At 63.0% G+C, this 115,343-nt stretch carries 89 protein-coding genes, 2 other RNA genes and 1 pseudogene (2 of these 92 running past the window's edge); 47 read left to right on the plus strand and 45 right to left on the minus strand.

Going from position 1 to position 115,343, the window contains the following annotated elements:
• Both IRI77_RS00395 and IRI77_RS00400 read right to left on the minus strand, forming a co-directional pair.
• Positions 1 to 921, minus strand: the 5' portion of a protein-coding gene (locus IRI77_RS00395; protein WP_194450120.1) for an O-antigen ligase family protein. It extends 471 nt beyond the left edge of the window; the window shows 921 of its 1,392 coding nt (coding positions 1-921); it begins with the start codon at positions 919 to 921; its stop codon lies beyond the left edge, outside the window.
• Positions 896 to 1,966, minus strand: a complete 1,071-nt coding sequence (locus IRI77_RS00400; protein ID WP_194450121.1) for a GumC domain-containing protein — start codon at positions 1,964 to 1,966, stop codon at positions 896 to 898. Before IRI77_RS00400 ends, IRI77_RS00395 begins: the two co-directional genes overlap by 26 nt.
• Positions 1,967 to 1,990: 24 nt before the next feature.
• Here IRI77_RS00400 and IRI77_RS00405 point away from each other — a divergent pair, with 24 nt between their 5' ends.
• A complete protein-coding gene (locus IRI77_RS00405) occupies positions 1,991 to 3,748 on the plus strand; it encodes an O-antigen ligase family protein (RefSeq protein WP_194450122.1) in 1,758 nt (585 codons plus the stop codon).
• 63 nt (positions 3,749 to 3,811) lie between these two features.
• Positions 3,812 to 4,636, plus strand: coding sequence for a hypothetical protein (locus IRI77_RS00410; RefSeq protein WP_194450123.1), 825 nt, complete (start codon positions 3,812 to 3,814; stop codon positions 4,634 to 4,636).
• A 50-nt stretch (positions 4,637 to 4,686) separates the two neighbouring features.
• Here the strand turns inward: IRI77_RS00410 and IRI77_RS00415 are convergent, their stop codons facing one another.
• Positions 4,687 to 5,775, minus strand: a complete 1,089-nt coding sequence (locus tag IRI77_RS00415) for a GTP-binding protein (RefSeq protein WP_194450124.1) — start codon at positions 5,773 to 5,775, stop codon at positions 4,687 to 4,689.
• Positions 5,776 to 5,793: 18 nt separating this feature from the next.
• On the opposite strand from IRI77_RS00415, the gene IRI77_RS00420 reads away from it, so the two are divergent.
• The 6 genes from IRI77_RS00420 to IRI77_RS00445 all read left to right on the plus strand — a co-directional run bounded on the left by IRI77_RS00420 (position 5,794) and on the right by IRI77_RS00445 (position 16,814).
• Positions 5,794 to 7,851, plus strand: a complete 2,058-nt coding sequence (locus IRI77_RS00420) for a beta-galactosidase (RefSeq protein ID WP_228486535.1) — start codon at positions 5,794 to 5,796, stop codon at positions 7,849 to 7,851.
• Between the two features lie 4 nt (positions 7,852 to 7,855).
• Positions 7,856 to 10,114 (plus strand): glycoside hydrolase family 38 N-terminal domain-containing protein, encoded by a 2,259-nt coding sequence (locus IRI77_RS00425; RefSeq protein WP_194450125.1) that lies wholly within the window; start codon positions 7,856 to 7,858, stop codon positions 10,112 to 10,114.
• Between the two features lie 53 nt (positions 10,115 to 10,167).
• Entirely contained in the window at positions 10,168 to 11,448 is a 1,281-nt protein-coding gene (locus IRI77_RS00430) for a hypothetical protein (protein ID WP_194450126.1), read from the plus strand.
• Between the two features lie 59 nt (positions 11,449 to 11,507).
• The gene (locus tag IRI77_RS00435; RefSeq protein WP_194450127.1) at positions 11,508 to 11,846 is read left to right on the plus strand and encodes a PadR family transcriptional regulator; all 339 of its coding nucleotides are present in this window, start codon (positions 11,508 to 11,510) and stop codon (positions 11,844 to 11,846) included.
• Positions 11,847 to 11,861: 15 nt separating this feature from the next.
• On the plus strand, positions 11,862 to 14,534 hold the full coding sequence (locus tag IRI77_RS00440) for an ABC transporter permease (RefSeq protein WP_194450128.1): 2,673 nt from the start codon (positions 11,862 to 11,864) through the stop codon (positions 14,532 to 14,534).
• 114 nt (positions 14,535 to 14,648) lie between these two features.
• Positions 14,649 to 16,814 carry a carbohydrate binding family 9 domain-containing protein gene (locus tag IRI77_RS00445; protein WP_194450129.1) on the plus strand — a complete coding sequence of 722 codons (2,166 nt, stop codon included), beginning with the start codon at positions 14,649 to 14,651 and terminating at the stop codon, positions 16,812 to 16,814.
• Between the two features lie 62 nt (positions 16,815 to 16,876).
• Here the strand turns inward: IRI77_RS00445 and IRI77_RS00450 are convergent, their stop codons facing one another.
• On the minus strand, positions 16,877 to 18,559 hold the full coding sequence (locus IRI77_RS00450; protein ID WP_194450130.1) for an FAD-dependent oxidoreductase: 1,683 nt from the start codon (positions 18,557 to 18,559) through the stop codon (positions 16,877 to 16,879).
• 57 nt (positions 18,560 to 18,616) lie between these two features.
• Here IRI77_RS00450 and IRI77_RS00455 point away from each other — a divergent pair, with 57 nt between their 5' ends.
• The 3 genes from IRI77_RS00455 (at position 18,617) to IRI77_RS00465 (ending at position 21,584) form a co-directional block, all read left to right on the plus strand.
• On the plus strand, positions 18,617 to 19,573 hold the full coding sequence (locus IRI77_RS00455; RefSeq protein WP_194450131.1) for a cytidylate kinase family protein: 957 nt from the start codon (positions 18,617 to 18,619) through the stop codon (positions 19,571 to 19,573).
• 6 nt (positions 19,574 to 19,579) lie between these two features.
• Positions 19,580 to 20,125 (plus strand): hypoxanthine phosphoribosyltransferase, encoded by a 546-nt coding sequence (gene hpt / locus IRI77_RS00460; RefSeq protein ID WP_194450132.1) that lies wholly within the window; start codon positions 19,580 to 19,582, stop codon positions 20,123 to 20,125.
• Between the two features lie 226 nt (positions 20,126 to 20,351).
• The gene (locus IRI77_RS00465) at positions 20,352 to 21,584 is read left to right on the plus strand and encodes an AAA family ATPase (RefSeq protein ID WP_194450133.1); all 1,233 of its coding nucleotides are present in this window, start codon (positions 20,352 to 20,354) and stop codon (positions 21,582 to 21,584) included.
• Between the two features lie 11 nt (positions 21,585 to 21,595).
• Here the strand turns inward: IRI77_RS00465 and IRI77_RS00470 are convergent, their stop codons facing one another.
• Positions 21,596 to 22,450, minus strand: a complete 855-nt coding sequence (locus IRI77_RS00470) for a class I SAM-dependent methyltransferase (protein WP_194450134.1) — start codon at positions 22,448 to 22,450, stop codon at positions 21,596 to 21,598.
• A gap of 110 nt (positions 22,451 to 22,560) precedes the next feature.
• Here IRI77_RS00470 and IRI77_RS00475 point away from each other — a divergent pair, with 110 nt between their 5' ends.
• The 7 genes from IRI77_RS00475 (at position 22,561) to IRI77_RS00505 (ending at position 29,429) form a co-directional block, all read left to right on the plus strand.
• Positions 22,561 to 23,460: a bestrophin family protein gene (locus IRI77_RS00475; RefSeq protein ID WP_194450135.1), complete on the plus strand. Its 900-nt coding sequence runs from the start codon at positions 22,561 to 22,563 to the stop codon at positions 23,458 to 23,460.
• An 81-nt stretch (positions 23,461 to 23,541) separates the two neighbouring features.
• Complete coding sequence (locus IRI77_RS00480; RefSeq protein ID WP_194450136.1) at positions 23,542 to 24,507, plus strand: hypothetical protein; 966 nt, start codon at positions 23,542 to 23,544, stop codon at positions 24,505 to 24,507.
• A 513-nt stretch (positions 24,508 to 25,020) separates the two neighbouring features.
• On the plus strand, positions 25,021 to 25,749 hold the full coding sequence (locus tag IRI77_RS00485; protein ID WP_194450137.1) for a response regulator transcription factor: 729 nt from the start codon (positions 25,021 to 25,023) through the stop codon (positions 25,747 to 25,749).
• Positions 25,746 to 27,107, plus strand: a complete 1,362-nt coding sequence (locus tag IRI77_RS00490; RefSeq protein WP_194450138.1) for a sensor histidine kinase — start codon at positions 25,746 to 25,748, stop codon at positions 27,105 to 27,107. Before IRI77_RS00485 ends, IRI77_RS00490 begins: the two co-directional genes overlap by 4 nt.
• Positions 27,108 to 27,273: 166 nt before the next feature.
• The gene (locus tag IRI77_RS00495) at positions 27,274 to 27,768 is read left to right on the plus strand and encodes a hypothetical protein (protein WP_194450139.1); all 495 of its coding nucleotides are present in this window, start codon (positions 27,274 to 27,276) and stop codon (positions 27,766 to 27,768) included.
• A 108-nt stretch (positions 27,769 to 27,876) separates the two neighbouring features.
• The gene (locus tag IRI77_RS00500) at positions 27,877 to 29,031 is read left to right on the plus strand and encodes a serine hydrolase domain-containing protein (RefSeq protein ID WP_194450140.1); all 1,155 of its coding nucleotides are present in this window, start codon (positions 27,877 to 27,879) and stop codon (positions 29,029 to 29,031) included.
• Complete coding sequence (locus IRI77_RS00505) at positions 29,028 to 29,429, plus strand: hypothetical protein (protein ID WP_194450141.1); 402 nt, start codon at positions 29,028 to 29,030, stop codon at positions 29,427 to 29,429. The genes IRI77_RS00500 and IRI77_RS00505 overlap by 4 nt, the downstream gene beginning before the upstream one ends.
• 59 nt (positions 29,430 to 29,488) lie before the next feature.
• Here the strand turns inward: IRI77_RS00505 and IRI77_RS00510 are convergent, their stop codons facing one another.
• The gene (locus IRI77_RS00510) at positions 29,489 to 30,013 is read right to left on the minus strand and encodes an SRPBCC family protein (RefSeq protein ID WP_194450142.1); all 525 of its coding nucleotides are present in this window, start codon (positions 30,011 to 30,013) and stop codon (positions 29,489 to 29,491) included.
• Positions 30,014 to 30,654: 641 nt separating this feature from the next.
• Here IRI77_RS00510 and IRI77_RS00515 point away from each other — a divergent pair.
• Positions 30,655 to 31,344 carry a hypothetical protein gene (locus IRI77_RS00515; protein ID WP_194450143.1) on the plus strand — a complete coding sequence of 230 codons (690 nt, stop codon included), beginning with the start codon at positions 30,655 to 30,657 and terminating at the stop codon, positions 31,342 to 31,344.
• Between the two features lie 13 nt (positions 31,345 to 31,357).
• On the opposite strand, the gene IRI77_RS00520 is transcribed toward IRI77_RS00515, so the two are convergent.
• The 5 genes from IRI77_RS00520 to IRI77_RS00540 all read right to left on the minus strand — a co-directional run bounded on the left by IRI77_RS00520 (position 31,358) and on the right by IRI77_RS00540 (position 37,087).
• The gene (locus IRI77_RS00520; RefSeq protein ID WP_194450144.1) at positions 31,358 to 31,738 is read right to left on the minus strand and encodes a VOC family protein; all 381 of its coding nucleotides are present in this window, start codon (positions 31,736 to 31,738) and stop codon (positions 31,358 to 31,360) included.
• Positions 31,739 to 31,750: 12 nt separating this feature from the next.
• Positions 31,751 to 32,590 (minus strand): helix-turn-helix domain-containing protein, encoded by an 840-nt coding sequence (locus IRI77_RS00525; protein ID WP_194450145.1) that lies wholly within the window; start codon positions 32,588 to 32,590, stop codon positions 31,751 to 31,753.
• A 117-nt stretch (positions 32,591 to 32,707) separates the two neighbouring features.
• Positions 32,708 to 33,688, minus strand: coding sequence for a zinc-dependent alcohol dehydrogenase family protein (locus tag IRI77_RS00530; protein WP_228486537.1), 981 nt, complete (start codon positions 33,686 to 33,688; stop codon positions 32,708 to 32,710).
• A 4-nt stretch (positions 33,689 to 33,692) separates the two neighbouring features.
• Entirely contained in the window at positions 33,693 to 36,509 is a 2,817-nt protein-coding gene (locus IRI77_RS00535) for a serine/threonine-protein kinase (protein ID WP_194450147.1), read from the minus strand.
• Entirely contained in the window at positions 36,506 to 37,087 is a 582-nt protein-coding gene (locus IRI77_RS00540; RefSeq protein WP_194450148.1) for a sigma-70 family RNA polymerase sigma factor, read from the minus strand. Before IRI77_RS00540 ends, IRI77_RS00535 begins: the two co-directional genes overlap by 4 nt.
• A gap of 219 nt (positions 37,088 to 37,306) precedes the next feature.
• On the opposite strand from IRI77_RS00540, the gene IRI77_RS00545 reads away from it, so the two are divergent.
• Positions 37,307 to 39,601 carry a metallophosphoesterase family protein gene (locus IRI77_RS00545; protein WP_194450149.1) on the plus strand — a complete coding sequence of 765 codons (2,295 nt, stop codon included), beginning with the start codon at positions 37,307 to 37,309 and terminating at the stop codon, positions 39,599 to 39,601.
• 91 nt (positions 39,602 to 39,692) lie between these two features.
• On the opposite strand, the gene IRI77_RS00550 is transcribed toward IRI77_RS00545, so the two are convergent.
• The 3 genes from IRI77_RS00550 to IRI77_RS00560 all read right to left on the minus strand — a co-directional run bounded on the left by IRI77_RS00550 (position 39,693) and on the right by IRI77_RS00560 (position 41,083).
• The gene (locus IRI77_RS00550) at positions 39,693 to 40,223 is read right to left on the minus strand and encodes a hypothetical protein (RefSeq protein ID WP_194450150.1); all 531 of its coding nucleotides are present in this window, start codon (positions 40,221 to 40,223) and stop codon (positions 39,693 to 39,695) included.
• A gap of 73 nt (positions 40,224 to 40,296) precedes the next feature.
• Positions 40,297 to 40,638: an ArsR/SmtB family transcription factor gene (locus IRI77_RS00555; RefSeq protein ID WP_194450151.1), complete on the minus strand. Its 342-nt coding sequence runs from the start codon at positions 40,636 to 40,638 to the stop codon at positions 40,297 to 40,299.
• Entirely contained in the window at positions 40,619 to 41,083 is a 465-nt protein-coding gene (locus tag IRI77_RS00560) for an SRPBCC family protein (protein ID WP_194450152.1), read from the minus strand. Before IRI77_RS00560 ends, IRI77_RS00555 begins: the two co-directional genes overlap by 20 nt.
• A gap of 155 nt (positions 41,084 to 41,238) precedes the next feature.
• Between IRI77_RS00560 and IRI77_RS00565 the strand changes: the two genes are divergently transcribed.
• Positions 41,239 to 42,000: a class I SAM-dependent methyltransferase gene (locus IRI77_RS00565; RefSeq protein WP_194450153.1), complete on the plus strand. Its 762-nt coding sequence runs from the start codon at positions 41,239 to 41,241 to the stop codon at positions 41,998 to 42,000.
• A gap of 115 nt (positions 42,001 to 42,115) precedes the next feature.
• On the opposite strand, the gene IRI77_RS00570 is transcribed toward IRI77_RS00565, so the two are convergent.
• Positions 42,116 to 42,928, minus strand: coding sequence for a hypothetical protein (locus tag IRI77_RS00570; protein ID WP_194450154.1), 813 nt, complete (start codon positions 42,926 to 42,928; stop codon positions 42,116 to 42,118).
• 165 nt (positions 42,929 to 43,093) lie between these two features.
• A complete protein-coding gene (locus IRI77_RS00575; protein WP_194450155.1) occupies positions 43,094 to 44,056 on the minus strand; it encodes a cyclase family protein in 963 nt (320 codons plus the stop codon).
• A gap of 121 nt (positions 44,057 to 44,177) precedes the next feature.
• Between IRI77_RS00575 and IRI77_RS00580 the strand changes: the two genes are divergently transcribed.
• From IRI77_RS00580 to IRI77_RS00590, 3 genes are all read left to right on the plus strand, one after another.
• Positions 44,178 to 45,137, plus strand: a complete 960-nt coding sequence (locus IRI77_RS00580) for a 3-keto-disaccharide hydrolase (RefSeq protein ID WP_194450156.1) — start codon at positions 44,178 to 44,180, stop codon at positions 45,135 to 45,137.
• Between the two features lie 134 nt (positions 45,138 to 45,271).
• Positions 45,272 to 45,850 (plus strand): hypothetical protein, encoded by a 579-nt coding sequence (locus tag IRI77_RS00585; RefSeq protein WP_194450157.1) that lies wholly within the window; start codon positions 45,272 to 45,274, stop codon positions 45,848 to 45,850.
• A 59-nt stretch (positions 45,851 to 45,909) separates the two neighbouring features.
• Positions 45,910 to 46,443: a DinB family protein gene (locus IRI77_RS00590; RefSeq protein ID WP_194450158.1), complete on the plus strand. Its 534-nt coding sequence runs from the start codon at positions 45,910 to 45,912 to the stop codon at positions 46,441 to 46,443.
• A gap of 128 nt (positions 46,444 to 46,571) precedes the next feature.
• Here the strand turns inward: IRI77_RS00590 and IRI77_RS00595 are convergent, their stop codons facing one another.
• Both IRI77_RS00595 and IRI77_RS00600 read right to left on the minus strand, forming a co-directional pair.
• Positions 46,572 to 48,020 (minus strand): aminoacyl-histidine dipeptidase, encoded by a 1,449-nt coding sequence (locus tag IRI77_RS00595; protein WP_194450159.1) that lies wholly within the window; start codon positions 48,018 to 48,020, stop codon positions 46,572 to 46,574.
• A 101-nt stretch (positions 48,021 to 48,121) separates the two neighbouring features.
• A complete protein-coding gene (locus IRI77_RS00600) occupies positions 48,122 to 48,514 on the minus strand; it encodes a hypothetical protein (protein ID WP_194450160.1) in 393 nt (130 codons plus the stop codon).
• 603 nt (positions 48,515 to 49,117) lie between these two features.
• On the opposite strand from IRI77_RS00600, the gene IRI77_RS00605 reads away from it, so the two are divergent.
• From IRI77_RS00605 to IRI77_RS00620, 4 genes are all read left to right on the plus strand, one after another.
• Positions 49,118 to 53,731 (plus strand): RCC1 domain-containing protein, encoded by a 4,614-nt coding sequence (locus IRI77_RS00605; RefSeq protein ID WP_194450161.1) that lies wholly within the window; start codon positions 49,118 to 49,120, stop codon positions 53,729 to 53,731.
• A gap of 56 nt (positions 53,732 to 53,787) precedes the next feature.
• Positions 53,788 to 53,994 (plus strand): hypothetical protein, encoded by a 207-nt coding sequence (locus IRI77_RS00610; protein WP_194450162.1) that lies wholly within the window; start codon positions 53,788 to 53,790, stop codon positions 53,992 to 53,994.
• Positions 53,995 to 53,998: 4 nt separating this feature from the next.
• On the plus strand, positions 53,999 to 54,706 hold the full coding sequence (locus IRI77_RS00615; RefSeq protein ID WP_194450163.1) for a hypothetical protein: 708 nt from the start codon (positions 53,999 to 54,001) through the stop codon (positions 54,704 to 54,706).
• A 447-nt stretch (positions 54,707 to 55,153) separates the two neighbouring features.
• The gene (locus IRI77_RS00620) at positions 55,154 to 55,783 is read left to right on the plus strand and encodes a 3-keto-disaccharide hydrolase (protein ID WP_194450164.1); all 630 of its coding nucleotides are present in this window, start codon (positions 55,154 to 55,156) and stop codon (positions 55,781 to 55,783) included.
• 270 nt (positions 55,784 to 56,053) lie between these two features.
• Here the strand turns inward: IRI77_RS00620 and IRI77_RS00625 are convergent, their stop codons facing one another.
• Together IRI77_RS00625 and IRI77_RS00630 are read right to left on the minus strand one after the other, a co-directional pair.
• Positions 56,054 to 57,427, minus strand: a complete 1,374-nt coding sequence (locus tag IRI77_RS00625) for a class II fumarate hydratase (protein ID WP_194450165.1) — start codon at positions 57,425 to 57,427, stop codon at positions 56,054 to 56,056.
• Positions 57,428 to 57,445: 18 nt separating this feature from the next.
• Complete coding sequence (locus IRI77_RS00630) at positions 57,446 to 57,949, minus strand: ACT domain-containing protein (RefSeq protein ID WP_194450166.1); 504 nt, start codon at positions 57,947 to 57,949, stop codon at positions 57,446 to 57,448.
• Between the two features lie 326 nt (positions 57,950 to 58,275).
• Between IRI77_RS00630 and IRI77_RS00635 the strand changes: the two genes are divergently transcribed.
• From IRI77_RS00635 to IRI77_RS00645, 3 genes are all read left to right on the plus strand, one after another.
• Positions 58,276 to 62,292: a DEAD/DEAH box helicase gene (locus IRI77_RS00635; RefSeq protein WP_228486538.1), complete on the plus strand. Its 4,017-nt coding sequence runs from the start codon at positions 58,276 to 58,278 to the stop codon at positions 62,290 to 62,292.
• A 308-nt stretch (positions 62,293 to 62,600) separates the two neighbouring features.
• Positions 62,601 to 63,020, plus strand: a complete 420-nt coding sequence (locus IRI77_RS00640) for a hypothetical protein (protein WP_194450168.1) — start codon at positions 62,601 to 62,603, stop codon at positions 63,018 to 63,020.
• Between the two features lie 61 nt (positions 63,021 to 63,081).
• Positions 63,082 to 64,452: a dipeptidase gene (locus tag IRI77_RS00645; RefSeq protein ID WP_194450169.1), complete on the plus strand. Its 1,371-nt coding sequence runs from the start codon at positions 63,082 to 63,084 to the stop codon at positions 64,450 to 64,452.
• 9 nt (positions 64,453 to 64,461) lie between these two features.
• On the opposite strand, the gene IRI77_RS00650 is transcribed toward IRI77_RS00645, so the two are convergent.
• On the minus strand, positions 64,462 to 66,171 hold the full coding sequence (locus IRI77_RS00650; protein WP_194450170.1) for a glycosyltransferase: 1,710 nt from the start codon (positions 66,169 to 66,171) through the stop codon (positions 64,462 to 64,464).
• Between the two features lie 33 nt (positions 66,172 to 66,204).
• Positions 66,205 to 68,616, minus strand: coding sequence for an ABC transporter permease (locus IRI77_RS00655; protein WP_194450171.1), 2,412 nt, complete (start codon positions 68,614 to 68,616; stop codon positions 66,205 to 66,207).
• A 207-nt stretch (positions 68,617 to 68,823) separates the two neighbouring features.
• Between IRI77_RS00655 and murJ the strand changes: the two genes are divergently transcribed.
• Both murJ and IRI77_RS00665 read left to right on the plus strand, forming a co-directional pair.
• The gene (murJ, locus tag IRI77_RS00660) at positions 68,824 to 70,476 is read left to right on the plus strand and encodes a murein biosynthesis integral membrane protein MurJ (RefSeq protein ID WP_194450172.1); all 1,653 of its coding nucleotides are present in this window, start codon (positions 68,824 to 68,826) and stop codon (positions 70,474 to 70,476) included.
• Positions 70,476 to 71,219: a zinc ribbon domain-containing protein gene (locus tag IRI77_RS00665; protein WP_194450173.1), complete on the plus strand. Its 744-nt coding sequence runs from the start codon at positions 70,476 to 70,478 to the stop codon at positions 71,217 to 71,219. Before murJ ends, IRI77_RS00665 begins: the two co-directional genes overlap by 1 nt.
• A 19-nt stretch (positions 71,220 to 71,238) precedes the next feature.
• Here IRI77_RS00665 and IRI77_RS00670 read toward each other — a convergent pair whose 3' ends face one another.
• From IRI77_RS00670 to IRI77_RS00695, 6 genes are all read right to left on the minus strand, one after another.
• A complete protein-coding gene (locus IRI77_RS00670; RefSeq protein ID WP_194450174.1) occupies positions 71,239 to 71,979 on the minus strand; it encodes a LytR/AlgR family response regulator transcription factor in 741 nt (246 codons plus the stop codon).
• The gene (locus tag IRI77_RS00675) at positions 71,960 to 73,096 is read right to left on the minus strand and encodes a sensor histidine kinase (RefSeq protein ID WP_194450175.1); all 1,137 of its coding nucleotides are present in this window, start codon (positions 73,094 to 73,096) and stop codon (positions 71,960 to 71,962) included. Before IRI77_RS00675 ends, IRI77_RS00670 begins: the two co-directional genes overlap by 20 nt.
• Before the next feature lie 97 nt (positions 73,097 to 73,193).
• On the minus strand, positions 73,194 to 73,904 hold the full coding sequence (locus IRI77_RS00680) for a LytR/AlgR family response regulator transcription factor (RefSeq protein ID WP_194450176.1): 711 nt from the start codon (positions 73,902 to 73,904) through the stop codon (positions 73,194 to 73,196).
• Positions 73,901 to 74,941, minus strand: a complete 1,041-nt coding sequence (locus IRI77_RS00685) for a sensor histidine kinase (protein WP_194450177.1) — start codon at positions 74,939 to 74,941, stop codon at positions 73,901 to 73,903. The genes IRI77_RS00680 and IRI77_RS00685 overlap by 4 nt, the downstream gene beginning before the upstream one ends.
• A gap of 3 nt (positions 74,942 to 74,944) precedes the next feature.
• The gene (locus tag IRI77_RS00690) at positions 74,945 to 75,814 is read right to left on the minus strand and encodes an alpha/beta fold hydrolase (protein ID WP_194450178.1); all 870 of its coding nucleotides are present in this window, start codon (positions 75,812 to 75,814) and stop codon (positions 74,945 to 74,947) included.
• A gap of 52 nt (positions 75,815 to 75,866) precedes the next feature.
• Positions 75,867 to 76,934 (minus strand): NADH:flavin oxidoreductase/NADH oxidase, encoded by a 1,068-nt coding sequence (locus tag IRI77_RS00695; RefSeq protein ID WP_194450179.1) that lies wholly within the window; start codon positions 76,932 to 76,934, stop codon positions 75,867 to 75,869.
• 95 nt (positions 76,935 to 77,029) lie between these two features.
• Between IRI77_RS00695 and IRI77_RS00700 the strand changes: the two genes are divergently transcribed.
• Together IRI77_RS00700 and IRI77_RS00705 are read left to right on the plus strand one after the other, a co-directional pair.
• Positions 77,030 to 77,302, plus strand: coding sequence for an ArsR/SmtB family transcription factor (locus IRI77_RS00700; protein ID WP_228486539.1), 273 nt, complete (start codon positions 77,030 to 77,032; stop codon positions 77,300 to 77,302).
• Between the two features lie 22 nt (positions 77,303 to 77,324).
• Positions 77,325 to 78,857: a glucose-6-phosphate isomerase gene (locus IRI77_RS00705; RefSeq protein ID WP_194450180.1), complete on the plus strand. Its 1,533-nt coding sequence runs from the start codon at positions 77,325 to 77,327 to the stop codon at positions 78,855 to 78,857.
• A gap of 99 nt (positions 78,858 to 78,956) precedes the next feature.
• Here IRI77_RS00705 and IRI77_RS00710 read toward each other — a convergent pair whose 3' ends face one another.
• Entirely contained in the window at positions 78,957 to 81,656 is a 2,700-nt protein-coding gene (locus IRI77_RS00710; RefSeq protein WP_194450181.1) for an MGH1-like glycoside hydrolase domain-containing protein, read from the minus strand.
• Positions 81,657 to 81,768: 112 nt separating this feature from the next.
• Between IRI77_RS00710 and IRI77_RS00715 the strand changes: the two genes are divergently transcribed.
• On the plus strand, positions 81,769 to 82,266 hold the full coding sequence (locus IRI77_RS00715) for a nucleoside monophosphate kinase (protein WP_228486805.1): 498 nt from the start codon (positions 81,769 to 81,771) through the stop codon (positions 82,264 to 82,266).
• Between the two features lie 71 nt (positions 82,267 to 82,337).
• A pseudogene (locus IRI77_RS38520) lies at positions 82,338 to 83,126 on the plus strand (VWA domain-containing protein); the annotation flags it as partial.
• Positions 83,127 to 83,197: 71 nt separating this feature from the next.
• On the opposite strand, the gene rnpB reads toward IRI77_RS38520, so the two are convergent.
• Positions 83,198 to 83,595: RNase P RNA component class A (rnpB, locus tag IRI77_RS00725), an RNA gene on the minus strand.
• 235 nt (positions 83,596 to 83,830) lie between these two features.
• On the opposite strand from rnpB, the gene IRI77_RS00730 reads away from it, so the two are divergent.
• From IRI77_RS00730 to IRI77_RS00745, 4 genes are all read left to right on the plus strand, one after another.
• Positions 83,831 to 86,839, plus strand: a complete 3,009-nt coding sequence (locus IRI77_RS00730) for an OmpA family protein (protein ID WP_194450183.1) — start codon at positions 83,831 to 83,833, stop codon at positions 86,837 to 86,839.
• Positions 86,840 to 86,975: 136 nt separating this feature from the next.
• Positions 86,976 to 87,491 carry a hypothetical protein gene (locus tag IRI77_RS00735; protein WP_194450184.1) on the plus strand — a complete coding sequence of 172 codons (516 nt, stop codon included), beginning with the start codon at positions 86,976 to 86,978 and terminating at the stop codon, positions 87,489 to 87,491.
• Between the two features lie 43 nt (positions 87,492 to 87,534).
• Positions 87,535 to 88,881, plus strand: coding sequence for a tRNA (N(6)-L-threonylcarbamoyladenosine(37)-C(2))-methylthiotransferase MtaB (gene mtaB, locus IRI77_RS00740; RefSeq protein WP_194450185.1), 1,347 nt, complete (start codon positions 87,535 to 87,537; stop codon positions 88,879 to 88,881).
• A gap of 142 nt (positions 88,882 to 89,023) precedes the next feature.
• Complete coding sequence (locus tag IRI77_RS00745) at positions 89,024 to 90,412, plus strand: hypothetical protein (RefSeq protein WP_194450186.1); 1,389 nt, start codon at positions 89,024 to 89,026, stop codon at positions 90,410 to 90,412.
• A gap of 178 nt (positions 90,413 to 90,590) precedes the next feature.
• Here the strand turns inward: IRI77_RS00745 and IRI77_RS00750 are convergent, their stop codons facing one another.
• The 5 genes from IRI77_RS00750 to ffs form a co-directional block, all read right to left on the minus strand.
• Positions 90,591 to 92,027 carry a M20/M25/M40 family metallo-hydrolase gene (locus tag IRI77_RS00750; RefSeq protein WP_194450187.1) on the minus strand — a complete coding sequence of 479 codons (1,437 nt, stop codon included), beginning with the start codon at positions 92,025 to 92,027 and terminating at the stop codon, positions 90,591 to 90,593.
• Complete coding sequence (recR, locus tag IRI77_RS00755; RefSeq protein ID WP_194450188.1) at positions 92,024 to 92,623, minus strand: recombination mediator RecR; 600 nt, start codon at positions 92,621 to 92,623, stop codon at positions 92,024 to 92,026. Before recR ends, IRI77_RS00750 begins: the two co-directional genes overlap by 4 nt.
• Positions 92,624 to 92,644: 21 nt before the next feature.
• A complete protein-coding gene (locus tag IRI77_RS00760; protein WP_194450189.1) occupies positions 92,645 to 92,959 on the minus strand; it encodes a YbaB/EbfC family nucleoid-associated protein in 315 nt (104 codons plus the stop codon).
• Positions 92,960 to 92,964: 5 nt separating this feature from the next.
• Entirely contained in the window at positions 92,965 to 94,704 is a 1,740-nt protein-coding gene (gene dnaX, locus IRI77_RS00765; protein ID WP_194450190.1) for a DNA polymerase III subunit gamma/tau, read from the minus strand.
• 38 nt (positions 94,705 to 94,742) lie between these two features.
• Positions 94,743 to 94,840, minus strand: an RNA gene (gene ffs, locus IRI77_RS00770) — signal recognition particle sRNA small type.
• Between the two features lie 971 nt (positions 94,841 to 95,811).
• Here ffs and IRI77_RS00775 point away from each other — a divergent pair.
• Entirely contained in the window at positions 95,812 to 96,468 is a 657-nt protein-coding gene (locus IRI77_RS00775; RefSeq protein ID WP_194450191.1) for a uracil-DNA glycosylase family protein, read from the plus strand.
• A gap of 308 nt (positions 96,469 to 96,776) precedes the next feature.
• On the opposite strand, the gene IRI77_RS00780 is transcribed toward IRI77_RS00775, so the two are convergent.
• The gene (locus tag IRI77_RS00780; protein ID WP_194450192.1) at positions 96,777 to 97,517 is read right to left on the minus strand and encodes a hypothetical protein; all 741 of its coding nucleotides are present in this window, start codon (positions 97,515 to 97,517) and stop codon (positions 96,777 to 96,779) included.
• Between IRI77_RS00780 and IRI77_RS00785 the strand changes: the two genes are divergently transcribed.
• The 3 genes from IRI77_RS00785 to IRI77_RS00795 all read left to right on the plus strand — a co-directional run bounded on the left by IRI77_RS00785 (position 97,494) and on the right by IRI77_RS00795 (position 98,688).
• The gene (locus IRI77_RS00785; protein ID WP_228486541.1) at positions 97,494 to 97,922 is read left to right on the plus strand and encodes an OmpA family protein; all 429 of its coding nucleotides are present in this window, start codon (positions 97,494 to 97,496) and stop codon (positions 97,920 to 97,922) included. The genes IRI77_RS00780 and IRI77_RS00785 overlap by 24 nt on opposite strands.
• 176 nt (positions 97,923 to 98,098) lie before the next feature.
• Positions 98,099 to 98,356: an AbrB/MazE/SpoVT family DNA-binding domain-containing protein gene (locus IRI77_RS00790; RefSeq protein ID WP_194450193.1), complete on the plus strand. Its 258-nt coding sequence runs from the start codon at positions 98,099 to 98,101 to the stop codon at positions 98,354 to 98,356.
• Entirely contained in the window at positions 98,356 to 98,688 is a 333-nt protein-coding gene (locus IRI77_RS00795; protein ID WP_194450194.1) for a type II toxin-antitoxin system PemK/MazF family toxin, read from the plus strand. The genes IRI77_RS00790 and IRI77_RS00795 overlap by 1 nt, the downstream gene beginning before the upstream one ends.
• Before the next feature lie 137 nt (positions 98,689 to 98,825).
• Here IRI77_RS00795 and IRI77_RS00800 read toward each other — a convergent pair whose 3' ends face one another.
• The 3 genes from IRI77_RS00800 to IRI77_RS00810 all read right to left on the minus strand — a co-directional run bounded on the left by IRI77_RS00800 (position 98,826) and on the right by IRI77_RS00810 (position 101,986).
• Complete coding sequence (locus tag IRI77_RS00800; protein ID WP_194450195.1) at positions 98,826 to 99,437, minus strand: hypothetical protein; 612 nt, start codon at positions 99,435 to 99,437, stop codon at positions 98,826 to 98,828.
• Positions 99,438 to 100,535: 1,098 nt separating this feature from the next.
• Complete coding sequence (locus IRI77_RS00805; RefSeq protein ID WP_194450196.1) at positions 100,536 to 101,387, minus strand: nucleotidyl transferase AbiEii/AbiGii toxin family protein; 852 nt, start codon at positions 101,385 to 101,387, stop codon at positions 100,536 to 100,538.
• A complete protein-coding gene (locus tag IRI77_RS00810) occupies positions 101,384 to 101,986 on the minus strand; it encodes a type IV toxin-antitoxin system AbiEi family antitoxin domain-containing protein (protein ID WP_194450197.1) in 603 nt (200 codons plus the stop codon). Before IRI77_RS00810 ends, IRI77_RS00805 begins: the two co-directional genes overlap by 4 nt.
• A 773-nt stretch (positions 101,987 to 102,759) precedes the next feature.
• Here IRI77_RS00810 and IRI77_RS00815 point away from each other — a divergent pair.
• Positions 102,760 to 103,743: a DGQHR domain-containing protein gene (locus IRI77_RS00815; protein ID WP_194450198.1), complete on the plus strand. Its 984-nt coding sequence runs from the start codon at positions 102,760 to 102,762 to the stop codon at positions 103,741 to 103,743.
• Between the two features lie 4 nt (positions 103,744 to 103,747).
• On the plus strand, positions 103,748 to 104,734 hold the full coding sequence (locus IRI77_RS00820; RefSeq protein ID WP_194450199.1) for a hypothetical protein: 987 nt from the start codon (positions 103,748 to 103,750) through the stop codon (positions 104,732 to 104,734).
• A 602-nt stretch (positions 104,735 to 105,336) separates the two neighbouring features.
• Here IRI77_RS00820 and IRI77_RS00825 read toward each other — a convergent pair.
• The 6 genes from IRI77_RS00825 to IRI77_RS00850 all read right to left on the minus strand — a co-directional run.
• The gene (locus tag IRI77_RS00825; protein WP_456093863.1) at positions 105,337 to 108,744 is read right to left on the minus strand and encodes an HD domain-containing protein; all 3,408 of its coding nucleotides are present in this window, start codon (positions 108,742 to 108,744) and stop codon (positions 105,337 to 105,339) included.
• Between the two features lie 347 nt (positions 108,745 to 109,091).
• Positions 109,092 to 110,519: a Ni/Fe hydrogenase subunit alpha gene (locus IRI77_RS00830; protein WP_194450201.1), complete on the minus strand. Its 1,428-nt coding sequence runs from the start codon at positions 110,517 to 110,519 to the stop codon at positions 109,092 to 109,094.
• Between the two features lie 12 nt (positions 110,520 to 110,531).
• Entirely contained in the window at positions 110,532 to 111,077 is a 546-nt protein-coding gene (locus tag IRI77_RS00835; protein ID WP_194450202.1) for an NADH-quinone oxidoreductase subunit B family protein, read from the minus strand.
• Positions 111,074 to 111,808 carry a bidirectional hydrogenase complex protein HoxU gene (gene hoxU / locus IRI77_RS00840; RefSeq protein WP_194450203.1) on the minus strand — a complete coding sequence of 245 codons (735 nt, stop codon included), beginning with the start codon at positions 111,806 to 111,808 and terminating at the stop codon, positions 111,074 to 111,076. Before hoxU ends, IRI77_RS00835 begins: the two co-directional genes overlap by 4 nt.
• Positions 111,809 to 111,823: 15 nt before the next feature.
• Positions 111,824 to 114,979: an NADH-ubiquinone oxidoreductase-F iron-sulfur binding region domain-containing protein gene (locus IRI77_RS00845; RefSeq protein WP_194450204.1), complete on the minus strand. Its 3,156-nt coding sequence runs from the start codon at positions 114,977 to 114,979 to the stop codon at positions 111,824 to 111,826.
• Positions 114,976 to 115,343: the 3' portion of an NADH-quinone oxidoreductase subunit NuoE family protein gene (locus IRI77_RS00850; protein ID WP_194450205.1), read on the minus strand. The gene runs 190 nt beyond the window's last position; the window shows 368 of its 558 coding nt (coding positions 191-558); its start codon lies beyond the right edge, outside the window; the stop codon is at positions 114,976 to 114,978. The genes IRI77_RS00845 and IRI77_RS00850 overlap by 4 nt, the downstream gene beginning before the upstream one ends.

Genomic DNA, 115,343 nt, shown 5'->3' on the forward strand with positions numbered 1-115,343 from the left:
CCCGCCCGCCAGCATCGAACTCCCCGCAATGAAACCCCAACGGCGCACGGGCAAGCCTTTTCGCTGGAGGAAGAACAGGGTCCCCAGCGAAAGGCAGAGCGTGACCAACGAAGCGCGCGAGTATGACAGCAGCAGCGCCGTACCAAATATAGGCACAGCCACGGCAATGGCCCAGCGCGGCACCGGACACTCGGCTCGCGGGCGGATCAGTGCAACGGCGCTCATTGTCAGGAAGAACACACTCAGATTGCCGAGCGTGCTGGCTTCATAGAAGACGCCCTGCGCGCGGCGGAAGACCCCCGAGTCCAGCCAGATGAACTGTGGTCCATAGCCGGCCGGAGCGGGCCACTGGAAATAGAAGTCCAGGCACGCGAACAGCGCCGAGCCGGCCGCAAACCAGAACAATTGCGCCGCCACTCTCTGTTGCCGCTGCACGGGCCCCATTGCCGCGTAGAAATACACATAGCAGCCAATGCCGAACAGGCACACCCGCGCCAGGCTGCCCGCGGCCACCACCGCGCCGGAATACAGCAGGGCAAAGGACACGCTCCCCGCGAGCACAGCGAACAGCACGGCCAGCCGGATCGAAACCGGATGCGGCTTCAACCGCCACTCGCCGGCCCTGAGAACACCCACCAGCAACCCAATACACGCAATCCCCAGCGCGACGTGCGGGCCGGAATTCCCGATCGCAATCGGCAAGGGCGGCGCCAGCAGGCACGCCGCAAAGAACAACGACAACCAGCGGTCGGGCTCCAGCAGGACGAACCAGAGGCAGGGTACGGCCAACAGCGCGGCCGCACCTGCCGCCTGATACATGGGGGAGGGCAGAAAGGCGATGCCGGCCGCGCAGGTTCCCAGCAGCAGGGCAAGCAGCGGCCTGCGGTCCCACAGCTCAGTACTTGCGTTCGTGCTCGACATGTTGGAAGCGCGCGGCCCGTCCGCGCAGCTGAGCCATGCTGAAGCCAACACTCAGGTAGAGGAAGGAAGCCACGAAGGAGAGTAGGAACGCCGACACGACGATCAGTGGCGTCTTAGGGAAGCTTGGACGTTGCGGGACGACGCCGGAGTCGATCACGCTGAGCCGCTCGCCGCGTGTCCCTACACTGGCGCGGAGGTCGCGCATACGGCCCCGCAATGCGTCGCGCTCTCGCACTGTGGTGGCGATATCCGCCTCCAATGCCTCACGTTTGGCGGTGGTGCGGGCGACTCTTGTTTCAACCTCGGCGGCCTGGGCCTTCAGCGCGGTGCTCTGTGTCTGAAGCTCGGATACCCGCCGCTGCAGACCCGCATCGCTGTGCTCCGCCAGGTCGGCGTGGCTTCGCATCAACTCTCTTTCCACGCCCGCCTGCGAATCGATCAGGCTCTCCAGTTTGTAGCGTTCCGCACTTTCCAGTTTGCCGCCTGCCAGGCTTTGTAGCGCCTGGTTCAGCTCGTTCAATCGCTTTTCTTCGGCCTCCAGTTGCTTCCCGGTGTTGGCAATCAGCTCCTGGTCGCCTTCACGGCCAACAGACTGGCTGAGCGCCGCTGTCTGCGCGGCCAGGTAACTCGCCAGGGCCGCGGCCTGTTTCGGATCGGGCAGCGTGGCTGTGATTTCCAGGATCTTCGTATCCCGCAGTTTCGACACTTTGAGGACTCTTTTTTTGAGCCGCTCGATCGGTTCTGCTGGGTCCGCCGAGGTCAGGTGAAATTGCTCGGCCGCCCGCTGGAACAGGCTGTCGCTGCCCGCAAAGTACTCGTAGGTGCGCAGGGACTCGAGATACACCGGGCTCACCGCAACAGCGGTTCTCACGTCGCTCGACGGTGGAGGGTCGATGAGAATGCTGGCCGTCGCTGAATACTGCTTCGTGAGCAGCGCGCAGCCCAGCAATGCGAGGGTGACGGAGGCTCCGCAGGCCAGCGCGGAATACCACCACCTTTGCTTCAAATATCGAAAATATTCGTACGCATCGAACGAGTCCGCCATGGCCCCTGCTAGTGTAGATCCTGAATGGGGATCCTGCTTCCAGTCACCCTCGCTCTACTGCCTCTCCTGATTCTGCCCAGTGTTGTTTTTTACTATGACATCACGCCGAAGCTCGCGGTACTACTATTTGGCGCGGGCCTCGCGCTTTTCTGGTTTGAGCAGAATCGCCGGGCCCTGATCTCCCTTTGGACTGGAAAGTCCGGACGCTGGATCATCCTGATTCTCGGCGCGCAGCTATGTTCCTTGTTGCTCTCCACTCTGGGCTCGCAGAACCCCTGGTTCTCAGTGGGCGGCAGCACATGGCGCCGCTTTGGCTTGCTATCGCAGGGTGCGCTTATCCTCTTCACACTTCTCGCGGCGGCCCAGTTCTCCACCAACCGCGTCATCCTGCGCCGCGCGTTGCAGGCCATCGCCCTCTCGGGTTGCGTCATGGCTCTCTACGGCATGGCGCAATACCTGGGCTGGGATCCCCTGCTGCCCCCTACCTCCTATCTCGCCGGCGAAGGCATCTTTCAGATCGTGCGCCCGCCCGCGACACTGGGCCATGCCGGATACTTTGCCACCTACCTGCTCTTCACCCTGGCCGCTGCCTTGGCCACATTTCCGTTCAACCGGAAACTCGCCTGCTGCTCGGTCGTTCTGATGCCTGTAGCCATCGTGCTCAGCGGCACCCGCGCCGCACTCCTAGGACTGGCCGTCGGGGCCGTCTGCCTGGTCCTCCTCCGCCGGCCCTCGCTCCGGACAATCAGCATCGCCTCTGCCTGTGCGGCGGCTGTCTTGGTTCTGTTATTAATCAGCCCGGCCGGCGGGAAACTGCGGGCTCGGGTAAAGTGGTCCGCCGACGATGCCAAGGGTGGCGCTCGCATTCTGCTCTGGCGCGACACGCTCCACCTGGCTGAAGCCCACGCCCTCCTCGGGAGCGGTCTGGACACCTTCGGAACCGCATTCCCTCGCTACCAGTCGGTGGAGCTCTCGCGCGCTTACCCCGACTTCTATCACGAGTCCCCGCATAACATTCTGCTGGACACGCTCTCCAGCCAGGGCGTCTTCGGCCTGCTGATCCTCCTCGCCCTGTTGGCTCTCGGCTTCCAACACGCAAAAGGAAACCCGGAACTCGCCGCCGGCCTGGCCGCCGTGTTCGTCAGCCTGCAGTTCACGAGTTTCACCATCGCGACGTCGCTCGGGTTTCTCATTCTCATCGCCACGCTGCTGCCGCCGGTCAGCCTTCACGAATCCAAGCCCAAAAATAACTCGTGGAAAATTGTGCCGGCCGTGCTCGCGGTGTGTCTGATCTTCGCAGGGATGCGTGTCATGTTGGCTGACTTTACGTTTCAGCAGGCCAAAACTGCGCTCGACGCAGGCCGGATCAGCGACGCGATGGGCGAATACCTTGCCGCCGGTGCCTTGGCGAACCTGGGTGGCCGGCCCGATCTCTATTTCTCGCGCCGCTTCACCGCGGCTCGCCGTCGCCCGGAAGCTCTGACCGCCGGAGTGCAGGCGGCCGCCGGCCCGGAAGATCGTCCGAACGGCCTCTACAATCTGGCGGCGCTTCACTCGGCATCGAACGATGCGGCTGCCGTGGAAGCGGATCTCCGCGCCGCCATCGATGCCTCGCCCCAATGGTTCAAACCGCACTGGACCTTGGCCCGGCTGCTCGCCGGACAAGGCAGGCGGAACGAGGCAAACCGGGAAGCAGATCGAGCGGTTGAACTGGATGGCGGCAAGCATCCGGAAGTGACACTGGCCCGAGACCGGATTCGTTTGGGCTTGAAACCGTATTAGCTTGTATTCTATGGAGTTAGGTTCTACAGTGAGGGCAGACATCTTAGCCTGGGGGCATACACGATGCGATTGAAACTCTACTTGGTGACAACATTGGCGATCGGACTCTCCTGCGCCGCCTGGGGAGCGGTCCCTGCCGGCGCGGCCCACGACAGCGAGTCTGAGCCGATCTCCATGCTGTTTGATTCCGAGTTGGCCTCCGGGCTGGCTCTGGCCGACACCGTGCCCGGCTCCACAGCGGCGGTTCTGCCCCAGTTGGCGTTCGGAGGCGGCTGGTACACGGCCATGTACTTTTCGAATGCTACCAACGCCCCAACGACTGTCACGGTCAACTTCTTTGCCGGCGATGGCTCCGCTTTGAGCGTGCCACTGGCCGGTCTCGGGCCTGTTTCCAGTCAGACCGTCACGCTGAATGCGAACGGGACCGGGATTCTGGAAGCGCCGAACACAGGTGGACTCTTGCAGGGATGGGCCGAGGCGATTCTGCCCCCGGGCGTGAGCGGCTACGGCGTATTCCGCCAGTCGGTATCCGGGCTGCCCGATCAGGAAGCGGTTTCGCCGCTCAGCGATGAGACAAAACAGGTGGCCAACTTGACCTGGGACGAGACCAGTTTCGTAACCGGCGTGGCGACCGTCAATCCCAGTGGTTCGGCCACGACGGTTTCCGTAACCGTATATGGCGACGATGGATCCGTGATCGGCACCAGCAGTTTTGACCTCGCCGCCCACGGTAAGACCGCCTTCGTTTTGCGAGATCTGCCGGGCTTGGCAGGCATCACGGCCCGCCGCGGCTATGCCCGGTTCTCCGTGACGAATGGGGCGGTATCCGTCCTCGGCTTGCGCTTCAACGGCACCGCTTTCACGTCGATTCCAGTGACCTATCCGTAGAAATAAGAACAAGTTCGGCCAGCGGTGGACGCCCGCTGGCCGAACGCCCGCTAGCCAGTGTGGCTGGATTCCGCCACAATGTGATCCAAACGCCGCTCCGGCTTCGGCGGCGACGGCCGGAAGGCCTGCAAATGCTCGTTCTCCCAGGACCCGGCCCGGCCGGTAGCGGTCCTGACAATCTTCTCCATGATGGCCGGATCCCCAGTCGCGCGTAGGTTGAGCGTCAGCGCGTGATCCAGGGCAAACGAAGCCGTCAGGTCACCGTCCACCCCCGGTTCCTCCCCATTCCGAGTCACGCTCGCCTTCACATAGCCTGTCGACGCTCGGTCCAATACCTTCAAATGTGCAATCTGAATCCCAGCCGCACTCAATTCTGTATCAATCTCATCCAGGATAGGACCGGCCAGTAAGGCCGGGCTCAGGGGCTTCTTCAGCCGGATCTCCCCGCGCCAGTTCAGCCAGCCGAGAGCGGCTTCCGCCTCGGCGTAGCGCGCATAGTCCACGTTCTGAAGCAGTTGGCTGCCCGCGATCCGCTCCTGGTTCAGCACCGCGTCCAGCCAGGCGTCCACCTGTTGGCCGGTCCGCGCGCTCAGGTGGAAGTCGGCTCCGGGCGGCATGGCCCTGCAAAGGTCGGCCTTGCTGAAGCACAGCAGATCGGCTTCATCCAGTTGATAGCGGTAGAGGTAGGACAGATCCGCATGTGCGTCGCCGGCCTGCATGCGGACATACTCGTCCGGATCAGCCAGCACCGTAAACGGAGCCAATTGAAACTGATCGGCGTAGTACGCCTTCAGCGGCTGGAGGATGGTCGCCGAAATGTCGATGCAACTGCCCACCGGTTCGGCGAAGATGACGTCGGGTTGGTGAGCGGCCAGCGCCGCTGCCGCGTCGACGAGGTCAGTGAGCCGGCAGCAGAAACAGCCGCCTGTGACCTCGCCGGTGTCGACGCCGTGCACTCCGGCGAACTCTGTGTCCACCAGGGCGCCGCCCTGGTCGTTTGTGATGAGTGCGCAACGGAGCCCCGATCTCCCGAGAATCTCCGCCGCTTTCAGCAGCAGCGTGGTTTTGCCCGCGCCCAGGAACCCGCCGACGAGGACGAGAACTGGACGCTTTGATTTGGCTTCGAAACCGGACTCCATGGTGTTAAAATCCCCAGCGTGAAGCAAATCGCTATTCTACTCGCCTCCCTGTCGCTGGCGCTGGCCCAGCCGCCCAAGATCCCGACCGTGCTTTACGGCGCCGCCTACTACCAGGAGTACATGCCGTCCGACCGGCTCGATAAGGACATCGAGCTGATGAAACAGTCGGGCCTCACCGTCGTGCGGCTGGGCGAGTCCACCTGGACCAGTTGGGAACCCAAGGAGGGGCAGTTCGAATTTGCGTGGATGGACCGCATTCTTGACGCTTTGCACAAGGCGGGCATCAAGGTGATCATGGGCACGCCCACCTACTCCATCCCCCCGTGGCTGCACGCCAAGCACCCGGAGATCATGGCGGTTCACCTGGATGGGTCTACGTCGACGTACGGTATCCGCCAAAATATGGATATCTCCCATCCCGCCTATCGCTTTTACTGCGAGCGCGTGATCCGCCAGATCATGGCCCACTACAAGGACCATCCGTCGATCATCGGCTACCAGGTGGACAACGAGACGTCCTACTACCAGTCGGCCGGGCCAGTGGTGCAGAAGGGGTTCGTTGATTACTTGAAGAAGAAGTTCGGTTCGACGCAGGAGCTGAACAAAGTGTGGGGGCTGGTCTACTGGGGCCAACTGGTGCAGGGCTGGGACGAACTGCCCGCCCGCGACGGCATCCTGAACCCTGGCTACAAGGTGGAGTTTGAGCGCTTCCAGCGGACCCGCGTGACCGACTTCCTCGACTGGCAGGCGCGCATCGTCAACGAATACAAGCGTCCGGGCCAGTTCGTGACGCAGGACTTCAGCGGCGGCGTCCACACCGACATCGACCAGTGGGCCATCGCCCGCAGTCTCGACATCGCGTCGACGAATCCCTACTACAGCGTCCAGGACGAGCTCGACTTCCAGACGGCTACGCTGACCGATGACGTCGCTCGCTCAGTGAAAGACGCCAACTTCCTGGTCACCGAGACGAACGCGCAGACCATCGGCTGGGACTCGAAGGGCCAGTTTCCGCCGTACGACGGCCAACTGCGGATGAACGTCTATGGACATCTGGCTGACGGCGCAAACATGGTCGAATACTGGCATTGGCACTCGCTCCACTATGGCCAGGAGACCTACTGGAAGGGCGTACTGTCGCACGACCTGCAGCCGAACCGGATCTTCAAGGAGTTCTCTCAGGTGGGCCATGAACTGCAGAAGATCGGGCCGAAGCTGGTGAACCTCAAGAAGACGCAGGACGTGGCCATACTGTTTTCGGCGGATTCGTATCACGGCATCCGCTATATGCCGTTCTCGGACAAACACGACTACATGTCGCTGCTCCAGCAACTGCACAAGACGCTGTATCGCCTGAATGTCGGGGTCGACATCATCACACCGGAAACCAAAGACTTGCAGCGCTACAAGGTGATCGTGGTGCCGCCGCTGTATGTCGCCTCCGATACCGTACTCAACCGTCTGGCCGAATACGCGAAAAACGGCGGCCACCTGTTGCTGACGTTCAAGAGCGGATTCACCGACGAATACGACACGGTACGCCCCGTGATGGCGCCTGGTCCGCTGCGCGAGGCGGCCGGTTTCCACTACCAGGAGTTCTCGTCGCTCAAACAGACGCTGGCGCTGAAGGGGGATCCGTTCAAGGCCGGTGAACAGAATCAGGTGTCCACCTGGATCGAGATGATCGAGCTCGACACGGCGAAGGCGCTGGCGTATTACGATCACCCATTCTTCAGCCGCTATCCCGCCATCACCCGCAACGAATTCGGGCGTGGCTCGGTTACTTTTGAAGGCACCGTCCTATCGGACGAGTTGCAGATGCGGGTTGTCGATACCGTACTCAAGCAGGCTGGCTTGGACGGCCCCGACCGCCAACTGCCGGCCGCCATCCATGTGAAGCACGGCACGGGCAATAGCGGCCACGCCATGCACTACTACTTCAATTACTCAGGCTCTCCGCAGAGCTTCGCCTATCCGTACTCCGGCGCCGTGGACTTGCTGACGGGCAAGCCGGTTGCCAAGGCCCAGTCGGTCACCTTGCCGGCCTGGGACGTGATCATCGCTGAAGAGCGCTAATTCCATGCCAACTCGTAGAGATTTGCTCAAGTCGACTTTACTATCGGCCGTACCCGCCGTGGCCGCTGCCGCACCGGCCGGCGGCATCCGGCACATCGATATCATTCATCACTCTCATACCGATGTCGGCTACACCGACATGCCTTCGGTCTGCCGTGATTTGCAGGTGCGGTTTCTGGACGCCGCGCTGGAAACCTGCATGCGGAATCCGCACTTCCACTGGACGTGCGAAGCCACATTGACGGTGGACGACTGGTGGAAGGGCGCCGCCCCGGCTCGCCGCGATCAACTGGTCAAAGTTGTACAGTCGGGCCAGATGGACGTCTGCGCGATGCCGTTCAACCAGACCCCATTCATGAACGCGGCGCAATGGAAGCAGGCGCTCGACTGGCTGCCTAACCAGGTGCAGCGCGACCTGCGGATCAGTGTAGCGATGCAGAACGATGTCAACGGCATGCCGCGCGCAGGCGCCCTGCTGCTGCTGGACCGCAACATTCACCATCTGCTGATGGGCATCAACGCGGATATGGGCGGCCCGCCGTTCCGCCGGCCTTCGGCCTTCCTCTGGAAGATGCCGGACGGCCGGAAGATGTTTGTCTGGTTGGGCGACCATTACGGCACTGCGTACTCCTACTTCGAGCCCAAGAACTGGCAGCACGGCCAGGCAAAAGGCGCGACCACGACTTTGCGGCCTCCGTACGCCGGGGATCACCTCAAAGTCGATGAGGATTCTCTCCGCGCCGCCCACGCGCACCTGACCAAGCGGCTGGAGAAGCTGGCGGCGGACGGGTACTCTTACCAGCGGCTGCTTCTTTCTTATACAAACCAATGGCGTTACGACAACGATCCGCCCTTCCCGCCGCTGGCGCCATTCATTGATGCCTGGAACAAGCTGGGCTTGCAGCCCACGCTGCGGTTCACCACGGCGACACAGGCCGTGAAGGACATGGAAGCCGAATTGGGTTCGAACGTTCAAATCCATGAAGGCGAGTGGACCGACTGGTGGGCCAACGGCGACGCGTCCGGACCTCGCGAAGTAGCCGCTTCCCGGGTGGCGAAACGGCAACTTGACGCGGTGTTTTCGCCGGTTTGGGGCGAGCCGACTAAGCGGATCCTGCGGCGTTCGGCCGAGATGTACAAGGACCTGTGCCTGTTCGACGAGCACACGTGGGGCGCGAACATCTCGGTTTCGCAGCCCGACGCGCTGGATACTATTGCGCAGTTCACTGAGAAAGCCCTGCTCGCCTATCGGCCCATGGGCCATTCCGAATGGCTGCTGGGCCAGCGCGCTCGCACTCATTTCTGCGGGAAACCGGCCGGGCTGTATGCCGTGAACACGGCGCCGTTGCCCTATACCGGATGGGTCAGATTCCCAGGGATCGACCGGGCGGCGGCGTGGGTGAACAACCTGCCGGCGCGGGCGGCTACGGTCATCGGGGCCGCGGCACCAGAAGCTTCGGATAAGGTTGAGCTGCGGTTGGATCCCAGCGGCTGGCCTCAGTCGGCCCGTTGGCCCGGGATGACGGAATCGCTGTTTGCCTCCGGGCTGGGCGATATTCTGACCGTCTTCATCAAACCGCCTTTCAAGCGGTCGTCCTCCATGCATCCGGCACGGCTGGATCGTCTGGAGGCGACGTACGGGCAAACAAAAGAGGAAAAGACCGCTTACACCCGGATCTTCACCCAGCCGATCGTCCATCCCTCGTTTGCCACGGCTTCACGGCGGTTGGAGGTGTTCCGAGACCAGCCTCGCGCCACTTTGACGGTCCGGTTCGACCGGATCTCGAACACGGCCCCGGAAGTGATCTACATGATGACGGAACTCCCGTTGAAGGGGGCACTGCCGCGCTTCTCGACCGGCGGAGTGCCGTACACCCCGTTCACTGATCAGTTGCCCGGCTCGTGCCGCGACTACTTCGCCATTGATTCCTGGGCGCACTATCAATCACCCGCCGGCCACTGGCTGTGGGTGACAAAGGACGCTCCGCTGGTGTCGGTGGGCGGCCCGCATACCTGGCAGCGGATCCAGGAGAAACCGGCTGATCCGGAGCGGCTGTGGACCATGCTCCTGGATAGCTTCTGGCACACGAACTTTGTGGCCAACAGCCACGGAGTCATGGAGTTCCAGTTCGAGTTGGCGTGGTCGCAGCAGGCGCCCGACGCGCCCGCTACAGCGGAGACTCTGCTCTCTACGCCCATCGTTGTCGACCATCCGGCCGTGGAGGCTTGCCCTGAATTGATGAAGAGCCTTTTCACTACCTAGCGGAACATTCCTAGGGGCTTCCTCGTAGTACAGACAGTCGAGGTGTGCCCCAGATGCCGTTTGTGTCGTCCGATCAGAGTTCGTCATCCTCCGCCAGCAGGCCGATGGTGATCGCGCTCTTCGTCTCCACCTGCCTGCTGTCGATCGTGTCGTGGTTTACGACGCAGCAGGGCATGGCCCTTTACCTCTCGCCGTGGTTTGCGTTCCTGGCTTCACTCGGTGTTCAATCGGCGCTGGTGCTGGTGGCCTGGCTTGTCGGGTTCACTAACTCGCGGCGCGGCTTGCTCATCACTGTCTATGCGATGACGGCTGCCGTATCCGTGGCGTTCTCGTATGTCAGTCTCTATACCTGGTTCTCTGAGAAGGAGCGGCCTGCGCTGGTGGAGCGGAAGTTGTATGACACCATCCAGGACTCTTCCGGCAAGACAGACCAGGTCCTCTCGAGCGCGATCGCCGAAGCACGCAAGCACGTCGTCGCGCTGGACGAGATGACCGCCGCGGAGAAAACCCACGGCTACATCGCCCGCGCCCAGGATTCCGATCCCTATCTGGCGAATGTGCGCGAATCCGTCGCGCGGGAGGCGGCGAGCCTGGGGAGCGGGTTCAAGGAAGGCTCCGGTGACGGGCCGCGCTACACCGCATTTGACCGCTATACGAAGCTCGCGCGCCAGTCGTTGGAGCAGATGCAGACATCGCAGCGAGCGCTGGCCGACTACCGGGCCCAGGTGAAGCCGCTGGATCCGTCTGAGCAGCAGATCCGCAAATACCGTGAAGTCTACGACGCCGTTCCGTGGACGGACGTTCAAACCCAATTGCACGGGGCTCGCGTGGAACGTCCGCCGGTCCCTTCCCTGAACGACAACATCGACAAGACCGCGACCAACCAGGAAGACATGCTGCTGGCGTTTACTGAGTTGGTGAGCGCTCCGACCGGCCGCCACGTCTTCGCTTTTGTCCTGGCAGCTTTTATTGACTTGATCGTATTCTTTCTTGCGTTTGCCTCAGGGCCATACTTCCATGGTTCGCCGGAGCAGCGCTGGTATGCCGGTTCGGCTGCGGTGGATGGCAGCGACAACCAGGTGTTTGTCCGCGATCTGCTGCGGAAACTGGAGCCTGGGCCGGGCGGATTGCCGCGGGTTGAGGTGTCGATCCTGACTCCGGGCGAGCGCCAATTGTGCCTGCTGCTGGCGTCCAAGGACGCGGCCACTCTGGTGGAAGAAGACGGGAAGCGGTACTACCTGCTGAACGAGAGCGTACACGAGCAACTGGTAGAGTCGCTGAGCACGCGGGGCATGCCGCTGCGCGGTTCCCCGAAAGTGGCTCAGGCGCTGTAGCTCCTGACTGTTTACTTGACTAGCCGGGCGGCTCTCGTGATAATTGCCATAGTTTAACTATGGCAGACCAGAAACGCGACGAAATCCCGCCGGGCACCTTGTACATGCTCATCCTGCGTACGCTCGCCCGGGGCGGCGAGATGCACGGCTATGAGATCGCGAACGCCATCCAACGCGGGTCAGAGGAAGTCCTGCAGGTGGAAGAGGGCTCGCTGTATCCCGCCCTGCAGCGCATGCTCATTAAGGGCTGGGTGGAGGCGGAGTGGGGCGTGACCGCCGGCAACCGCCGCGCGCGGTATTACCACCTGACCAAGCTGGGCCGGGAACAACTGGAACAGGAACTGTCGCAGTACCGGCGCGTCAACATCGCGATTGAGAAGATCCTGCAATCCGCCTGACGGGGAGGAGCGCGCATGAACTGGCTTCGAGAGATCTGGCGCCGGGTGAAGTTCCTTAGCCACCGCTCCCAGGCGGAGGATGACCTGGCCGAAGAGATGCGGCTGCACCTGGACCTGCGAGCGGAAGAAACAGGGCGAGACGAATCCCGGCGCCGGTTTGGGAACGAGCTGTTGCTGCGGGAAACCAGCCGGGAAGCCTGGGGCTGGCGCTGGTTGGATTCCCTATCGCAGGATCTGCGCTATGGCGGCCGCGCGCTGGCGGCGCACCCCGGGTTCACCATCACCGCAGTCCTCTCCTTGGCGCTTGGCATTGGGGCCAATACGGCGATCTTCTCGATCGTCAATGCGGTGATGCTGCGCGCCCTGCCGGTGGAAGATCCGCAGCGGCTGGTGCAACTGCGCTCAGGCAAGAACGGGTCGTTCACGAATCCGATTTGGGAGCAGGTGAGAGACCACCAGCAGGCGTTCGCCGGCACGCTGGCTTACGGGGACGGGCGTTTCGACCTGGCTTCGGGTGGAGAGAGCCGGTTTGCGCAAGGGCTTTGGGTGAGCGGCGATTTCTTCCGGGTGCTGGGGATCGCTCCGCTGCGGGGCCGGCTGCTGACAGCGGAAGACGATCAGCATGGCGGCGGGAAATCCGGACCGGTGGCGGTGATCAGTTACGCGTTCTGGCAGTCGTACTTTGGTGGAGACCCGGCGGCGCTGGGGAAGACGATCACGCTGGATCGGCATCCCTTCGAAATTGTGGGCGTGACGCCGCCTTACTTTACTGGGCTGGATGTCGACAAAGGGTTTGACGTCAGTATTCCTATCGGCTGTGAACCCATCCTCCATACCGATATCAGCGCTCTCGACCATCGAAGCTGGTGGTGGCTGCGCATCCTGGCGCGGCTGAAGCCTGGCGATAGCGTGCCGCAAGCCGAAGCCAAGATCCAGGCGCTGCAGGGAGAGATCCGGCGGGCGACGATGCCCACGACGTGGGAAGAGGAAGACCGCAAGAACTTCCTCAAGGATGCCTTCCAGCTGCGCCCGACGGCGACAGGGTTCTCATCGACACGGGACCGGTATCGCCAGGGCCTGTTCACCTTGATGGCGGTGGTGGGACTGGTGCTGCTGATTGCGTGCGCGAATATCGCGAACCTGCTGCTGGCCCGGGCGGCGGCCCGCCAGCGCGAGATCTCGATCCGCATGGCGATTGGGGCGGGGCGGCGGAGAGTGATCCGGCAACTGCTCACGGAAAGCCTGCTGCTCTCGGGGCTGGGCGCCTTGGGTGGGTTTGTGTTCTCTCTCTGGGGCAGCAGGCTGCTGGTAAGGCTGTTCTCCACAGCCCTGGACCCGCTGGACGTGAATGTGTCGCCCGATCTGATGGTGCTGGCCTTCACCTCCGGTGTGGCACTGCTGACGGGTCTGCTGTTTGGCCTGGCTCCGGCCTTCCGGGCGACCAGCGTTTCGCCGAACCACGTGCTGAAGGAGAACGCACGCGGGGCAATTGCCGGCGGTTCGCGATTCCGTCTGGGCAAGATGCTGGTGGCAACGCAGGTGGCGCTTTCGCTGGTGCTGCTGGTGGGCGCCGGGCTGTTCCTGAACTCCTTGCGCAACCTGCTGGGCACGTCGATGGGGTTCGATCGCAGGAACGTCACGCTGGTGCAAGTGAACACGCTGGAGAAGGTCCCCAAGGAGCGCAGGGTGGAGCTCTTCCGCACCATCCTGGAGCGTCTGCGCACCGTGCCGGGTGTCACCTTGGCGGCCAGCAGCCTGATCACTCCGGTGAGCCACCGGGGTTGGAATCAGTTTGTTTTTCCGGAAGGGTATGCCGCGCAATCGCGCGAAGATACGCTGACATGGTTCAACCGTGTGTCCCCGGGCTACTTCCGCACCATGTCCACGCCCCTGCGGGCCGGCCGCGACTTCGACTCGCGGGATACAAAGAGTTCGACGAAGGTCATCATCATCAACGAGGCGGCGGCGCGGCATTACTTCGGCGGGGTGAGTGCGATTGGAAAGAACGTCGGCATGGATCTCGACGGGAAGACGGGCGAGAAGGAACTCTTCCAGGTGATCGGGATCGTCGCCGATACGAAGTATGTCGATTTGAGGGAAGAGACGAAGTTGAGTGCGTATCTGGTGACGACGCAGGAAGCGGAACCGCGCGGAGAAACCAATTTCATCCTGCGATCGGCTGTGCCCGGGGCGACGCTAACCAGCGCGGTGCGCGCGGCGATCGCGGAAATCGATCCCGGGCTGGCGTTGGAGTTTCGCGACTTTGAAACGCAGGTGAATGAATCGCTGGTGCAGGAGCGGACGGTGGCGTTGCTCTCGTCGTTCTTTGGGGCCCTGGCGTTGATGCTGGCGATGATCGGGCTCTACGGGGTCACGTCCTATGCCGTGCTGCGGCGGCAGGGCGAGATCGGGATCCGGATGGCGCTGGGCGCCTCGCAAGGGTCAGTGGTGTGGCTGGTGCTGCGCGATGTCACGATGATCCTGGCGGTGGGGATGGTGCTGGGGATCGCGGCTTCGCTGGCGGCCGGGCGGCTGGTGACCGCGATGTTGTTCGGAGTGAAAGCAGCGGATCCGGCGACGCTTGCGGTGTGTGCGGCGGTGCTGGCATCGGCTACGACGATGGCCGGTTTCGTGCCGGCGCGCCGGGCCTCGCGCCTGGATCCAACGACCGCCTTACGCGACGAGTAGCCGCTTGACGGAGCGGGGGGCGGGTTGACATGATCGAATGGCTCCGTGCCAAGATATTCGGTCCTGTTACTCCTTATTGGCTTACCACTACTCGCCCAGGAACAGACGAGCGGGGTGCCGTCGATTCACATCCCGAAGGTCACACGCGCGCCGAAGCTGGCTGATTTCATCGAGGGCACGCCGCGTGAGGCGGAGTGCGTCGTCACCGACTTCCGGCAGATGGATCCGGGGGACGGCACGCCAGTCTCGCAACCCACCGCGGCATTTCTCTCTTATGACGAGAAAAACCTGTACGCGGCGTTCATTGCCAAGGACGATCCGAAGCTGATCCGCGCTCGGGTTGCCAAGCGCAAGCAGATTCTCACGGACGACCGGATCACGATCAACATCGATACGTTCCACGATCACCTGCACGCCTACTGGTTTGACGTGAATCCGTATGCAATCCAGTTCGACGGCATCACCACCGATGGGTATGGGGATGACTTCAGTTGGGAGGGGTTGTGGCACACGGAGGCGAAGATCGTTGCCGACGGGTATGTCGTGCTGATTACGATCCCTTTCAAGACGCTGCGATTCCCGGATGCGGAGTCGCAGACCTGGGGCGTCGTGCTGGGCCGCTTCATCAACCGCAACAACGAGTTCTCGATGTGGCCGTTCGTCACCAGGCGGAAGCTGCCGCAGTTTGTGGCGCAGTTCGGCCACATGGAGGGACTGCGAGGCATCTCGCCGGGGCGCAACTTGTACTTCACCCCGTATGGACTGTTGTCGAAGTCGAGGTATCTGGACCAGACGGTGGCGGGTCCTCCGGTGATGGCGCGGTCAACGGATCCACGGGCCGGGCTGGACGCGAAGATGGTGATCAAAGATGCGCTGACGCTGGATATGACTTTGAATCCGGACTTCAGCCAGGTGGAGTCGGATGAGCCACAGGTGACGGTGAACCAGCGGTTCGAGGTGGTGTATCCGGAGAAGCGGCCGTTCTTCATGGAGAATGCTTCGTACTTCAACACGCCGCAGAACCTGTTCTTCTCGCGGCGCATCGTTGATCCGGAGTATGGGATCCGGCTGACCGGGAAGCTGGGGCGGTGGGGGATCGGTGTGCTGGCGGCGGATGACCGGGCTCCAGGGAAGAGTGTTGCCTCGACGGACCCGCTGCACGGGAAGCGCGCCACGGACGCGGTGCTGAGCCTGCAGCGCGACCTGTTCCACGACTCCCACGTGCGGCTCTTTGTGACGGATCGTGAGTTTTCGAACGGCTACAATCGCGTCGCGGCGTTGGATACGCGGCTTCATTTCAGCAGCAAGTGGTTCCTCACCGCGCAGGGCGCCAACTCGCAGACGCGGCTGCTGGACGGCACGCAGCTATCGGGCAGTACGTATTACGCGAAGCTGAACCGTCAGGATCGAAAGCTGCAGTACTACACGACGTATACGGACCGCAGTCCGGGCTTTCGAGCGGATCTGGGCTACATTCCACGGGTCGATATCCGCGAAGTGAAGAGCCGCATCGGGTACAAGTGGTGGCGGGAGAAGGGCGCGCTGGTGAACTTCGGTCCGGCGTTGATCGTGCTCGGCAATTGGAACCGGCGCGGGCAGACGCAGGACTGGGAAGCGGACCTGGAATGGAGCATGGAGTTCAAGCGGCTGACTTCCCTGATTGCCACCCGCGGCGAGTCGATGGAGCTGTACCTGGGGCGTGAGTTCCGGAAGAGTTCGAACTATGTGCAGTTCAAGACGGAGTGGCTGAAGTGGCTGGCCTGGAGCAGTTCGTACACCAATGGAGCGGGTGTCAACTACTATCCGGCGTCCGGGCTGGCTCCGGAGTTGGGCGACAGCCAGAATGCCACGGCCGAGCTGACGTTGCGGCCCGTCAACCGGCTGCGACTGGATGAGACCTACATTTACAGCCAGTTGAAGACGCGTAAGGGGTGGAGCGGCTTGCCAGTGGTGGTGAGCGTCTATAACAATCACATTGCCCGGTCGAAGCTGAACTACCAGTTCACGCGGGAGTTCTCGTTCCGCGCGATTGTGGACTACAACACGGTGCTGCCGAATACGTCGCTGGTGTCGCTGGAGCCGGCGCGGCGAGCTGGCTACGACCTGCTGTTCACCTACCTGCTGCATCCGGGAACGGCGATCTACGCGGGCTATACGGACATCTACCAGAACCTGGCGCTGGATCCTTCGCGTCCGCCGTATCTGCGCTACACGAATTACCCGGACTTCAATACGGGCCGGCAGGCGTTCGTGAAGCTCAGCTATCAATTCCGGTTCTGAAACAGAGAAGGCCGGGCCCGCCACGAGTGGCAAGTCCGGCCTGGGCTCCTGACGGGCTATGTCTATCTCGGTTTCAGTCGCGGCCACTCGATCTCGATGCCTTGGGCTACGAGTTTCGCCTGGAACTCCTGGAGACGCTTCTGGTCGTTCCTCACCTGGCGGGCCGCGAGTTTCTCCTTGAGGCAGTGGGCGGCAAGGGCTCCGGCGCTTTCGCCGATGTTCCATTCGACGGGATGCAGGCGGTAGCAGCCGTTGGTGATGTGCGTGACCCCAAGGTTCTTGGAGGCGGGCAGCAGGTTCTCGATGCGCTTGGGAATCAGGGCGCCAAGCGGGATCTGGAAGGGCAGGGAACTGACGTCGATGTAGTTGTCGGCTCCGCTGGATGGGTGGAGGTCGATGCGATAGCTGCCGACGCCGACGGAGTCGGGGAAGACTTCTGCGGTGACCTCGGATGCTGGTTTGCCGGTCACCTTCACTCGTGCGTCGGTGCCGACGTGGTGTTCGAGGACGGTGAACTCCGCCTGGATGCGGCGCGATTCGCGGATGTAGGGGTACTTGGCGAGACCGTCTTCCGTGCCGGTGATGTCGGGCCGCAGGTAGAGGCCGGGCCAACCGGCGCCGCCATCGGGCCGCGGGGCTTCGGTCTGCATCCAGTAGACAAGGGAGAGGCTCAACTGCTTGCCGCGCGCCAGATGGTGCTGCGCTTCCTGTTCGGTGCCGCCGTAGAGATTGCCGAGCCAGTAGTCGTTCTGAGGCCAGTTGACGAGGGTGACGTCGCTCTGGCAGAAGCCCGGCCGGAAATTGGCTTTGTTCACGATGCGGCGGTAGAGCCACAGATTGAGGCCGCCCTGCTTCGACTGCAGGGTGGGATCGAAGAAGACGTCGCGGCGTTTCAGGGTGATGGGATCCGCCATCGACCACGACAGCAGCTTGTCGGGCCAGGCGGGCGTCAGCTTGGGGAAGTAGTCGCGCCAGAACGCGTACTCCGAGGGCTTGTCGATGAGGCGGCTGGAGCCCGGGTCGTGGCCCAGCGAGAAACAAACGGTGAAGGCCTGGTGGTTGTTGGGCTGGGCCTGGTCGGGCGCGTGAAGTTCCCCGGTCTGCTTCTTCGATTCGAAGCCCATGACGAACTCGGTTTTTGTGAGGGGCAGCAGTTCGCCGGTCTCGGTGGCGTCGATGAAGTAAGGCGCCTGGATGACCTTGCGTGCTCCGTGACCTTCGACAGTGACGGAGAGGACGCGGTCGCCGGAGGCTTCGGCGGCGACGGGCCGGTTCTCCAGGAGAATGACCAGCAGGCCCGCGCTGACGTAGGGGGCGAGCATGGCTTCCAGGACAGCGAGTGAGACCTTGGGTTCGTGGGTGATGACGGAGACGCTGCCGCCCCCGGGATTCAGCTTATTGTTCTGGCGGGCCTCGGCGGTGAGGGGATAGTGGTCGCGATAGTACTGGCGGACGCCGGTTCGATAGTCGCGATAGGCCTGCGTGCCGCCAAAGCCTTCGATCCAGGGGTGTTCATCGGGCGGGACACTTTGGGATGTGAGCTGGCCGCCGATCCAGTCGGTCTCCTCCGTAAGCACGACACGAAAACCGTTGCGGCAGGCCGCCAGTGCGGCCGCGCAGCCACCCGTGCCTCCGCCGATAATGGCGATGTCGCAGCGGATTTCGCGGCCGGCCGTCCAAGCCGCGGAGCTCAGTACACTCAAGGTAGAAAATGTTTTAATGAAGGATCTTCTGGATTGCTGCATGATCGATTCGTACCTACGCTATCATGAGCATGAGATCGGGGCTGACTCACTCTATCCATGGCGGTCGTGACTGTTTCCGGCGAGCCTGGTTGCAGGACGCGTGAAGTCGCACAACTGGCCGCTCAGCGGCTGGCGTTCACACACCTGAGCGCGCAGCGCGTCGACTCGCTGCTAGCCGAGGAGTTTGGCCCAATCATCGAATCCAACAGCAAAGCCTGGCCTGATATGGCGGCGTCGATCCTGCTGCGCCTGGGGACGGAATCGCACCTCGTGATTGGCGTGGATGGGGCGGAACTGATGTTCCGCAACTTTCCGGCGCTGCTGCGCGTACGGGTGGTTGCGCCCGAGAACCGGCGGATCGGGAACCTGATGCTGGACGATCGACTGGATCGTGCGACGGCGCGGGTTCAACTCCGGGCGCGTGAGAGTGAGTTGCGGGCGACCCGCAAGGCCCGTTTTGGACGCGCGACGGCGGCGCCGGAGACGTTCGACCTGACGTTGAATGCCGGGTCGCTGGACGCTTCGCACATGGCTGCATTGATCGAGGCGGCCGTGCGTGCGCGCGAACTGACCGTGCACGGCTTCCTCTCTCACGCGGCGGAGGCGCAGCTCCAGTTTCAGATCCGGCTGCGGCTGGCGAAGCACGGCATTCAGCCGCAGGCGCGCGCCAGCTTGAAGAACGTCCAGTTCGGCCATCCGAGCGAGGAGATCTTCGCCAACCTGCTGGACTTCTACCGCATCGCCTGGGAGTACGAGCCGCGCAGTTTCCCCATTGCCTGGGATGTCAGCGGGCGTGTGCTGGAGAGCTTCACCCCTGATTTTTTTCTGCCAGAGTCCGATATGTATGTAGAGCTCACGACGATGAAACAGTCGCTGGTCACACGCAAGAACCGCAAGATCCGGCTGCTGCGTGAGATCTATCCGCATATCAACATTCAAGTTTTTTACCAGAAGGATCTACAGGATCTGGTGCTGAAGTATGGCATCATCCCGGAGATCGCCGAGTCGAAATAGCTACCTATGCGCACTCCCGCCATGCCGATGATTGACAGGGTCCTCTTCTCAGAGGACCAGATCCGCGAACGCATCCAGGAGGTAGCCGCACAGATCTCCCAAAAGTACGAGAACGGCAACCTTCGAATGGTCGGGGTGCTGAAGGGCTCAGTGTTCTTTCTGACGGCGCTGGCCCGGGCCTTGACGATCCCGGTGAAGGTGGACTTCCTGGCGATCTCCTCGTTCTCGAACCACTCGAGTGCGCCGGGGGTGGTGCGGATTGCGAAGGATCTGGACGACTCGATTGAGGGAGAAGACGTCCTGCTGGTGGAAGACATTGTGGATACCGGTTTCACTGCGCGCTACCTGTTGCAGAACCTGGCCGGCCGAGGGCCAAACTCCATCGCGTTATGCACGATGCTGGACCGGAGTGCGCGCCGGATCGTGCCGCTGCAGATCGACTTCCGGTGCTTCGAGATCCCCGATCGATTTGTCATCGGGTACGGCCTGGACTACAAGCAGCTTTACCGGAACCTCAACTTCATCGCGGTGCTCAAGCCCGACCGCGCCTAATCTTTCCTGGATTTAGCCTTTTTAATCAACGGGTTGACGGAGAATTGCTCAAGCGTTGAGTTCGATATGGACGGCCGATGGCTCTATTGGGGAAGTACCAAAGGTTCTGGTACCTAGGTTCACCTGAGTTTGGGACCATTCCGCTATTTCGACATGCGGATTAGCATGGCTCAATGAATACAGGTCAGTGTATTCGCCGCCGGCACGTGCCGGACTGGAGGGCGCCTTGGATTCAGATCAAGCCATCATTATCAGCCGAGAGACCGCGTGCGTTGGCGAGATTCGCCTCGCGTTGAAAGCGTTCAATCCGTTTCTGACGGTCACGGAGATCGACCCTTCGCAGCAGATGGAGCAACTCGCCGCCATACTCGATGCCGGGGAGCCGCTGGTCATTTTCATCCAGGCCGACGACCCGGAGGCGGCTGAATACTGTGCCGGCGAGATCCGCAAGGCGGGCCGCCAGAACCGAACCATTGCGGCGTATCGTCAAATCGACAATACTTCGTTTCTCGCCCTGCGCCGGCAAGGCGTGCAAGAGTGCGTCCAACTGCCGAATGACCGGGACCGGTTGCAGGAGATTCTCCGAACCTTCTCCTCGGAGTGCCAGGGTGTGCCGGCAGCGGTTGAGCACCGAACCGCGGCGGCTTCAGGACGGTTTCTGAGTTTCGTCCCGGCGAAGCCAGGGGCGGGCACCTCGACGGCCGCTGCCCATTTCGCCCACTATGCCGCCGAGTTGATTGGCGCCCGCGTGGCGCTGGTGGACCTGGACATGAACTGCGGTGTGCAGGGCTTGATGGCGCGGTCAGAGAAGAACGCCTCCATGATTCAGGCTGCGCAGTACGCGGGCCGCATGGAAGACTCCATCTGGGACAGGTTAACCACGCATGCGGGGCTGGTGGATGTTCTGCCGGCCACGCACCGCTCGCTGAATACGCGCATCGAAGCGGCCCGTTTCGACAGCCTGTTGTCGTACCTGCAGGGCCGTTATCCGCTGGTGATCTTCGATCATTCGGGCAACCTGGAACGGTACTCCGTCACCGTGCTGGAGCGCTCCGCCCAGATCTTCAGTATCTGTGCGCCCGACCTTTCCACGGTGCATCAGGCACGACGGAGCATGGAGTTGTTTGAGGATCTGCGCCTGAGATCGAAGGTGAGCATCGTCATGACGCGGGATACCGCGGCGACAGGCTTGAGCCGGCAGACGGTCCTGTCCATGCTGGGCACTCAGCCCATCGCCAGTTTGCCGAATGCGTTTTCGAGCCTCCAGACGGCCCTGATCGCGGGCGGCCTGGCGGGTCGCAATTCTCCCTATGGCCGCGCGGTGCGAGCGTTTACCAGCCAGGTTCTGGCGGACCAGCGGGTGGCCGTCCCGGTTGCAGGGGCCAGCCGCCCGGACTCATGGAGCGGCTTCCGGTCTGCTTTCTCCCGGTTGAAGTCCAGCGCGGTAGCAGTTCGCTAAGACCGCTTTCGCTAGAGCCAGGCGCCGGCGATCCGGCCTAGACCGCCCCGCAGGCGAAATTCGTCCACACGGTTCAGGAAGTAGCGCTCGTTCAACTCATCGCGGCCCAGATCCTCGATGCGTTCAAAGCCAAGCAGTCGGAGACGCCGGGCAAGAGTCTCCGGCTCGAAAAAGAGCTGGAACGGTTCGCCGGCGGCCGCGACGCGTTTGGCCAGGGCATCCAACGCCAGTTTCTCCATTAGGTTTAGGGCGGAGCGCGCGACGGCGTAGTCGAAGGCAATTCCTGAGCCGTGCGGAAGCGACGCGATGAACTCGAGTGTGGACGTGAAGGCTTCGTCCGTGAGGTAAGGGACCACGCCGAGACAGGCGAAAAAGGCTGGCGCTTCCGTCTGGAAGCCTGCCGCCCGCAGTCCGGACGCGAGCGTCTGGTGCTCGAAATCCATTGGGACGAAGGTCGCCGTGTCCGGTACCAGGATGCCTGCCGTTGTCAGTAACTCCCGCTTCCACTGTTGGGTAGAAGGGAAGTCGACCTCGTAGACGCGCAGGCCGGCTGAAGCGTACGGGTTGCGGCAGGCGAAAGTGTCGAGCCCGGCGCCCAGTAGAACGTACTGCCGGACTCCGGCTTCAACGGCGCGAGCCAATTCATCCTCCGCGTAACGGCTGCGGGCCGCCAGGAAGGCGCGCAGGGTCCGGCCGGCGAGCTGGTCCTTCCTCGTTCGTTCCTCAGCAACCCAAGGCGCGCCCTCAGGGCCCAGGATGGCCAGGGCGAGCGGATCGGAGAAGACCGGCGGGTCTTCCAGAATCTGATGAGCCGCGCGGCGGACGGCTACCCGCAGCGCTGTGCGGCTGGGTTTAGCTTCCAGCATGGTGGCCTCGGTGCATGGAGACTCTTTCAGTCTACCCGCAGGCTGGGGGCGGGCAGCGAGGAGGGGCGTTGTCAGGGGCGCGGTCCACACGCGAGAATTGAACAACCCACATGATTCACTACGATCCACACAAGTGGCTGGACCATTTCTTCGATGTGCGCGGAACGCTGGTGAAGGAGATTGGGATCCGCGTTGGAGTCTGCGTCATTTGGGCCTCGGGAGTGGTCTACTTCCACAAGGCTTACCAGCCGGTGGATATCCCCATCACCCTGCACTCCCTGGTGGGAGTCGCGCTCGGCCTGCTGCTGGTCTTCCGCACGAACGCTTCCTACGACCGGTATTGGGAGGGACGGCGGCTGTGGGGCGGCATCGTGAACGAGACCCGGAACCTGGTGCGCGGGGCGTCGGTGCATCTGGGCGGACATCCGCGGCTGCTGCAGGAGCTGGCGCGGTGGACTGCCTTGTTTCCCTGGGCGACGATGAACTCACTGCGTGACGAGTTCGACATCGGACCGCTGGAGTCTGACCTGACACCCGAGGAGATCTCCGGCATCCGCACGGCGCAGCACAGGGCTCTATATGTTGCGCAGCGCATGAGCATGCTGGTGGCGGAGATGAAAACCAGGGGGCTGGTCACTGACATCGTGTACGTCGCGTTGGATCAGAATATTCAACTGTTGGTCGACTATCTGGGCGGCTGCGAGCGGATCAGGAAGACGCCCTTGCCGTTCGCCTATGTCGTCCACCTGCGGCGAGCCCTGGTGGTTTACTGCTTCACGCTACCCTTCGCCCTGGTCGGGACCTTCGGCTGGTTCACCCTATTGGATGTCCTGCTGATCTCCTACACCTTCTTCGGCATTGAGGAGATTGGCGTTGAGATCGAAGGACCCTTCGGCGACGATGCCAACGACCTGCCGATGCGGGAGATCTGCGAGACCATCCACAGGAACCTTTACTCAATGTCCGGCACGAGAAAGCTGGAGCGGGACAAGCTGCCGGAAGGGCTCTAGCGTCCACTGGACCCGGCTGCCGCCCGGCGTGCTATCCTGCGGCCAACGGCTGGGAACAGGGGCACCGGGGGACAATACACGATGCCGAGCCAAGTGGTGGATCTCGATATTTCGAGCGCCAAGTCGTACATGAGTTCCATGGGGGTCTTGCGGCAGGCAATCACCCTGGGCCGTGAGAAGTCGCCCGGCCTGATTCTGATCCTGCGTGTCCAACTTCTGTATGGCGGACGAGTGACGCTGTATATGAAGGTCCTCAACCTTTACATCATCGCGTTCGGAACGAATCCGGTGTTCGCGCTGGCTGACGCTACGGAAGACGTGCCCGCGACGCTGCGCACCTCCGGGGCCGTGCCGAAGGAGGTGAAGATCCAGAAGCTGGCGTTAGGTTCGGACCACGGCGCCCTGGGCACGGAGGGTGCTGAGTTCGGCCTGGGCGACCTGGCGCAATGCTCGTCCCTGGCCCTGTTCGACGGCTCACAGAGCTTCAGCATGATCCGCAAGCCGCTCTCGCTGCTGGTCTGCCTGCTGGCGGAAGGCGCGCGTTTCCTGGAAGTGCAGAACTCGTTCGCAGGGGTTTCCAGGAAGACTGGAGAGTACTGGGCGCGGCCTCAGCCGAATGAGGGCCTGTACGCGTCGATGAGCGTCGGCAACGGCCAGACCAGCACCGACAACATCAGTATCAGCGGCGTGGTCTGGGTCTGGCAGAAGGCATCGAGGCTGCGGCGGTATGCCACGGCGGCTGGGGTTGGTCCGGAAGGCGGCAAGCGGCTGGCCGCTCAACTGAACGGACTCATCGCCGAGATCACAGCGCTGCTGAGCGTGAGTGAAGGGAAAGTCGAGCGGGAAACGGTGTTGCTTCGCATTGCCGAATCTCCTTCCCGGCTTGGGCCAGGCGCTTCGCCGGTAGCAGCCAAACTGCTTGAAGCGAAGCAACTCGCGGGACGCTTCGGCGCCACGACAAAGGAGCAGATCTCCGATATTCTGCTTCTCTTCGCGGATGAGATGGTGATGAAGGCGACGCAGGGTCTGCTGGTGACCGCGATCTAGGCGCTCCACCTTGGATCCCTGACAATACTTTACGTTCGGCTGACATTTCCAGTCCTTCGAAGCGGGCGGCCCACGGCATGCTGAGGGTGAGAGTGGCTCATCGTGAGCGAAGGAGGCCATGGATGTGCAGCACGAGTGTTTTCACTGCGGGGTGGAAGCTGGTCCTGTGCGCATTGGCAGGCAGCGCCCTGCTGGCGGGACAGACCTTCATTGTCCGCGTCGCGCCGCGCGGGCCAGTGGTGACCCGAATCGTCGCCGTACCGGTCGTGCGTCCAGTGTGGATTCCCAGATGTCGGGTAGTTCCACCGCCCCCGCGAGCGGTGTGGGTGGCTCCAGGTTGGGGCTACGCACCGGTGCGCCGTCCACGCGTAGTCATTTCAGGATCCTGGTGAAGCTGGAGCGCTCAGGTTGCAGGCTGATTTCACCGGATGGGAAGATCAAGGGAGCCGCGGCGAGTATCCGCTGTGCGGTGAGCGCCGGGCGCTCGCGAAATCCCCCAATGCGCAGGAACGGATGCCAAGCATAGCTCGTCCAGCGATTCTGGTCATCGACGATGACGTGGAAATGACGGAGATGCTGGGGGAGTATCTCGAACCCGAGGGCTTCGTGATTGAGGTGTGCCACGATGGCGATACGGGCCTGAAACTGGCGCTGCAGCCGCAGTGGCAACTCATCGTGCTGGATGTGATGCTGCCGAGGCTGAACGGCTTCGAAGTCCTGCGCCGCCTGCGCGAATCGTCCCCGGTCCCGGTGATCATGCTCACCGCGCGTGGAGACGCAATCGATCGTGTAGTGGGCCTGCAGAGCGGGGCGGATGACTACCTGCCCAAGCCCTTTGATCCGCAGGAATTCGTGGCGAGGGTAAAGGCGATTCTGCGCCGGACCGCGCCTTCGCTGTTGCGTCAACCGGAGAACGAGGAAGTCGTGGTGCTAGCCGATGTCACCTTGGACAGCCGCGCCCGGACAGTGCGGCGCAGTGGTGCCCATGTTGAACTGACCTCCGTCGAGTTCGCGCTGCTGCGCGCATTCCTGAGGGCAGCCGGCCGGGTCCTCACGCGCGAGGAGTTGTTCCGCGAGGTGCTCGACCGGGCGTTCTCCGTCTTCGATCGCAGTATCGACAACCATGTCAGCAGCCTGCGGAAGAAGTTGGGGCCGCGTCCCGACGGACGAGAGCGGATCCGGTCTATCCGCAATGCGGGCTATATCTACCCAAGTGACGAATCGGGCCCGGCGGGCGCATGAAGAGCCTGTTCCTCAGAATCTTCCTGTGGTTCTGCGGCGGAACCCTGATGCTGCTGCTGGTGGTGGGTGCAGGATTTCTGATGGATGCTCCAGGCGCCGCGGCGGCTCCCTGGTGGCGGCTGGGGCAGGGGGCGATTGTCTCCGCCGGCCGGGTGGGTGTCGAAGCGTATGAGCGCGGCGGGCGGCAGGAACTGGATCGATTCCTGGAGTCGCTGGCCCGCGATACCGGAATGCGCGGGACGTTGTACGACGATTCCGGGCAGGGGTTGAGCGGCGGTGTGATTGCTCCGGCGGGCAAGCAATTGTCTGATGCGCTTTCCGGGCCCGAGGAACAGTTGACGGTGTTGCCTGTGCGCGGCGTGGCCGGTGTGCGGTTGCGCGGGGCGAAGGGCAGGAGCTACGGATTTGCGGTGATCATGCCCAGGCGCGAGCGCGCGGGCGGCTGGTCGCGGACCTTTCTATTTACCTTCCTGCTCACCAGCGGATTGCTGTGCTTCCTGCTGGCGCGGCATCTCACTGCGCCGGTCGCGCACCTGCGCGCCGTCACTTCGCGATTTTCGAACGGGGACCTGGGTGCGCGCGTCACCCAGCCCGAACTGCTGGGGCGCAAGGATGAGGTGGGCGGTCTGGCGCGCGACTTCAATGAGATGGCGGCCCGCATCGAGACCCTGCTGAATGCGCAGAAGAGGCTGATTGCCGATGTGTCGCACGAGTTGCGATCGCCGCTGACACGCTTGAGCCTCGCCCTGGGGTTGATCCGCCGCAGGGGCGACACCGTCTCGCCCACCTCAATGGCGCGGATGGAACGCGAAGTGCACCGGCTGAATCACCTCATCGGGCAACTGCTGACGCTCTCTCGCCTGGAGGCTCTCGATCAACCCCCGCCTAAGGAAAGCATTGATCTGGCCGCGCTGGTGCAGGAGATCGCCATCGACGCAGGCTTCGAGACGACCAGCAGCGATCGAGGCGTCCGCCTGGTGGAGTGTGCGGCGTGTACGTTGACTGGCGCGCGCGATCTTCTGCGGAGCGCCATCGAGAATGTCGTCCGCAACGCCTTGAAGTACACAAGTCCGGGCACGGTGGTACAGATCCGGTTGGCCCGCCCGAGTGGCGCGAACCTGGCCACCATCCTCGTGGAAGACGAAGGGCCCGGGGTCCCTCCCAACGAACTGGCGCGCATCTTCGAGCCGTTCTACCGGGTGGAGCAGGCGCGGGAACGCCAGACTGGCGGGGCGGGCCTGGGTCTGGCGATTGCGCGGCACGTCGTGGGGATGCACGGTGGTTCCGTTACGGCGAAGAATCGCGAATCCGGAGGCTTGGCTCTAGTGATTGCCCTTCCCGTCCAACCGCTCTTTTAGCGGTCAGGGAAGCTTCCCCCACTCGGCTGGACCAAAGACAAATCTTTACAGGGCCGGGACATTTCCAACACGAACGCGGGCCGGTTCCACGCCAAGATGAGCGTGTGGAGCCGAGAGAGACTCCATGAGCAAGCTGCAAGAAGGAATGAGAACAATGAAAAACAAAATGGCAGTTAGCAACATGATCCTGGCCGCGGCCGCAATGAGTGCGCTCTTTTCGCTCGATGCCTCGGCCCAGTCGGCTCGTACGACCAGAACGCGGACCGCCGGCCACTACTCACGCAATAGCGTGGTGACTGGCGCGAACGGCAAGTCGGCGAGCTACAACCGCACTGCAAACTGGGGCAATGGTGCCTACGAGGGGAGCCGCTCGGCGACCGGCTTCAACGGCAAGACCGCGACGGCCAACACGACGGCATCGGTGGCGGCGGGCAGCGCCTCACGCACTACAACCGCCACCGGGCCCAACGGCCGGAGCGCCACTTATCAGAACAACGCTGCCTGGGGCAACGGCGCCTACTCCGATACCAAGAGCATTACCGGCGCCAACGGGAAATCGGCAACGTCCACGGTACAACGCCAGGATGGGAGCGTGACGAAGACTGTTACGGGACCCAACGGGCAGACCTGGACCGCAAGCCGCACACGGACGCAGAACTGACCCTCGAACCTGGCGCACGCGGCGGCGGGGTGAATGACTCTTGGACTTTTCGAGGTCGCGTCGCTTCGCCGCAACGCCCACCTGACTCTCTAACGGAGTGAATCAGTGATGAAATCAACAAAAACCATATCTGCGTTCGGTGCTTACGCGGTTTTGTTCTCTGCTTTCGCAATGCCGGCGTGCGCCCAGACCTACGACTTTGCCCGATTGGACCGGTTGCTCCGGCGTGCCGCCGCCAACCTGCCCAGCGGCCTGGAGGTCTCGATCGTCCAGAACGGCCAGGAGATTTACAGGAAGCAGTTTGGCCGTTGGCGCCGCGATCGTCAGGGTCCGATTGCCTCTTCCACGAAGTGGCTCTCAGGCGCGGTGATCCTGTCTCTGGTGGATGACGGCACGCTGTCGCTGGATGACAAGGCAAACCAGTATCTGCCCTACCTGACCGGTGAGAAGTCGGCTATCACGATCAGGCAGTTGATGAGCCATACATCGGGATTCGGAGGCGAATTCCCGCTGGTAAACCGCTGCCTCGGCGACGCATCCTCCACTCTGGATGAGTGCGCACAGGCATTGGCCAAAGCGCCCTTGCAGATTCCGCCGGGCACCGGCTTCATTTACTCCGGAGCTGGCATGCAGGTAGCGGGCAGGGTAGCGGAGGTGGCGTCGGGCAAAGATTGGCAGACGCTCTTCCATGAGCGCATCGGCGGCCCCCTGGGCCTGCAGGCCACTGACTATGAGTACAAGGGGCCGACGCAGAATCCGCGCATTTCCGGCGGAGGCCGGTCCACCGCCAGCGACTACATGAAGTTCCTGCGGATGGTAGCGGGGTGGGGCCTCTTTGAAGGCCGGCGGGTTCTGTCCGCCGAGGCGGTGGATGCGATGCTGAGCGACCAGACCCGCGGCGTGCCCATCGTCGAATCACCCTTTCAGCGGGCCGCCGCCTATGATCCGAAGGCTGCCGCAAACCGGTATGGCATCGGCAACTGGCTGGAGGACCTGGATGAGCATGGCCAGACCACGTGGAACAGCAGCCCTGGCGTGACCGGTTGGACTCCCTTCATCGACCGGAGCCGCGATCTCCAGGTGGTTGTAGCCACTGAGAGCTTCAGGGGATTTCTGCCTTACTACTTCCAGATGAAGGAGATTCTGAAGGACATGATGCCACAGAGTGGGTCCGCATCGGCGGGACCCAACCAAGCCGGAACGATGCGGCCCATCGCCGGCGCAGTGCATGCAAAGGACGTAGTGCAAGGAGGCAAACGATGAGTTCAAAATTGGCGGCCACGATGATGATGAGCTTGCTTGCCCTGTGTGCCGGAGCATTGCCAGCACAGCAGGAGCCCACGGCCCAGCAGGAGAAACGGGAGCGAGCTCAGGAACGCCTGCAGCAGATCAAAGACAGGTTGAAACTGACGCCCGAACAGTCCGAGCAGGTACGCCCCATCGTGACAGAGGAGTTCCAGCGGTTGAAGGAGATTCGGGACAAGCACAGCGGCGATTCAAACCGCCGGGGCAAGATGAAGATGGCTCGTGAGATGCGGGATGTGCAATCGGACGCTGACAGCAAGCTGAGCAAGGTGCTGTCGAAAACACAGATGGACGAACTGAAGAAGATGCGGGCAGAGTGGAGGCAGCAGATGCGCGACCGCGCCGGCAAGCAATGACGACGGGGCTGGGCAGTGGCCCCAGCCCAGTTTCCAGCATGGGGCGAAGCGCCGCCGGGCTACTTCTCGGCGGCCGCTTTCAGATTGACCAGGCCGGTTTCAAAGTCACCACCGACCAGTTTGTCCATGCTGACAAAGATGGTCACCACCTTGGTCACGTAAGGCTGCGGACCCGACATGCTCCAGGTGACGCTAGTTGCGCCGCCTTTGTTCATCAGGTCGAACTCTGCGAGATTCTTCGACTCCAACGGCTGGGTAAACTCCAACTGGATGCTGACTTTGGAGCTGGGCACAACATCCAGAACCTCCATTCGCCCGCTGCCGGCCTTCCGGTTGCCATCCCATTGGTAGACCGCGCCCTTGCCTCTTTCCGCGCCACTGAGGGTGCGCTTCATGGCCGGATCCAGCTTTTCATAGGGCGACCAGGCGGGCCACTGGTGGAAGTCTTCCAGAAATGGAATGATCTTCTCAGGCGGCGCCTGAATGGTGATCGTGCGCTCGACGCGGAACGTGTCCGGGCGTGTGGTGGCAAACAGGAGAATTCCAGCGATGGCGACCGCCAATGCGATGAGTATCGTCTTCATGTGCTCCCCAGTTCAGTAGCGTGCGAATTCGATCTGGCGCCGCCGCATGGTTTGAGCGGGCCAAAGTGTGTACGACGCACTCTATCACACAGGCAAGAAGGCAAATTGTAAACTGACCAGGAACCCCCGGCGGTGGCGCCGCGTCCCAAGCGCGTATGCGCATTCTCCTCCCTACTATTTGTGTATGTATTGCCTTCGGATTGCCGTCCTGGTCCCAAAAAATTTCCTTTGGAATTGTGGGCGGAACCAATATAACCAACAGCTTTCCTCCATTCGAGTCCACTTATACCGGCGACAGTTTTGGGAATCCGCCCAGTCTCTTCCAGCACTTGACCGGACCCAGAACCTTTATTCTGGGCGCCGCCGTGGAGGGCCGGATCTGGCGTGACTTCTCGCTTGAAGTTGACGTGCTGCACCGGCCGATGAAAGCAGTCGTGATTTCCACGGAGTTCCTGCCTGACGGCACGACCAGGGTCTCTCGGCTCGACCAGACCGCGGTCCGGGCTTGGGAGTTCCCTGTCTTGTTGAAATACTCATTGCCCGCATCCAGGTTTTCTGGAGGGCTCCGGCCTTTTGTCGAGGTGGGGCCCTCTTTCCGGACACAGGAGGAAGTCGCGGGAACCGAACCCTCCCAAATTGGCTTGTCCGTGGGGGCGGGCGTCGCCTACCATTGGCGCCGGCTCAAGGTTGCACCGGCACTCCGCTACACGCGGTGGGCTCGCGAGTCGATCTACCCGCGCTATGCCACCAAGCCGGATCAGTTGGAGTTTCTGACCAGTGTTGCGTACGAAACGGATTCGGGTTCTCGGAGTGTCGGCAGCAGGCGGCTGGAGATCGGAGCCGTGGCGGGGTACCCGCTAACACAAGGGTTTCGGGAAATGCCGTTCGTGGTGCGGCCGATCACGGAACGCACAAGATACCTGGTTGGTATCAGTACGCAGGTGAACCTGACCCGGCGGCTTGCGGTTGAGATGGATGGGATCTACAAGCCGCTGCGGTCAGGAGAAGGCGCCTCTGATCCATGGCGGTTTATGGTGATTACCTGGCAAGTTCCCGTGCTCGCGAAATACAGAATGACAACGTCGAAGTGGGCTCCGGTTGTGGAAGGCGGGCCGTCGTTCCGGCTGGCCGGGAATCTCAATGGGTACAACCCGTCGCACTATGGCATCACCATGGGCGCAGGTGCGGAAACGCGCACACATGGTCTGCGCCTCTCGCCGGCCGTGCGTTACACCCGCTGGGCGGTGGATGTGTCGCCTGACTCCGGCCGTCCCACAAGTCAACGAACGAACCAGAACGCGGTCGAACTCGTCTTCGGTATTTCCTTCTGATTCGCGTGGCCGGCTATTTGACGGGCGCTCCGATCCACCAGGTAATCCCGCAAGGATCCACTACCCCGGCGTTCCTGTGTCCGTATGGTTTGTCCTCGGGCGCGCTTTGCGATGTGGCGCCGGCCGCGAGCGCCTTGGCATACACCTCGTCCACATCCGGCACCCACAGGTAGAGCGAGGCGGCGAGCGCTTTCCACTGTTCGCTGGCCTGCCCCAGCATGACCAGCGAGTCGCCGATATGCACTTCGGCGTGCATCACCGTATTGTCTTCGTTGCGAGTGCAGTCCTTTTCCACGGCGCCGAACGCAGCCGCGAGGAACTTCAGCTCAGCATCCGCGTCTGGCACCACGAGGTAGGGTGTGACGGTTCGATATGTTCCCAGATTGTCTGCCATGGCCCAATAGTCTCACGCGGATTTGATGGTGGATTGTAGAAATTTGACGTGGTTGCGGAATTCCGTCCGGCCCGCATGATACCCGGTCGGCGTGATGCCGGCGAACGACCGGAAATCGTGGATGAAGTGTGCCTGGTCGAAGTAGCCGCAATCGACCGCGATGCGGGTCCATTCCACCCGATGACCTTGCTCCGCCAGAGCCAGGGCACTCTGAAAGCGTAGGATCCGGCAGTAGTGCTTGGGCGACACGCCAACCGCGGTCTTGAAGCGTTCGATGAAGCGCTTGGGGCTGAGCCCGACTTGGCCGGTTAGGTGCGCGATACTGGCTGTCCGCGGGTTCCGCGCCAGGCTGGCCACTGCGAAATCCACCGCCGCGTGAAGACTTTCCGGTCTCCATTGTTCGAGGAGGGCCCGCTGCATGGCATCGATCTTCGCCTCCGGTCCTGTGGCCTCCAGTAACTGTTCGCGAAGCTCCCTGGCCCGCGCGCCCCAGGCGAACTCGAGAGGCAGGTCGACATCGCAAAGCTCATGCGCGGGCATGCGGAAGAAGGGCAGGGTGCCGCCGGGCCGGAAGGTGACGCCCAGAACGCACTGCTGCTCCAAGGTGTCAATGATCGAGAATCGTGACTGCACGCCTGCCAGCACCGTGCCAGAGGTCGTAACTACCCGGAGTTCCTCCCCGTCCAGCAGGTAGCCGCGCGTCTGATCCTCCGCCAGGTTCACGATCAGCTGCGCGCAGCCGTTGGGCAGAACCCGTTCCAGGGTGTGCGGGCGCAGCTCGCTCTCGCAGTACCAGATGGCCGCGATCGAGGCATCGAGCGGAGGTGGCGGGACACGTTGGACGAAGGTCATGACTCAGGGACGAAGCGGAGCCCCTCAGCTCCTCTAGCGCCCAGTGTAGCGCCCCAAGCCAGTATCAGATGACGGAGAGGCGAGCAATGTCCAACTCCCTGCATCGGAACAGCCCCGTCAAATACTGATCACGACTTTGCCCCTGGCGTGGCCGCTCTCCGCCAATTGATGCGCCGCTTCCACACTCTCCAGCGAGAACTCAGTGGCATCGACTAATGGCGTCAGCTTTCCGGCGTCGGCGAGCCTGGCCGCCTCCTGCAGGATCTCCCCATGATGCGCGCGTCCTTTACCTGTGAGCAGCGGCATGAGCGTGAAGACGCCCGAATACGTAGCCGCCCGGAATGAGAGCGGAGCCAGTGAGTGTGTGCCCCAACCCAGGCAACTGACGACTCGGCCCGTGTACGATTTGACAGCCACGAACGAAGCGTCCAGGGTTGCGCCCCCGACTGTGTCATACACCACATCGAAGCCACGGCCGCCGGTGCATCGATCCACATATGCTGCGACTGCTTCAGCCCTGTAGTCGATTGGAGACGCGCCATAACCCTCAACAATCGCGTTCTTTCCTGGCGACACGGTGGCATAAACATCCGCGCCATAAGCACAGGCAAGTTGTACGGCCATGTGACCGACACCGCCAGCCCCGGCGTGAATCAGTACCTGCTCGCCGCCCTGGATACGGGCTCGATCGACGAGCCCCTCCCAGGCGGTAATGAATCCCAGCGGGATGGCGGCTGCTTCGCGCATGCTCAGCCGCGATGGCTTCCGCGCGAGCAAATCCGCATCCACGACGGCGTATTCCGCCAGCGATCCCGGCACGCCGCCGACACCGCCAGTGAGGCCATATACTTCATCGCCCTCGCGGAATGCCGTCACGCCGGCACCAGCGGCTTCCACAGTGCCCGCCAGATCGAGTCCGAGTATGGCCGGAAGAACCGCTTTGGCATGGCCGGCTGCTCCAGCCTTGATCTTCAGGTCGAGCGGGTTTACTCCGCTGGCGCCCACCCGCACCAGGACCTGTCCTGGTCCAGTGACGGGTTTCGGTATTTCGGTTAACCGCAGGGGGGATCCAAACTGCTCGAGAATCAACGCTCTCAATTGGTCAGTCCTTCGCAAACAGTGATCGCGGCCCTCGCTGCAGCCGCGCAAGCATTTGATGCTCGACATGGACGGATGGACCCGCCGAGTTGATGACTGGCCCGTGCTCTGCCAGCAATTGGCGGATTCTCGACCGGCCCCGGTCGTCCAGCGTTGGAACTTCGCTGAGGCCCGCCGCCAGCCAGATCCCGGCCTGGGCGGTCCTCGGGTGGGCGGGTCCGTAGGAAGCCCGCGTGGCTGTGTAGGCCTGCTCCAGCAGGGGCACGGCGCTCGCGGCGGAGTTCCGCTTCAGCAAGCCAATCGCCAATTGAAGGCGTGCCCGTGCGGTCTCCGGATGGCCGGCTGGATAGGCGGTCCCCAGGGTGGCCAGGGCATCCTGCAGCAACTCCTCGGCGCCCGCATATTCGCCGCGTTGATTGAGGACATCGGCCCTCGAGATCTCTGACTCGGCGAACAGAGCGTTCTTCCGGCCATAACGCTTCTCACGAATCCGGCTGGCGTCGTTGAACAGCTCCGCCGCGGCGTTGAGGTTGCCGTTCGCCATTTGGATCTCTCCGCAAATCATGGCCGCGACACCGGCATTTGGATGGTCTGCTCCTTCGCCTCGAATGCGGTTTTCCCGGGAATGCTCGCAGAGGGGGAGGGCTTGGGCCGCGTGGCCCGAGGCCAGCAGCGCCAGCGCATAGGTCTCGGCGCCGAAGGACGTATCGGGATGCGCTTCTCCGAGCAGTTTGCTCTGCATCTCGAAGCCTTGCTTGGAGAGTGCGAGAGCCTCCTGGAATTTGCCGGTGGACAACAGGATCTTGGCCAGCACAATCCGCCGGTAGGCCATGCCTGGAGTTCCGTCGCCCATGGCTCGCAGCACCAGCGCGTATGCCTGCCGCGCGTGGAGCTCCGCTTCCTGGAACCGCCCCAGCATCCCCAGCACATAGGCGAGGTTCCCCTCAAACATGGCCAGGTCCCGGCCTTCGGGTGAGACCTGTTTGCGGATCTCATAGGCGTCCCGGGCCAGTTGCTCCGCCTTCACGTAGTCGCCACGCAGCAGCAGAACGGACTTCAGGTTATTCATCGCCAGCGCGGTCTCCGCGTTCACCCGGCCATGCAATTGAATGGACAGAGCGAGGGCCCGCCGGCCGAACTCCTCGGCCTCCGCCAGACGGTTCCCTGCGCTCAGGCTGCCCGCAAGCGCGGAGTAGTCGGCGATCAAATCGGGGCTTTTCTCTCCCCCTGCCGCCAGATGCAACCTGGCCGCCTCCCGATAGTATTTCTCGCAGTCCTGGAAGTTGCCCAGCTCAAAGGACAGCTCACCCAGGCTGGAAAGAGTGGAGGCGGCCGCCTCATTGTCGATCCCCAACTTGTTTCGCAGCGTGAGGGCTTTGGCCAGAATATCGCGCGCCTGCTGGAACAGGCCCAGATTGCTGTAGATGGATCCGATGGTGGCGTACAGCCGAGCCTGGACAGCCGGATTCTCCTTCAGTTGTGAATCGATGCGCCCCACGCCCTTGTCGAGCAGGTCGCGTGCCGTGATCTTGTCGGCGCCGCCATGATCCGGGTCGCTGGCATCGAAGAGGCCGACCATGAAGTCCGTCACCTGCCTCGCCGTGGCCGCCTCTGTGCGCGCACGGCGCGCAAGAACGGCCATGCTGGCTCCGAAACCCACGATCACCAGGACGAACACCGCGGCCGCGCCCACCCAGGCGCGATTCCTGCGGACGAACTTGCGGGTGCGGTAGCGCCAGGAGACAGGCCGGGCCCGCACGGGAAACCCGCCCAGGTATCGCTCCAGGTCGTCGGCAAATTCGCTGGCGGAGGGATAGCGGTGCGGAGGCTCCTTCTCCAGTGCCTTTTGTGCGATGCGGTCGAGATCGGCCTCCACAGCCAGCCGCGCCGGCGCCTGCTGGCAGATGGCCCGTTCCAGCTCGCCCAGCGGCAGGTCTTCGGCCCGGAACGGCCTGCGCCCAGCCAGCAGCTCATAGAGAATGACGCCCAGTTGGTAGACGTCGGTCGCCGTGCTCACGGGCCGTCCCACGAGTTGCTCCGGGCTCGCATACTCCGGAGTCATCATCCGTGTCGTCTCAACCGTCAGTTGCGGCCCGGACGCGCCGGAGTCCAACTGCAGGAGCTTGGCGATCCCGAAATCCAGCAGCTTCGGCACACCCTGCGGCGTGACCAGGATATTCCCTGGCTTCAGATCGCGATGGACCACCAGATTCTGGTGAGCATACTGGACGGCCCGTGCGATCTCGACCAGCAGCTTCAGCCGCTGGGGCGTGTCGAGTTTGTGCTCGTCGCAATAGGTATCGAGCGGCTGCCCGTCCACGAACTCCAGCACAACGTAGGGCAACCCGACTTCTGTGGTGCCGCCGTCCAGTAGTCGAGCCACATTAGGATGATCCAGGTTGGCCAGAATCTGCCGCTCCGCCCGGAAACGCGGCAGCAGATCGCGGGTGAGCAGCCCGGCGGCTACGAGCTTGATCGCGACCTTCTTCTCATACTGGTCGTCGGCCCGCACGGCCTCGTAGACGATGCCCATGCCCCCGCGCCCTACCACGCGCGTGATCTGATAGTGGCCAATGCGGTCGCCCGGCGCCGGAAGACTGGCCGAAGCGTGTTCATCGGCGGCATCCGCGATCGCGGATGCGATGACGTTCTCCTCGTTGAGCGCGGAGCGGACCAGGGCCTCCACCCGGGCGCGCAGATCCGGCCTCTCCCGGCAGGCGGCGTCCAGGTAGATCGCGCGCGGCTCCGGCGGCAGCTCCACGGCCTGGTTGAATATCTCCTGCAGCAGCGTCCAGTCGGCCGCGGTCAGAACGGTCTTCACGGCCGGGGTTCCGGAGTAAGAACTGTCTGCAGCCAGGCCTTGGCGAGACGCAGGTCGCGGTGCAGGGTGGCCGGTGAAATCTCCATCGCAGCCGCTGCCTCTTCGTAGGTCAACCCGCCAAAATATACCAATTCGACGATCTGGGCTTTCCGCTCATCCTGGCGGGCGAGCTGTGAGAGCGCCTCATCGAGCTCAAGGATTCCAATGGCGGCCGCCGGATCGGCCACCTGAATCGGCTTCAGCGGGTCGTCCAGGGAAATCCATTCGGCTCCGCCGCCGCGCTTCTCGCGTCTCCGAGCCTTGGCGTGATCCACCAGGATGCGGCGCATCATGCAGGCCGCCAGCCGGAAGAAGTGCGTCCGTCCATCCCATTCGATCTCCGCCTGGAACAGCCGGATATAGGACTCGTGCAGCAGCGCCGTGGCGGATAAAGTGTGATCCGGCCGCTCGTGCCGCATCATTGCGCCGGCAACGGCATGCAGACGGTCGTAGATCAACGGAATCAGCCTGTCGGTGGCTGCGGCATCCCCTTGCTGCGAGGCCCTTAGAAGCTGTGTGAGTGCAATGTCATCGCTCATTTGTGGCAGCCCCTCACCGAATTGTTGTCAAGCGTACCACGAACAAGCGGCAAATTTGTTTCTCTGGCCGTGAGGGTATCCGGGCGTTCCTGTCGCCGGACGGTGTGAGGCGCCGCAGGGCGCGAATTACCAGGAGGATGTATGAAACCTAAAGAACAAACATCAGGAAACAAAGGGCGAATACGTGCTGCGCTGGCCGCGGCTGTCTTGGGTGGCGTGATGCTGCAAACGGCTGCGAATGCGCAGCAGAAGACCGATGTCACTTTCGCCTTCACGGCGGATACCCACATCTCCTACAACGGCACGAACGACGACACGGCCCTGCTGGGTATCGCCACGGACTCAACCAGTCCGGATCTCGCCCTATTCATGGCCCTGCGTCAGAACGAGACCATGGTGAGCCTGGCCACTCCCTACACCAGCTACAACGGCTGTACCCTGAGCGGATCGTGGTCTCAACCGAGGTATAAAACCCTGTGCAATCAGATTCAGCTCGTCAGAAAGCTGAATGCCCTCACCAGTTCGGCCGTCGCGCCGGGTGGCGGAACCACCTACCGGAATGCGTGGCCGGCCACCACCTGGACCCAGAACGGGAAGAGCCGCCGCTTTGCCAGTGCCGGGCGGTCGTTCTCCTCACTCCAGGGGCTCATTGTCGGCGGAGATCTCACCGACTGCGCCGGCGGCTCCATCGGCGAATGCGATCCGAAGTACGATGGCGCCCGCCACGGCCAGACCTACGCTTTCCAGGCGCTTTTTGATCGCTCGGCCGGCAGCGACTATCGCAGCAAGATCGCCACGGCGTCGTTTCTGCGAGGCCTGCGGCAGATCAGCGACGACATCCCACTGCACTACGCCCTGTACCCGGAACTGGGGAACCACGACCTGAGCCACTTCGACATCAACGACGGTTCCAGCAAACTGGTGGACTATGTGAAGTCCTGGAACCCCGATGCGTCGGGTGATCACAAAGTCACCAACCGTGACTCCGACTCCGGCGCCTACTCGATGGACTGGGGCAATCTGCACGTGATCGTGGCCGGAGTCTCTCCGGGTGCCTCCGGGCACGAGTACCGGTATAGCGACTCGAGCATGGAATGGTTCAAGAAGGACCTCGCCACCTACGCCTACGACGGCCGCCCTGTCGTCATCGCCCAGCATTTCGGTTTCGACACCGCCTGGTCGCTGACCAGTGAATTCTGGCAGGAATCCGATCGCATAGAAGGATTCATCGGACTCTGGCCGGCCATCAAGGACTACAACGTGATCGGGTTCTTCACCGGCCACGACCACAGCGTTGGCAAGCCATACCAGTTTCCCGACTGGAACACGTTTCCCAACTCGATGGGCTACGATGTGTTCCGTCCCGGCGCCGGCTACTCCCAGCAGTTTGCAGCGATTCGTGTGACCGATCACAGCCTGGATGTGGCGTACACGAAGCAGAAGGACTACGACTCCAGCGGCAACGTCGCCCTGGCCACCGATGCAAATGGACTATTCACTAAGAAGCTGGTGCCCGGACCGAAGCTCAGCCCGGATCTGCCCCAGTTGATCGATCCGGCCCTGCCAGCCGTCCAGGCAGCGGCGATGTCCACCTTCTCAGGGAACAACTACATCCTCACCGTGGACGCAAATCGCGGCTACAAAGTCCGCCGCGCCGATAGCCGCGGCTTCCCGGCCACTACCGTTCAGACCGGCGTCATGCCCGGATCGGTGCCGAACCTGCGCAGCTACCGCGCGGAACCGCACGGCGAAACGCGGATTCTGGCCACTACACCGCAGGGGACCGCCGCGTATCGCATGAGCGAGCCGAACGGCTTTCCGTCGACGACCAAGCTGGAGCTGCAGAAGCTGTGGGAGGTGAGTTTCATTCGAGGCGATCTTGTCATGCCCTTCGAAACCTGGAACTCGTTCTTCTACGAAAACGGAGGCAAAGAGAACAACTATCTGCTGGTGGAAGACGCGGGGTCGCCCACTGTGAGCATCTATCGTGTTGGCCAACAGGGCCCGGCCTTTGTCGCCTCGCGTACGCTCAACTCCTCGTTGATCGGCACCGTCGATGTGCCGTTTACCTATAAAGCGGCCAACGGGAAGCGCTACCCGGGTTTCCTGCGGTACGCCAAGGATCTGCAGCTCACCAACGGCACGACGCCGAACGTCGAGTTCTACGGTATCAATGACGACGACGCCAACAATCTCACCATCAGCTCACTTGGTTCCGAGCAGTGGCCCACCGGCGGCACGCCGATCCCCATCCGTATGTACGATGGCAGCACTGAGATCATAGTGAAGACCGCGTTCGCCCAGGCCTCCCTTCCGCTCTACACCAGCAGCCCCTACGTAGTGCGGGCGGTTCTCGACGATGGGACAGGCACCGACATCGCCTGGCGGGGCAGGGTAGGACTGCCCTCCAATCTCGCCGGCTTCGTCCATCTCGGGTACAGCAAGGATGGGAAAACTCAGCTGGGTGTTCTGGGAGACATCGGATTCTACGCCCGCTACTCGATGGAACCCTGATTCCTTCGTCCCCACGCACTATTCAGTGAATCGCGAATTATGCCGGGGCCGCCGCCTGCGACGCAGGTAGGCGGCTCCGGCGTTTCTCGTTCTAATCAGGCAGGCCTCGAACCCCAATGTGCTCCTTCGCCACAATGCGGCGGGCGATCTCTTTCAGATGCCCCGAATCCAGCGGAAGCCTCGGACTAGTCCAGTCCCGGACCCCGGTGAAATCCAGGATGTACCGCTCATTCCAGGCCCGCGCTCCATTAGCGGGTTGTGCCATCGGGATCTCAAGGAACCGGCCGGCTTCGTAGTAACGGGACGGCACGGGAGGGATCTGGAGATAGAACCTGAACGTGGAGGCGCCTCGCAACAGGCTCCCTTTGGGCCCGATAATATCGGCGACCGGGCCTTTCGAGTAGTAGTCCGCGATCTCGTTCAACAACTCCTCGCGCAGAGCCGGTTCGATGGCTGCGCCCGACGGGGCCGTCCAGCACGCCAGCTCGCCCGCAATGATCTCGAAGTCGATGGGACAGTCGTCGGTCTTCGCAACCGCCGACCATTCCACCGGCAAGATGAGTTCGTGACTACCGTCGGCGTAATACAGGTTCTTTCGATCCACGCGAATCGTCCGGCTCATTTCCATCCAGTGTAGCCGGAGGAGCCGAAAACACTGCAGCAGGGAAGGGCTGGGCCGGTTCCGGGCATACCTCTCAGCCGTTCTCGATGTGAGACTTCAAACGGGCCAGCGCGTCATCCCATCCACGGGCGATCTGGTCAAGGCAGCGCTGCCCTTCCGCCAACCGCTCCGGATTCATCGCCCAGACGCTCTCGCGCCCCTGGCGGCGGCCGTCCACCAGGCCCGCCGCCTCCAGCACCCGCAGGTGCTTCGTGATCCCCTGCCTGGTAATCACGAAGCGTTCGGAAAGCGCCGAAATGGAGGACGCGCCGTCGTGGGACAGCCGGTGCAGCAAGGCCAGGCGCGTGGGATCGCCCAGAGCCGCGAACAGCAACGCCGCCTCGGCCAGCCCTTGCTCAATTCGCTTCTTCGGCATACTTTTGCAGCCAGACCAACACTTCCGCCCAGCCCTGGGTGTTGTCCTTGAACGCACTGGCGCGGCGCGGCAGCGAGATGGCGTCGAAGCCGGTCTCCGACACGTTCAGCCGCGTTCCGCCTGGCTTGGGCTCCAGTGTGAAGGTGACGGTGGTCCGGTGCTCCTTCGCGTAATCCACCTTGGGATCCACGGCGCCGGGATGCCACTCCCAGACGAATCGCGAAGGCGGTACCAGTTCGACGAATTTCACCTGGAACCGCATCCCGCTGTACGCCGGATTGGTGGTGGTCATCCACACTTCGGAGCCTGCGGCGATCTCACCCTCAATGGCCACCTGGAACCAGGCGGCGAGTTCTTCTCGTGTGGTCAGCGCCCGCCAGACGCGTTCGGGCGTGGCACTGATCTCGATGGATCGATCGATCCGGCTCATTTCCGTGAATGTCATTATGCAACCTCGTGGTTGCAGAATAGCGTGGGCTCCTGGGAAAATGCAACCAGAAAGTTGCGCGACCGCCAGGGTCCGAAGGACGCCCGGCCGACTTTGATTGTTGTAAACCACGCAGTCGGAAACCAATTGAAGAGTCCGGTGTCTGAAAGGACATGGCGATCGCACTGATGCTCTTCGCGCTTCTCTCCGGCGATACTGCCTGGAGGCAATTCTCGGACTGGTTCAGTAAGGAGGGCACACCTGGAGCCCCGGCCGATGTATTGCAGGCGTACTCAAAACAATTGGAGTCGCAAGGCGTGGCCGCTGATGATGTCCGTGCCCGCGTGAAGGACGTCCAGGACTATCTCGTCGCCCATCCGCGGGAAGGACTCACCCTCCACTTCAACCGGATCTTCACTTGGAAAGCTGCTCCGTTCACCCGCGAACCCAGCGCCTTCCTCCGGCGGATATCTGCCACCAGAAAGCCCGGCCGTGCCCTGGACATTGCCATGGGGCAGGGTCGCAATTCGATCTGGCTCGCGAAGGCCGGCTGGACTGTCAGCGGCTACGACATCTCGGACGAGGCGCTGCGCCAGGCGAACGCTCTTGCCTCCGAGGTTGGCGTGAAGCTCGACACAAAACTCGCGTCGCATGACGAGTACGAACTGGGTGTCGCCCAATGGGATCTGATCGTGATGAGCTACGCCTTCACGAATCTACACGACGCGGCCTATATGAAACGTGTCCAGGATTCCTTGAAGCCAGGAGGGATGTTGTTGATTGAGGGCTTCGGCGGCGGTCCGCCCCGTGAGCCCAACCAGGTGCTCAATGCCTTCCTCACTTACCGTGTGCTGTACTTCGAAGAACTGCCGGACATCGCGGATTGGGGACAGATGAAGGCTCCGCTGATGCGGATGGCCCTGGAGAAGCCGTAGGGCAACTTGCGCACCATGACCTTTGCCATGCCCATGGCCACCCCCGCGCGGGCTGCAACTACTCATTGCCGCCCCCGCGGGGGATGAATCCGGCAAGTTCCGAGCTTCGCGCCCCTTACTTCTTCTTCTGCGGATCCAGGGTCAGGTGGTTCTTCAAGTACTCCTGCCCCTCTTTGGCGATGAAGAAGTCCATCCAGACGTAGTGCAGTTTCTTGCCGCCGGCCACTTCGGCCCCGTGATTCGAACCCAGCGGTATATGCAGGATCGAGAACTCCGTCAGGTTCGCGTTGTGCTCGTCCGCAAGCACGGTAATATCGTTGCCCTTCAGTCCGAGAAAGATCTGCTCGAGCATCGGGTGCTTGTGCCGGCCCACCGTATCGGGACCCGTCGTCTCCACCGTGCCCACCGCCATCCTGGGCACATAGTTCTCCGGCAGCAGCGTCCGGCTCACCGTCTTCGGACTCTTGATCGCCTCGCCGTAGGGTGTGCACTCGCTGAACTTCTTCACCAGCGGAGCCGCATTGTTCTGCGGGAACTTCTTCAGTTCCGCCAGATCGTCCGCGGTCAGTTCCCTCCGCACGCGCACCGCTCGCAGCACTTCGCCCTTCGCCACGTCGATCTGCCACGCCACTCCTTGCGGAGCCCGCGCGATCGTCTCACCCTGGACGTCGTACTTTGCGCTGCCCGCGTGCATCGTGCCCTTGCCCTCAAGCACCAGCCAGACCACCGCTTCCTTCGCGTGGGCGGGCTCCACATGCTGGCCCGGACCCACGATGAGCACCTGGTCCGTACTCACTCCATGGATCTCGCCCGTCAACACCGGTTTGACCTGGACCCCGGCCTTGCCCGCAGGCAGATTCCACTTCTCCAGCGGAATCCCGCTGCCGGCAGCGGCCGCCCAGGCGGATCCGGCCAGTATTGCCGCCACCCCGGCCCCGGCAAGCCATCGCCGTGTCCTTCCGCCAGTTGTCCGTGAATCGATGCCCTGTGCCGCCAGGGATCCAGCAGCCGCAGGCCGCGTTTCTAAATGTCCAATCGTCCTCATAAGCCACTACGATCATACTCGCGGCGGTGGCAGCCCGCTGCTAGCCATTCAGAAGATCGCGATTGGATTCAGCGCCGACCCTGTGGCTCCAGGCACCGTCAACGGAGCCGCCGTCAACAGGAAGTCCCAGCGCTTCCGTTTGCGGCTCTCTCGGCTCAGTTCCTCCAGATCGACATTGTCGAGGATCGGGGTGCCCATCGCGACGATCACCAGCGTATGGACTGGCTGCTGGATGCCCTCCACCTGCGAGGGCCAGACGTCGGCGGACGCGTCGCTGCCCAGAACGGCGATATCGCGCTTGTGCAGCCACGCCACGCTCGACGCATGCAGGCCCGCACGCTCCGCCATCGACCACGGGCCCTTCTCCACGCGCCGTGCCCAACGGCCCGTCCGGATCAGGACGACGTCTCCGGGTTTCACCCGCAAGCCCGTCTTCTTTTCCCACGCGTCCAGGTCTTCCGGGAAGATCGCCGCGCCCGGCTCCAGATACGGCACGCCCTTCAACTCCGGCACGTCGATCAGGATCCCGCGCGCAAACAGCCCGTTCCTCGCGGCCTCAATCGAGAGCCGGGCCGCGCCCTTGCTGGTCACTTCCTTGGTGGAGAACCCGTTATAGCTGGACCCCTTGTACGAGAAGTGGCACAGCGCATCCAGGTGCGTGTGCATGATCCCGTGATGCACGATGCTGAAGGAGTCCCGGAAGATATCCGCGCCGGGCTGCTCCGAGGTTGTGATCATCTCGTGGACGAACGGCTTGGCGTTGTCAGGTGCCTTCTCCTTATCGGCATCGTGCGACAGCGAAACCGCTACGCCCTCGCGCACCAGTCTGGCCGCGGCCAGTCGGCTCGCCGGAGTGATCAGGTTCAGGGTGCCTGACTCATCCGACTTCCCCCACCGGCCCCAGTTCGACAGCTCTTTCATCCACCGCTCAAAATCTGCCGTTGTGGCCGGCCGGGTCTGTGCCTGCAGCCCAAGGGAGAACAGAAGGAGCACGACAAGCGCGTTTCGCATGGAACGGAAGTATACACCACGCTTTGCGCAACATCGTTATCCGGGCACGCACGAGAGCCCGGAGAAAGATCCCCTGCGGAAAGGGAGCCTCTCTGGTTCACCGCGAGTTAAAGTGGAGGCAATGCATAAATCATTCTTATTCGTTGCGCTCGCCGCCGTCCTGCCCTGGACCGCGGCCGCCCAGGACCAGAAGGCATTCCTCGGCCGCTGGGATATGACAGTTACGCCCGCCACCGGCAAAGCCTTTCCCCAGTGGATGGAACTCGTTGAAAAGGATGGCAAGATCGAAGGCCGTGTGCAGCCGCGCGGCGGCGGCTGGCGCCCCATTCTGGGTGCGAAGCTCGAATCCGGCAAGATGATCATCGCCGTCTCGGCGGCCGGCCGTGCACCCGCCATCAATTGGGAACTCACCTCGGCCGGAGCTGACAAGCTCACCGGCATCGAGAAGCGCGGCGAAACCGATGGGCCCGCCCTCGTCGGCCTCCGCGCGCCGAAACTCGACCGCCCCATGCCCAAGTCCTGGGCCAAGCCCGTGGCCCTCTTCAACGGCAAGGATCTCACCGGCTGGGAGCCCATCGGCAACGTCACCAACAATAAGTGGATCGCCCGCGACGGCGAACTCGTGAACGACAATCCCGAAGTGCCCGGCCAGCGCGGTCCCGGTGCGGCCAACCTCAAGACCACCGGCACCTACCAGGACTTCAAGCTGCACATCGAAGTGAATTGCCCCGAGCATGGCAACAGCGGCATCTACCTGCGCGGCCGCTACGAAGTCCAGGTCGGCACCGAAGGCGGCTCGCAGCCCGATCATGAGATGGGCGCCATCTACAGCCATTACCCGCCGCCGGCAGGCGCGGAACTTGGCCTGGGCAAGTGGACCTCCTACGACATCACCTTCGTCGGCCGCCACGTCACGGTGGTGCGCGACGGCAAGGTCTATCACAACAACGTCGAGATTCCCGGACCCACCGGCGGTGCGCTCGACAGCAACGAAGCCGAGCCCGGCCCCTTCTTCCTGCAGGGCGACCACCACGGCGTCATCCGCTACCGCAACATCACCATCTCCCTACCGAAGAAGTAACCGCGTGCTTCGCCCTTCCAGGGGAGAGGCATTGGAATGTACACCGAATGGCCGGGCCGCCCTTTCACGGGAGCTGCCCGGCCATTCTCCATTTTGAATCGTTGGCAACTCAGAACCTGTTACCCTACCTCGTAATGAAGCGAGTCCTGGGCGGAGTACTGGGTGTGGTTGCGCTGGGTTGTCTTCTCTGGACAGGAGAAGTCGCCATCGACGCCGTATTCAATCCCTGGGCTCATTCCGGCCTGGGGGTTTCGACTTTGACCGGCACCTGGGTGGGGGGCTACTCCGATCTCGATGGCCGGCAGCGCACCGCCTTCCTCGAGCTGCGGCGCAACATGACACCCGGCGGCCGCTACGAGGACGAGGACAGCCGGATCACTGGAGAACTCCACGTCTGCGGCTCTTCCGGCGCCAGTTACACCATCTCGGGAGACCCGCACGGCTGGCGCGGCACGGCGTTCTCCATCCGGCGCATGAACATCCAATCGCCCGCCAAGCCGCTGGGCTACTACTTTCATCATGCGGAAGGTACGTGGGCGGGAGACCGGATCACACTTAGCGTGAAACCTGCTTACTTCGACACGGATGGCGGCATGTTTGCCTCCGGGCCCCGCTTCCCGGGGCTGCGGAAAACAATGCAATTGGAGCTGCTGCGCGGCACGCGGGCAACCTTCGAACAGACTTGCTCCGCGACCCGGAAAGGTGCCCGCTGACCACCGGGATCCGGCAGGTTCCCACAACCATTCCTCACAGTCTGGGAGGCACCTTCAAAATGGACTTCGAAAACTTCTGGAAACCCATGATCACGCGGCAGTTCGGCGCCGCCCTAGGAATGCTGGAAGGCGCGATTCTGGCCTGCCCAGCCGGGCTCTGGGCGGAGGACGCGGGCCCTCCGGAATGGAAGACGCACGGCACCGTGGGCTTCTGGTATGTCGCCTACCACACGATCTTCTTCCTTGATTACCATGCCAATGGAGCCCAGGCTGGCTTCGAGCCCCCAGCGCCGTTTAATCTCAGTGAACTTGACCCCAAGGGCGTGTTGCCCAGCCGGCCATATACCAAGGAAGAACTCCTGGCATATCTGCACTACACGCGCCGGGCCCTGGCCGGATACATCGATCGGCTGACGGCCGAAGCCGCTGCCGGCCCGTGTGGCATTCCCATCTGGAAGATGAACAAGGCGGAACTCTTGATCCACAGCCTGCGCCACGTGCAGCACCATGCGGCCCAATTGAACCTGATGCTGCGCCAGTCGGCTGGTACTGCGGCGGCCTGGGTTTTCACCGCCGATGTGGACGCCCCGTAGCAGCCGGCACGGCTTGCCTCCAGCGCCCAGATTCGACCGGACCCGGCCCTTCTTCCTCGGCGCCGTGAACCGCCATGGCTCTTTGGCGAGCCCGGCAGGGGCCACAACCCGTCCGGCGGAGTCCGCGTCTAAATGCGCTCCAGCAGCGCGGTGAGGAACCGCCAGAACGGCTCCACCGACGAGATCTTCAGCCGCTCACTCGGGCTGTGGACATCCACGATATGCGGCCCGAACGAAATCATCTCCATGCCGGAGTGTTTCTCCCCAATCACGCCGCACTCCAGCCCCGCATGCATCGCGATCAGTTCCGGCACATGGCCCAGGACGTCGGTGTGCACCTCTTTCGCCAGGCGCACGATCTCGCTGCCCGGCTCAGGCTTCCAGCCGGGATACCCGCCCGTCTGCTCCGTCTGGAATCCGGCCAGCGCGAACACCGTGCTCACCATCCGCGCCGCCGCCAGCTTGCTGCTCAGGATCGGGCTGCGCTGGCTGGTTTCGAGCTCAACGACGGACTCCTTCAAACTGACGATTGCCAGGTTCGTGGAGGTCTGCACCAGCCCGGGCACGTCCGGACTCATCGCCAGCACACCATGATGCTGACTGGCCAGAAGCTCCGCCACGACGCGCGCCTCCGCATCCGCCAGCACCCGCGTCGGCTGCGACGCCGGCTCGGCCGAAATCCGCAGGCCCGCATCGAACGACCCCAGGTCCGACCGCAACGCGTCCTGCCACAACGTCAACGTAGCCCGGAGCTCGGCGATCCTGGCGGGATCCACCACGACAATGGCGGAGGCCTCGCGCGGGATCGCATTGCGCTTGCTGCCGCCCTGCAGGTCCGCCACCGCAATCGGACCACTGCCCAACAGCGCCTGCAGCACCTGGCCCAGGATCCGCACCGCGTTGCCGCGGCCCTTGTTGATGTCCAATCCGGAGTGGCCGCCCTGCAGCCCGGAGACCTTGATCCGCAGCGCCTCCCCTGCCGGAGCCGGCTGCAACTCCACCGTCCGCCACGCGACGGTATTCAGGCCGCCCGCGCAGCCGATGCACAGCGCACCCTCTTCCTCGCCATCGAGGTTCAGGAAGTACTTCGACTGCAACAGGCCGTTGGGAAACTCGGAAGCACCGGTCAACCCGCTCTCTTCGTCGATCGTGAACACAAACTCCAGCGGGCCATGCGCGACATCCGTACTCTCCATGACGGCCAGCGCCGCCGCGACCCCGACTCCGTTATCCGCCCCAAGAGTCGTGCCGGCCGCCTTCACCCAATCCCCGTCGAGCACCAGTTGGATCGGATCCGTATCGAAGTTGTGCGCCGTCCCTTCGTTCTTCTCGCAAACCATGTCCAGGTGGCCCTGCAGCGCCGCCATCGGAGCACCTTCCCGGCCTGGCCGCGCCGGTTTTCTCACCACGACATTGCCCACGGCATCCTGGATGACTTCGAGCCCGAGAGCCGCGGCCTGGGCGAGTACATACGCGCGCGCCGCCTGTTCCTTCTCAGATGCCCGGGGGATCGCCGAGAGCGCTTCAAAATGCCGCCAAAGGGCTTGTGGTTGCAGGTCCGCAAGAATAGAGGTCATAAAGGTTCGTTTCTCACTTCAACCCCTCCATCCTACAGCGGCCACGCAGCACATGGTGCAAGTTCGCGCCATCCGTGCGACGACATCCCACTTCTCACCGTCTACTGCGGCGCCTCGGCTTGGAAGACGATCTTCACAGCCGGAGGCGGCCAGTTCTGGACACCGGAAGCCGGCCAGATCGGCTTCACTAAGGGAGAGACCGCAATGGGCCGGCGTCCTCGCTCAGCCACAAGTTCCTGCAACGTCGCCGCCGCGCGTTCCAGTTCATCCAACTGGAACAGCGCCTCTACCCGGAGGTGGACCTTTCGCAGCGCAAACCGCTCCAGGATCTCCGGCAGAGTCACGATATCGCTGCCCCGCAATTCGATGGCTTGGATCACAGGCCGCTCGACGACGACGAAACGCACGACCGGTCCAGAGCGACTGTCCTCGAGCTCCCAGGCAACATAGGAGAAGCGGCCGGTGCGATTCAGGAACAGGGCATCGTTACGCAAAGACTCAATATCGAGGGGACCGCCGGCACGGGAGGCGATCAATACCCCCAGGGCGGACGGCGGAAAGCGCGTGGCGCCCCTGAACTCAATCCCAACGATAGTTGGCCCGGAGACCTTTGCCGGCCGAGACCCCGGAGGCTCGGGAACCGCCTCAAATGGACTGCGTTGCGGGGTGGCTGCCGCAGGCCCCTGTGGCATCGCCGCTTGAGCCGGGAAGCTCTGGACCCCTGACAGGCAGAGCCTCATCAACAACGCTAATACCGGGGTAAATGACCGCATGAGATCCATGCCCTCCCATCTGCGGAATTTCGATTTCCAGATATCGGATTGAGACTGCCTCCATTTCATCATATCCGCGTTCAAGCTGACCACGACTCCTGATGTGCGCCCTGGATCGGCAGGCGTCTGGCAACGCTGTTGAGCCGCGGGCCGAATCTGTATCCGAGCCGGCCTGATAAAAGTGAGAGAATATTCCTCTTGGGGCGGAACTAGCCGTTACTTTGGCGTAGTTTCCCGTTGGAGTAGAGCTCGATTCACGCTTCATTTCCGTCTTGCGGTTCAGGGGACGACTTCCCAGGCCGCGAGGCAAAAGGGTGTACTGCCGTGGTTGTTGCGTGCTCGTTCCATTGCCTCCCTGCTCTTTCGCTACTCCTCTTCGCCGCCTTCCAGCCCTTGCAGGCCGGCACGCCCGCTGACCGAACGATTCACCTTCTGCAGGAGAAATCCGGCCCGTCGCAGCAACAATACCCGATTGCCGGCCTCGGAGTGCTGCCGGGGGCAGCCAGCATTGCCGTCTCCGCCGCCGGCCGCCACATTCTGGTACTCACCGAAACCGGCGCCGTGTGGGCCTGGGGGGACAATCACCATGGGCAGCTCGGCACCGGAGATACGAAGGAGATCCCGGGCTGGCACCAGGTGCCCGGACTCGCCGGGATCGTCGAGGTGGCGGCCGGGGGCGGTCATTCTCTGGCGCTCGACCGCGACGGAACGGTATGGGCGTGGGGTGCGAATCTGTCGGGCCAGTTGGGCGACGGCACTCTGCTCAGCCGCTCTGTACCTGCGAGGGTCCCGGACCTCTCCCACATCACCTCCATCGCCGCCGGCGACGAGTGTAGCGCGGCGCGCGCCCGGGACGGCTCCGTGATGGTCTTCGGCGCCGATTGCAGCGGAGCGCCGTCACAATCGCTGCGGCTGCGGCCCACGCGCCTCGCAGGCCGCCCGCTGGACGGCGCGATCACGATCCAGGGCGGGCAGGTGCGGCCCGCGCCAGACCGGCAGGATGCGGTGCCATGGCCTGGCGCCCTCCAACTCGCTCGTCAGTTGCGCTGGGGGCCTTCCGGCTTCTCCCTCAACGAAAGCGGCTGGACAACCCAGCGCCATGCAGCCCAGGGCGCGGTGGCCGACCTCGCCGCCGGCTGGGCCGTGGCCTGGATTGAAGGGCCGCCCCTGGCCGCCTCCGCGTCCGCGCCGGTCGCGACTGCTGGCGCAACGCAGTCGGGAGTCCGGTCCGCCGCCGCGCCCGATCTCTCCATCGCTCTCACAGCCGGTGTGTCGTTCACAGTCACTCGCTTGGCCGGCTACGTCGTCACCGTCACGAACACGGGTGACATCTCCACCTCCGGCAATATCACCGTCGCCGCCACGCTGCCGGCCGGCTTACTGCCAGGAGGCGGTGCAGGCAACGGCTGGACGTGCCAGACCGCTGGCCAGGCCATCACTTGCACCATGCAGGCTCCCCTTATTCCGGCCGGCAGCAGTGTTCTCTATCTCACCGCGCAGGTCACCCCGTCCGCCTATCCGTCAGTCTCGATCACGGTCAGCGTGGACGTGCCGGGCGACGGAAACCACGCCAACAACACGGCCACCCTCGTTAAATCGGTAGCACCGCAACCCGTGGGTGCCTACGCGGCAGGCGAGACCCACTCTGTGCGCCTGGCCTCCGACGGGACCGTCTGGACTGCAGGCTCGAACTCTCACGGCCAGCTTGGAGATGGCACGCGAACCGACCGCAGTGTCCCCACGCGCATCAGTGGCTTGACTGGAGTGATCTCCGTCGCGGCGCCCCTCAATCTCAGCCATGCGGTGAAGAGTGACGGGACGCTTTGGTCGTGGGGGAACAATTATCTCGATCAGTTGGGCGACGGCTCCTATGTGAACCAGGCCACACCCGTGCAGGCCGTTGGTCTCACCAGTGCCGTTTCGGTGGCCGCGTATGGCCGTCACTCGCTCGCCTTGCAGCGCGATGGCCGGGTATGGGCCTGGGGCCGCAATTCCTCGGGTCAGTTAGGCAATGGAACCACATTTGACAGTCCCACGCCCATGGCCGTTGCCAATCTCAACGGCGTGGTCTCCATTGCAGCGGGAACCGTGCATTCGCTCGCGCTCCGCGCCGACGGCACAGTCTGGGGCTGGGGTTCTGGAGGATACGGACAGTCGTATCCGGTGCAGGTCTCGGGGCTCTCCGGCGTCGTCGCCGTCGTAGCGGGCGATATCCACAGCTTGGCGCTGACTGCGGATGGGACCGTTTGGGGATGGGGTGGCAACGGAGCGGGAGAGCTCGGAGACGGAACCACCACCGGTCACCGCCCGCCGGCGCCCGTGCCGGGTTTGACCGGCGTAGTGGCGATCGCAGCGGGCTATGCCGAGAGCATGGCAGTGAAGCGGGACGGCACTGTCTGGGTTTGGGGGCGGACCTCTCACAGCAAAGTGCCCGTTCAGGTGGATGGCATCGACAATGCGGTCTCCCTTGCCACCAGCGGCCCCTCGGTCACAGCCTTCTTCTTCGTCCTGCGCGCTGACGGCTCGGCGCTCGCCTGGGGCGACAATCGCTTCGGCCAGCTCGGCAACGGCACACCGGTGTCTCGCGCCATGCCTAAACGCGTAGCCGGCTTGACGGGTGTCAAACAGGTGGCGGACCGCGACTATTCCTTGTTGGCAGTGAAACAGGATGGCACCGTGTGGGGCTGGGGCATGAATGAGTCCGGACAAACTGGCGACCAGACCACCGTATCGCCGCGCGCTATTCCCGTGCAGGCGATCGGCCTCACGCAGGGGGCCGCCGCAGCGCCCGGGAACATCCATAGCTTGGTGCTGAGGCAGGATGGGACCGTGGTCAGTTGGGGTCTGAACGAATGGTTTGTTCTGGGTTACGCGTCCGGACAACTCTCATTGGTGCCCCAGCCCGTTCCTGGCCTGTCGAACATTGTCAAAGTCACCGCGGCCCAATATCGTACTCTTGCAGTTCGGAACAATGGGACACTTTGGGCCTGGGGTACCGGTTTGTATGGCGAGATGGGCGACGGCACGGATCAAACCGAGAGACAGAGCCCGATTCAGGTCCCTGGCCTCGCCGGCGTGGTGGACGCCGCTGCCGGTTTCGATACTAGCGTTGCCCTGACATCCGACGGCAACGTCTGGGCTTGGGGCAACAACACCTACAACCAACTGGGCGACGGCACGACAACCGACCGGCTGAGCCCCGCTCAGGTGCCGGGGCTCACCGGAATCACGGCCGTGTCCATCCACTTCCACGCCGGGCTTGCCTTGAAAAACGATGGAACCGTCTGGACCTGGGGCACTCTCCATGGGGGCGGTATGGGCGACGGCACCACCTCTACCAAGTCCTCGCCGGTTCCGGTCAGCGGACTCAGCGGGATCGTGGCCATCAGCGCCGGCCGGTTGCACTGCCTGGCTCTCAGGAACGATGGCACTGTCTGGGCCTGGGGCCAGAACGACTACGGGCAGGTGGGCGACGGCACGACGGTCAACCGGTTGGTTCCGGTCCGGGTCCCGTTGCCGCGCCCGGCGGTCGCCATCTCGGCAGGCTCCGATAGCAGCGCCGTCTTACTGGACGACGGCGCCGTGGCGACCTGGGGCACCTCGATTTTTGGCCAGTTGGGCAACGGAATCACATCCAACACCCCACTGCCGGCACCGGTCCTCTCGCCTGACGCGCCTGATTTGACCATTGCGTTGACAGACTCCGGTCCCGCGGCCATCGGTGGCACACTGGTCAACACAATCACTGTCACCAACGCCGGACGGTCGGCCACCAGCGGCACGATCACCGTGACTGACCCGCTGCCCGCCGGTCTGGCCTATTCCTCCGCAACCGGATCGGGCTGGAGTTGCTCCGCCGCTGGCCAGGTGGTCACTTGCACGAATCCGGCAGTGTTGGCCCCTGGCCTGTCGAGCGTGATTACATTGAAGGTCACCGTGTTGGCCGCGGCACTGCCATCCATCACCAACATCGTCGAGGTCTCGAACGCCGCCGACGGCAATTCCATCAATAACTTCGCCGGCGACCCCCTGCCCCTGATCGCTGGCAGCACCGCAGTCGTCAGCCTCACCCCGTCAGCCGGCGCCGGATTCCGGCAGATCTTCCAGGCCCAGTTCTCCGGAGTGCCCGGATCCAAGGACCTACGCTGGGTCCAACTCCTCTTCGGCGCAGCCCCCGACGGCGGCGGCCAGCCGTTCTGCTTCCTCCACTACGACGTCCAGGGCAACGGCTTCTGGCTCTATTCGGACGTCTATGGCTTCTTCCGGGGCCCCGTGGCTCCCGGCTTGGCGTCGTCGGAACTGCAAGGCTCCCATTGCGCTCTCAGCACAGCCGGATCCACCGTGGCCGCCAGCGGATCGACTCTGTCCTTGAACCTCGATGTGGTCTTCAAAGCCGCTGCGACTCGCAACGTATACCTCCGAGCCATGGATCTCTCCAACTACGACACGGGCTGGGTGCAGCGCGGCGCGTGGACCCAGGCGGCCACGCCCCCGACGGTATTGACGGCCTCGCCGCAGGGCGGCAGCGCATCCACCACAGGCTTCGCCCTGACCTATCCGGACCTCCAAGGCTTCGCGGGCATCGCCTTTGGCTGGAAGCAGTTCCTCATCGCGGCGGCGCCGGACGGCGGCGGCCAGCCCTTCTGCTTCGTCCACTACGATGAGGCCGGCCACGGGTTGTGGATGTACTCATCCGACCTCGGCTTCTTTGTCGGCCCGGCTACGCCGCTCACTGATTCCAATCTGCTGGACAGCTCCGCTTGCTCCATCGATTCGAGACAGAGCTACCTCGAACTAATGGAGGGAAATCGGGTTCTGCACATCGCCCTGACGCTGAAGGCGCCGATGAGCGGTACGAAAAACCTCTATGTCCGCACCCTGGACGCCCTCACCCGCGACACCGGCTGGCAGGCGGCGGGAACGTGGATCGTGCCGTAGGCCGCAATTCCGGCTGTCCGCACCGAGCTTCTGGGTTTCACATCGCTTCGCCCACGATGACGATCACCATCGCCGCCAACCCGCACGCCCACTTCTCCTCTGATTTCCTCATTAAAACTTCTTCATTGCGGGAGTTAAAAATCTTTTTATCCTTTATTCTCAACAACGGCCTCCCCGAAACCACCCCTTTCCCCTTGACCCACCCCTTACCCTGGAATCGCGCCGGCACCCACGCCGGCCATTTTCATTTACAAGGAGTTTGACATCATGTCGACCGCAGCTCAAATCACCGCCAACCAGGCGAACGCGAAGTACTCCACCGGACCCGTGTCCCCCGTCGGCAAGGCCCGCGCCTCGCAGAACGCCCGCCGCCACGGCTTCACCGCCCGCAACCTCGACATCACGCCAGAGGACCGCGCGGAATTCGATGCCCTTCAGGCCACCCTGCGCCTCGATACCCGCCCCTTCGGCTGCCTCGAAGAGGAAATCTTCCACCGCATCCTTTCCCACACCTGGAACCTCCGCCGCATCGAATTCTTCGAAGCGCTCATCCTCGCCGAAACGGACCCATTGGCCGAAACCGACCCCTACGCCGCCAAACTCGATCGCTACGCCCGCTACCGGCGCGACCTCGAACGCGGCCTCTATCGCGCCGTCAGGGAACTCAGCAAACTGCAAACTGAACGTGCCGCCCTCGGCCAGCACCACCCTCACCTCGTCCAGGGCATCCGCGAAAACGTCCCCCTCGCTGAAGTCACCCGCCTGAGCAAAAACACCGAGGAACTCTTCTTCTACGACGGCTACGGCCGCCCGCGCCAGGCCCTCGAACGCCTCACTACCGGCATCGATACCAACCACCCGGACAACCAGGACCCCCTCGCCGATCTCAAGCCGATTCGCGTTCCACGGAACGAAGCCAACCTGGTCGGGGAAGACGGACTGCCCAACCTGAACTACGACGTCGCTGGGCTCTGAACACCTCGTCCAGGCAGGGGCGCCGCGACTCGACGAATCGAAGCCAACCGGACTCTCCCCCTCCGGACCAGATCTTTGACAACCTCACCTCAATCTCCATTCCGGGGAGTCTCTTGCCGGCCGCCAGGGCGCACGCCAGTCCCAGTCCCGGAGGGCCCACGCCGCCGCCCTCCAACCCCACTCCCGGAACGTAAGTGACGGGCTACCCCCAGCCCCAGTCCCGGAACGTAAGTGACGGGCTACCCGCGCGTCTTCCACCAAGTCCCGTAGGCCCTCCAGGCCGCCGAAGCGAAGGAAGCCGCAACGAACCACGACCGTCAGGAAGTCGTCCCTACCGCGCTGCGAACCGCGCACGGCAGTAAGCCGGCAGCCGGCAAAGTCGTGTCCTCCACCGGGCGCCCTCCACGCCGCCCCCTGGCCCGTGATATCGTACCAACGGTTCCTCAAATGAAGACATGCATAGCTGTTTCTATTCTTCTTGCATTCGCGATCGCGCCCGTCCGGGCCGCCGACCCCGTCGACCTCCTGCCCGCCGAAAACCTGCAGGGCTGGAGCCGCATCCCCATTCCGGCCATCTCCGGCGTCAATCCCAAAATCCAATGGCGCGTCGACACCGCCGCCAAAACCCTCATCTGCACCGGCGAAGGCGGCCACGAATGGCTCCGCTACGATAAGGAGCTCTCTGATTTCGTCCTCGAAGCCGACTGGCGCTTCACCCCCAAGGACGGCGAGACGAAGTACAACAGCGGCATCGGCATCCGCCTCTCCAAGCAGGGCGAAATCTGGTACCAGGCCCAGACCGGCCTCGCCGGCGCCTACCTCTTTGGACAGAACTTCGCCGATGGCGGCCTGAAGAGCTTCAACTTGAAAGCGCAGATGAAAGAGAATCGCGTCAAGCCGGCCGGCGAGTGGAACCACTTTCTGATCCGCGCTGAGGGCGACCGCATCACCCTCTCCGTCAACGGCGAAGTCGTGAATGAACTAACCGGAGTCGGCATGCGCCGCGGCTACATCGGCTTGGAAGCAGAGGGCTACGAGATCACCTTCCGCAACTTGAAGCTGCAAACGCTGCCCTAGCAGTCTGTGGCGGAAGTCCCGCTAGCCGCGCGGCAAGGGATTGCGAGCCCAGGGCGCGAAGAGCAGGCCGAACTAGTGCCGGCCACTCGGAGGCCGGCTCGACACTGCAATGGGCCGCATCCCCTTGTCGCCCTTCGGGTTCGCTCCGGCGCCAGCCGCCCACCTGAAACAATGCGACTCTCTCCGGAGCGGCTTCGGAATCGCTTTTGAGCTTCCATTTCCTGACCGGCGACGGTGCGAACGCGGCTGCGCGACTTCCGCCCCAGGCTGCTAGCCGCCGTCGGCCAACCGCCGCAGGTCCAGCAGCTCGTTCAGCCGTTCCTCTGAGAGCCCGGAGCGCTTTCTCGCCACCTCGCGCACAGTGCTCCCGCTCTCTTCCGCCTCCTGCGCGATCGCCGCGGCCGCCGCATGGCCAATCGCCGGGCTCAGCGCCGTAGCCAGGGCGTACGACTGTTCGGTCATATGGGCGATCGTCTCGCGGTTCGCCTGGATCCCTTCCACACAGCGCTCCGCCAGGTTCCGAGACGCGGCCGCCAGCAGTCGGATCATCTCCAGCAGGTCGAAAGCCATCAAAGGCAACATCGCATTCAGTTCCAACTGGCCGCCCGCGCAACACCACGTCACCGCCGTTTCATAGCCCATCACCTGGGCGCACACCATCAAGGTGCTTTCCAGGATCACCGGGTTCACTTTGCCCGGCATGATGCTGGACCCGGGCTGAATCGCCGGCAACCGGATCTCCCCCAGACCGCAACGCGGCCCGCTGGCCAGCAGCCTGAGATCGTTCGCGATCTTCGTCAAGCCGATCGCGTACGTCTTCAAGGCTCCCGCCAGCATGGCCACACCCTCGCGCGCGGCCTGCGCTTCAAAATGGTTCTCAGCCTCCCGGAATGCATGCCCCGTCCACGCCGACAGCAGTTGGGCGGCAACGCCGCCGAAATCGCGCGGTGCGTTGATACGGGTTCCGACAGCCGTCCCGCCCAGGGGTAACTCCAGCAGCGCCTGGCCAGACCAGCGGATCCTCTCGTGGGCGGCCTCCACCTGCCGGGCATACCCGCCGAATTCATCGCCGAGATACAGCGGTACTGCGTCCTGCAAATGCGTCCGGCCGATCTTGACGATGCCCGCGAACTCCCTGGCTTTGCTCCTCAGCGCCTCTTCCAGCCGGCGCATGGCGGGCGACAACTGCTGCTCCAGCATCTCCACCGCCGCGAGGTGCAGCACGCTCGGCATCACATCGTTGCTGGACTGGCTCCGGTTCACATGATCGTTCGGGTGAATCTCGCGTCCACTCGCCTTCGAGGCCAGGCGCGCAATCACCTCGTTCGCGTTCATATTCGTCGAGGTCCCGCTGCCCGTTTGAAACACGTCCACCACGAAGTGGTCATCGTGCCGGCCTTCGATCACTTCTTTCGCCGACTGTCCAATCGCCGAGGCGATCTCCGGCTCCAACGCACCCAATCGCGCATTGGCGACAGCCGATGCCTTCTTGATCAGCCCCAATCCGCGAATGAACTCTCGGCCGAGCCTCATTCCGCTGATTGGGAAATTCTCCACCGCGCGTTGCGTCTGCGCGCCATACAGTGCCTCCGCGGGGACATGCACCGCCCCCATCTCATCGCGTTCCATCCGGTCATTCGGCATGCTGGGCCGTCGCTTCCTTTACGTCCATGGTGGTGGGTCGCTCGCCGGGAACGACTCGTCCGACGCCAGGTCGACGATGTCCACGATCCCCCGATTCGCTATGGCAGGCAGAGCCGCCAAAGCCGCCGCCGCTCGATCGACATCCGGCGCCCGCACCCACAGCAATGCGCCATACGAGCCCTCGCCCGAACTCACGGCCTGGATCGACGTGACCTTGATCTTCTCCTGCGCCAGCGCATCCAGCACTGCTGCAATTGCGCCCGGCCGGTCCTTGCCGCGGATCACGAACGCCTGCTTGCCGTCGCTCAGCGCCAGGCCATGGCTCTCCGCCGCACGCCTCAATGCACTCGAGTCTTCCGCAATGAAATCCAGTTGGGACTGACGGGCTCCGCGCGGGAATCCGCAGAAGCCCATCATGTTGACCCCCGCCTGGCTCAACACGTCCAGGACATGCGCAGCCTCACCCGGCTTGTTGGGAATCGATATGTGGAAGTACTCCACCTGCTGAACCGTATCGGACATGGGCCCCCCTTGTGGGCTCGGAACTATTCAGTGGTGCTTCTGGGATGGGGCGATCTGGGTCGATCGTCACCCACGGGGCAACCACGCGCATTCCACTGCCATTCCTTCGAGCATCTCCGCAGGCATCGAAGTATTCTGGATGTCCGCGGGAATCTTACTTTCATAGATGGGACCACCGTTGAAAAAGGGTCCATGAATCCGTCCCCCCACCCTGGCCAGCGCGCAACTTTCCCGAATGAACCGCAAACATGAGGCGAAGAAACCATCCGCTCTGCCCGCCCGGTCCGGCCTGCCAAGCCGGCGCCTGCGATAATAGGAGCACCGAGGTGCTCATCCGTCCCTCACCCCTCTCTGGTTTCGACCCCCTGGTGCAGGAGTGGTTCGCCGCGCGTTTCCAGCAACCCACCGCGCCCCAGGTCAACGCCTGGCCCGAAATCTCCGCCGGCCGCGACGTCCTCGTAGCCGCCCCCACCGGCTCCGGCAAGACGCTCGCCGCCTTCCTGCTAGCCATCGACCGTCTCATCCGCGCCGCCCGCCTGGGCGACCTCCCCAACGAGACCCAGGTCGTCTACGTCTCGCCCCTGAAAGCTCTCTCCAACGACGTCCACAAGAACCTCGAACTCCCGCTAGCCCAGATCGCGGCGCTCGCGAAAGAGAAGGGCATCGCCCTGGCCCCCATCCGCACGGCCATTCGCACCGGAGATACCCCCGCCGCCGAGCGCCAGCGCATGACGAAGCACGCTCCGCACATCCTCGTCACCACGCCCGAGTCGCTCTACATCCTCCTCACAGCCGACCGCCCCCGGAAGTTCCTCACCACCGTCACCACAGTGATCGTTGACGAGATCCACGCCATTGTCGGCGACAAGCGCGGCTCGCATCTCGCGCTCACCCTCGCCCGCCTCAATGCCCTCTGCGCCAAACCGCCGCAGCGTGTCGGCCTCTCCGCCACAGTCAGCCCCATCGAGGAGGTCGCCCGCTTCCTCTCGCCCCACGTCTCCATCGTCGATGTCGGCCATCGGCGCGAGATGGATCTCTCCATCGAGGTCCCCGACGACGAACTCGGCGCCGTCGCCACCAGCGAGATGTGGGCCGAGATCTACGACCGCATCGCCGCCCACATTCGCGCGCACCGCACCACCCTCGTCTTCGTCAACACCCGCCGCCTCTCCGAACGCATTGCCCATGCCCTCTCTGAACGCCTGGGCGAGAACGTCGTCCTGCCACACCATGGCAGCCTCTCCCGCACGCTCCGCCTCGACGCCGAGTCCCGCTTGAAAGCCGGCGAGCTGCGCGCCGTGGTCGCCACCGCTTCCCTCGAACTCGGCATCGACATCGGCACGGTCGACCTTGCCATCCTCATCGGCTCCACACGCTCCATCGCCGTAGCCCTCCAGCGGATCGGCCGCTCCGGCCATTGGGTCGGCGCCAGGCCGGCGGGCATCTTCATCCCCTCCACCCGCGACGACCTCATCGAGTGCGCCGCCATCATCCACGCCATCCGATCCGGCGACCTCGAACGCGTCGAAATCCCGCGCAACCCCCTCGACATCCTGGCCCAGCAGATCATCGCCGAAACAGCGGCCCAACCCTGGCGCACCGACGACCTCTTCGACCTCGTCCGCTCCGCCTACCCCTACCGCGACCTCGACCGTGCCACCTTCGACGCCGTCGTCGAAATGTCCTCTGAAGGCATCGCCACCGCCCGTGGCCGCAGCGGAGCCCTGCTCCATCGCGATCAGGTGAACGGCTGGATCCGAGGCCGCCGCGGAGCCCGTCTCGCGGCCATCACCTCCGGCGGCGCCATCCCCGAGAACTCCCTCTACACCGTCGTGGCCGAACCGGACGGAACCAACGTCGGCACCCTCGACGAGGACTTTGCCGTCGAAAGCATCACCGGCGACGTCTTCCTGCTCGGCACCCACTCCTGGCGCATCCGCCACGTCATGAAGGGCCGCGTGCACGTCGAGGACGCCCACGGAGCCCCGCCCTCCATCCCCTTCTGGCTCGGCGAAGCCCCCGGCCGCTCCGCTGAACTCTCCGCCGCCGTCTCCCGCCTGCGCCAGCGCCTGCTCCAACCCGGCGGGGCGGAGTGGCTCGTCGCCGAATGCGGGATGAACGCCGCCGGAGCCATCCAGGCCATCGCCTACGTCCGCGAAGGCGTGGCCCGCCTCGGTGCACTGCCCACCCTCGACACCGTCGTGGCCGAGCGCTTCTTCGACGAATCCGGAGGCATGCAACTCATCCTCCACGCCCCCTTCGGATCCCGCGTCAATCGCGCCTGGGGCCTCGCCCTCCGCAAGCGTTTCTGCCGCACCTTCAACTTCGAACTCCAGGCCGCCGCCACCGACAATGGCATCGTCATCTCCCTGAGTGACCGCCACGCCTTTCCCCTGGAGCTCATCTTCCAGTTCCTCAAGGCAGCAACGGCCCGCGACGTCCTCACCCAGGCCCTGCTCGACGCCCCCATGTTCGGAGCGCGCTGGCGCTGGAACGCCTCCCGCGCCCTGGCCATCCTCCGCTTCAATGGCGGCAAACGCGTTCCGCCGCCCATCCAGCGCATGCGTTCCGAAGACCTGCTGGCCGCCGTCTTCCCGGATCAGGTCGCCTGCGCCGAGAACCTCACCGGACCCATTCAGATCCCAGACCATCCACTGGTCAACGAAACCATCGACAACTGTCTCCACGAAGCCATGGACCTCGATCGCCTCATCGATGTCCTCGCCGCCATTGAGAAGGGTGACATCCGAACGGTGGTCCTGGACCTCCCGGCCCCCTCCGTCTTCTCCCACGAGATCCTCAACGCCAACCCCTACGCGTTCCTCGACGACGCGCCTCTGGAAGAGCGCCGCGCCCGCGCCGTCCAGCTCCGTCAGACCCTGCGCACCGACCTCACTGACGGCACAGGCATCCTCGACCCCGCCGCCATCGCCCAGGTTGCCGCCGAAAGCTGGCCCGATGTCCGCGATGCCGACGAGTTGCACGACGCGCTGCTCACCCTCATCACCATGCCGCCCGAGCCGAAGTGGACCCACTTCTACCAGCAGCTCGAGCAAACCGGCCGCGCCTCCACCCATCACCGCAACGGCCGCCCCTTCTGGGTCCCCACGGAAAAGCTGGAAGCCGCCGGCGACATCCTGTCCATCCTGCGGGGCTGGATGGAATCCACCGGGCCGTCCACTCTCAGAGTCCTTTCCGAAACCCTGGCCTTCCCGTTCGGCGATATCGAAAGCGCCATGGCCCGGCTGGAGTTCGAAGGCCAGGTGCTCAGCGGCCACTTCTCTCAACCGGCGGCCTCCGAGCTCGAGTGGTGCAACCGCCGCGTCCTCGCCCGCATCCACCGCACCACCCTCGGCCGCCTGCGCCGCGAGATCGCCCCCGTCACCGCCCAGCAGTTCCACGCCTTCCTCGCGAAATGGCAGCACGTCGCGCCCGGCACCCAGCTCCACGGCGCGGACGGACTCTTCGAAGTCATCCGCCAACTGCAGGGTTACGAAGCCGCCGCGTCGGTCTGGGAGTCTCATCTCCTCCCGCGCCGCATCGCGAACTATGAGCCCGAGCTGCTCGACGACCTCTGTCTCTCCGGTGACGTCACCTGGGCCCGCGTCTCTCCGCACCCTGCGCTGGAGGAGGAGGGTCGCCGCATCCGCCCCACCAAGCTCGCCCCCATCGCCATGATGCTGCGCGACGACTCCGAGTGGCTGCTGAGCCGTCATGAAACGGAATCCAGCTCCGAGTCCCTCTCCCACCCCGCCCGCGATGTCCTCGAGCTTCTCCGCAGCGAGAAGGCCCTCTTCTTCACGGATCTGGTCCGCACCACCCGCCACCTCGCCAGTGAAGTGGAAGACGCGCTCTGGGAACTCGTAGCCGCCGGCCTCGTCACCGCTGACGGCTTCGAAAACCTGCGTTCGATCATCGATCCCAAGCGCCGCCGGGGCGAAGGCCGAGGCCGCCACGCCCGGCCCCGTCACTCCGCTGGCCGCTGGGCGCTCGTCCAGCGCACCCCCGGCGATCCCGCCGAGCGCATTCAGAAATGGGCGGAACAACTCCTGCTCCGCTGGGGAGTCCTGATCCGCGACCTCCTCGCCCGCGAAACGGGAGCCCCGCCATGGCGCGAACTCCTGCCCGTCCTCCGCAAGCTGGAAGCGCAAGGCCAGATCCGGGGCGGCCGCTTCATCGACGGCTTCACCGGAGAACAGTTCGCCCGCCCGGAGGCACTGGACCTGATGCGGGCCGTGCGCCGGGAGGCGGACGCGGCAGGCCCCGTCGACCTCACCACCCCGGATCCCCTCAACCTCATCGGCATCCTCCTGCCCGGCCCCCGCATCGGCCGCCTGGCCTGACCTCGCGAGTCCCCAAGCGGCCGAAGCCGCATTGAGCCGCGACCGTGAGGGAGCGGAGGAGCCACCGAATAGCTCCACAAGTGCAACAGCGCGGCCCTCTGTCAGCGCCTCTTCAATGCCCGAAGCCAAGGAGCCTTCTATACCCGTGTCGCCCGTTTCACGAATCCCGCCCACGAACTGAAGCTCCCCATACAGAACATCACCGCATCATCCGATTCCTGAACTGACACCCCCACGGCGAGCACCACCGTCCGGGCAGGGAAACCCATGCGAACGACTGAACGCCCGTTACCCGCGAGGCCCACGGCATGAGCCAACACGACTTCCCGGTTTCCGAGTGGTCGGAAGGGCTGGATTCCGGCAATCCGGACATCGACCTGACGGACCCGGCAGTCTGCGCGCCCGTCGCCGTGCCGCTCAATCTGCCTGATCCCCAGCCCGCCCCGGATCGCGCCCACACCAAGAACGTCATCATGGTGATCGCGATGTGCCTGGCCGTTCTTGCTTCAAGCAAACCGAGAACCTTCGCCTGGCTGACCCGCGAGTCGCTGGCCTACCTGCCAATCCTCGCACTCGCCTATGGTCTGGTCACCATCGCCCGTTTCCGGCACGCCAACCACCGTAATCCCCCAAGCCGCACCCACGCCGCGCTACTCCTGATGATGCTGCTCGTGTCTATGGTCGCGGTCGCCGGCTTCTGGGGCTCCGCCGCCTGGCCCGGTCTCTAAGCGCCGGTCCTCAGAGCCCTCCCGCTCCGGTCAATAATGGAGGGGTCCACAGAGGAAATCCATGTCCCAGGCAATCGACTCGTTCGTCAGCTCCAACTCCGGCCGCTTCCTTGAGGAACTGAACCAGTTCCTTCGCATCCCCTCGATTTCCACTTCACCGGAGCACGTCTCCGACGTGGCCGCCGCCGCCGAGTTTGTGGCGTCCAGCCTCAAAACCGCCGGACTCGAGAATGTCGAGATCATCCCCACTGAACGGCATCCTCTGGTGTACGCCGATTGGCTCCATGCCCCCGGCAAACCCACCGTACTCTGCTATGGCCACTACGACGTCCAGCCGCCCGATCCACTGGAACTCTGGCACACCCCGCCCTTCGAACCCACCGTTCGCGACGGCAACCTCTACGCCCGCGGCTCGGCCGACGACAAGGGCCAGATGTACATGCACGTCAAGGCGGTGGAGGCCCTCTTTGCCGTTTACGGAAAACTGCCCATCAATGTGAAGTTTCTGATCGAGGGCGAGGAAGAGGTCGGCGGAGCCAGCATCACCAAGTACGTTGCCGCCAATCCCGCTAAGCTGAAAGCCGATGTAGCCCTGGTCTCCGACACCGCCCTGTATGCCGAGGGGATCCCCACTCTCTGCATCGGGTTGCGCGGCCTCATCTACATGGAAGTCGAAGCCACCGGCCCGATGCGCGACCTCCACTCCGGCCTCTACGGAGGAGCGGCCCCCAACGCCGTCTACGGCCTCATTGAACTCCTGGCCAAGGCTAAGGATGCCGGCGGGCGCATCCAGATCCCCGGCTTCTACGACCAGGTAGCCGAACCCGCCCCCGCCGAAATCGCCAGTTGGAAGTCCCTGCCGTTCTCCGAAGCGGAGTTCCTCAAGAAGGAAGTCGGAGCCAGCCGCCTCACGGGCGAAGCCGATCGTATGGTCCTCGAACGCGTCTGGTCCCGGCCCACTCTCGAGGTCCACGGCATCGCCGGCGGCTTCACCGGAGCCGGTGCCAAAACCGTCATCCCCGCCACAGCCACCGCCAAAGTCAGCATGCGCATGGTGCCTGACCAGGATCCTGACCAGATGTACGCCGCCTTCGAGCAGTGGGTGGCCGATAACACCCCCGCCGGTATTCAGACCAAAGTCCGCAAACTCAGCGGCGGACCGGCCGTCATCGTGAACCCCGAACACCCCGCCATCCACCAGGCTGCGGTCGCGTTCAAAGACATCATGAACGCCGACACCGTGTTCATCCGCTCCGGCGGCTCCGTGCCGATCGTCGGCGATTTCGCCCACCATCTGGGAATCCCCACCGTGATGATGGGGTTAGGGTTGCCCGACGACGGCCTCCACTCGCCCAATGAGAAGTTCAAGCTCGACAACTTCTACCTTGGCATCCGCACCGTCGCCCACTTCTTCGAGAAGTACGGCGCGTAGCCTATCGTCCTATGGTCGCGGCAGCACTCCGGTGCGAGCCGCGACCGGGACCGATGAACCCTCACCGTCAAGCCGTTCCACTGGCCGCTTCCGCACGACCACCACGCCCTGTGTCAGGATCAACGGCCACAGAATCCGCTCCTCCAGAACCTCACCCCGGCCCAGCGCCACCTGGCGGACCTCCTCCTGCAACAAGGCCCGCTCATCTGGAAACTTCCATAAGCCAAATACTTCCAGAAGCTTGCGAGTGATTCTATAAAGTAATGTCGGAGTAGGAAAAGTGATGATCACGGTGCCGCCGGGGCGTGCCTGGTCGAAATGTGCCTCAATCGCCCGGCGTGTCCCCTCCCGGTCGAAATGCTCCACCAGCCCGGCGCTGAACACCACATCCGCCCGCGGATCCACGCTCAGTTCAAGCACGCTCTCCTGCCTGAGTTCCACTTTGGCTGAGGCCCGGCGCCCCAGCAAATCCAAACCGTGCCGGTTCGTATCGATCACTTCATAGCACGACGGACGGAACTCCTCGGCCAGCCGGTCGTAGAAGCAGCTGTTTGCCCCGCCGATCTCCACGAAGTGCGCTCCCTGGCTCACGCCCGCCGAGCGCATCATCCGCACCAAAGCACCGCCGCTGTACTTCCGGGTCAGCTTTGCGGTCGGCGGGACGGACTCATAGTAGCTGGTCCAGTCCGTTGCCTCGCCTTGCTTGCGGCTGAAGATCAAGTCCCGTTGAATCAGGAAACTAGCCAGGAAAAGTGCAGCTTCCACGGCAACTTTGATCGCCACCACGCCCGCCTGGAACCGGTCGTGGATCAGCGTGATCAGTACGTAGGAGATGGCCGCGTTCGCCGTCACCAGCAGCAGGTACTTCGGAAGGGTGTCCTTATGCGGACCCCGGGACAGGAATACCGCCTTCCGCGCAGCCGCGTAATTGAAGAGCACAGCCACAGACCGGCCGATTAGTTGTGAAAGTAGAATATTATGAGAGCCATTGTAAGCAACGGCAAATACGGCATTATCGATGACAGCAGTGAATACTGAGGCGAGCGTGAACCGCATCAGCACCAGATAGATCCGCATCGAGTCCCAAAGCGGATCGAAGTGGGACGAGGAATTACTATTGAGGTAGATGGTGCGGATTGGAAGCTCCAGCGTAGGCACTCCGCGGTGCTTGGCCGCCAGCAGCATATCCAGTTCAAACTCATACCCGTTGGACGGCAGTTTCAGCAGCTGGCCCGCGAGCGCCAGGGGAATCCCCCGCAGTCCGGTTTGCGTGTCCGTCAGCCGGGTGCCCACGAGCAACTTGACCAATGTGGCGCTGATTCGATTGCCAACCTTGCTGCGCCACGGGACCTTGCCCCGAAACTGGCGGCTCCCCAGTATGAGGTTGCCGGGGTTGCTCCTCAGCTTGGCTGCCACCGCGGCGATGTCCTCCGGCGAATGCTGGCCGTCCGCATCCGCCGTCACCACGCCCGACGCATCCGGCCACGTGAGCAGGATATGGTTCAGTCCGGTCTTGAGCGCCGCGCCCTTTCCAAGGTTCACTGCATGCTTGAGAAGATGAACTCCATCTAGCTGATTTAGAAGGAGTAACGACTTCGGAAGCCGGCTGCCATCGTCGACGACAACAATGCGCGTAAACCCCATGCGGCGCAGGGCGGTAACGGTCTCCTGCAACTCGGGATCCGCCTCATAAGCGGGGATCAGGATCGGAGTCAGCATCTGTCTTACACATCTTACGCCGTCTTTCCGGTTTCATTCACTGCGCAAAGCCAGCATCGGATCCACACGAGCCGCGCGGCGCGCCGGAAGATAGCAAGCAGCCAGGGCGACCACGATCAAAGCAGCGGGCACCGCCGTGAACGTCTGGGGATCCAGCGGCTTCACTCCGTAGAGCAGGCTCTCCATCAGCCGGGTAATCACGAACGAGACGCCCAGTCCGGCCGCCGTCCCGGCCAGGGTCAGGACTAGCCCCTGCCGCAAAACCAGCGTCAGGATATCCCTGGTCGTGGCGCCCAGTGCGATGCGGATCCCCAGTTCGCTCGTCCGCAGGTTCACTACGTAGGACAAGACCCCATACAGTCCCAGGGCGGCCAGCAGCAGTGCGAGCCCCGCGAAGCTGACAAGAATAGCCATATAGAATCTGCGATTTGCAGGCCATTCATAAAGTACTTTCTCCATCGAGCGGGCCGGTTGCAGCGGCAGTTTCGGATCAATCCCCCACACCACCCTCTCCATGGACGCCTTCATTGCACCCACGTCCGACCGGGTCCTGACGGCCAGGATCATATCGGTAAACTGCCGTGACGGAGTATACATCTCCGGCAGCACCGTCGAGTCCGGGCCCATCTGGTGGGTGTCGCCCACTACCCCGACAATCATCAACCGGGCGTCTTCCTTACCGCCAGTGGGCAACATCACCGTCCGGCCGACCGGATCCTGATTGGGCCAGTGCAGCCTGGCGAAGGTCTCGCTGATCACAATCGCCGCCGGCTGTTTCGCTTCGGACTCCTGCCGGCTAAAAGTTCGGCCATATCGGAACGGAATCCCCAGGGTCTCGAAGAACGTCTCACTCACCGCGCTGCGGCAGGCCATGCGCAGCGTCCGCGACTTCGGATCGTCGCCCTCCAGCCGGTAGTTGGTCTGCTCTACATGCTGCATCGGCATGGAGCTGGAGATACTGGCCCGCTCGACCCCCGGCAATTCCTTCACCCGCTCCAGCAATCGGTTGCCGAAATCCTTCACCGTCGTGCCTTCCAATTTCAGGGTCAGCAGGTGAGCCGGCTGGAACCCCGGATCCACATGCATCAGGTGGCTGAGCGTCCGGATCATCAGTCCGGCCCCGATCAACAGCACCAGGGCCAGCGCTACCTCCACGGAGACCATCGTGTTCCTCAGCCATTGCGGACCCGAACCGGCAGTCCGCCCACCCCGCCCAATCGGTTCCGTCAGGTCGCGCCGGGCGGCGTGCCACGCCGGCGCCAGGCCGAACAACACCCCGGTGCCGATAGAGATACCCAGAGTGAAGAGCAGCACCCAGGGATCCAGGCGCAACTCATGGAACCCATGTGTGTCCTTGGGCGCCAGTGCCGAGATCAGGTCCAGGCCCCAGTAGGCCAGCAGCAAGCCCAACAGCCCGCCCAGGAAGCTCAAGAGCAGACTCTCGGTCAGCATCAGGCGGATGATCCGGCCGCGCTGCGCACCCAGGGCCAGCCGGATCCCGATCTCCCGCTCCCGGGCCACAGCCCGAGCCAGCAGCAGGTTCGCCATGTTTGCGCAGGCAATCAGCAGCACGAACCCAACGGCCGCCTGCAGCACCAGGATGCCTTGCCTCAGTTCGGGCCCGGCATCCTCCTCGGTGACGGGATACACGTTTACGCCAAACCCATGATCCGTATCGGGATATTCCTTCTCGAGGCGGGCCGCGATGACGTCCATCTCGGCACGCGCCCGGCCCAGGGTGACGCCCTGCTTCAGCCGCGCAAACACGCTGTAGCTGCGGCCCCAAAGCGCCTGCTCGCCCTGGGCCGCCGCCAGGTCCAGCGGCAGCCAGACCTCCGGCTTCTTCTGCTCAGACCCCTCATAGGTACCCGGCAGCGCAAACGAGTCCGGCATGACCCCGATCACGGCCCGGTCGACCCCGTCGATCCGCAGGCTCTTGCCCGTCAGGTTCATGTCGTTCCCGAACCGTGTCCGGTAAGCGGCCCCGCTCATCAGGACAGTGGTCTTCATCTCAGCCGGTGTAAACATCCGGCCCACCGCCGGCTGCACGCCGAGCAACTGGAAGAAACCCTGTTCGATCGCTCCGCACTCCACCCGGGTGGGCCGGGCTTCGGCGCCGGGAGCGGAGATCGCGCACTCCATGGGCAGGAACGCGCGGATCTCCTCGAACGATTGCGCCCCTTCCTTCCAGGCCCGCACGTTCGCCAGGGCGGGCGGCATCCGGTTGGCGATCATCTCCATCATCGCCGGGTTCTTTTCCCAAAGCATGACGAGCCGGTCCGGTGCCCGCAGGCTCTTCAGCGGAGCCGAATTCAGCAGCACCGCATTGACAACGCTGAACATCGCCGTGTTGGCGCCCATGCCGAGGGCCAACACCAGAACGGCCACCACCGCGGGCGCCGGGTTGCGCCGCATGGCGCGTAGCGAGAAGAGAAGGTCCTGCATGGAACTCCTTGAATCTGGTCCTCTTGGATGACGGAATGCCCGGCCAAAACGTTTCTGCCGAATCGTCGACCCAGGTCAAAGGCGCGCTGCCGCCACGGCCTTTCCACTCCGAGACAGCCTCGAGCAGGACCAGAACCCCCGCAATCAGCGCCACTTCACAGCCGCAACCCCCATAGAGATTCAGAAACACCGGCCGCAACGGATACAATGGAAGTCTTGTCATCGCAGTCAGAAAAGGTCTTCAAAAGTGCTGGGATCGCCTCCTTCGCCGTCCTCCTGAGCCGCATTGCCGGCCTGGTGCGCGAAGGTGTGATGGCTCGTCTCTTCGGCGCCGGCCCTTCCGCCGATGCGTTTGTCATCGGCTTCCGCATCCCCAACCTCACGCGCGACCTGTTCGCCGAGGGGGCGCTCTCGTCCGCCTTTGTGCCGACCTTCGTCGACTATCTTCAGAAAGGCGACAAGAAAGAAGCCGCGCACCTGGCCAATCTGGTGGCCAGCGCCATCATCCTGTTCGTGGGCGCCTTCTGCATCTTCGGCATCTTCTTCAGCCCCTGGCTGATTACGATGCTCACTCACAACTGGGCGGCCACCGCGCCTGAGAAGACAGCCCAGGCGATCAAGCTCACCCAGATCATGTTCCCGTTCCTGATGCTGGTGGCCCTCGCGGCCCAGGCGATGGGCATCCTGAACTCCTGCAACCAGTTTGCGGTCCCGGCGCTCTCTTCCACCTGGTTCAACGTCGGCAGTGTGGCCTCCGGCCTGATGCTCGGTTTCTGGGCCGGACCGCGGCTGGGCATCACGAAGATCGAGGGGATGGCCTACGGCGTCGTCATCGGGGGAGCCCTGCAGCTCTTCTGGCAGGTGCCGAGCCTGATCCGTTCCGGTTTCGGGTTCCGCTTCGCCTTTGACTTCAACCATCCCGGGCTGCGCCAGATCTTCCGCCTGATGGGTCCGGCCATCATCGGCAACGCCAGTGTCCAGGTGAACGTGCTGGTGAACAGCTTTTTCGCGGCCAGCATCGTCGACCCGGTCCGCGGCGTGGATGGAGCTACCACCTGGCTGAGCTGCGCCTTCCGGTTCATGCAACTGCCGCTCGGCCTGTTCGGGGTCGCCATCGCCACGGCCACTTTACCCGCCATCGGCCGCAGCGCCGCCTCGGGCGATATGGACGAATTCCGCGAGACGCTCGCCCGGTCTCTCGGGCTGGTCTTCCTGCTCACCGTGCCGGCTTCGGTCGGCTTGATGATCCTGGGACCCTCCATCGTCGGCGCCATCTACGAAGGCCGCCGCTTCGAAGCCTACGATACGCACCAGACCGCCGTCGCCCTCGCCTGCTACGCCATCGGCTTGGCCGGCTACTCGGCCGTCAAGATCCTGACACCCGCTTTCTACGCTTTGAAGGATGCCCGCACCCCGATGCTGGTGAGCGTTGGCTCCATCGCAGTGAACGCAATCCTCGCCGTCGGCCTGATCCGCGGAGCGCACCTGGGCCATGCCGGCCTTGCGCTTTCCACCTCCTGTGTCGCCCTCTTGAGTTTCCTGCTGCTGTTCTGGGTGATGATGATCCGCATCGGCGGCATGCACGGGCGCCGGTTGCGCACGGTCATCGTCAAGGTCAGCGTCGCCTCCCTGCTGATGGCCAGTGTCGTCTGGGTCTCCAGCACGGTGATCACGGGCTGGCTCGGCACCCGCGTCTTCGGGCGGCTGGTCGATCTCGCCGTGTCGATTCCCCTGGCGCTCGCCGTGCTCTATTACACCTGCCGGTCGATGAAGGTGGAAGAGCTGGAAATGGCCACCCGCGCCCTGGGCGGCCCCATTCTGCGTCGGTTCTCGGCGCTGAATGCTAAACTATCTAACTGATGAACAAGGATCTGGGTTCGGCGCTGCGATTGCAGGTGTTAGACCTGCGGATGTCTGAATTGCAGCGCGAGATCGCTACGCTGCCGAAACAGATCGCGCAGATCGAGAAAGCACTCGAGGCGCACAACAAGCGCCTGGAACTCGACAAGGCGGCCCTGGCCGCCAATCAGCGCGACCGCAAGAAGCTGGACACCGACATCACCAGCCACCAACAGAAAATATCCAAGCTCCGCGACCAGATGCTGGGCGCGAAGACCAACGATCAGTACCGCGCCTTCCAGAACGAGATCGAGTTTGCGGAAGCCTCGATCCGTAAGTGCGAGGACCAGATCCTCGAACTCATGGGCGCCTCGGAGTCGCTGGATCAGAACGTCAAAAAGGCCGAAGCCGCCCTGGCGCAGGAACGCAAGGTAGTCGAAGCCCAGAAGGCCAAGGCGAAAACCCGCACGGATGCCGACCAGCAGGAGTTGAAGAAGCTGGGCGCCGAACGTGCCGAGGTCGCCAAGACCCTGCCTGCCGACGTCCTGACCATCTACGACCGCCTGCGGACCCGCTACTACAAGAACGGTGACGTCATTGCCCAGGCCAAGGACGGGCTGTGCCAGATGTGCATGATGGCCCTGCGCCCGCAGTTCTACCAGGAAGTGAAGCTCAGCACCACCATCAACTTCTGCGAGAACTGCCGCCGCATCCTCTACTACGAAGCTCCGGCGGAAGACGTCGAAGCGCAGATGAACGGCTAGGTTGGCGGCCAGCGCCCGGCTAGAGCTGCAGCTCCCGCTTCAGGTGCCGCGCCCGGTCGCGGCTCACGTCCAGTTCCGTCCCGTTCGACATCACTACGCGCCACGCGCCGGAAAACCAGGGCATCAGCTCCCGCACGTGCTCCAGGTTCACCAGGTCGCCACGGTTGATCCGGAAGAAGCCGCTGCCATCCAGGCACTCCTCCAACTCCGTGACGGTCTTGTCCACCGAGTAACGCTGCCGCGCGGTCTGCACGAATACCTGCTTTTCCTCCGCTGAGATGTGGATGATCTCGCGCGGGCTCACCAGTGCGATGCGATTGCCCTGCTTGACCGCAATGCGGCGCGGTCCGGCGGGCCGCACTTCGCGGATCAACTGCCTCAGTACCTCGTTCGGCACGCCCTCAGCCCGGCCCACAAAGGTCCTGAGCCGGGCGACACAGCGCGCCACCCGCTCCGCCTGCACCGGCTTAAGCAGGTAGTCGACCGCATGCGCCTCAAACGCCTGGATCGCGTATTCATCGAACGCGGTGACGAAGACGATCCACGGCGGCCTAGCCAGGCTGGCGACGACTTCAAACCCATTCAGGCCCGGCATCTCGATGTCGAGGAAGACCGCGTCGGGCTCTAGCGCGGCAATCTGCTCCAGCGCCTCCAGCCCATTGGCTGCCTCGCCCGCTACTTCCACATCGGTCTCCGCCGCCAGGTGGCGGATCACGATCTCGCGAGCCAGCGGCTCGTCGTCAACTACCAGGATGCGCATCGGCCCCCTCCTCCTGGCGCGGCAGCGTGAGCGTCACCAGCGTCCAGTCCACCCGAGCCTGCTGCAAGGCAATAGCCGCCTGGTCGCCATAGGACAGTTGGAGCCTCTGCCGGATGTTGGCCAGCGCGTGATTCTCGCGGAAGATGGTCTCCGTCCGCAGGTCCGGCGGCCCGTCCCCCGGATCGAACTGATTCCAGACCTCGATGCGCACGGACTCGGCCACGGCCTTGATCTCCATCCGGATCTCGCCTCCATCCATGCGCCGCGCGATGCCGTGCCGGATGGCGTTCTCCACCAGCGGCTGCAGCGTGAGTGCCGGCAGGCGCTGGGCCGCGGCCGCACCGGCCGGGTCGAGCGTGAACCGCAGCCGGTTGCGGTAGCGAAACTTCTCCAGCAGCAGATACTCGCGGACGAAGGCCAGTTCCTTCTCCAGCGTGACCATCGGCGCCCGGCCCGAGGTGAACGTATAGCGGAAGATCTCCGCCAGGCGCCCAATCATCTGCTGCGCGGCGGCGGGGTCGGATGAGACCAGGGACGAGATGGAGTTCAGCGCATTGAAGAAGAAGTGCGGCGCAATTTGCGCCTGCAATGCGTACACCTGGGCGCGCGCCGCCGCCTCGGCCAGTTTGCGTTCCCGCAATTCGGCTTGGATCCGCATTTCGTGATACGTGCCCATAAAGATCCCGATAATGACGACGGCCGAGGCTTCCAGCGCGAGCAGCCGGGTGATCCACTCATTCGGAACAAGTTGGACACCCCACAGCAGGCGCGTGATCCCAATCGAGACCAGCGCGAACAGAGCGCCGCTCGACGCGGAGATCGTGACGCCCACCACCCTGCGCAAACCGAACGAGAGGCTGCGCGCCCACGTGCGCAGGAAGACCCAGGGCATGCCCGAGATGACGTAGAAGCTCAGCGAGTATAGGGAGCCGGCGGCGACGGTCCGCAGGACCCAGGGCACGGGAGCGGACAACACCGGATCCCAGGGCCGCCCCATCACCCAATGCAGGAAGACACCCACCAGCGGGCCGAACAACGCTCCGGCCAGGGCGCTGCGCAGGCAGGTCGGCAGAATGTCGCTCGGTGTCATCGATCGGCGCAGCAGCCACTTCAACATGAGAATCTGCGGTCAATGTAGCGCACCCGGAGCACTTCGTCGCCGCTCCGCGGGACGAGCCGTCGCTTTCGGGCGACGAATGGCGCACGGGCGGCCGCTAAATCGACATCTTCTCCCGGAACTCCTGGGCCCGGCGGCGGGACATCTCTACCTGCTGGCCGGTGACCAGCTTCAGGTCGTAGCCACCGTCGATGCTGGGCGTGATCGTGTCGAGCAGGCGCAGGTTCACGATATGCCGGCGGGAGGTGCGGAAGAAGATCTCGGGATCCAGGCGGGCTTCCAGGTAGGACAGCGAGCGTAGGATCAGCGGCCGGTTCGCGGCGAAGTAGAGGCGCGTGTAGTTGCCTTCGCTCTCGAACAGGGCGATGTCGGAGAGGCGCACGAACCAGCAGCGTTCGCCATCGCGCACGAAAATCTGCTGCGTGGCGGGGATGCGCGTGGCGGCGGTCTCCGCTTGCGGCCCGGCGGACTTCAGCCGGATCAGGGCGGTGGCGAGTCGCTCCGGCGCGACCGGCTTCAGCAGATAGTCGACGGCGCTGAACTCGAAGGCGCGCAGGGCGTACTCGTCGTACGCGGTGACGAAAATCGTATGCGGAGCCCTGTCCAGCGAGGCCAGCAGATCGAAGCCCGAGCGGCCCGGCATCTGTACGTCGAGGAAGAGCACGTCCGGTTCGAGGCTGCCGATCAGGATCTCGGCCTCTTCCGCATTGGCGGTCTCCGCCACGATCTCGATCTCGGGGTGGGCGGCCAACAGGCGCCGCAGTTCCATGCGCGCCAGGCGTTCGTCGTCGACAAGGATGGCTTTCATTGGGGGACGCTGACCGTGGCCAGCACCACGGGTCCTTCCGGCGAGGTTTGTTGGGAGACTTCCAGAATGGCCCGATCGCCATAACGCAGGTTCAGGCGGCGCCGGGCATTCTCGAGGCCGATGCCCGTAGCCCCGGGCTCGGGTGCCAGCGTCCCCGGATTCGCGACGCGCAGTTCCAGCCGGCCGTGGTCCAGCGCCGCTGCGATACTCACCGTGCCGCCCGACGTCTGGCGTGCGATGCCGTGTTTCAAGGCGTTCTCGACCAGGGTCTGCAGCAGCATGGGTGGCAGGCGGGCCGCGAGAGCGGCGGGCGGAATGTCGCGTTGGACCTTGAGGCGGTCTTCAAAACGGATGAGTTCCAAAGCCAGGTATTCGTCGACCATGTCCAACTCTTCCGAGAGCGGCACGTCGGCCCGCTCGCCGGACTGCAGCGTGTAGCGGAGCAGGGAAGAGAGCATGGTGACCGCATGTTGCGCGCGCGGCGGGTCTTCGGAGATGAGCGCGCGGATCGAGTTCAGGCAGTTGAACAGGAAGTGCGGGTTGAGCTGGGCGCGCAGGGCCAGGAAGCTGGCCTCCCGGGCGGTGAGGTCCAGTTGCAGGGCGTGCAGTTCCGCGCGTCGCGAACGGGCGAAGTAGTGGGCTCCAAAGTAGAGGGCGAGCCATAGCGAGAAGACCGCGGTCCAGAACAGGATGTTGACGACGTAGCCCGTGAACCGTGTGATCTCCCAGGTGAGGAAGTGGAAGACATAGATCATCACCACGAGGCTCGCCAGGGTGACACCGGTAGAGGTGACAATGGCCGCGCCCAGGGCGCGTGCGGCGCCGGGCAGGATCGGCAGCGCGACCCAGCCGGCGCGCCGGATCCAGAGCCGCAGGCAGTGCGAGCCCAGGAATCCGGCCAGGCCGAACCAGACCGTGGCGAACATTTGCGACGGCTGGCGGTTGCCCGTGTAGGCGCCGTACACCGCGCCGTTGGCGATGGTCCACGCCGTCCAGCCCAGGATCTGGCACAGCCAGTAGGTGCGCGCCGAGTACATCGCTTACTTTGTGCCTTTCAGGAACTCGTCCATTGCCTCCATCATCTTCGCAGGCTGGTCGAACATGATGAAGTGCTTCGAGTCCGGGAACGGCACGATTTTTACTCCGGAAAGCGCCGTATACTGCGCCGAGTAGTTTTTGGCGGCCGATTCCGGATAGCCTTTGAGGGCCGCCAGGACCAGCGCCGGCACCTTCACCTTCGAAACATCGGAGCGCAGGTCCGTTTGAAACAGTTCGGCCATCCCGCGTGCGACCGTGCTGGGGTCCGATTGCAGCCCCCATTCGGTGGCCTTGGCCTTGCCCTCGTCGCCGCTGATCATGGTGTCGATGGCGGGATTGTGCTTCTGGTAGTTGCTCCAGGCCTCACTGGTCATGCCCGCGATCATGCCCTTCATCTGATCCGCCTGGGGCTTCATGGTCTCGACGGTCGCGCCGGGCATCCAGGCGGCCGGCAGGAAGGGCAGGGAGTCGACAATCACAATGGGGCCAGTGAGTCCCGGCTCGGACTCAGCCATCCACAGCGCCAGAAAGCCGCCCAGGCTATGGCCGACAATGACCGGCTTGACGAGGTGTTTTTCGCGGATGTAGGCGGCGAGCTGTTCGCGAACGGTGGAGAGGAGTGGAGTGGCTGCCGGCAGCGGCGGCTGCCCGGCAAAACCGGCCAGTGTGAGCACGTGGCATTCATAGCGGTCTTTGTAGTGGGCGACGGTCGTATCCCAGACGGCTCCAGCGGACTGCAGGCCCGGGATGAGGATCATCTTGGGCTTCTCCGGAGCAGGAGCTACGACGTCGACATGGAAAGCCGGCGCGGCGGCCAGCATCGCAACGGCTAGTGTGGTGAGCATCATCGTGATGCCAGCATGCCAGCGCAATGCGGTGCGGCCGCCCTGTTTGTGACGAACGGTCTCGCGGGTGGACCAGCGGTTACAGCGCGCGCTGGTATTGCGGCGGGACGCGCGGCGTGGCGCCCAGTTGCTTGGCGGCCAGGATCGCCCAGTAAGGCTCGCGCAGCATCTCACGCGCCAGCAGGACGAGATCCGCCTTGCCCTCGGCGAGAATCGCCTCCGCCTGCGCGGCCTCGGTAATGAAGCCCACGGCTCCGGTAGCCAGCCCGGCTTCGTTGCGGACGCGGTCGGCGAATTGCACCTGGTAACCCGGGGCAACGGGAATCTTGGCGTGGGCGACCGTGCCGCCGGAGGAGCAATCCAGCAGGTCGACCCCGTGCTGCTTGAGGATGGCGGCGAAGCGGACGGTATCGTCGGCGGTCCAGCCCCCCTCCGCCCAATCAGTGGAGGTGATGCGGTAGAACAGCGGCTTGTCGGCCGGCCAGGCGGCGCGCACGGCGTCGGTGATCTCCAGCGGGAAGCGCGTCCGGTTCTCGAAGGATCCGCCGTACTCGTCCGTGCGGTGGTTGGCCAGCGGCGAAAGGAACTCGCTCAACAGGTAGCCGTGCGCCCCGTGAATCTCAACGACGTCGAAGCCGGCCTCGAGCGCGCGGCGGGTCGCGTCCGTGAACTTCGAAACCAGTTCCACAAGCTCGGCCTTCGTCAGCTCAGCCGGCGGACGCTCGCCCTCGGCGAACGGGATCGCGCTGGGCGCCACGGTCGGCCAGCCGCCATTGTCGAGACTCAACTGCTTGCCACCGAGCCAGGGCAGGTTGCAACTCGCCTTGCGGCCCGCGTGCGCCAGTTGAATGCCGGCGGCCGTGCCCTGCGTATGCAGGAAGTCGGCGATGCGGCGCAACGGCGCGATATGCTCGTCCGTCCAGATGCCCAGGTCGCCCGGCGAAATGCGGCCCCGCGCCTCCACACCCGTAGCCTCCACAATGAACAGGCCCGCGCCACCCACGGCGCGCGAGCCCGCGTTCACCAGGTGCCAGTCGTTGGCGAAACCGTCGGCTGCGGAATACTGGCACATGGGGGACACCGCCACGCGATTGGGCAGCGTCAGCCCCCTCAACGTGAGAGGTGAAAAGAGAACTGGTTCGCTCATGACCGCAGTGTAAAGGGGAGTTGGGGGCGTAGTCAAGTATTCATTTGAATAAATGAGTACTTGAACTGACCGCCCCTAAGCAGTATCCTGGGGGCGTGAAGGCCACTCTCGATACCGAACGAACGGCGAAGATCCTGGCCGCGGTCGGCGACCCCATCCGGCTGCGCTTCGTCCAGGCGCTTCTCGCCGAAACCGAGATGTCCAGCTCCGCCGCGGCCGAGACGCTGGGCGTCAGCTTGGCCCTGCTCTGCCACCATGCCCGCATCCTCGTCGACGCCGGAGTCGTGGGCAAGCGCAAAGAGGCGCAGACGGCGTACTATAGCCTCAACAGGAAGATCTTGCGGGATTCGCTGAAGGGGCTTGTCTAGTCGGCTGGGAGAAAATAGGAACGTGACTCAACTAGATCATTGGCAGCGGTACCAGAAGTACCTCAGCGGCGTTCCAGCCGTGGATTTGAAGCTCGACATCAGCCGCATCCGCTTTGACGATGCGTGGCTGGCCCAGATGGAGCCCGCCATCCAGAAGGCCTATTCGGCCATGTCGGCCCTCGAGGCCGGCGCCATCGCCAACCCGGATGAGCAGCGCATGGTGGGCCACTACTGGCTCCGCACCCCCTCGCTGGCTCCGCAGCCCGAGCTGCGCGCCGAGATCGAATCCACCCTGTCCGCCATCAGGGAATTCGCGGCCCGCGTCCATCAACTGGGCGCACACACGGACGTTCTTTCGATAGGCATCGGCGGCTCCGCCCTCGGCCCCATGTTCGTGGCCGACGCACTCGGACACCCCGCCACCGATAAGATGCGCGTCCACTTCTTCGACAACACGGACCCCGAAGGCATCGAACGCGTCTTGAGCGGCCTCGCCGGTCGGCTCGACAAGACCCTCGTCCTCGTCATCTCGAAGTCCGGTGGCACGCCCGAGACTTACAACGGCATGGTCCTCGCCGAGAGCGCCTTCCGCCGCGCCGGCCTCAACTTCGCTGACCATGCGGTGGCCATCACGATGCCGGGCTCCAAGCTCGATCGTCATGCCCTCGACCACAAGTGGCTACAGCGCTTTGCCATGTTCGACTGGGTCGGCGGACGCACCTCCGAACTCTCAGCCGTCGGCCTGCTGGCCGCCGCCCTGCAAGGCCTCGACATCGATGCCATCCTGGCCGGCGCGTCAGCTGTCGACGCCCAGACGCGTTCCACCGTGACGGCCCAGAATCCAGCCGCGCTCCTGGCGCTGATGTGGCACTCCGCCACCGGCGGCAAAGGCCTGAAGGACATGGTCGTCCTGCCCTACAAGGACCGCCTGCTGCTCTTCAGCCGCTACCTGCAGCAACTGGTCATGGAATCGCTCGGCAAGCGCCTCGACCTCGATGGCAACCGCGTCGATCAGGGCATCAGCGTCTATGGCAACAAGGGCTCCACGGATCAGCATGCCTACGTCCAGCAGCTCCGCGACGGCGTCAACAACTTCTTCATGACGTTCCTGCGCGTCCTGGAAGACGGCGGCGATCCCCACGAGTTCGAGGCTGGCGTGCGCGCCGGCGACTACCTCGACGGCTTCCTGTTGGGCACCCGCGAAGCGCTGGACGGCAACGACCGTCAATCCATCACCATCACCATCCCGCGCGTCGACGCCACGCGCGTCGGAGCCCTCATTGCGCTCTTCGAGCGCGCCGTCGGCTTCTACGCCTCGCTGGTCAACATCAACGCCTATCACCAACCCGGAGTCGAGGCGGGCAAGAAGGCCGCGGCCACCGTGCTCGATCTCCAGAAGAGGATCCTGTTGGCGCTAGCGCCCTCTGTCAAATCCGTGGAAACCATTGCAGCGGAAGCCGGCACGGAGAGCATCGAGACGGTCTTCCTCATCCTGGAGCACCTGGCGGCCAATCGGCGCGCCAAGCAAACCCCCGAGGGCTTCGCGAAAATCTAAAGCGCCGTGGGCCGTGCGTCAACCCCGCACGGCCTCCTCTGCCCAGTCCCGAAGCGTAAGCGACGGGCTACCAGATGCGTCCTCCAGGCACTCGCGCCTCTACCCCGGATCCTCGTAATCCGCCGCCACCGGCCTGACATTCTCTCCTTCCAGCAACTCCTCCGCCCGCAGGTGCCCAAACAACTGGATCAGCCGCGCCACCGTACCCGTCCAGCCCGTCTGGTGGCTCGCTCCCAGCCCGGCCCCGTTGTCCCCGTGGAAGTACTCATAAAACAGGATCAGATCCCGCCAGTGCGGATCATCCTGGAAGACCTTGCTGCCCCCATAGACCGGCCGTTTTCCATCCCGTCCGCGCAGGAAAATCCCCGCCAGCCGGTTCGACAACTCCTGGGTCACTTCAAACAGGTTCATCATCCGGCCTGAGCCCGTCGGGCACTCCACTTTGAACCCATCGCCGTAATACAGGTAATACTGCAGCAGCGCCCGCACGATCAGCATGTTCACGGGCATCCACACCGGACCACGCCAGTTCGAATTCCCGCCAAACATGCCGTTATTCGACTCCGCCGGCAGGTACGCGACCTTGTACTCCTCGCCGTGCACATCGATCTCAAACGGGTTCTCCTTGTGATACAGCGATAGCGACCGGATCCCGTACGGCCCGAAGAACTCCTTCTCATCGAGCATCTTCGCCAGCACTCTCCGCAGCTTCTTCTCGTCGAGAATCGACAACAGCCGCCGCCCATCCACGCCATCGCGATCAATCGGCGCAATATTGGCCAGCACCTCCGGATGGCGCTTCAGGAACTTGTGAATCCGGTCCGTCATCACGGTGTAGCGGTTGGCCTGCGACGGACTCACCACCGTGGAAGCGCACAGCGGCAGCAGGCCCACCAGCGAGCGCACCTTCAGCCGCTGGGCCGACCCATCCGGCAGCCGCAGCAGGTCGTAGAAGAAGCCGTCCGTCTCGTCCCACATCTCGTCGAAGTTGTCGCCAATGCGATCCATGGCGGAGGCGATCCACAGGAAGTGTTCGACGAACTTGGCGGCAAAGTCCTCATACAGCACGTCGTGCTCGGCCAGTTCCAGCGAGATCTCGAACAGGTTCTGCGCGAACAACGCCATCCACGCCGTGCCGTCCGCCTGCTCCAGGAACCCGCCCGTAGGCAGCGCCGACGACCGGTCGAACACTCCGATGTTGTCGAGCCCGAGGAACCCTCCGTCGAAGACATTGCGACCGCCCGGATCCTTGCGATTCACCCACCACGTGAAGTTCAGCATCAGCTTGTGGAACGAGCGCTTCAGGAACTCGTAATCGCCCTTGCCCGTGCGCTCTTTCTCCAGGCTGTAGATGAACAGTGTGGCCCACGCATGCACCGGCGGATTCACATCGCCGAAGTTCCACTCATACGCCGGCATCTGCCCGTTGGGATGCAGGTACAGCTCGCGCAGCATCAGGTCCAACTGATCCTTGGCGAAGTCGAGATCGACCATTGCCAGCGCCGTGGTGTGGAAGGCCAGGTCCCATGCGGCGTACCACGGATACTCCCACTTGTCCGGCATCGAGATGATGTCGTCGTTCACCATGTGGAACCAGTTGGAGTTGCGCACCAGGTGGCGGCGCGGGCGGGCCGAGGGGTGAGCGTTGTGCTCCTCCAGCCAGATATCGAGATCGAAGAAATAATACTGCTTGGTCCACAGCATGCCGGCCAACGCCTGGCGCATGACGCGGCCCTGGTCCTCGTTCAGCCCGTCCGGTGTGATGTTGTCGTAGAAGCTGTCGGCCTCGGCGATGCGCGCGGCAAACACTCCATCCGCACGCGCCGGGGCCGTCTCGTCGCGAGTCAGCCGCAAATGGATCACCGTCTCAGCGCCGCCGGCCACGGTGACCACATGCAGCGCGGCCGCCTTGGTGCCTTCCAGAGCCGGATTCACGGCCTCCTTCTTGCCCTCAATCAGGTAGTGATGGAATGCATCCTTCACATAGGGCGTCTGGTTGGCCAGCCTCCACAAACGCTGTGTGTTGGTTTCATTGCCGGTGAAGATCAATTCCCCCGCCTGCGGACAGTGCAGATGGAAGCGGCCCAGTTCGGAGTGTTGCGCGGTAATCCGGCCAGCCGCCCCGGTCAAGGAAGGCCGGTGCGTGCGCGTCCCGTACGACCAGGTATTGCGGAACCACAACGTCGGCAACAGGTGCAGCGTCGCGGCGTCCGGCCCGCGGTTGGCCACCGTGATCCGGATGGCGATGTCCTCCGCCTCGGCCTTCGCATACTCCACGAAGACATCGAAGTAGCGCTGATCGTCGAAGACGCCCGTATCCAGCAACTCATACTCGAAGTCCTGCCGGGTGCGCTTGCGGTTCGTCAGCACCAGATCCGAGTACGGATACTCGGCCTGCGGGTACTTGTACAGGTACTTCATGTAGGAGTGCGTCGGGGTCGAGTCGAGGTAGAAGTAATACTCCTTCACGTCCTCGCCGTGGTTGCCCTCCGAATTGGTCAGGCCGAACAACCGCTCCTTCAGGATCGGGTCTTTCCCATTCCACAAGGCCAGCGCGAAGCATAGCCGCTGCTTGTCGTCCGAGATGCCGGCCAGCCCGTCTTCCCCCCAGCGGTAGGCGCGCGACCGCGCCTGGTCGTGCGTGAAGTAGTCCCACGCATTGCCGTTGTCGCTGTAGTCCTCCCGCACCGTGCCCCACTGCCGCTCACTCAGATAGGGACCCCACTTCTTCCAGGGTGACGAATTCGTACGCGCCTCCGCCAGGCGCTCACGCTCCTCCGAACCTTTATTGGGTGCCATGGCAACCAAGATGCCTGAATGGCTTGTCCGTCACAAGTGGCGTGTGGGGTACGATCGAGGATGACGGAGGGATTGGGACATGTTGCGGCTAGGGTGCCTGTTTTTGTTACTTGTGATGAGCGGCCTGGCGCAGACGCCCGGCAAGGGGCTGGTCCTGGTTCTCATCGGCCCGCCCGGCAGTGGGAAGACCACGCAGGCGGAATTCCTGACGAAGAAGTACCACCTGCCCGTGCTCACCGCGGATAGCGGCATGTCGAACGAACAGTTCGACGTCCGCCTGAAGGTGCTGAACTCCGGCAAGGGCTTTATCATCGACGGCTATCCTGCCACGCATGCCCAGGCCCAGCATCTGGCTGTCGTGGTGAAGCAGTTGAATCTGCCGTCGCCCATCATCATCCAACTCGATGTGCCGGATGACGTTGTGCGGCAGCGGCTGGCCGGAAAAGAGAAACCCGAGGCTCTGGAGAAGCGTCTGTCCGGCTACCACAAGGAGATGGATCTGATCCGCCGCTACTATCCGCAGGGCGACATCTGGACGGTCATCGGCACACGCCCGCCACAGGAAGTATCCGGGACCATCGAAATGCTGATTCAAGATCGGAAACCGTGACACTCAACCGCCGCGAATGGCTGGCCGCCGCGCTGCTGCAGCAGCCCACCTTCCGGGCTTCGGCCCAGATCGTGGTCGTACCGGTCACCGTAACGAATTCCAAGGGGCGCCGCGTGGCCGGACTCGCAGCCTCCGACTTCCTGCTCTCTGACAACGGCCAGCCGCGTGAGTTCACCCTGGAAGATATCAGTGGCCCCGTGTCGTTACTGCTGGCCGTGGAGACCGCGGCCACCAGCGTGGCGGCCCTGGATAAGCTCCGCAGGACCGCGGCTCTCTTCCAACCTCTTCTCGCTGGCCACGATGGCGAGATCGGGCTGATCTCCTACGATGACGAGGTGCGGGTGCTGGCCGGGCTTCAGCGCGACACGGCCGCCTTTGACGCCGCGCTGAAAGGGATCCATGCCTCCGGCGGACAGGGCAGGCAACTGGATGCCATCGTGCAGGCTGTGGAAATCCTCAAAGCCCGTCCCGGCGGGCGCCGGCGTGTGCTGGTCATCGTCGGCCAGTCGAAAGACCTCGGCTCCAAGGCCAAGCTCGATCAGGCGATAGGCATGGCGCAGCAGGCCAATGTCACCATCTATCCCGTAACGTACTCGCGCACCACCACTCCGTTCACCAGCCGCGAGCCGCTCACCGGCAACTCGATGGGCGTCGATATCCTCGGCGGCCTGCGGGAACTGGCTCGCCTGGGCCAGGCCAACACGGCCTCGGAAATCGCCCGCTTCACAGGTGGGTGGACCAACTCGTTCACCAAAGAGAAGGGACTCGAGGACGCTCTGCAACGCGTCGGCGATGAGCTGCACCTGCAGTATGTGCTGGAGTTTAAGTCCGACCTGACGCAGCCAGGAGAGTTCCGTAAACTGGTGATCCTGGTTAAGAACCACCCCGAGTACACACTGCGTCATCGCCCTGGCTATTGGATCGAAACTACGGAGCCTGCCGGATTGTAAGCCGGTTTCTGGACCCCGCCCGAAAGCGAGGTGGCAGTCATTCCTCTAGGCCTGCCATTGCTGACAGACTCCAGCGACCTACCCGGAAGTATAACGGGACGAGCAGCCCCTCCTCCCCTATTTGGTCTTGCTCCACGTGGGGTTTGCCCTGCCACTCCGGTTGCCCGGAGCGCGGTGCGCTTTTACCGCACCATTTCACCCTTACCCGCGTTGCCGCGGGCGGTATATTTTCTGTGGCACTTTCCGTAAAGTGGGCTTTGAGCCCACCCCCCCGGCCGTTAACCGGCACGCCGCTCTATGGAGACCGGACTTTGCCTCGGCCATAGCTGGTTTCCCCTATCCGGGGACCTTGCCAGGACGCGACTGCCCATCCAGCAGGACTCCGCTCCCATTGTTTCACATCCCCATGGCTTTCTCTTCGTACTGCGCGTAATGTCCCCAGGCGTAGAACGGTTGGAACGAGGCTAGGAGAAGGGAAGTCGAACCTGACCCCACTCTTGGCAGGTTCTAGTACATTTCCATTCCTTCACCTTCCTCGGCTATACTGGACACTTGACCGAGGTGTGTCTGCAAGCCATTGAGAGGAATAGGAATCTCGCTTGAGGAGAAGTGACGTGAAAGCCACGATGTTAAAAACAGTGCTAGCGGCTCTTCTGTTAACCACGTTGGGCTATGGCCAGATGGTTACGGGAGTCACCAAGGATGATTGGGAGGAGATCAACTTTGAGTTCAATTCGGCGGTCCTGACAGACGGCTTCCCCAGCTTGCTGCGTCTGGCCGAACTGCTGAATAAAAACCCCGAATACAAGGTAAAGCTTGACGGGCATACCGATTCCATCGGTTCAGAGAAGTACAACGAGAAGCTATCACTAAGACGTGCGGAGGCGGTCAAAGGGTTCCTCGAAAAGTATGGCGCGCGTGCCGGGCAGATGGAGGTTGTTCCTCGCGGCAAGCGCAATCCCCGCACCGAAAATAACACGAAGGAAGGCCGTTGGATCAACCGCCGCGTGCAGTTGGTGGTCACCGACAAAGACGGCAAGATCATCGGCGCCGGCGGCGTTGGCGACGCCATCCGGGCCATGCAGGCGCAGTGCCCCGATTACTCGCAGACACTGGCCGAGATCCTGAAGAAACTCGATAAGTTGGACGACATCGCGAAGATGCTGGCCGATCTCAAGGCGGAGAACGGCAAGCTGCGCTCCGATGTGGATGCCCTGAAGGCCGGCGGCGCGGCTGCTACCCCCGCCCAGGCCGCTCAGATTGAACGCGCCTCGAAGGCCGCCACACCGGACGACGTCCAGCGCATCGCCAGCAAGACGGCTGAAGAAGCCGTTGCGAAGGCGCACGACCCGCGCTTCTCTATCCTGGGCATGAATGTCGGCGCGGACAACAACCGCAACGTCACGTTCTCAGGCCGCGGCCGCTACTTCGCGCCGTTCAAGGAGAACTTCGCCATTCAGGCACAGGGCGAGTACATGTACTTCAAGGAGCGCCAGGAAGCGCAGTTCGACCTCGGACTGGTCAACCGCTTCACCAAGCGCGGCCAGGCCGGCCTGTTCAGCAGCTTCAAGCACGTGGGTCTCGAAGGCATGCAGAACGGCGGCAACCTGGGCCAGGCGTCGATGACGCTCGACTACATCTTCAGCCGGGGCCGGGTCGGCTTCTTCGGCTCGAAGGGGTTCATGGACAATGCGGTGGTCAACCGCACCATGATCTCGCGCAACGTGTGGGATGAGGCTTACCTCAAGATCGTAGACCAAGCCGGCGTCTCCACCGCGCTGACGCTGTTCGGCAAGACGATGCTGGAAGCCAACATGGGCATGTTGTCGGTGCACGGCGGCTCCAACAAGCCGGGCGGCACCATCCGCTTCATCCAGCCCCTGAACAACAAGATCGCCCTCACGCTGGAAGGCGGGTTCAACGAGACCTACGTCGGCAACAACGCCAATGGTCGAGTGGTGGCCGGCATCCAGTTCGGCAACTACGTCCAGCCCAAGGAATACCTGGAGATGGACAAGCCGATTCCGGTTGACGTGCCGCGCGTACGCTACGAGATGCTGACGCGGCGGGTGCGTACCGGCAACGACGCTCCTATCGCCGACGCGGGCCCCGATCAGATCGGCGCTCCGGCGGGCATCATCAACCTGGATGGCTCCGCCTCGTTCGATCCCGATGGAGACCCCATCACGTTCCAGTGGGTTCAGGTCGCCGGCCCGTCCGTCGGTCTGAGCGGCGCTACCACCTCCAAGCCCTCCTTCACCGGTGTGGAAGGCCAGACGTACAGCTTCCGCCTGACGGTCAAGGACAGCTACGGACTCGCGTCGCTGGCTCGTGTCACGATCACCACGCGCACCGCGTCCAAGGTGATCATCCAGAAGTTCACGGCGACGCCCAGCACCATCAAGTCGGGCGCCACCTCGACCCTGGCCTGGCAGGTGTTGAACGCGGATGAGGTTACGATCTCCTCCGTCGGCAAGGTGAATGCGCAGGCCGGCACGACGCCGGTATCGCCCGCGGACACCACCACCTACACCCTGACGGCCAAGAACAAGGACAGCGAAGTAAGCGAGACGGTCACCGTGACGGTGGAGAAACCCACCATCCGTATCGTCAGCTTCCGCGCCGCTCCGGCCACCATCAATCTCGGCGAGGCTTCCAACCTGGTTTGGGAGACTGAGAACGCCGACTCCGTATCCATCTCGACCATCGGCACAGTGCAGGTGACCGGCACCACTTCGGTCAGCCCGAAGGAGACCACCACCTATACACTGACCGCGACCAACAAGTTCGGGACCGTCAATGCGACGGCCACCGTGACGGTGAACAAGCCGAACGCTCCGCGCATCCTGAACTTCAGCGGCAATCCGCTGGAGATCGGACAGGGTGAGAGCTCGACGCTGACCTGGGATGTCCAGGGCGCGACGGAAGTCGACATCAGCCATGTCGGCTCGCAGACGCTGAAGGGCTCCACTCCGGTGACGCCTTCCGGCACGACCACCTATATCCTGACCGCCAAGAATTCGGGCGGGGAAGCGACCGCCAGCGTCACCATCACGGTGATCCCCAAGCCGACCGTCACGTTCTCGGCCAGTCCGACCACGACGGCCAAGCCGGGCGATCCCTCGCGACTGACCTGGACCACGACGGGTGCGACGAACGTCACCATCAGCGGTGTCGGCGCGGTGGCGCTGAACGGCTCAGTTGACGTCACGCCGCAGACCGATACCACTTACACGATCACGGCCTCGAACGCGAAGTTCTCCACGACGCAGACGGTAACCGTGAAGGTGACCCCGGTGAAGCCGCCGGATGAAGTGGTCGACCCGCCGGTGATCCACCTGAACACTCCGGACTACATCGAGACGCTCTACCGCGATATCTTCCTCGATGCTTCCGGCTCGACCGACCCGCAGGGTCTGCCGCTCACCTACAAGTGGGAGCAGGTCGGGCAGGTCAACAACAACTCCGCCGCGGCGATCCTGTCGTCCACCTCACCCGTGACCCGAGTTCAGCTCGGCGGGCAGTTTGGCGACTACATCTTCCGCGTCACGGTGACGAACAGCAAAGGCAAGAGCGCCTACAAGGACATCCGGGTACGCTTCGTGCTGACCCGCCGTCCGTAGTTGGCCGCGATCGCTGACTGAAGTGAAAGACCCCGGCTTCCGCCCCCTGGCGGAGACCGGGGTCTTTTGGCGTCTAGGACCAATGGGACTAATGGTTCTGGATTCAATCCAAGGCTCCGCTGTACAATCGGGCAACATGCGACGCGCCCTCCTGTCCTTACTCCTCCTGGCTGGCGCGTGTGCTTCCGCTCCGTGTGCGGAGCCGCCCATTCAGGAGCCTCGCGAACTGGACCGCATCTACGCGATTGGCCCGGACGGCTCCGCCACACAGCCGCTGCCCCTCGAGCCCGTCAAGCTGACGGGCAAAGGCAATGGCAGGACGGTGAACCTCGAGGGCGGCCGCTCCGCGCTTCGTTTCCGCGAAGGTTCCGTGCCTGCCTTCGTTGTGCGGTTCGCGGTCGGCAGTTGGAGCAGTGGTTCCGTCCGGCTGTACCTGTTGCGGTCCGATGCGCAACAGCGCAGCGTGAAGACATGGGTGTGGGCCTATTCCTCGGCCGAACGGCAGGAGCCTGGTACAGTCCCCTCGAAACTGGAGCGTTACGGCAAGCTGTCTTACCGCATCGTCCCGCCGCCGGTGCTGCGTCCGGGTGAGTATGCCATCGGCCTGGGTCTCGGGTCGTTTGGGTTCACCTTCGGCATTGACCCGAAATAGCCCGCTCCGTCGATTCCAGCCTGCACCAGTTAAACTGGATGATGTGAAGAAGTTCTACATCCAGAATTTCGGCTGCCGGGCCACGCAGGCCGACGGCGCCGCTCTGGAAGGGTTGCTGGAGAAGCAGGGGCTGGCCGCGGCCGAGGGGGCGCAGGCGGCGGACCTGGTGATCCTCAATACCTGCACGGTCACGTCGTCGGCTGATGACGATGTCCGGAAGAGCATTCACCGTGTGCACCGCGAGAATCCGAAGGCCCGCATCCTGGTCACAGGCTGCTATGCCCAGCGCGCGCCCGAGGAGTTGAGCCGCATTCCCGGCGTCACGTGGGTGGTGGGCAACTCGCACAAGACCGAGATTCCCGGGCTGATTCCCAGGATCAACCAGGCCGAGTACCACGGGCAGATCCTGGTGGGCGACATCTCCGCCGCCACCGGGTTCCTCTCGTCGCCCGTCGACGATGCTTTTGGCGACCGGACGAGGCCGAACCTGAAGATCCAGGAAGGCTGCAACAACGTGTGTACCTTCTGTATCATCCCGTCGGTGCGAGGCCGTTCGCGCAGCATGACGCTGGAGCAGGTGCTGGGTGAGTTGCGCGGCCTGGCCGCCAACTACCGGGAGATCGTATTGACCGGCATCAACCTGGGCCGGTGGGGCAGGGAAGCGGGGTTCCGGCCAACGGATCGCATGCGGTTGTCGGACCTGCTGCGGGTCGTGCTCGATCAGACTCCCGTGGAGCGGCTGCGCATCAGTTCGGTCGAGCCGATGGACTTCACCGATGAGCTGTTGGAGCTGATGGCCTCGTCGTCGAGGATTGCCAAGCACGTGCATGCGCCGCTGCAGTCGGCGTCCGACACGGTGTTGAAGCGGATGAAGCGGCGGTACCGCTCGCGCCATTACGAAGACCGGCTGCGCCGCGCCCATGGCTTGATGCCCAATGCCGCCTTTGGCGCCGATGTGATGACCGGCTTCCCGGGCGAGACGGCCGAAGAGTTCCAGCAGACCTACGACTTCATTGAGCGCCTGCCGTTCACCTATCTGCACGTGTTCACCTATTCGGAGCGGCCCGGCACGCCGGCGGTCTCGCATGCCGAACCCGTGCCGCATCAGGTCCGCAAGGAGCGCACGCGCCGGCTGCGGGACCTGGCCGCTCGCAAGAACCTGGCGTTTCGCACGGCGCAGCAGGGACGCGTCCTATCCGCGGTGACGCTGGACAATGGCAAGGCGCTCACCGAGAACTACCTGCCGGTCGAGATGGCCGTGCCGCGCGGGTCCAACCAGCTTGTGGAACTCATGATCGGCGGGGTGACTTCAGCCGGGCTGAGCGAGGCAGGCTTCCTGCCGCCGGTGGAACTGCCACAGCAACCGTCCGCCTTTCCCATCCTTGGATAGCACTGGTACTTATTTTAGGCGATAGAGGGGCAGAAACGCGAAGGCGCTGCTACGCTGTACAGCATCCCCTATGAAATGTGTAATGCCTGGGTGCACCGGAACGGTTGTCAACGGCAAGTGCAACCGATGTGGAGCGGTCTCCGTGCTGCCCGCGCAGCCGCTGCCCGACATCATGTCCGTCGACGAGTGGAAGTTCTTCACGGAACTGGGGCTGCTGAAGCCGCGCTCGTCTAAGCTCAAAGCCATCGATAAGGCCATCGAGGCCTATGGCAAGGCGAAGTCGAAAGCAGGGGCGGATCTCATCCGGAAGCTGCTGGATGAGTGGGTGGCGGAGAAGGGCGGCTACAACTCCGCCTGGATGCGCGAGTCCGATGGCCGCAACCGGCTGGGCGCCATTACGGTCTTGCGCGACCAGCTTTCCGGCCGCCAGGTGCGGATGACGCGCGACGACAAGCTGGCGCTGGCCTATATCGAGGAGCAGTACAAGCTCTACGTCGACAATCTCTTCCGCGGCTCGCTGGTCGATTTCGCGGGCAAGACCACGGTGATCGGAATGGCGATGAGCGCGTTCTCGCACGCCTATTCGGCCACGTCGACGGCCGGCCGGATCGCGACCGGGACGGTGCAATCGAGCTATGCCGCGTCGTCTGCCAGCGCGTCGGGGCAAGCCGGCGAGATCATCAAGCTGGTGTTCGGCAATCCCACGGATCCGGAGACCATTGCGCGGGTCCAGGAGCACCTGCACACCTCGGTGCAGTCATTGCAGAGCACGCTGGCGGTGGGCATCAAGATCGCGCCGAAGGCCGCCAAGGTGGTGAAGTCGTGTTACGACGTCTACAGTTCGCTCAGCCGGCGGTGTGACGGCAAGGCGGCGGAACGGGCCCAATCGGTGCGCGGCAAGGAAGGCGAGGCGGCGCTGAATGCGGTCATCGAGATGATGACGCGTGAGGCGAAGGTGCAGGCCACGGAACTGGCGGCCAATACCGTACAGCTCGGCGGGGCCATCGGCGATATCTTCACCGGCGGGGTGACGGGCGCGGTCACCGACATTGCCGCCGCGGTAGCGCGGCTGATTCGCGACATGATCCTGCTGAAGCTGGATCTGGACGAGAAGGCCGCCGCGAACAAGTACCTGACGAAGCTGACCGGCAACCTCAGCGTGACTCCGGTGATGAACTTCGAGGTCTTCGGCGAGGCTCCGCTGCTGGGGGCTTATCTGATCCTGGCGGCCGACGATTCGTTCCTGTTCCGCGACCTGTTTACAAAAGGGATCGGGACAGTGGGCTTCATGCAGCACATTGAGTATTTGAAGCGCCGGTACAATGAGCCGCTGATGAAGGCCACGCAGACCTGCATCGTGAATCAGCGGCTGCGTGTGACGGCGAAGCCGATCCCGAAGGTGCATGTGATTGTGGACGAACTGCCTTCGGATTTGCTGGCGATCCGGGATCCCGGGATTTTGAACCGCATGAAGATGCGCTGGGAGAAGAAGCAGGTGAAGCTCATGCGGCGGATCGCGTCGGCGTTCTAGGCGGCAGATAAAGAAGCAAGCAGAGAGCCGGTCAGGGGACCGGCTGCGGACGAGGGCGTCCGCCCTCCTTACGGAGTGGGGCGCTGGGGTTCCGGATGGGGGATTGCGGAGTTGGGGAGGGGGGCCGGTCAGGGGACCGGCTGCGGACGAGGGCGTCCGCCCTCCTTACGGAGAGCGGCTAGTAGGGCGGGAGTTGGAAGAGGGCTCGCATCGTTTCGATGCCGTCCCAGAGGTTCTGCAGCCTCAGGTTCTCGTTGTGGCTGTGCTGGTTGTTGTCGTGGTTCGCTATCGGTACTCCGATGAGCGGCACGTGCAGCACGTCCTCGATGATCGCCAGCGGCACACTGCCGCCTAACGACGGCATCTTCACCAGGGGCTTGCCCATGCCTTCCAGGGCGGCGATGACTGCCCTGGATTGCGGGAGGTCCATTGAGGTGCGCACGGCGCGGTAGCCGCCTTCGGTGGAGTAGAACGCCGCGACCTTGGGCCATTGCAGCCTTTCGATCTCCGTTGGCTCGCGGCCTTCGACCAGGAAGTAGCCCTGGTCTCGGATATGGGCCTTGACCTTCTCCAGCATGGCCTTGGGCTCGTTGCCCTTGACGAGGCGGACATCCACGGAGGCCGCCGCTTCGCTGGGGACGACATTGCGCGAGGCTTCTCCGACGGCTCCGCTGTCGATGCCGCGGATGTTGAACGAGGGCTGGTTCAGCACTTCCATCAGGCGGCGGGGAGCGTTCTCGGTGCGGGCGATCCACAGCTCGCGCATGAGGGTTTCGTCGATGGGCGGTTCGGCCTTCATGGCCGCCAGTTCGGTTTCGGTGAGCGGGTCGATGTCCGCGTAGAAGCCGGGGATGGTGACGCGGCCTTCGTCGTCCTTCATCGAGGCGAGCAGGCGGGCGAGCATCATGGCCGGATTGGGCGCCCAGTTGCCGTAGTGGCCGGAGTGCAATTCGCGCCTGGGTCCGTAGACCTTCAGCTGGAAGCCGGTGACGCCGCGGGCTCCGAAGTAGACCTGCTGCTGGCGGGTCTGGTGGACGGGGCCGTCGCAGATGATCCAGAAGTCGGCCATCACGAGGGGCGTGTACTTCTGGAGGATGCGGCTGAGGCTGGCGGAGCCCGCCTCTTCCTCGCCTTCGAAGAGGAACTTGATGTTGACGGTGGGCGCGCCCCGGCCGGCGCGCAGGGCGTCGAGGGCGGCGAGCATGGCGATGATGACGCCCTTGTCGTCGGAGGCGGAGCGGGCGTAGATGCGGGTTTCAGGATCGGCCGGGTTGCCGCCACGGTAAGAGGGCTCGAAGGGTCCGCTGCCCTTCCATTGGGCGGGGTTCACCGGCTGGCCGTCGTAATGCGCGTAGAAGAGGACCGTGCCGGTGGCGTTCTGGACTCCGAGCTGGCCGTAGACGGCGGCGGGGGCTCCGGGGACTTCGAGGAGCTGGGTCTGGACGCCGCGGCGCTCGAAGGCGGCCCGGATCCAGGCGGCGTTTTCCTTCAGACCTTCGGGGTCGGCGGCGACGTTGGGGAGCTTGAGGAACTCGTTGAACTCGGCGAGAACGCGGGCGCGGTTCTGGGCGTTAGCGGCCGAGCAGACCAGGATGAGCAGGAGTATGCATTTCACATCTCCCTCCGGTTTTCCAGGGATTTGGACATGGTCACTTCGTCGGCGTATTCGAGGTCGCTGCCGACGGGAATGCCCATGGCGATGCGGGTGACCTTGATGCCGAGGGGTTTGAGGAGACGGGCCAGGTAGACCGCGGTGGCTTCGCCTTCCACGGTGGGATTGGTGGCCAGGATGATCTCTTCCATGTCGCTGTCGACGAGGCGCTCGAGCAGTTGCTTGATGCGGAGCTGTTCGGGGCCGATGCCGCGAAGCGGGCTGATGCTGCCGTGCAGGACGTGGTAGAGACCTTCAAAGGTGCGGGTGGTCTCGATGGGCACGATGTTGTGCGGCTCTTCGACGACGCAGATGCGGCGCCGGTCGCGATGGGGATCGCGGCAATAGAGGCACTTCTCGCCGTCGCTGATGTTGTTGCAGATGGCGCACAGGCCGAGCTTCTCCTTGACGTCGACGAGGGCCGTGGTGAGGCGGTCGACGTCCTCACGGGAGGCTCTCAGGATGTGAAAGGCGATGCGCTGCGCCGATTTCTGGCCGATGCCGGGCAGACGTTTCACTTCCTGAATCAGCCGGGCGAGGGGTTCCGCGAAGTCGGGCATGATGAGTCCTGCGGGACCGGACTAAAACAGGCCGGGAGGCAGACCCATGCCGCCCAACATGCCGGCAGTCTTCTTCTGGGTCTCGTCTTCGACTTTGCGCACGGCTTCGTTGAAGGCGGCCATCACCATATCGGAGAGCATTTCGGCGTCGCCGGCCGCTTCCGGATCGATGACGACGCCAGTGCAATGCTTCTGGCCGTCCATCTTGACCGTGACCATGCCGCCGCCCGCACTTGCTTCCACACGGATGGCCGCGATCTCTTCCTGGAGGCGCTGCTGCATCTGTTGCGCCTGTTTCATCATGGCCTGCATATTGCCGCCGCCGGGGAATTTCATGGCATCTACTCCTTCAGGTCTCGTACGCCCCGCACCTGGCTGCCGGGGAATATCTCTTGAAAGCGTTGCACGTCCGGATGGGCCATTGCACGCTGGGATGCTTCGTCTTCGGCTTCCGACGTCTGGGGTTTCTTCTCGGGCGCCGCCACGACGGCGGTTTCATCGATTGTAATCTTGACGCGCACGGCCCGGCCCAGGATCTGGGTCAGTCCTTTTTCGACGTCCTTGGCCATGAGGCCGAGCTTGGCGGAGCGCGGAGCGAGGAACTCGACCGTGCCCTGGGTTTCGATGAGCTGGGAATCCTCGACCGCCTGGACCGACATGGCGGAGCGCATCTCCTGGAGGGCGGCGATGAGCTTCTCTTTGGTGGAGCCGGGCTCGATGGCGGTGGAGCGGGGCGCCGGCGGAGCGCTGGGCTGGGGCGCGAGTGTCCGGGCAGGCGCCGGGGCCGGAGGCGCAGCGGTGCGGGCCGGCGGGGCGGAATAGGATGGGCCGGAGGACGCGGAGGCGGCCGGACGAGGGGCGGCGTAGGGCGCCTGGCTTCGTTCGGTGACGGAGGCCGCGCGGACCGGAGCCGCTGCTGTTGCCTGGGGTGGCCGGGGCGCCGGAACGCCGCCGCTTGCGGCCAGTTCCTTGAGCGCTTCTTCAATGGGTTTGATCCGTCCGGCGTGCACCAGGCGCATCAGGCCGAGTTCGACATGCAGCCGGGGTTGCATTGAATACTGCAATTGCCCGTAGAGTTCAAGGGTGAGCTGCAGCCAGCGGGTGAGGTCCTCTTCGCTGAACTGGGCCGAGGTGTCGCGCATGCGGGCCTGTTCGGGGGCCGCCGCCGGGATGAGCCGGGTTTCCTTGCCAGTGATCTTGGCGACCAGCAGGTTGCGGAAGTAGCGGGCCATTTCGCGGCAGAACTGCTGGAGGTTTTTGCCGGCGCTTTCGAGTTCGGCCACGATCTCGAGCATGGCCGCGGTCTGTTGGGAGAGCAGGGCCTGGGTGACGCGCTCGAGGGAGGCCAGCGAGTACATGCCGAGGAGGTCGCGGACGGCCGCTCCGGTGAGCGTGTTGCCGCAGCAGGCGATGGCCTGATCGAGGGCGGAGAACGAGTCGCGGACCGAGCCTTCACCGGCCTGGGCGATGACGGCCAGGGCTTCGGGTTCGGCTTCAATGCCTTCGGCTTTGCAGATCTCTTCCATGCGGCCGACGACTTCGTGGAAGTCGACGCTGCGGAAGCTGAACTGCTGGCAGCGGGAGGCGATGGTGGTGGGGATCTTATGGGATTCCGTGGTGCAGAGGACGAAGACGGCCCACTCGGGCGGCTCTTCCAGGGTCTTCAGGAGGGCGTTGAAGGCCTCGTTCGTGATCTGGTGGGCTTCGTCAATGATGAAGACTTTGTAGCGGTCGCGGGACGGGCGGTAGCGCACGTTCTCGCGCAGTTCGCGCATCTCATTGATACCGCGATTGGAGGCCGCGTCGATCTCGATGACGTCGGGGGCGCTGCTTTGGGAGGTTTCGATGCAGGAGGAGCAGACGCCGCAGGGGGTGGGCGTGGGTCCTTCGACGCAATTCAGGCAGCGGGCGAGGATGCGGGCGATGGTAGTTTTGCCCGTACCGCGTTGACCGGCAAGGATATAGCCGTGGGCGATGCGCTGCTGGGTGATGGCATTTTCGAGCGTCGTGCGCACATGCTCCTGCCCGATGAGCTCGGCGAAGGTGCGGGGACGGTACTTACGGGCGATGACCTGGTACATGATCGCTGGGCGGGTGGTGCCGGTCAGACTCTAATGCCAGACCCCGGGGGATCCGCGGCACACAGGGTGAGATCCTACCGTTGCTTCCTTCCGGACCTGGCGGGGTTTGGACCGTCCTATTGCACGGAGCCCGGAGCCTGACAATCAACTATGCTAGCACGCGAGGGCGGGGCAGATCCAAACAGGAGGGAGGCATTCTGTTTGAGTTGGCGGGGTGGGGGCGGCGGGGTGGGGTTGGGCGTGGTGCTAGTGGCTGAGTGCGGGCTCTTGCGCCAGGGGGAAGAAAGATGGAAGAGATGGGTTTGATCGCTCGCGGTTGGTGGATTGGGGTGGCTGGGGGCCGCTGATTTGCTGGGGAGCGAAGACAACGGGAAGAGATGGGTTTGATCCTTCAGCGGTGGTGGATTGCGAGGGCAGTGGGCTGGTTGAGCCGGGGGCGGCGAATGGGGACTGCCTAGTCGTGAGGGGAGAAGGAAACGGGAAGAAATGGGTTTGATCCCTCAAGGCGGATGGATTGAGCGTTGCCGGGACGGGTTGGCTACGGATTCCTGGGCAGGGAAGAAAGGCAGGAGAAATGATGTTGATGGGCCATTTCGCTGTGACTCTCTTCCCTGCCGAGTTTCGGCGCAGCCGGTTTCGGGCGTGGGGATGGAGGTTCGGGATTCAAAGATCGGCTGGGGGCGGACGGGCCGCGGGATCCAGCGGGCACATTGTAGTCCTGGCTTCCAAGGCTCGGGGTGGGGGTGGTCTGCAAGTGATTGAAAGCGTGGGTGAGAAATAGTTTGAGCGGCGGGGACCGGTAACGTGTAGGCCCCCCGATTCGGGATTTCTGGGGATCAGGGTTGTCCAGGGCGGCGGGCTGACGCGCATTAGGAGATCGGATCTCTCGTGCTGTGGTGCACTCGTTTGTCAGTAACACTCTCTGCTGATGGTTGCGGCATGATGTGAGCTAGGCTGTTGCATCCATGGCTGCCGTGGTAGTGCCTCAGGTGACCGGGTTCCTAAGATCTACGTTAGAATCACCAGTCGATGCGCGCCTGCGGAATAGCCGTCGCCCGAAGACTCTGGAAAGAGATGGAACCAGCGGTGCAGCCATTTCCATCCGGTGTGTCCGCAGTACCCGAGCCGATTCAGGGGACGGCGTTCTTTCCCGGCGGACTGGGCTTGTGGATCGAGCCGAATTCACAAGACAAGGAATTCGATTTCCCGACAGGCGGGTGCATGGTGGTCGGACAGGACTTCAATACGGTTGCCGCCTACGAGCGAGGGCGACAGAAGGGGTCCGAGACAGGCACCAGTCGGACGTGGCAAGTGCTTGAGAAGTTGCTGAGGGGATTCGATCTCCAACCGGAGCGGTGCTTTTACACCAACGCCTACCTGGGTTTGCGCACGGAAGGGCCGGAAACCGGCCGCTTTCCCGGAAGCCGCGACAAGGGTTTTGTGAACCGCTGCGCTTCGTTTTTCAGGCGGCAGTTGGACGTCGCGCGCCCGCGTCTCATTCTGATGCTCGGAATGGAGCCCCTTCGGATGCTGGGTCCACGGGTTTTCGGAATCCAGGCTCCACGCACGTTGATGGCTTGCGACAACATATTTCGCAAATTGCGTCTCGAACATGGCGACGCGACCCTTGTGGTTCTCACTCATCCGTCGTTGTACTACGCAAACGTCTGGCGCCGGAGGTATCTCCACTTCGGGGGCGCTGAGGCGGAGGGCGCCATGGTGCGGGACGCAATCTCCGTCGCGGGGCTGCGGCTTCTTGAGTAGTCTCCTCGAATTGGATCGTGTCGAATGACTCCTGAGCGATGCCGGGTTCGGGTGTGATCGCGAGAGTAGTTTCCCTTCTGAAGATCACCCGCGATGGGGTGTACGATCAGGAGAAACCAGACTTCCCGATGACGCCTCTCCCAAACCGTCTGATCGTGCAGAGCCGGAGTAGTTCGACCGTGCAGTAGGGGTCCAGGTCTGAGGCCCTGAGCATTTGGTCCGGCCATGGCTCCGTTGCAGAAGGCTCATCGAGCGCCTCCGCCTGACTGCCTAGCGCTCTGGATGACAGGCCCTGATCGCAGGGCACTTCACTGCAGTGGTGCGCCCGGTGCGGCCTTTGCCCACTCGGCAAACTCCGAATCCCCATCGACCGGGTATATCGTGGAATCGCGGATCTCCATCTGGCGTGTCCGCTCGCCACCGGCGCGAATGGCGGATTCCAGAAGTTCACGGGCCAGCCGCTTCTCGCCCGCAAGAAACTCGACATAGGCCTCATTCCCTTGAATCAGGGCGTCACCGGGACAGATCTCCTTTGCTCTACGCAGAGCGTCACGGGCCTTCTCCAGGTGGAACGTTGAGTTCTCCTTGTTCTTCATGGCTAGTTTGGCGAGGAGGATGCTCTGCCATCCGAAGCCGTTCAGCGCCAGCGCCAGTTTGGTGCGCATACTTGGCCGCGACCCGGCGGAGAGTCTTGCGATCACTTCTTCGTAGAGCCCATGTGCCTCTTTTGTTTCGTGCGGGTTAAACCGTTCTCCCAGTTGATACGCCTTGTTGATCATGGCCCGTGCGACATGCTCGCGGATGGCGGGCTCGGCAGCGGCTCTGAATTGCAGAATTACCTCCTCGTAGAGAGCAAGACCCTGGGGTACCAGCTTGATCATTGTCAAGAGGTATGCCTTGTTCACCTTCGCGCTGGCCAGGGTCTCCCTCAACTCCGGGTCTGAGCTGGAGGGGTATTTGTTGAGCACGATGTCATAAAGACTGACAATCTGGCGTGCCTGCAGGCCGAGAAAGAGAAGGCTCAGTTGAGGGAACGGCTTCGCCAGCAACTGAACGCGGTCCTGGAGACCGAGGAGACGGCTCGCGGCCTGATCGTGAATATCGCTGACGTGCTCTTCGACTTTGACAAGTACGAACTGAAGCCGGGTGCCCGGGAGAAGATGGCCAAGGTCTCCGGGATCCTGCTCGCGTACCCAGGATTGAAGATCGAGTTGGAGGGGCACACTGATAGCGTCGGGAGTGAAGAATACAATCAAGTGCTGTCGGAGCGCCGCGCCAATTCGGTGCGCGCGTATTTGATCGGGCAGGGCGTGCCTGCCGATACGGTGAGTGCGGCTGGACTGGGGAAAGCCAATCCGGTCGCCTCGAATTCGAACGAGTCGGGGCGTTTGAAAAACCGCCGCGTGGAGATGGTGGTGTCGGGAGAGCCTATTGGTATCGTGGGCTCAAACTGACGGAAGCCGCCGGGCAGGGGGTGGTGTTGAGCCTCGCTGCCCGGCGGGCTTGATTTGCGGGACTGGGATTGGGCGGTTGAGGAGTTTCTGGAGGGCCCGCGCCGAAGCGAATCCAAGCCGGCGAGGTGCAGAGCTGCCGGTAAGTTGTGCCAAGGTATAACTTGAGAAAGGCAGCCATGTACACAACCCATCTGCGCAAGGTCGGCGGTTCGATTATGCTGGCGGTTCCGCCTGCCTTACTGGATCTGCTGGGCCTGCGGCCGGGGGTGAAAGTCGGTCTTGCGGTGGAAGGCGGCCAACTGGTGGTGAAACCGCACTCGCGGCCCCGCTACACGCTGGATGAACTCCTCGCTCAATGCGATGCCAAGGCGGTGCGCAGTCAGGAAGATCGTGAGTGGGCCCGGGGCAAGGCGGCCGGTGGTGAACTGATCTGATGAAGCGCTGTGATATCTGGCTGGTTGGGCTCGATCCCTCGGAAGGGCACGAACAAAAAGGGCGGCGGCGCGTCCTGATCGTCTCGCCGGAGGCTTTCAACCGGGTGATCAAAGTGCCGGTGGTCCTGCCCATTACCAGCGGCGGAAGTTTCGCGCGGACAGCGGGCTTCGCGGTCTCGCTGTCGGGGGCGGGAACGCAAACCACGGGTGTTGTCCGCTGCGATCAACCCCGTGCGCTGGATCTGGGCGCTCGTGGGGGGAAGAGACTGGAGAGCGTGCCTGACGCGATTGTTGAGGAAGTGTTGGCGAGGCTTGCGGCGATATTCGAGTGAGGTTCGTCAGCGGAGATTGAGGGCCCAAGGGGCTACCGGGGAGATTTACCCGGTGAAAGCCGGAGCGGGCCGAACCTGTCTCCGACAGGGGTTTCGACCTGCCGCCGTTGCCCACCCATTCCTTCTTTCCATTTCGTCTATTTTGGAAAACGGTGGGTCGGCGTGGTCGAGAACCAGGCAGTAGCGTTTTGGAATGATTGATCGGTACGGCTCCATATCAGGCGCTCCCCACAATCGAACGCACCAATCATGATGAACTGGGTATTTTCCGCAATCACCCGAATTGTATCCGGGCCCAGTTGGACCCCGGACTCAATGGGATGGCCGATTCCTGTACGTGTAAGAATACAGATCGCGGGCCACTCCGTGGAGTCGAGCATCGCCTCATCGACACCATCAATTGTTACCAGTGGCCCTTGAAGAAAGTACCAGACGGCCATCGGGGTTTCCGCGGCGGATCGGCTAGCGAATACATAGGGAGTCCGCACTTTCGAGTACCCCTGGTCGCAATCGAACAACACTGAGAAGAACAAACAGATGCGATCGGGCTCTCCAGTGTTCAGGAATTCTGCGACGAATGTACGATCCTCCCTCCTTCCCAGGCTGAGTTCATCTCGCGGAATCGGGATGCATGACTCGAATTTCTCAGCACCGAGCCAGTCCCCTGCATTCTGGGAAAAGAAACCGTGGACCACACCCTGGTCGATTGGCGCACTGGAAAGCACTGCGCTACAAATAGGGTCGTCCACACCCAGAACTCTCCTGATGTGTAAAGGCGCGCCTATTGAGAATCTATGTATAGCTGACGTAACCACCTCGGGTTGTCCTCTTTTGCAAGCTAATCAATTCGGAGAGGACAGCGTTGCGGCTGGGGGTCCTTTTCAATGTGGAGCTTTACGGGTGGTGCGATTATGGTGTCTATCCACAATAATCCAAAGTTCCGCCAGGTGCGCTGGAGGGTCTCACCAACCCGTCTGTTCCCGAACCAGTGATTGAGCTCAACTTGCAGGAGATGATCCGACCCAAGCAGGGAAATGCCAGGGCGTCTTGGCGGACGGAGAAAAATGACAACCTTATGAATTCTCTCACGCTTTTCGCCGCTTCCCAGGATCTGGAAAAGACCCGAACTTGGCCGGCTAGTGTTGAGTTTCGTCTCATCAAAAAGACGGCGCACACGATATTTCTCCTGGCCTTCAGGTCGGTTCCGGGATAGCGACTCGTCATCTCGAAAGAGAGTGTACTGAGCGATCTGCTCGAATAGCGGTAACACAATGGGGCTGTCGCTGGAATTGTGGTAGGTAAAACGTACACTCAGCTTTAGACTCAATGCTCCGGTATCGTCAAGGCAGTACCTGCCTTCCACGATGCTTGGCTCGACCATCAGCTGAGCGGCGGAGCATGTGTACTGTGAAGAGCTCGTTGATAGCCATAGACCAATCGCAAGGCCAATCCTGAGCAATGCATTCATGGCTATGGCCTCCAATCCTTGTTTTCGAAGCAATTCTTCATTATCTTCTGATTGAACGCAGCACCCAAGCTTGGATCGTTATAGTCATCTCCATTGTCCTTGAGGAACGGGTTGACCTGGCCCACCGCCATTATTGCACCTGTGATTCATGCGGTCGCCGTTCAGTTTGGGGCTGGGGGCAGATGAGCAGAATGGACTATGTCCGCTCGTCAACAGGTAGCCAAGGTTCACTCTCCTTCGTCAGCGTGGCTGGCCACTTCTGCGCCTTTTTGCGCTCCTGGTGTTGAAAGCGAACGCTCTCGCGAAAGGACGCATCTCCAAGGGGTTGGGATCGTTTCTGTGTGATTGGGGACTGAGCCGTTGGAGTGCGGTGCAGTCATCACAGGTTTACCTCTTCCAGCCCGTCGAAGTAACGGGTCAAGTCTGAGAATGCCTCGGAGACCGAAACGTCCAATGAGCATTCCTCGGCGAGGGCGGCGAACGGCGCCACCCAACTTTCCGGCGGGGCTTCCAGCTTGCGCGGGATTTGATGCGTATCCCGCCGCGCGAAGGTTTCCCTTAGGGAACCGACCACGCGTGTCTGCTCGAGAGTGCCGGAGCGGATCAGCAGAACCAAATCGACCAAGTCTCGGACGCGGCTGTTTGGCGCGGCCGGGCGCGGCAGCGTGTAGGCGTGCAGTTTCTCCGCGAACTGCTGCTCGCGCTGGATCATCGGCACGTCGGGTGGAGGGACTCCGGCAAAAGCAAGCCAATCCCGCGTTCGCACGAACTCAAGGGGCTCTACGATGATGTCCCCGACTCCGACATCCAGGTGGAACTTCACAAATGTGCGGCTGCCGAGTATCGCTTCCACAGGATATCGGGCACCTCCGTAGGGTGCGCCGTCGAGATCCATCGTGGCTTCACCGATCCGGAATGAGAAGAAATCGCCGATATCCAACGCCCCTGCCTCCTGTAGGTATCCGAGCACGCCGGAGGACTTTGCTCTTACTGTGAAATCGAGATCCTTGGTAGCGCGTGCCGCGTGAAATCGCAGTTCCATCGCGTAGCCGCCTTTCAGAACCCAGTCGGTTTGCCTGTCCTGGAAAAGCCGTGCGAGGAACCGGTCGAAGGCGACCTGACGACGGAGGCGTTGCAGGTCGACTGCCTCTTCGTGGGCGGAGCGCTTGAGCCGCTCTTCCAGTGAGGTTCGCAGCGCTGCGCCGGAGTTGTACTGCCGACTCGTGGTCATCGGTGGCCCCGTTCCAGCGAATCGATGATCTGAGTGGCACCGGGGTTTTTACGCGCCTGAGCAATTTGTCCCATGGTTATCCTGCCCAGACTCCTGGCGTCGCGAAAGGCATCTCGGAGCGACGATTCCTGGAGTGATTGCTCCCGCCACACGTCGAGGATCGTTCGCAGTGCAGTAGTCACCGGGACGTTCTCGACCACCTCTATATCGGTGGCGACGACCACAGCGAAATGCAGCCGGAGCACTGAGGGGATCTCCGAGCCTTTTCGAAAGCTGGGCGGCACCGTCAGATCGATTCTCGCCGGGTTGACATCGGTGAGTTCGTGGAGGGCGAGGGCCGTATGGTGGCTGAAGACGCCCTGCGGTGAGTCGCTACGTCCCCGTGACCAGAGCCACCAGAGGATCAAATCGGGGCGGGGGGGCGACGGAAAGAGCGCAAGACGATAGATGCCGCGATGCTCCCGGACCCAGTTGCCAGTTCCGACATGGTAGTTCCGTTTGCTGGCTGTGTAGCCGAGGCGTGCGGCCTGTTTGGCTGTGAAGTAGCCGCCTTGTGATTCAGCGATCTGGTAGAGGTCCCGATTGCCCGTCCTCTGCATAATGGTTCAACTTTCTTGAGCTATTATGCGGCATCAGAACGGCGGAGGTCAAGTCTGGGCCGTGGCGGCGGCCCGAAGAAGATCTCAATCCGGGCGGGTGGCCGCACTTGCAATTTGCCATTCGCGATTCGCGAATATGGAATGGACGTCACGGTGCTGAAGCCACAGGACGTGTATTTGGTGCCGAAGATCGTGGCATTCCGGGGGGATCGTGCGCCGTCCTCCCGGTGGGCTGCGGAGTTAGTCATGGTCCCGGCTGGGGTGCATGAGTTCGCAGAGCTGAAGGTAGCCGCTTACTCCAGGGGCCACAACGGGTGAATTGCTTGAAGTTTGTTGCTCGCGAAGAGTTCCTTTGTGTAGAGGCTGAAATACGTCTTTCCGCCCGAACGGGGCGAAGTCACGCGCGGGGTTCCGACGTCGTACGCCTCGGAGCCGCTCCACGGCAGGATCACGCAGGGGGACAAACTGGTTCCCGTCTGGCCGTATGCGGAGGGCCCGCAGCGGGGCGTCGCGTTTGAGCCGATGTACAAGACCGCCCCCGTCGTCACTTTGCCTTAATCCTGCTTGTACGAGACCTGGCACTCGGGACGGATGGGCTCGCGAACGGAAGGCGGCCGAGACGGACTGTGCCGGCCGTTCCGGAGAGCCAATGAACGCACAAAGGGGTGGGCGGCTCGTCGTAAATTCTCCTGACACTGGAAATACCAGCCGTACGCCATCGCTGGTCGGCGGGCTGTCCCCGATCTGGTATGATCTCGTGTTACGGCCCTAGAATGACCGAATCAAGTAAAGTATCAGAATCTCTCAGCTTTTCTTACAGTCTTGTTACGCAGGGTAAGTACAATTTCTACACGCTGACTGTACCCAGCGATGTCCTGGCTCGCACGTGTTTCGTGTCGACGCGAGACGAAGATCCCAAAAAGGGGTTTCAACGGGTTCTCGATGCCAAGCGTGCAGAGGAGATCGCAGCGTATATCGACAGCGGTCTCGGCACGATACCAAGCGCCATTGTACTCTCGGCACAGCCAGAAGCCGAGATGACGATTGATCGAAAAAAGAAGACACTTGGATTTAAGAGTCATCCGCGCGCGTTTCTAGTTCTGGACGGCCAGCACCGCGTTTACGGGTTCTCTAAGGCAAAGACGGCGCTTCGCGTTCCTGTCGTCGTCTACAATGGTCTCTCTAGGCGCGACGAGACCCGATTATTTATCGACATCAACACGAAGCAGCGCCCAGTTTCGAACGAATTGCTCCTGGATATTAAGAATCTAGCAGAGTACGAGAGCGACGTTGAGGCTGTGCTGAGAGAATTATTCGATCAGTTTATGGATGATCCAGGGAGTCCGCTTCTTGGGCTAATGAGTCCTGCTAATAAGGCGGCAGGGAAGCTCACCAGAGTGACTTTCAATGCGGCGCTCCGTCCTTTGATGGGAAATTTTGGAAACGCCAATAATGCTGAGATTTACTCAGCCACAGCGGCGTACCTCACTGCCTTCATTGACGGCTTGGCCGCGTTGAAGGCTCCAGAAAGTATTACAAGTCCAGTTGTGTTTCGCGCGGTTCTGCAGCTATTCCCAGAAGTTGCCCAAAAAGTAAAGGACAGAAAGGGGGCGGTTTATACCCCGGACAATTTTGCGGAGGTGATGGGTGCACTCTTTGACCGCCTCAAGAAGGCCAGCTTCTCGAAGCCGGGGTTGAGTTATCGCGCCCTATACGAAACCATGTCCGAAACCCTTCGAAAGAAATTCTCTTTGTAGCGGAATGTCAGAAGTTGCGAATGCAATCCGGCCGCTATGGACTCCTGGTATCAATGCTGTAGAAGGCCCGCTCTACTCCTCGCTAGCCGACTGGTTTAGGATGCAAAAATATCATGTTTTTGAGCCACTTACCTCCAGTACGGCATTTTGCATATATGTAAGCGATCCAGAATCTCTGCTCAAGGCATTTGCCTTTGATCTCGATCGTCTCGGGTGTGCCTCCTTCGAGAGTCTGATTCTTTCTCAGAAGAGTGCCGAGCTTCCACGCTCTACGAGTTGGTTGTTCATCAAATCTTATTATGCGGCCTATTTTGCTGCCCACTCCCTCATGCGCCTTACAAAAATGAGTTGCACGCAAGTAGATCAAAGTGCAGCGAGCGCTGTCGCGAAAGTTGCCAAGCTGTATGGCGCAGACAACGGGTTTACAATATCGGCCGGAACCTATCGATGCGCCTACGACCCCAATAGTCGTAAGCTCACCTGCAATCAGATTGCCTCGGGCGGTGGTTCTCACGAAGTTGTGTGGGATACATTTGCAAAGCACATAATGGCGGTGAGTTCCGAGATTCTCAAGTTTGGCTTGACCGCTACTACCCAGCCGATTTCAATAAAGCTGACGGAGCTTTGCGGCGAGTTGCTCCAGAATCATAGCTCCGCAGGTTGGTTAAGTGGTTTAAGGAATCGCGTCAATTATCAACAGGCCTTCGGTTGTTGGTTTCCCTATGTGAGCTCCTTGAGGCACAGTGAGAAACTCCGTGGTGAGCAGCGAATGTGGCTGCTCGACCCCATGAACATACCTTTGCAAGAACAAGGGGTTTGGCACGATTTGGTGCAGGCTCAACGGGTATGCCAATTCATTGTAGCCTTGTGCAGAGTCGAACTTGCGGATCTCGCTACGAGGAGCCCGAGTGGAAAGTCCTTCTGCGACACGGGCTCCGCCGCGCTGTTGAAGCAGGTTGCTCCACTGGCGCGGCGCAAGGCTGTGGAGTGACGAGCTCGCTCCAGTCGATAGCCCCGCTTATAGGATGTTGCTGGACTTGAGTCTCCGATAGCACTATCCTGAATGCCTTTTCTGTCGCTTAGTGCTGGAACTGCCACGCCCGGACAGCAACGCCATTGCGTGAGCGCCGATGTACGCCGGAATTCGTGTCATCTGTCAGATCCTCCGATCCGTTCTTCCGATTAGCCGCGGCGAACGCTCAGCTGTCCACAGATCGATGGCCGGGTTGTCCTCGGGTTTCTCGTCAGTCTGGCGGCGTTCATCCCTTGTTCGGCTTATTTCACGACGGATTGACTGATCTCAGTTTCCGCGTTGACTGGCTCGAGCTATTGTCCGAGCATTCTCATGTCGCCTCTTGACGGTAGTGCGACCGAGGCCGTCGATGACCTTCAGTCCTCTCCAGCGGGTTCACTTGAGAGAAATGGGAATTTCCTAGAGAGCAGGAAGAACGCTCGGGAGAACTTGGGCTGTCCCTGCGTACTTGCCCAGAGGATGCTCGTGCTGGGCTTTACGGTTGCCGATGGGTTTCGCTGAGTTCCTTGTGGGCCGGGATAGTCTCGTGTAGCAGCCAATCGTCACAAACCACTGTGGTTTCACTTGCTCCTCTGCCAGCGTGACCAAGGCTTGGTTGTTGGCTCATCGGCGGGAAGCGAGTGCATTTCGTTGAGGGGCCGGAGTCCCGGTCTGGAGACCACGATTCCTTCGTCGATGCGCCACAACATGGAGCGGTTGGCTGGGTTTTGCCAGTCGCTTTCCTCCCACTCGGTGAATGGCTTGTACCAAAGGCTCGCGTCGGGGAGGAATGCGTAAATGTGTTTGGCTGGGAGAAAAGATTGTTGTAGCTTGGGCTGCTCTCGATATTTGTCCGCCACCTTCTCGAATAGGAACACCATTGCTGCTCTTCTTCGCAGGCTGCGGTCCCTCCCCCATTCCCGTAGCCTGCTCCGCAAGGGCCAAAGGGGGATAGCGGATGTGGGAAAACATAGGTCGAATCCGTTTGTGGTCAGATTTCTCGCCTCCTCGTTGGGTGTTGTGGGTGGGATGACCGCTCCCGAGTCGTCGGGCGACTCGGCGAAGCGGAATAGGCACGGCGCCGTAAGCTGCGCATCGGCGATGGAGCCGTCATAGCGATAGAGATTCACTGGCGGCCATGATTGCCGCAGACTCGGGTAGCAGGCTTCCTGCAAGAGATGGTGCTGCAACATGCTCAGGAGGTCTTGGTCGATCGAGTATTCGAGGTCTAGGTCGAGATTGAGATCACCTTCGCGGGCGAGGGCATGTGCAATTGAGATGGCGCGCCTGAGCTTGGCGTCGAGGTCTGAGTCTCGGTTGAAGTCGCCGTCGAGGTCGCGGGCCAGATCACGGGCGAGGTTGCGGTCACGAGCCAGGGCGACAGCGAAGGCGAGGTTGAGCTGGAACCCGCGGAAGCGCGACTCCAGAATCTCTCTGGATGGCACGAGGGAGATTTCGACGCGGCGCTCGAGCTCACTGGCCGAGCAGTTTTCTGCTCTTGAGGCTGCCCGAGCCAAACGTTCACGAACCTCGCCTGAAAAAGAAAGGCTCAGCCATGCCGATGCAGGATTCGCTTCGAGGAAGGCAAAGAACCGAGCAAAGACCGAGGCGCAGCAGGACCACCATTCCCCCTCGCTTTTGGGTGGCAGCGCCTGTGTCCGATCGGCCTTCAATCTCGGTGAAGCTTCGCCTCGCAAATCCACCCACAGGGAGAGGCCGACACCCCTTTCTACTTCCAGTATTCTGGAGAACACAGTGGTGTCGGCGACGTCCATCGATCGCACGAGCGGTCTTGTTTCCGAGATATCTTCCACCAGACTCTGGACGAGCCAAGCCCCAAGGTCACAGAGTGTCTCTGAGCGATCCCAGTCTCTACTCTGGCCGATGCCCGGCGCTATAATTCGAATACGGCTTCCCGTGGCCTCAGGCGTCGCATTGTCGCACCAGTCGAAGTTCATCCACTTCAGTGGGAGCGAGCCCGGCAGCTCGATGTCCCACTTGTGCGCCTTCTCCCTTAGAAGCTGCAAGTTCATTGGGATTAACTTGCGGATGTGAAATGTGCCGTCCAAGAAGTCGCTGCCGACGCTGCGATTCTGAGCCTTTGGCGGGTGGATTCCAATCGGATACATCGGCCAGACAACATGCAAAGCCAGTTGGTGGAAGGGATCGTAGTGCTGTGGCGGGTACCTCTTTTGACCCGGCCGCCTCCGTGAGTATTCGAACTCAGTCCTTAGCAGGTCCAGGGATCGGTTCCGATCGTGAACCAGCGTGAGTTCCGGTTTCAGCCACAGCTTGACATCAGTTCCTTGTGCAGGGCGTGAGCCTTCGCTGGTCCAGAACAGACTGCCCGCTCCGGAGACAGTCAAGTCGGTTTTCTCTCCGCCGCCTGCATTGGTCTTCACCTCAATGCGATCGGCCAGCATGAAAGCGGAGAGGATGCCGATTCCGAACTGGGAGATGGGGGTGGCGATCAGCCCCTGCCGGCGCAACTCCTCCTTTTCGCGCTCAAACTCTGCGCTCTTGTAGTAGCTCTTCCCTAAGTTTGTGAAGTAGCGGCCGATGGTCTCCTTGCTCATGCCCACGCCGTTGTCGGAGAACTCGAGCCACCAACGGCCTTGGTCTGCGTCGAAGTCCCAGCGGAGATCTGCTTGAAGCGGCACGACCTGACCGGAATTGTCGAGGAATGATCCGGGAGTCTGCGTCGGCGTCCCGTCCAGGGCGGCACTTGACGAGTTCCGGCCGGTCTTGCGCCGGTACTGGAGGCGGAGGTCGCGCAACTCAAGGGCGTCCAGGGCATTCTGCGCCAATTCACGGATTGCCAAGCCGGGGTCGCCATAGAGCGACTCGTTCATCAGCAGGTCGACTATTTCCGTGTGGCTCAGATGGAATTGCCAGTCGTGGAATTCGTAAGCGGGTTTGCCGTCCGCCTTCCTTGCCGGTTTGATGTCGGCAATCACTTTCGGGAGGCGCAAGCGCGACTGGCCCTGCGCGGTTGAGACTTCCTCACGAATCCAGCCGAGGAAGCTGTGGATCGTCTTTTCCGTGACGGGGTCGGGACACTCCTTCGCCGAGTAGGTTAGCTCGCTTCTGGTGCTGTCGTAGTGAATTCCAGTGATGGCGAGGTGTTTTCGCCATTCCTGCTGGCTGATACCGATGCCGTCGTTGTCGGCGACCTGTTCCAATGGCTGCGTACCGTCCAATCCGAGATGCTGGAATAGGATGCCGGGGGTCCTTGAGGAGTCGAAGTCCAGGACATCGGCCAGGCGCAATATGGTTCCCAGGAGTGGGAGGTTGAGCACCTGCTGACCGAACAGGATCGGCGCTGTCCCGAGTTTGTGGCGCAACCAGCCCGGGTCCTGATTGTGGCTGATGGCGAGCAGTTCGAGTTCGTGGCGGAACGAGGCGTTCGCGTGGCGAAACAGGCTCCCATCGCCGGAGGCGGATACGATCGCATCCAATTGGGTCTTCAGACGCGTCGAGTGTTCGTCGGCATGTGTTCGGCGCAGGAACTCCGTGAGTAAATAGGCGCGAACCTGTTCGGAGGCGTAGTGACGGCCTTCCGTACGGAGTTGCTCGATCCGCCGCTTGTGCTCCGCGTAGCCGTCTAGGAATTTCTGGAACTCGATCCATTCCGGCGTATGCGATTCGGCATCGTCCATCAGCTCCTGGTACTGCTTGTGCGACACAGCCATTCCGAGGTCGTGAGTATAGGCCGCCATGAGCAGCACGGCGCAGTCGATGGCGGAAAGTTCGTCGATGCAATCCGTAGTCAGCCAATCCATCCAGCCAATCACGTTCAGCACGTGCCGCTCAGTGTGCAGAGTATAGAGCGGCATGTACTGTGCGACGTGCTCCAGCAATGGTGCCGCATTTGCGGCCAACTTCCGGACCGCCGAGGGTAACTCGCCACGATCGTTCGCACTTTGGAGCCGCGCCCACAGAGCCGAGCTCGAGATCTCTGTGAGAGTAAGATTTGGCTGATCGCTCATTGTAATTCGAGTGTTATTGTAAACCGACGCCGCGCGCACTGGGTTAACTCACAATAGGGGACTACCCAGCTCGCGATTTTGGATTTTTACATTGCGAGGTTTGGATGTGCGGATTGCCGATTCGATCCGAGTATACCCGACACCGGCGCGCCAGCGGAGTGGGATTTCAATTCGATGGACCACGCCGTTTCCGCGACGCGCATTCGTATGAACTGTGGCGCGCGTAAACGGAAGACAGGTTGTCGCCAGACGGTGTGCAGCGGCCGCATCACGACTGACCCGCGTCCTGTCGGGATCAATCTCAACGATTCAACGCGTAGAGTCGCGCTGTGGTTGCGGGCCCCAATCTACTCCGGCTTTGGCCAGGAATCGACCAGCTCCCCATTCGGGCTCCACAGCCTCAGGTCGACTGCCGGGCCACCATACGCGTGGGTGGAGCAGCTCAGGCACGGGTCGTACGCTCGGACTACGGCGGAGACGCGGTTGACGGCTCCTTCTTTTAGCTGGGCTCCGTCTACGAATTGTTCGGCTACCTGACGGATGCTGTGGTTCAGGGCCAGGTTGTTGTGGCCGGTGGCTACGATCAGGTTGGCCCAGGTGATGGCTCCGTTGTCGTCCACTTTGTAGTGGTGGATGAGGACGCCTCGCGGGGCTTCGATGATGCCTACGCCCTGGTTGGCGTTGACTCCGGCTTCGGCCCGGACGTGGGTGTCGGTGATCAGGGGTTCGTTCAGGAGCTCTTCCATGCGCTCCACGCCGTAGAGCGCTTCGATCAGGCGGGCGTAGTGGTAGAAGAACGAGCTCTGGACGATGCGGCCCAGGCGTTCGCGATACTCGTCGAGTTCGGCGTCCGCTTCGGGGGTGCCCATGCGGGCGGCTACGTTCAGGCGGCCTAGCGGGCCGACGCGGTAGATGCCTTCCGGGTAGCCCAGGGGCTTGAAGTAGGGGGCTTTCAGGTACGAATCGGGCATCGTGGCTTCGCCGATGTACTTGGCATAGTCCAGTGGGCGGGCTATGGTGGCCAGGGGCTTGGCTGCGTTGTCGATGAAGCGCAGGGCGCCGTCGTAGATCTTGAATTCGCCGTCGAGGCCGGAGAGGCCGGCGTAGGCGGTGGGCATGTTGCCGAAGGCGGCGCTCTCTTCGGGGAAGTCGTCGAGCATCGCCTTGAAGTTCTTCAGGGTGCGGCGCACGATCGATTTGGCGATGGGCAGGCCGGTGAGGATGTGGTCGCGGGCGTCGGCGGAGAGGGGTTTGTTGACGCCTCCGGGCACGGTCCAGGAGGGGTGGATGCGCTCTCCGGCCATGCGTTCGATGGCCTGCTGGCCGAACTTGCGCAGGGCGATGCCGTCGCGGGCCGCTTCGGGATGTTTCTCGATGAGACCGACGATGTTGCGCAGGGCGGGATCGGAGTCGAAGCCGAGCAGCAGGTCGGGCGCGGAGAGGTGGAAGAAGCTGAGGGCGTGGCTCTGGACGAACTGGGCGCAGTGGAGGAGTTCGCGCAGGAGGGCGGCGGGCTCAGGGATCTGGACGGCCATGATCGCGTCGCAGGCCTTGACGGACGCAAGAAGATGGCTGACCGGGCAGATGCCGCAGATGCGCGCGGTGATGGCTGGCATCTCGTAGTAGGGGCGGCCTTCGGTGAACTTCTCAAAGCCACGGAACTGGGTGACGTGGAATTGAGTGGAGGCGACCTTGCCGAGGTCGTTCAGATGGATGTCGATGCGGGCATGACCTTCGATGCGCGTGACGTGATTGATGGTGATAGTAGACGGCATGGGACCTCCAGATCAGCCGAACTTGACCAGGCTCGCAACGGAAGCGTTGGTGAGGTCGGGTTTGCGGCCGGCCAGCAGTTCCGTGAGGGCGAAGGCGATGAGCGCGGGTTTGGGCGGGCAGCCCGGCAGATGGAGATCGACCTTGACGATCTCCTGGACGGGGACGGCGTGCCGGAGCAGAGCCGGCACGCCGTCAGAAGGGGCACGCTGATGGATGTCGGCCCCTTCCACATAAGCGCGTTCGAGCAGGCGTTTGGTGGGAATCGTATTGCGCATGGAGGGGACGTTGCCGGTGACGGCGCAATCGCCCAGCGCGATCAGGAATTTTGTGCGTTTGCGGATCTGCTGGATGAGCTTGTAGTCGTGCTGGCTGCTGACCGCGCCCTCGGTGAGGGTGACGTCGACGCCTTCAGGGAACTCCTGGGCATCGACCAGCGGACCGTAGACGATGTCGGCCTTGTGCAGCACCTCGATGAGGACCTCGTCGATGTCGAGGAGGGACATGTGACAGCCGCTGCAGCCGTCCAACCAGACTGTGGCCACCTTGGCCTTACTCATAAGATCACCCCCGGCTTGTTGTCGGCGCCGGCGGCCCGCAAGGTCGCCAGGCGGCTGATGGGATCGGTCCGCTTGCTCATCTCCTCGACGGCGAAGCCTTTCTCGGCGATGGCTCCGGTGGGGCAGCTTTGGACGCATTTCCCGCAACTGGTGCAGTTGGTGGAGTCGCCCCATTTGCGATTGAGTTCGCAGACTAGGCGCGAGCCGACTCCGCGGCCGGAGATGTCCCAGACGTGGGCGCCCTCCACTTCGGCGCAGACGCGCACGCAGCGCGAGCAGAGGATGCAGCGGTTCTGATCTGAGGTATAGCGCGGATGAGTGAGGTCGATGGGGACCTTGGGGTAGGTGTAAGGATAGCGGACGTTGGTGACGCCGAGGCGCGTGGCCAGGGCCTGGAGTTCGCAGAAGCCGTTGGAGACGCAGACCGCGCAGACGTGGTTGCGTTCCGCGAAGAGCAGTTCCACGGCGATGCGGCGGTAGCGGCGGAGCTTATCGGATTGTGTCGTGACGGACATGCCGTCCTGGACGGGCGTGGTGCAGGCGGGCAGGAGGCGCCCGACGCCGGCGACTTCGACGATGCAGAGGCGGCAGGCACCGACGGAGCTGAGCCCCTTCATGTGGCACAGGGAGGGGATGAATTTGTTGTGAGCCTTGGCGGCGTCGAGGATGCTTTGACCGGCGGCCGTATGGATCAGCTCGCCATCGATGCGGAGAGATATCTTCTGAGGCATGGCGCGTTCTCCTTTCTAGTGGTCGCCGTTGCGGACATCGCAGCGGAGGCAGCGGCAGGCTTCCTCCATGGCGTCGACGGGGGCGAGCCCGATGGTGGCCTCGGCGAAGGTGGTGGCGCGCTGGGCGGCATCCACCTCCTCGACGTGATGACGGGCCGCCTCGCTGGCATGGGCCGGCGGGGCCTGGTCGTACTCGAAGGAGGGGAAGACCTCCTCCCAGCGGCGGACGTTCATGAGGCGGCGGTCGATGTTGCGGGCGGCTTTCTTGCCGTAGCCCATGGCATTGGAGACGTTGGAGGCTCCGGTGATGAGGTCGCCGCCGGCGTAGAATTTCGAGCGGCTGGTTTCGAGGGTGTAGCGGTCGACCTCGATGAGGCCGCTTTCCTTGATTTTGAGGCCGGAAGCCTTGGCGAAGTCGAGGTCCACGGTTTCGCCGACGGCGAGGATGACGGTGTCGCAGGCGAAGCGGATGATTTCGTCGGTGGGCATGGGGCGGCGGCGGCCGGAGGAGTCGTACTCGCCCAGCTTGGTGCGGACGGCCTCGATGGCCTGGACGCGGCCGTCGGGTCCGCCGACGATGCGGTGGGGCGTGGCGAGGAAGACGATCTCGGCGCCTTCGGCTTCGGCGGCCTCCGTCTCCTCTGGGATGGCCGGCATGTCTTTGCGTTCACGGCGATAGATGATGGTCACCTTGCTGCCGAGGCGCAGGGCGGTGCGGGCCGAGTCGATGGCGGCATTGCCGCCGCCGATGACGGTGACGCGTTTGCCCAGGGGGATGGGCTGCTCTTTGGAGACTGCCTCGAGGAAGGGCAGGGCGGGGATGACGCCGGTGAGTTCGGTGCCGGGCAGGTAGACCCAGCTCTCTTTCCAGGTGCCGATGGAGAGGAAGACGGCGTCGTACTGGCTGTCGAGGTCGTTGAGGGAGACGTCGCGCGGCACCTGGGTGTCGAAGGTGAACTGAACGCCGGTGCGGCGGATGAGTTCGATTTCACGATCGAGGACATCCTTGGGCAGGCGGTAGTCGGGCAGGGCATAGCGGAGCATGCCGCCGGCGGCCGGGTTGGAGTCGTAGACCATTACCTCGTGGCCGAGCATGCAGAGGTAGAAGGCGCAGGCGAGGCCGGTGGGGCCGGCTCCGACGACGGCGCAGCGTTTGCCGGTGAGGGGTTTGCGGCGGGCGGCGACATCGGCGGCGAGGGCGTCGAAGCGGTCAGAGGGGTAGATGGCGTCGGCGATGTAGCGGTGGACTTCGCGCATGTTGACGGCGGAGTCGACTCCGGTGCGGCGGCAGCGGTTGTCGCAGGGGTGCTGGCAGACGCGGCCGGTGGAGGCGGGCAGCGGGTTGTCCATCACCACGGAGACAAAGGCCTCTTCCAGCCGGTCTTCCTTGAGGAGCTGCAGGAAGCGCGGGATGTTCATGTGGAGCGGGCAGGAGTTCTCGCAGGGGCTGAGGGCGAGATCCTCGCAGACGCCGGCGCGGCAGCGGGCGGCGCGGATGTGGTCCTCGAACTCATGGCGGAAGTGGCGCATGGTGGTGAGGACGGGATTGGGGGCGGTCTGGCCGAGGCCGCAGAGCGAGGTGTCGCGGATCATGCGGCTGAGGTCGTCGAGCAGGGCGAAGTCGGCTTCAGTGCCTTTGCCCTGGGTGATGCGGTTGAGGTAGTAGAGGCTCTTGTCGAGGCCGACGCGGCAGGGGATGCACTTGCCGCAGCTTTCCGAGTGGGTGAACTCGATGAAGTAGCGGGCGACGTCGACCATGCAGTTGTCTTCGTCCATGACGACCATGCCGCCGGAGCCCATGATGGAGCCGAGCTGGCCGAGGGACTCGTAGTCGACGCAGGTATCGAACATCTCCTGCGGGATGCAGCCGCCGGAGGGGCCGCCGGTCTGGACGGCCTTGATGGCGCGGCCGTGGGCGCCGCCGCCGCCGACGTCGTAGACGAAGGTCTTGAGCGGAGTGCCGAGGGGCATTTCGACGAGGCCGGTGTTGTTCACCTTGCCGACGAGGGAGAAGACCTTGGTGCCGGAGCTCTTGGCGCTGCCGGTTTCAGTGAACCAGCCGGGGCCTTTGATGACGATGGGGGCGATGTTGTACCAGGTTTCGACGTTATTGATGTTGGTGGGGCAGCCGTAGAGGCCGTGCTCCGCCGGATAGGGCGGACGAGGGGTGGGGCGGCCGGCTTTGCCTTCGAGAGAGCGGATGAGGGCGGTTTCCTCGCCGCAGACGAAGGCTCCGGCGCCTTCGACGAGCTGGAGGTCAAAGCGGAAGCCGCGGCCCAGGATGTTGTCGCCCAGCAGGCCGCATTCCCGGGCCTGTTCGATGGCGGAGTTGAGGCGATGGACGGCGAGAGGGTATTCGGCGCGGACGTAGAGGATGCCTTCGGTGGCGCCCATGACGAAGCCGCCGATGATCATGCCTTCGATGAGGGAGTGCGGATCGCTCTCGATCTCGTTGCGGTTCATGTAGGCGCCGGGGTCGCCTTCGTCGGCATTGCAGATGATGTACTTGCGCTCCGATTTGGCCTTGCGGAGGAACTCCCACTTGATGCCGGTCTGGTAGCCCGCGCCGCCGCGGCCGCGCAGTTTGGAGGCCTTGACGGCCTCGATCACCATGTCGGGGTTGTTGTCGATGAGGACCTTGTAGAGGGCCTGGTAGCCGCCGATGGCGATGTACTCGTCGATCTCGTTGGGATTGATGAGGCCGCAGTTGCGCAGGACGATCTTTTTCTGGCCGGTGAAGAAGGGGACTTCGTGCCAGTGGGGGATCTCGGGCAGGCCGACGCCGAAGCGGACGTGGCCGGTGATGTGATCCCACTCCTCGATCTTGCAGAGGGCGAGGCCGGTGGGCATGCGGCCGCTGGCGAGGTCGTCGAGGATGCCGGGGACGTCGTTGGCCTGTACGCGCTGCAGGATGACCAGCGGTTTGCCGGGCAGGTAGACGTTCACCAGGGGTTCCGCCGCGCAGAAGCCGAAGCAGCCGGTGCGGGCGAGGTTCATGCCCAGGCCGCGGGTATTGATGGAATCGGCGAAGGCGTGATAGACGGATTCGGCTCCGTTGCCGGTGCCGCAGGTGCCCATGCCGACGGCGATGCGGGGCCGGTCGGGCAGCAGTCTGGACAAGCCGGCTTCGCGCACTTCGTTGAAGCTGGAGAGATCGGTGATGCGCTTCATCGATGACCGCCCTTCTTAATGGCGTCGACTTCACGTTCGAGAGCGCGCTCGTTGACGTGGCCCAGGATGGAGTGATCGATCTCGGCGACGGGGGCGAGGGCGCACTGGCCGAAGCAGGCGACGGTGCGGACCGTGAAGCGGCGGTCGGCCGTGGTGGCGCACATCTTCTCGGCGCTGCCGTCCTCGTCCTCTTCCTTGAGGCCGAGTTGGAGTTTGACGCGCTCCAGCAGAGTGCGGGAGCCGCGGGTGTGGCAGGCCGTGCCGCGGCAAATGCAGACCGTGTGCTCGCCCTGCGGTTTCAGGTTAAAGAGCGAGTAGAAGGTCGCCACGCTGTAGATCTGGGCGCCGGGAATGCCGGTGCGGG

Source organism: Paludibaculum fermentans (assembly GCF_015277775.1).
Taxonomy (GTDB): Bacteria; Acidobacteriota; Terriglobia; order Bryobacterales; family Bryobacteraceae; genus Paludibaculum; species Paludibaculum fermentans.

What these genes read in the sequence shown, in the direction of transcription:
- IRI77_RS00815 (WP_194450198.1), top strand. Translation starts at nt 102,760, where the DNA reads ATGACCGAATCAAGTAAAGTATCAGAATCTCTCAGCTTTTCTTACAGT.
- dnaX (WP_194450190.1), bottom strand. Translation starts at nt 94,704, where the DNA reads ATGTACCAGGTCATCGCCCGTAAGTACCGTCCCCGCACCTTCGCCGAG.
- IRI77_RS00545 (WP_194450149.1), top strand. Translation starts at nt 37,307, where the DNA reads ATGCTGCAAACGGCTGCGAATGCGCAGCAGAAGACCGATGTCACTTTC.
- IRI77_RS00575 (WP_194450155.1), bottom strand. Translation starts at nt 44,056, where the DNA reads ATGCGAAACGCGCTTGTCGTGCTCCTTCTGTTCTCCCTTGGGCTGCAG.
- recR (WP_194450188.1), bottom strand. Translation starts at nt 92,623, where the DNA reads ATGCCCGACTTCGCGGAACCCCTCGCCCGGCTGATTCAGGAAGTGAAA.
- IRI77_RS00485 (WP_194450137.1), top strand. Translation starts at nt 25,021, where the DNA reads ATGCCAAGCATAGCTCGTCCAGCGATTCTGGTCATCGACGATGACGTG.
- IRI77_RS00470 (WP_194450134.1), bottom strand. Translation starts at nt 22,450, where the DNA reads ATGCTGGAAGCTAAACCCAGCCGCACAGCGCTGCGGGTAGCCGTCCGC.
- IRI77_RS00680 (WP_194450176.1), bottom strand. Translation starts at nt 73,904, where the DNA reads ATGAAAGCCATCCTTGTCGACGACGAACGCCTGGCGCGCATGGAACTG.
- IRI77_RS00490 (WP_194450138.1), top strand. Translation starts at nt 25,746, where the DNA reads ATGAAGAGCCTGTTCCTCAGAATCTTCCTGTGGTTCTGCGGCGGAACC.
- IRI77_RS00560 (WP_194450152.1), bottom strand. Translation starts at nt 41,083, where the DNA reads ATGACATTCACGGAAATGAGCCGGATCGATCGATCCATCGAGATCAGT.
- IRI77_RS00610 (WP_194450162.1), top strand. Translation starts at nt 53,788, where the DNA reads ATGACGATCACCATCGCCGCCAACCCGCACGCCCACTTCTCCTCTGAT.
- IRI77_RS00820 (WP_194450199.1), top strand. Translation starts at nt 103,748, where the DNA reads ATGTCAGAAGTTGCGAATGCAATCCGGCCGCTATGGACTCCTGGTATC.
- IRI77_RS00760 (WP_194450189.1), bottom strand. Translation starts at nt 92,959, where the DNA reads ATGAAATTCCCCGGCGGCGGCAATATGCAGGCCATGATGAAACAGGCG.
- IRI77_RS00810 (WP_194450197.1), bottom strand. Translation starts at nt 101,986, where the DNA reads ATGCAGAGGACGGGCAATCGGGACCTCTACCAGATCGCTGAATCACAA.
- IRI77_RS00405 (WP_194450122.1), top strand. Translation starts at nt 1,991, where the DNA reads ATGGGGATCCTGCTTCCAGTCACCCTCGCTCTACTGCCTCTCCTGATT.
- IRI77_RS00410 (WP_194450123.1), top strand. Translation starts at nt 3,812, where the DNA reads ATGCGATTGAAACTCTACTTGGTGACAACATTGGCGATCGGACTCTCC.
- IRI77_RS00590 (WP_194450158.1), top strand. Translation starts at nt 45,910, where the DNA reads ATGGACTTCGAAAACTTCTGGAAACCCATGATCACGCGGCAGTTCGGC.
- IRI77_RS00645 (WP_194450169.1), top strand. Translation starts at nt 63,082, where the DNA reads ATGTCCCAGGCAATCGACTCGTTCGTCAGCTCCAACTCCGGCCGCTTC.
- IRI77_RS00825 (WP_456093863.1), bottom strand. Translation starts at nt 108,744, where the DNA reads ATGAGCGATCAGCCAAATCTTACTCTCACAGAGATCTCGAGCTCGGCT.
- IRI77_RS00520 (WP_194450144.1), bottom strand. Translation starts at nt 31,738, where the DNA reads ATGGCAGACAATCTGGGAACATATCGAACCGTCACACCCTACCTCGTG.
- IRI77_RS00565 (WP_194450153.1), top strand. Translation starts at nt 41,239, where the DNA reads ATGGCGATCGCACTGATGCTCTTCGCGCTTCTCTCCGGCGATACTGCC.
- IRI77_RS00550 (WP_194450150.1), bottom strand. Translation starts at nt 40,223, where the DNA reads ATGAGCCGGACGATTCGCGTGGATCGAAAGAACCTGTATTACGCCGAC.
- IRI77_RS00795 (WP_194450194.1), top strand. Translation starts at nt 98,356, where the DNA reads ATGAAGCGCTGTGATATCTGGCTGGTTGGGCTCGATCCCTCGGAAGGG.
- IRI77_RS00830 (WP_194450201.1), bottom strand. Translation starts at nt 110,519, where the DNA reads ATGCCGTCTACTATCACCATCAATCACGTCACGCGCATCGAAGGTCAT.
- IRI77_RS00440 (WP_194450128.1), top strand. Translation starts at nt 11,862, where the DNA reads ATGAACTGGCTTCGAGAGATCTGGCGCCGGGTGAAGTTCCTTAGCCAC.
- IRI77_RS00735 (WP_194450184.1), top strand. Translation starts at nt 86,976, where the DNA reads ATGCGACGCGCCCTCCTGTCCTTACTCCTCCTGGCTGGCGCGTGTGCT.
- IRI77_RS00695 (WP_194450179.1), bottom strand. Translation starts at nt 76,934, where the DNA reads ATGAGCGAACCAGTTCTCTTTTCACCTCTCACGTTGAGGGGGCTGACG.
- IRI77_RS00640 (WP_194450168.1), top strand. Translation starts at nt 62,601, where the DNA reads ATGAGCCAACACGACTTCCCGGTTTCCGAGTGGTCGGAAGGGCTGGAT.
- IRI77_RS00400 (WP_194450121.1), bottom strand. Translation starts at nt 1,966, where the DNA reads ATGGCGGACTCGTTCGATGCGTACGAATATTTTCGATATTTGAAGCAA.
- IRI77_RS00500 (WP_194450140.1), top strand. Translation starts at nt 27,877, where the DNA reads ATGAAATCAACAAAAACCATATCTGCGTTCGGTGCTTACGCGGTTTTG.
- IRI77_RS00665 (WP_194450173.1), top strand. Translation starts at nt 70,476, where the DNA reads ATGAACAAGGATCTGGGTTCGGCGCTGCGATTGCAGGTGTTAGACCTG.
- IRI77_RS00525 (WP_194450145.1), bottom strand. Translation starts at nt 32,590, where the DNA reads ATGACCTTCGTCCAACGTGTCCCGCCACCTCCGCTCGATGCCTCGATC.
- IRI77_RS00510 (WP_194450142.1), bottom strand. Translation starts at nt 30,013, where the DNA reads ATGAAGACGATACTCATCGCATTGGCGGTCGCCATCGCTGGAATTCTC.
- IRI77_RS00430 (WP_194450126.1), top strand. Translation starts at nt 10,168, where the DNA reads ATGCCGTTTGTGTCGTCCGATCAGAGTTCGTCATCCTCCGCCAGCAGG.
- IRI77_RS00480 (WP_194450136.1), top strand. Translation starts at nt 23,542, where the DNA reads ATGCCGAGCCAAGTGGTGGATCTCGATATTTCGAGCGCCAAGTCGTAC.
- hpt (WP_194450132.1), top strand. Translation starts at nt 19,580, where the DNA reads ATGCGCACTCCCGCCATGCCGATGATTGACAGGGTCCTCTTCTCAGAG.
- IRI77_RS00845 (WP_194450204.1), bottom strand. Translation starts at nt 114,979, where the DNA reads ATGAAGCGCATCACCGATCTCTCCAGCTTCAACGAAGTGCGCGAAGCC.
- hoxU (WP_194450203.1), bottom strand. Translation starts at nt 111,808, where the DNA reads ATGCCTCAGAAGATATCTCTCCGCATCGATGGCGAGCTGATCCATACG.
- IRI77_RS00670 (WP_194450174.1), bottom strand. Translation starts at nt 71,979, where the DNA reads ATGCGCATCCTGGTAGTTGACGACGAGCCGCTGGCTCGCGAGATCGTG.
- IRI77_RS00585 (WP_194450157.1), top strand. Translation starts at nt 45,272, where the DNA reads ATGAAGCGAGTCCTGGGCGGAGTACTGGGTGTGGTTGCGCTGGGTTGT.
- IRI77_RS00435 (WP_194450127.1), top strand. Translation starts at nt 11,508, where the DNA reads ATGGCAGACCAGAAACGCGACGAAATCCCGCCGGGCACCTTGTACATG.
- IRI77_RS00835 (WP_194450202.1), bottom strand. Translation starts at nt 111,077, where the DNA reads ATGAGTAAGGCCAAGGTGGCCACAGTCTGGTTGGACGGCTGCAGCGGC.
- IRI77_RS00650 (WP_194450170.1), bottom strand. Translation starts at nt 66,171, where the DNA reads ATGCTGACTCCGATCCTGATCCCCGCTTATGAGGCGGATCCCGAGTTG.
- IRI77_RS00450 (WP_194450130.1), bottom strand. Translation starts at nt 18,559, where the DNA reads ATGCAGCAATCCAGAAGATCCTTCATTAAAACATTTTCTACCTTGAGT.
- IRI77_RS00675 (WP_194450175.1), bottom strand. Translation starts at nt 73,096, where the DNA reads ATGTTGAAGTGGCTGCTGCGCCGATCGATGACACCGAGCGACATTCTG.
- IRI77_RS00630 (WP_194450166.1), bottom strand. Translation starts at nt 57,949, where the DNA reads ATGTCCGATACGGTTCAGCAGGTGGAGTACTTCCACATATCGATTCCC.
- IRI77_RS00620 (WP_194450164.1), top strand. Translation starts at nt 55,154, where the DNA reads ATGAAGACATGCATAGCTGTTTCTATTCTTCTTGCATTCGCGATCGCG.
- IRI77_RS00805 (WP_194450196.1), bottom strand. Translation starts at nt 101,387, where the DNA reads ATGACCACGAGTCGGCAGTACAACTCCGGCGCAGCGCTGCGAACCTCA.
- IRI77_RS00655 (WP_194450171.1), bottom strand. Translation starts at nt 68,616, where the DNA reads ATGCAGGACCTTCTCTTCTCGCTACGCGCCATGCGGCGCAACCCGGCG.
- IRI77_RS00425 (WP_194450125.1), top strand. Translation starts at nt 7,856, where the DNA reads ATGCCAACTCGTAGAGATTTGCTCAAGTCGACTTTACTATCGGCCGTA.
- IRI77_RS00710 (WP_194450181.1), bottom strand. Translation starts at nt 81,656, where the DNA reads ATGGCACCCAATAAAGGTTCGGAGGAGCGTGAGCGCCTGGCGGAGGCG.
- IRI77_RS00790 (WP_194450193.1), top strand. Translation starts at nt 98,099, where the DNA reads ATGTACACAACCCATCTGCGCAAGGTCGGCGGTTCGATTATGCTGGCG.
- IRI77_RS00580 (WP_194450156.1), top strand. Translation starts at nt 44,178, where the DNA reads ATGCATAAATCATTCTTATTCGTTGCGCTCGCCGCCGTCCTGCCCTGG.
- IRI77_RS00415 (WP_194450124.1), bottom strand. Translation starts at nt 5,775, where the DNA reads ATGGAGTCCGGTTTCGAAGCCAAATCAAAGCGTCCAGTTCTCGTCCTC.
- IRI77_RS00615 (WP_194450163.1), top strand. Translation starts at nt 53,999, where the DNA reads ATGTCGACCGCAGCTCAAATCACCGCCAACCAGGCGAACGCGAAGTAC.
- IRI77_RS00495 (WP_194450139.1), top strand. Translation starts at nt 27,274, where the DNA reads ATGGCAGTTAGCAACATGATCCTGGCCGCGGCCGCAATGAGTGCGCTC.
- IRI77_RS00555 (WP_194450151.1), bottom strand. Translation starts at nt 40,638, where the DNA reads ATGCCGAAGAAGCGAATTGAGCAAGGGCTGGCCGAGGCGGCGTTGCTG.
- IRI77_RS00455 (WP_194450131.1), top strand. Translation starts at nt 18,617, where the DNA reads ATGGCGGTCGTGACTGTTTCCGGCGAGCCTGGTTGCAGGACGCGTGAA.
- IRI77_RS00625 (WP_194450165.1), bottom strand. Translation starts at nt 57,427, where the DNA reads ATGCCGAATGACCGGATGGAACGCGATGAGATGGGGGCGGTGCATGTC.
- IRI77_RS00505 (WP_194450141.1), top strand. Translation starts at nt 29,028, where the DNA reads ATGAGTTCAAAATTGGCGGCCACGATGATGATGAGCTTGCTTGCCCTG.
- IRI77_RS00685 (WP_194450177.1), bottom strand. Translation starts at nt 74,941, where the DNA reads ATGTACTCGGCGCGCACCTACTGGCTGTGCCAGATCCTGGGCTGGACG.
- IRI77_RS00595 (WP_194450159.1), bottom strand. Translation starts at nt 48,020, where the DNA reads ATGACCTCTATTCTTGCGGACCTGCAACCACAAGCCCTTTGGCGGCAT.
- murJ (WP_194450172.1), top strand. Translation starts at nt 68,824, where the DNA reads ATGGAAGTCTTGTCATCGCAGTCAGAAAAGGTCTTCAAAAGTGCTGGG.
- IRI77_RS00475 (WP_194450135.1), top strand. Translation starts at nt 22,561, where the DNA reads ATGATTCACTACGATCCACACAAGTGGCTGGACCATTTCTTCGATGTG.
- IRI77_RS00540 (WP_194450148.1), bottom strand. Translation starts at nt 37,087, where the DNA reads ATGAGCGATGACATTGCACTCACACAGCTTCTAAGGGCCTCGCAGCAA.